Annotated in this window: 115 protein-coding genes and 2 pseudogenes; 37 read left to right on the top strand and 80 right to left on the bottom strand. The window is 64.9% G+C overall.

Translation table 11 applies throughout. The features are described from left to right. Positions 1-224, bottom strand: a 224-nt coding sequence (locus HYH08_RS30265; protein WP_220013477.1) for a hypothetical protein, incomplete at its 3' end; no start/stop codon positions are given. A gap of 114 nt (positions 225-338) precedes the next feature. On the opposite strand from HYH08_RS30265, the pseudogene HYH08_RS30260 reads away from it, so the two are divergent. Then, a pseudogene (locus HYH08_RS30260) lies at positions 339-1,477 on the top strand (MFS transporter). A gap of 6 nt (positions 1,478-1,483) precedes the next feature. On the opposite strand, the gene HYH08_RS30255 reads toward HYH08_RS30260, so the two are convergent. Then, entirely contained in the window at positions 1,484-2,473 is a 990-nt protein-coding gene (locus HYH08_RS30255) for a Bug family tripartite tricarboxylate transporter substrate binding protein (RefSeq protein ID WP_220013476.1), read from the bottom strand. Positions 2,474-2,769: 296 nt separating this feature from the next. Here HYH08_RS30255 and HYH08_RS30250 point away from each other — a divergent pair, with 296 nt between their 5' ends. Further along, on the top strand, positions 2,770-5,616 hold the full coding sequence (locus tag HYH08_RS30250; RefSeq protein WP_220013474.1) for an ATP-binding protein: 2,847 nt from the start codon (positions 2,770-2,772) through the stop codon (positions 5,614-5,616). Between the two features lie 110 nt (positions 5,617-5,726). Here HYH08_RS30250 and msrA read toward each other — a convergent pair whose 3' ends face one another. From msrA to HYH08_RS30220, 6 genes are all read right to left on the bottom strand, one after another. After that, positions 5,727-6,242 (bottom strand): peptide-methionine (S)-S-oxide reductase MsrA, encoded by a 516-nt coding sequence (gene msrA, locus HYH08_RS30245; protein WP_220013473.1) that lies wholly within the window; start codon positions 6,240-6,242, stop codon positions 5,727-5,729. A 135-nt stretch (positions 6,243-6,377) separates the two neighbouring features. Beyond that, entirely contained in the window at positions 6,378-6,800 is a 423-nt protein-coding gene (locus HYH08_RS30240; RefSeq protein WP_220013472.1) for an OsmC family protein, read from the bottom strand. Between the two features lie 109 nt (positions 6,801-6,909). Then, positions 6,910-7,758, bottom strand: coding sequence for an enoyl-CoA hydratase/isomerase family protein (locus HYH08_RS30235; RefSeq protein ID WP_220013471.1), 849 nt, complete (start codon positions 7,756-7,758; stop codon positions 6,910-6,912). Positions 7,759-7,824: 66 nt separating this feature from the next. Next, positions 7,825-9,138 (bottom strand): epoxide hydrolase family protein, encoded by a 1,314-nt coding sequence (locus HYH08_RS30230; RefSeq protein ID WP_220013470.1) that lies wholly within the window; start codon positions 9,136-9,138, stop codon positions 7,825-7,827. 249 nt (positions 9,139-9,387) lie between these two features. Next, positions 9,388-10,089, bottom strand: coding sequence for a VOC family protein (locus HYH08_RS30225; RefSeq protein ID WP_220013469.1), 702 nt, complete (start codon positions 10,087-10,089; stop codon positions 9,388-9,390). A gap of 31 nt (positions 10,090-10,120) precedes the next feature. Continuing rightward, positions 10,121-10,789, bottom strand: a complete 669-nt coding sequence (locus HYH08_RS30220) for a sensor histidine kinase (protein ID WP_220013468.1) — start codon at positions 10,787-10,789, stop codon at positions 10,121-10,123. 323 nt (positions 10,790-11,112) lie between these two features. Here HYH08_RS30220 and HYH08_RS30215 point away from each other — a divergent pair, with 323 nt between their 5' ends. The 4 genes from HYH08_RS30215 to HYH08_RS30200 all read left to right on the top strand — a co-directional run bounded on the left by HYH08_RS30215 (position 11,113) and on the right by HYH08_RS30200 (position 17,318). Continuing rightward, positions 11,113-13,971 (top strand): ATP-binding protein, encoded by a 2,859-nt coding sequence (locus tag HYH08_RS30215; RefSeq protein ID WP_220013467.1) that lies wholly within the window; start codon positions 11,113-11,115, stop codon positions 13,969-13,971. Between the two features lie 118 nt (positions 13,972-14,089). Then, a complete protein-coding gene (locus tag HYH08_RS30210; RefSeq protein ID WP_220013466.1) occupies positions 14,090-14,797 on the top strand; it encodes a hypothetical protein in 708 nt (235 codons plus the stop codon). Positions 14,798-15,039: 242 nt separating this feature from the next. Next, on the top strand, positions 15,040-16,023 hold the full coding sequence (locus HYH08_RS30205; RefSeq protein ID WP_220013465.1) for a helix-turn-helix domain-containing protein: 984 nt from the start codon (positions 15,040-15,042) through the stop codon (positions 16,021-16,023). Between the two features lie 272 nt (positions 16,024-16,295). Beyond that, positions 16,296-17,318 carry a hypothetical protein gene (locus HYH08_RS30200; protein ID WP_220013464.1) on the top strand — a complete coding sequence of 341 codons (1,023 nt, stop codon included), beginning with the start codon at positions 16,296-16,298 and terminating at the stop codon, positions 17,316-17,318. An 11-nt stretch (positions 17,319-17,329) separates the two neighbouring features. Here the strand turns inward: HYH08_RS30200 and HYH08_RS30195 are convergent, their stop codons facing one another. After that, positions 17,330-19,651: a molybdopterin guanine dinucleotide-containing S/N-oxide reductase gene (locus HYH08_RS30195; RefSeq protein ID WP_220013463.1), complete on the bottom strand. Its 2,322-nt coding sequence runs from the start codon at positions 19,649-19,651 to the stop codon at positions 17,330-17,332. A 290-nt stretch (positions 19,652-19,941) separates the two neighbouring features. Between HYH08_RS30195 and HYH08_RS30190 the strand changes: the two genes are divergently transcribed. Further along, positions 19,942-20,301 (top strand): RidA family protein, encoded by a 360-nt coding sequence (locus tag HYH08_RS30190; protein ID WP_220013462.1) that lies wholly within the window; start codon positions 19,942-19,944, stop codon positions 20,299-20,301. A 54-nt stretch (positions 20,302-20,355) separates the two neighbouring features. Here the strand turns inward: HYH08_RS30190 and HYH08_RS30185 are convergent, their stop codons facing one another. Then, a complete protein-coding gene (locus HYH08_RS30185; RefSeq protein ID WP_220013461.1) occupies positions 20,356-20,856 on the bottom strand; it encodes an Lrp/AsnC family transcriptional regulator in 501 nt (166 codons plus the stop codon). Positions 20,857-20,981: 125 nt separating this feature from the next. Between HYH08_RS30185 and HYH08_RS30180 the strand changes: the two genes are divergently transcribed. Genes HYH08_RS30180 through lpdA form a run of 5 tightly spaced genes read left to right on the top strand, consistent with a single transcriptional unit; the run spans position 20,982 to position 26,242 of the window. Continuing rightward, positions 20,982-21,302: a hypothetical protein gene (locus tag HYH08_RS30180; RefSeq protein ID WP_220013460.1), complete on the top strand. Its 321-nt coding sequence runs from the start codon at positions 20,982-20,984 to the stop codon at positions 21,300-21,302. Further along, positions 21,299-22,531: a 3-methyl-2-oxobutanoate dehydrogenase (2-methylpropanoyl-transferring) subunit alpha gene (locus HYH08_RS30175; protein WP_220013459.1), complete on the top strand. Its 1,233-nt coding sequence runs from the start codon at positions 21,299-21,301 to the stop codon at positions 22,529-22,531. Before HYH08_RS30180 ends, HYH08_RS30175 begins: the two co-directional genes overlap by 4 nt. Before the next feature lie 3 nt (positions 22,532-22,534). Further along, positions 22,535-23,551, top strand: coding sequence for an alpha-ketoacid dehydrogenase subunit beta (locus HYH08_RS30170; protein ID WP_220013458.1), 1,017 nt, complete (start codon positions 22,535-22,537; stop codon positions 23,549-23,551). Beyond that, positions 23,551-24,831: a dihydrolipoamide acetyltransferase family protein gene (locus HYH08_RS30165; protein ID WP_220013457.1), complete on the top strand. Its 1,281-nt coding sequence runs from the start codon at positions 23,551-23,553 to the stop codon at positions 24,829-24,831. Before HYH08_RS30170 ends, HYH08_RS30165 begins: the two co-directional genes overlap by 1 nt. Before the next feature lie 13 nt (positions 24,832-24,844). Further along, positions 24,845-26,242 carry a dihydrolipoyl dehydrogenase gene (gene lpdA, locus HYH08_RS30160; protein ID WP_220013456.1) on the top strand — a complete coding sequence of 466 codons (1,398 nt, stop codon included), beginning with the start codon at positions 24,845-24,847 and terminating at the stop codon, positions 26,240-26,242. A gap of 21 nt (positions 26,243-26,263) precedes the next feature. Here the strand turns inward: lpdA and HYH08_RS30155 are convergent, their stop codons facing one another. The 5 genes from HYH08_RS30155 to HYH08_RS30135 form a co-directional block, all read right to left on the bottom strand. Then, the gene (locus HYH08_RS30155; RefSeq protein WP_220013455.1) at positions 26,264-27,040 is read right to left on the bottom strand and encodes a LamB/YcsF family protein; all 777 of its coding nucleotides are present in this window, start codon (positions 27,038-27,040) and stop codon (positions 26,264-26,266) included. Between the two features lie 82 nt (positions 27,041-27,122). After that, a complete protein-coding gene (locus tag HYH08_RS30150; RefSeq protein WP_220013454.1) occupies positions 27,123-27,983 on the bottom strand; it encodes a carbohydrate ABC transporter permease in 861 nt (286 codons plus the stop codon). After that, a complete protein-coding gene (locus HYH08_RS30145; protein ID WP_220013453.1) occupies positions 27,980-28,867 on the bottom strand; it encodes a carbohydrate ABC transporter permease in 888 nt (295 codons plus the stop codon). The genes HYH08_RS30150 and HYH08_RS30145 overlap by 4 nt, the downstream gene beginning before the upstream one ends. Positions 28,868-28,931: 64 nt before the next feature. Then, entirely contained in the window at positions 28,932-30,275 is a 1,344-nt protein-coding gene (locus tag HYH08_RS30140; RefSeq protein ID WP_220013486.1) for an extracellular solute-binding protein, read from the bottom strand. A gap of 112 nt (positions 30,276-30,387) precedes the next feature. Further along, a complete protein-coding gene (locus HYH08_RS30135) occupies positions 30,388-31,425 on the bottom strand; it encodes a LacI family DNA-binding transcriptional regulator (RefSeq protein WP_220013452.1) in 1,038 nt (345 codons plus the stop codon). 161 nt (positions 31,426-31,586) lie between these two features. Between HYH08_RS30135 and HYH08_RS30130 the strand changes: the two genes are divergently transcribed. From HYH08_RS30130 to HYH08_RS30115, 4 genes are read left to right on the top strand one after another with little or no spacing between them, the layout of a single operon-like run. Next, on the top strand, positions 31,587-32,333 hold the full coding sequence (locus tag HYH08_RS30130; RefSeq protein WP_349631471.1) for a glucosamine-6-phosphate deaminase: 747 nt from the start codon (positions 31,587-31,589) through the stop codon (positions 32,331-32,333). Then, positions 32,330-33,472 carry an N-acetylglucosamine-6-phosphate deacetylase gene (locus HYH08_RS30125; protein ID WP_220013451.1) on the top strand — a complete coding sequence of 381 codons (1,143 nt, stop codon included), beginning with the start codon at positions 32,330-32,332 and terminating at the stop codon, positions 33,470-33,472. Before HYH08_RS30130 ends, HYH08_RS30125 begins: the two co-directional genes overlap by 4 nt. A 10-nt stretch (positions 33,473-33,482) precedes the next feature. Next, on the top strand, positions 33,483-34,529 hold the full coding sequence (locus HYH08_RS30120) for a Gfo/Idh/MocA family protein (protein ID WP_220013450.1): 1,047 nt from the start codon (positions 33,483-33,485) through the stop codon (positions 34,527-34,529). Continuing rightward, positions 34,519-35,541, top strand: a complete 1,023-nt coding sequence (locus tag HYH08_RS30115; protein WP_220013449.1) for a Gfo/Idh/MocA family protein — start codon at positions 34,519-34,521, stop codon at positions 35,539-35,541. Before HYH08_RS30120 ends, HYH08_RS30115 begins: the two co-directional genes overlap by 11 nt. A gap of 34 nt (positions 35,542-35,575) precedes the next feature. On the opposite strand, the gene HYH08_RS30110 is transcribed toward HYH08_RS30115, so the two are convergent. The 4 genes from HYH08_RS30110 to treZ form a co-directional block, all read right to left on the bottom strand. After that, a complete protein-coding gene (locus tag HYH08_RS30110) occupies positions 35,576-36,007 on the bottom strand; it encodes a RidA family protein (protein ID WP_220013448.1) in 432 nt (143 codons plus the stop codon). Positions 36,008-36,024: 17 nt separating this feature from the next. Further along, positions 36,025-37,203 carry an acyl-CoA dehydrogenase family protein gene (locus tag HYH08_RS30105; protein ID WP_220013447.1) on the bottom strand — a complete coding sequence of 393 codons (1,179 nt, stop codon included), beginning with the start codon at positions 37,201-37,203 and terminating at the stop codon, positions 36,025-36,027. Between the two features lie 16 nt (positions 37,204-37,219). Beyond that, on the bottom strand, positions 37,220-39,538 hold the full coding sequence (locus HYH08_RS30100; protein ID WP_220013446.1) for a bifunctional salicylyl-CoA 5-hydroxylase/oxidoreductase: 2,319 nt from the start codon (positions 39,536-39,538) through the stop codon (positions 37,220-37,222). 356 nt (positions 39,539-39,894) lie between these two features. Continuing rightward, the gene (treZ, locus tag HYH08_RS30095; protein ID WP_220013484.1) at positions 39,895-41,703 is read right to left on the bottom strand and encodes a malto-oligosyltrehalose trehalohydrolase; all 1,809 of its coding nucleotides are present in this window, start codon (positions 41,701-41,703) and stop codon (positions 39,895-39,897) included. A gap of 394 nt (positions 41,704-42,097) precedes the next feature. Between treZ and glgA the strand changes: the two genes are divergently transcribed. The 4 genes from glgA to glgX all read left to right on the top strand — a co-directional run bounded on the left by glgA (position 42,098) and on the right by glgX (position 47,276). Then, positions 42,098-43,507: a glycogen synthase GlgA gene (glgA, locus tag HYH08_RS30090; RefSeq protein ID WP_220013445.1), complete on the top strand. Its 1,410-nt coding sequence runs from the start codon at positions 42,098-42,100 to the stop codon at positions 43,505-43,507. Positions 43,508-43,528: 21 nt separating this feature from the next. Then, positions 43,529-44,665 carry a glycosyltransferase family 4 protein gene (locus tag HYH08_RS30085; RefSeq protein WP_220013444.1) on the top strand — a complete coding sequence of 379 codons (1,137 nt, stop codon included), beginning with the start codon at positions 43,529-43,531 and terminating at the stop codon, positions 44,663-44,665. A gap of 68 nt (positions 44,666-44,733) precedes the next feature. Further along, the gene (locus tag HYH08_RS30080; protein WP_220013483.1) at positions 44,734-45,015 is read left to right on the top strand and encodes a DUF3606 domain-containing protein; all 282 of its coding nucleotides are present in this window, start codon (positions 44,734-44,736) and stop codon (positions 45,013-45,015) included. Between the two features lie 23 nt (positions 45,016-45,038). After that, positions 45,039-47,276, top strand: coding sequence for a glycogen debranching protein GlgX (gene glgX, locus HYH08_RS30075; RefSeq protein WP_220013442.1), 2,238 nt, complete (start codon positions 45,039-45,041; stop codon positions 47,274-47,276). 128 nt (positions 47,277-47,404) lie between these two features. Here glgX and HYH08_RS30070 read toward each other — a convergent pair whose 3' ends face one another. From HYH08_RS30070 to HYH08_RS30020, 11 genes are all read right to left on the bottom strand, one after another. After that, a complete protein-coding gene (locus tag HYH08_RS30070) occupies positions 47,405-48,973 on the bottom strand; it encodes a GMC family oxidoreductase (protein WP_220013441.1) in 1,569 nt (522 codons plus the stop codon). A 40-nt stretch (positions 48,974-49,013) separates the two neighbouring features. After that, positions 49,014-50,138 (bottom strand): metallophosphoesterase, encoded by a 1,125-nt coding sequence (locus tag HYH08_RS30065; RefSeq protein WP_220013482.1) that lies wholly within the window; start codon positions 50,136-50,138, stop codon positions 49,014-49,016. A gap of 120 nt (positions 50,139-50,258) precedes the next feature. Further along, positions 50,259-51,035: an amino acid ABC transporter ATP-binding protein gene (locus tag HYH08_RS30060; RefSeq protein ID WP_283844182.1), complete on the bottom strand. Its 777-nt coding sequence runs from the start codon at positions 51,033-51,035 to the stop codon at positions 50,259-50,261. Beyond that, entirely contained in the window at positions 51,032-51,808 is a 777-nt protein-coding gene (locus HYH08_RS30055) for an SDR family NAD(P)-dependent oxidoreductase (RefSeq protein WP_220013440.1), read from the bottom strand. The genes HYH08_RS30060 and HYH08_RS30055 overlap by 4 nt, the downstream gene beginning before the upstream one ends. Next, positions 51,805-52,800, bottom strand: coding sequence for an NAD-dependent epimerase/dehydratase family protein (locus HYH08_RS30050; protein WP_220013439.1), 996 nt, complete (start codon positions 52,798-52,800; stop codon positions 51,805-51,807). Before HYH08_RS30050 ends, HYH08_RS30055 begins: the two co-directional genes overlap by 4 nt. A 3-nt stretch (positions 52,801-52,803) precedes the next feature. Beyond that, positions 52,804-53,475, bottom strand: coding sequence for an amino acid ABC transporter permease (locus HYH08_RS30045; RefSeq protein WP_220013438.1), 672 nt, complete (start codon positions 53,473-53,475; stop codon positions 52,804-52,806). Positions 53,476-53,482: 7 nt separating this feature from the next. Beyond that, positions 53,483-54,154, bottom strand: a complete 672-nt coding sequence (locus HYH08_RS30040) for an amino acid ABC transporter permease (RefSeq protein WP_220013437.1) — start codon at positions 54,152-54,154, stop codon at positions 53,483-53,485. 55 nt (positions 54,155-54,209) lie between these two features. Next, positions 54,210-55,076, bottom strand: a complete 867-nt coding sequence (locus HYH08_RS30035) for a substrate-binding periplasmic protein (protein ID WP_220013436.1) — start codon at positions 55,074-55,076, stop codon at positions 54,210-54,212. Between the two features lie 20 nt (positions 55,077-55,096). Continuing rightward, positions 55,097-56,014, bottom strand: coding sequence for an allantoinase PuuE (locus HYH08_RS30030; protein ID WP_220013435.1), 918 nt, complete (start codon positions 56,012-56,014; stop codon positions 55,097-55,099). 12 nt (positions 56,015-56,026) lie between these two features. Next, a complete protein-coding gene (locus HYH08_RS30025; protein ID WP_220013434.1) occupies positions 56,027-56,533 on the bottom strand; it encodes an ureidoglycolate lyase in 507 nt (168 codons plus the stop codon). Between the two features lie 208 nt (positions 56,534-56,741). Then, positions 56,742-57,470, bottom strand: a complete 729-nt coding sequence (locus HYH08_RS30020) for a GntR family transcriptional regulator (protein ID WP_220013433.1) — start codon at positions 57,468-57,470, stop codon at positions 56,742-56,744. Positions 57,471-57,758: 288 nt separating this feature from the next. Between HYH08_RS30020 and HYH08_RS30015 the strand changes: the two genes are divergently transcribed. Both HYH08_RS30015 and HYH08_RS30010 read left to right on the top strand, forming a co-directional pair. Beyond that, complete coding sequence (locus HYH08_RS30015) at positions 57,759-58,781, top strand: LacI family DNA-binding transcriptional regulator (protein ID WP_220013432.1); 1,023 nt, start codon at positions 57,759-57,761, stop codon at positions 58,779-58,781. Between the two features lie 123 nt (positions 58,782-58,904). Continuing rightward, positions 58,905-59,798 carry an NAD(P)-dependent oxidoreductase gene (locus tag HYH08_RS30010; protein WP_220013431.1) on the top strand — a complete coding sequence of 298 codons (894 nt, stop codon included), beginning with the start codon at positions 58,905-58,907 and terminating at the stop codon, positions 59,796-59,798. A gap of 39 nt (positions 59,799-59,837) precedes the next feature. On the opposite strand, the gene modD is transcribed toward HYH08_RS30010, so the two are convergent. Continuing rightward, complete coding sequence (modD, locus tag HYH08_RS30005; RefSeq protein WP_220013430.1) at positions 59,838-60,752, bottom strand: ModD protein; 915 nt, start codon at positions 60,750-60,752, stop codon at positions 59,838-59,840. 232 nt (positions 60,753-60,984) lie between these two features. Between modD and modA the strand changes: the two genes are divergently transcribed. The 4 genes and pseudogenes from modA to HYH08_RS29985 all read left to right on the top strand — a co-directional run bounded on the left by modA (position 60,985) and on the right by HYH08_RS29985 (position 63,793). Next, positions 60,985-61,737, top strand: a complete 753-nt coding sequence (modA, locus tag HYH08_RS30000) for a molybdate ABC transporter substrate-binding protein (protein ID WP_220013429.1) — start codon at positions 60,985-60,987, stop codon at positions 61,735-61,737. 5 nt (positions 61,738-61,742) lie between these two features. Next, positions 61,743-62,429, top strand: coding sequence for a molybdate ABC transporter permease subunit (gene modB, locus HYH08_RS29995; RefSeq protein WP_220013428.1), 687 nt, complete (start codon positions 61,743-61,745; stop codon positions 62,427-62,429). Further along, positions 62,426-63,124: pseudogene (gene modC / locus HYH08_RS29990) on the top strand (molybdenum ABC transporter ATP-binding protein); the annotation flags it as partial. The gene modB and the pseudogene modC, both read left to right, overlap by 4 nt. A gap of 51 nt (positions 63,125-63,175) precedes the next feature. Next, positions 63,176-63,793 (top strand): DUF2478 domain-containing protein, encoded by a 618-nt coding sequence (locus HYH08_RS29985; RefSeq protein ID WP_502789078.1) that lies wholly within the window; start codon positions 63,176-63,178, stop codon positions 63,791-63,793. Here the strand turns inward: HYH08_RS29985 and HYH08_RS29980 are convergent. From HYH08_RS29980 to nifH, 11 genes are all read right to left on the bottom strand, one after another. Beyond that, the gene (locus HYH08_RS29980) at positions 63,767-63,973 is read right to left on the bottom strand and encodes a TOBE domain-containing protein (protein ID WP_080136000.1); all 207 of its coding nucleotides are present in this window, start codon (positions 63,971-63,973) and stop codon (positions 63,767-63,769) included. The two genes, HYH08_RS29985 and HYH08_RS29980, sit on opposite strands and share 27 nt — an antisense overlap. A 3-nt stretch (positions 63,974-63,976) precedes the next feature. Continuing rightward, entirely contained in the window at positions 63,977-64,273 is a 297-nt protein-coding gene (locus tag HYH08_RS29975; protein WP_025037776.1) for a ferredoxin family protein, read from the bottom strand. 38 nt (positions 64,274-64,311) lie between these two features. Then, positions 64,312-65,619 carry an FAD-dependent oxidoreductase gene (locus tag HYH08_RS29970; protein WP_211405688.1) on the bottom strand — a complete coding sequence of 436 codons (1,308 nt, stop codon included), beginning with the start codon at positions 65,617-65,619 and terminating at the stop codon, positions 64,312-64,314. Between the two features lie 203 nt (positions 65,620-65,822). Then, positions 65,823-66,929 carry an electron transfer flavoprotein subunit alpha/FixB family protein gene (locus HYH08_RS29965; protein ID WP_220013427.1) on the bottom strand — a complete coding sequence of 369 codons (1,107 nt, stop codon included), beginning with the start codon at positions 66,927-66,929 and terminating at the stop codon, positions 65,823-65,825. A gap of 19 nt (positions 66,930-66,948) precedes the next feature. Then, the gene (locus HYH08_RS29960) at positions 66,949-67,791 is read right to left on the bottom strand and encodes an electron transfer flavoprotein subunit beta/FixA family protein (RefSeq protein ID WP_220013426.1); all 843 of its coding nucleotides are present in this window, start codon (positions 67,789-67,791) and stop codon (positions 66,949-66,951) included. A 193-nt stretch (positions 67,792-67,984) separates the two neighbouring features. After that, positions 67,985-68,314: a nitrogenase stabilizing/protective protein NifW gene (gene nifW / locus HYH08_RS29955; RefSeq protein WP_220013425.1), complete on the bottom strand. Its 330-nt coding sequence runs from the start codon at positions 68,312-68,314 to the stop codon at positions 67,985-67,987. After that, positions 68,307-69,098, bottom strand: coding sequence for a serine O-acetyltransferase (gene cysE, locus HYH08_RS29950; protein ID WP_220013424.1), 792 nt, complete (start codon positions 69,096-69,098; stop codon positions 68,307-68,309). Before cysE ends, nifW begins: the two co-directional genes overlap by 8 nt. 7 nt (positions 69,099-69,105) lie before the next feature. Next, positions 69,106-70,287: a homocitrate synthase gene (gene nifV / locus HYH08_RS29945; RefSeq protein ID WP_220013423.1), complete on the bottom strand. Its 1,182-nt coding sequence runs from the start codon at positions 70,285-70,287 to the stop codon at positions 69,106-69,108. Between the two features lie 144 nt (positions 70,288-70,431). Next, the gene (gene irr / locus HYH08_RS29940; protein WP_502789056.1) at positions 70,432-70,908 is read right to left on the bottom strand and encodes a Fur family transcriptional regulator Irr; all 477 of its coding nucleotides are present in this window, start codon (positions 70,906-70,908) and stop codon (positions 70,432-70,434) included. 7 nt (positions 70,909-70,915) lie between these two features. Then, positions 70,916-71,614 carry a nitrogen fixation protein NifQ gene (locus HYH08_RS29935; RefSeq protein WP_349631472.1) on the bottom strand — a complete coding sequence of 233 codons (699 nt, stop codon included), beginning with the start codon at positions 71,612-71,614 and terminating at the stop codon, positions 70,916-70,918. Positions 71,615-71,712: 98 nt separating this feature from the next. Then, positions 71,713-72,597, bottom strand: coding sequence for a nitrogenase iron protein (nifH, locus tag HYH08_RS29930; RefSeq protein WP_220013421.1), 885 nt, complete (start codon positions 72,595-72,597; stop codon positions 71,713-71,715). Between the two features lie 391 nt (positions 72,598-72,988). Here nifH and HYH08_RS29925 point away from each other — a divergent pair, with 391 nt between their 5' ends. Continuing rightward, on the top strand, positions 72,989-73,423 hold the full coding sequence (locus HYH08_RS29925; protein WP_220013420.1) for a response regulator: 435 nt from the start codon (positions 72,989-72,991) through the stop codon (positions 73,421-73,423). A gap of 10 nt (positions 73,424-73,433) precedes the next feature. Then, on the top strand, positions 73,434-73,844 hold the full coding sequence (locus HYH08_RS29920) for an ArsC/Spx/MgsR family protein (protein WP_220013419.1): 411 nt from the start codon (positions 73,434-73,436) through the stop codon (positions 73,842-73,844). 3 nt (positions 73,845-73,847) lie between these two features. Here the strand turns inward: HYH08_RS29920 and HYH08_RS29915 are convergent, their stop codons facing one another. From HYH08_RS29915 to HYH08_RS29905, 3 genes are read right to left on the bottom strand one after another with little or no spacing between them, the layout of a single operon-like run. After that, the gene (locus HYH08_RS29915) at positions 73,848-74,201 is read right to left on the bottom strand and encodes a (2Fe-2S) ferredoxin domain-containing protein (RefSeq protein ID WP_220013418.1); all 354 of its coding nucleotides are present in this window, start codon (positions 74,199-74,201) and stop codon (positions 73,848-73,850) included. Beyond that, the gene (gene grxD, locus HYH08_RS29910) at positions 74,198-74,533 is read right to left on the bottom strand and encodes a Grx4 family monothiol glutaredoxin (RefSeq protein ID WP_220013417.1); all 336 of its coding nucleotides are present in this window, start codon (positions 74,531-74,533) and stop codon (positions 74,198-74,200) included. The genes HYH08_RS29915 and grxD overlap by 4 nt, the downstream gene beginning before the upstream one ends. Positions 74,534-74,552: 19 nt before the next feature. Beyond that, positions 74,553-74,786: a BolA family protein gene (locus HYH08_RS29905; protein ID WP_220013416.1), complete on the bottom strand. Its 234-nt coding sequence runs from the start codon at positions 74,784-74,786 to the stop codon at positions 74,553-74,555. A 355-nt stretch (positions 74,787-75,141) separates the two neighbouring features. Here HYH08_RS29905 and HYH08_RS29900 point away from each other — a divergent pair, with 355 nt between their 5' ends. The 4 genes from HYH08_RS29900 to HYH08_RS29885 are packed head-to-tail and all read left to right on the top strand — an operon-like array spanning position 75,142 to position 77,020. After that, positions 75,142-75,621 carry a hypothetical protein gene (locus HYH08_RS29900; protein ID WP_220013415.1) on the top strand — a complete coding sequence of 160 codons (480 nt, stop codon included), beginning with the start codon at positions 75,142-75,144 and terminating at the stop codon, positions 75,619-75,621. A gap of 7 nt (positions 75,622-75,628) precedes the next feature. After that, positions 75,629-75,958 (top strand): iron-sulfur cluster assembly protein, encoded by a 330-nt coding sequence (locus HYH08_RS29895; RefSeq protein ID WP_220013414.1) that lies wholly within the window; start codon positions 75,629-75,631, stop codon positions 75,956-75,958. Between the two features lie 34 nt (positions 75,959-75,992). Then, the gene (locus tag HYH08_RS29890; RefSeq protein ID WP_220013413.1) at positions 75,993-76,760 is read left to right on the top strand and encodes a dienelactone hydrolase family protein; all 768 of its coding nucleotides are present in this window, start codon (positions 75,993-75,995) and stop codon (positions 76,758-76,760) included. Between the two features lie 14 nt (positions 76,761-76,774). Continuing rightward, positions 76,775-77,020 (top strand): hypothetical protein, encoded by a 246-nt coding sequence (locus HYH08_RS29885; RefSeq protein ID WP_220013412.1) that lies wholly within the window; start codon positions 76,775-76,777, stop codon positions 77,018-77,020. Between the two features lie 11 nt (positions 77,021-77,031). Here the strand turns inward: HYH08_RS29885 and HYH08_RS29880 are convergent, their stop codons facing one another. The 20 genes from HYH08_RS29880 to HYH08_RS29785 form a co-directional block, all read right to left on the bottom strand. After that, positions 77,032-77,460 (bottom strand): group II truncated hemoglobin, encoded by a 429-nt coding sequence (locus HYH08_RS29880; protein WP_220013411.1) that lies wholly within the window; start codon positions 77,458-77,460, stop codon positions 77,032-77,034. A 24-nt stretch (positions 77,461-77,484) separates the two neighbouring features. Further along, on the bottom strand, positions 77,485-77,652 hold the full coding sequence (locus tag HYH08_RS29875) for a hypothetical protein (RefSeq protein WP_220013410.1): 168 nt from the start codon (positions 77,650-77,652) through the stop codon (positions 77,485-77,487). A 13-nt stretch (positions 77,653-77,665) separates the two neighbouring features. Next, positions 77,666-78,115 carry a Rieske (2Fe-2S) protein gene (locus HYH08_RS29870; RefSeq protein ID WP_220013409.1) on the bottom strand — a complete coding sequence of 150 codons (450 nt, stop codon included), beginning with the start codon at positions 78,113-78,115 and terminating at the stop codon, positions 77,666-77,668. Between the two features lie 18 nt (positions 78,116-78,133). Next, the gene (locus HYH08_RS29865) at positions 78,134-78,358 is read right to left on the bottom strand and encodes a hypothetical protein (RefSeq protein ID WP_220013408.1); all 225 of its coding nucleotides are present in this window, start codon (positions 78,356-78,358) and stop codon (positions 78,134-78,136) included. Between the two features lie 17 nt (positions 78,359-78,375). Then, complete coding sequence (locus HYH08_RS29860; protein WP_220013407.1) at positions 78,376-78,684, bottom strand: 2Fe-2S iron-sulfur cluster-binding protein; 309 nt, start codon at positions 78,682-78,684, stop codon at positions 78,376-78,378. 36 nt (positions 78,685-78,720) lie between these two features. Further along, entirely contained in the window at positions 78,721-79,929 is a 1,209-nt protein-coding gene (locus HYH08_RS29855; RefSeq protein ID WP_220013406.1) for a DegT/DnrJ/EryC1/StrS family aminotransferase, read from the bottom strand. After that, positions 79,926-80,195 carry a DUF6129 family protein gene (locus tag HYH08_RS29850; RefSeq protein ID WP_220013405.1) on the bottom strand — a complete coding sequence of 90 codons (270 nt, stop codon included), beginning with the start codon at positions 80,193-80,195 and terminating at the stop codon, positions 79,926-79,928. Before HYH08_RS29850 ends, HYH08_RS29855 begins: the two co-directional genes overlap by 4 nt. A 10-nt stretch (positions 80,196-80,205) precedes the next feature. Continuing rightward, positions 80,206-80,565, bottom strand: a complete 360-nt coding sequence (locus tag HYH08_RS29845) for a DUF3024 domain-containing protein (RefSeq protein WP_220013404.1) — start codon at positions 80,563-80,565, stop codon at positions 80,206-80,208. Between the two features lie 10 nt (positions 80,566-80,575). Then, the gene (locus HYH08_RS29840; RefSeq protein WP_100181328.1) at positions 80,576-80,815 is read right to left on the bottom strand and encodes a nitrogen fixation protein NifZ; all 240 of its coding nucleotides are present in this window, start codon (positions 80,813-80,815) and stop codon (positions 80,576-80,578) included. Then, positions 80,815-81,132: a nitrogen fixation protein NifZ gene (locus HYH08_RS29835; protein ID WP_130364760.1), complete on the bottom strand. Its 318-nt coding sequence runs from the start codon at positions 81,130-81,132 to the stop codon at positions 80,815-80,817. The genes HYH08_RS29840 and HYH08_RS29835 overlap by 1 nt, the downstream gene beginning before the upstream one ends. After that, the gene (locus HYH08_RS29830) at positions 81,129-81,902 is read right to left on the bottom strand and encodes a 4Fe4S-binding leucine-rich repeat protein (RefSeq protein ID WP_220013403.1); all 774 of its coding nucleotides are present in this window, start codon (positions 81,900-81,902) and stop codon (positions 81,129-81,131) included. Before HYH08_RS29830 ends, HYH08_RS29835 begins: the two co-directional genes overlap by 4 nt. After that, a complete protein-coding gene (locus tag HYH08_RS29825; RefSeq protein WP_220013402.1) occupies positions 81,895-82,425 on the bottom strand; it encodes a hypothetical protein in 531 nt (176 codons plus the stop codon). The genes HYH08_RS29830 and HYH08_RS29825 overlap by 8 nt, the downstream gene beginning before the upstream one ends. 13 nt (positions 82,426-82,438) lie before the next feature. Beyond that, positions 82,439-82,747, bottom strand: coding sequence for a HesB/IscA family protein (locus HYH08_RS29820; protein ID WP_220013401.1), 309 nt, complete (start codon positions 82,745-82,747; stop codon positions 82,439-82,441). A gap of 10 nt (positions 82,748-82,757) precedes the next feature. After that, complete coding sequence (locus HYH08_RS29815; RefSeq protein WP_080136056.1) at positions 82,758-82,982, bottom strand: 4Fe-4S binding protein; 225 nt, start codon at positions 82,980-82,982, stop codon at positions 82,758-82,760. Positions 82,983-82,992: 10 nt separating this feature from the next. After that, positions 82,993-84,555, bottom strand: a complete 1,563-nt coding sequence (gene nifB, locus HYH08_RS29810; protein ID WP_220013400.1) for a nitrogenase cofactor biosynthesis protein NifB — start codon at positions 84,553-84,555, stop codon at positions 82,993-82,995. Positions 84,556-84,843: 288 nt separating this feature from the next. Next, a complete protein-coding gene (locus tag HYH08_RS29805) occupies positions 84,844-85,710 on the bottom strand; it encodes an SIR2 family NAD-dependent protein deacylase (RefSeq protein WP_220013399.1) in 867 nt (288 codons plus the stop codon). Further along, on the bottom strand, positions 85,710-85,931 hold the full coding sequence (gene nifT, locus HYH08_RS29800) for a putative nitrogen fixation protein NifT (RefSeq protein ID WP_100178678.1): 222 nt from the start codon (positions 85,929-85,931) through the stop codon (positions 85,710-85,712). Before nifT ends, HYH08_RS29805 begins: the two co-directional genes overlap by 1 nt. Then, positions 85,928-87,124 (bottom strand): cysteine desulfurase NifS, encoded by a 1,197-nt coding sequence (nifS, locus tag HYH08_RS29795; protein WP_220013398.1) that lies wholly within the window; start codon positions 87,122-87,124, stop codon positions 85,928-85,930. Before nifS ends, nifT begins: the two co-directional genes overlap by 4 nt. 29 nt (positions 87,125-87,153) lie before the next feature. Continuing rightward, a complete protein-coding gene (locus tag HYH08_RS29790) occupies positions 87,154-87,447 on the bottom strand; it encodes a NifU family protein (protein WP_220013397.1) in 294 nt (97 codons plus the stop codon). Positions 87,448-87,489: 42 nt separating this feature from the next. Further along, the gene (locus HYH08_RS29785) at positions 87,490-87,810 is read right to left on the bottom strand and encodes an iron-sulfur cluster assembly accessory protein (protein ID WP_080136068.1); all 321 of its coding nucleotides are present in this window, start codon (positions 87,808-87,810) and stop codon (positions 87,490-87,492) included. Between the two features lie 335 nt (positions 87,811-88,145). Here HYH08_RS29785 and HYH08_RS29780 point away from each other — a divergent pair, with 335 nt between their 5' ends. Beyond that, positions 88,146-88,736 (top strand): hypothetical protein, encoded by a 591-nt coding sequence (locus HYH08_RS29780; RefSeq protein ID WP_220013396.1) that lies wholly within the window; start codon positions 88,146-88,148, stop codon positions 88,734-88,736. Positions 88,737-88,746: 10 nt separating this feature from the next. Here HYH08_RS29780 and HYH08_RS29775 read toward each other — a convergent pair whose 3' ends face one another. Beyond that, complete coding sequence (locus tag HYH08_RS29775; protein ID WP_220013395.1) at positions 88,747-89,151, bottom strand: Rieske (2Fe-2S) protein; 405 nt, start codon at positions 89,149-89,151, stop codon at positions 88,747-88,749. 264 nt (positions 89,152-89,415) lie between these two features. On the opposite strand from HYH08_RS29775, the gene HYH08_RS29770 reads away from it, so the two are divergent. Together HYH08_RS29770 and HYH08_RS29765 are read left to right on the top strand one after the other, a co-directional pair. Beyond that, the gene (locus tag HYH08_RS29770; RefSeq protein ID WP_220013394.1) at positions 89,416-89,865 is read left to right on the top strand and encodes a hypothetical protein; all 450 of its coding nucleotides are present in this window, start codon (positions 89,416-89,418) and stop codon (positions 89,863-89,865) included. Further along, positions 89,865-90,179: a hypothetical protein gene (locus tag HYH08_RS29765; protein WP_228748160.1), complete on the top strand. Its 315-nt coding sequence runs from the start codon at positions 89,865-89,867 to the stop codon at positions 90,177-90,179. The genes HYH08_RS29770 and HYH08_RS29765 overlap by 1 nt, the downstream gene beginning before the upstream one ends. A 23-nt stretch (positions 90,180-90,202) precedes the next feature. On the opposite strand, the gene hspQ is transcribed toward HYH08_RS29765, so the two are convergent. The 9 genes from hspQ to nifD all read right to left on the bottom strand — a co-directional run bounded on the left by hspQ (position 90,203) and on the right by nifD (position 98,266). Beyond that, complete coding sequence (gene hspQ / locus HYH08_RS29760; RefSeq protein ID WP_220013392.1) at positions 90,203-90,520, bottom strand: heat shock protein HspQ; 318 nt, start codon at positions 90,518-90,520, stop codon at positions 90,203-90,205. 17 nt (positions 90,521-90,537) lie between these two features. Beyond that, on the bottom strand, positions 90,538-90,825 hold the full coding sequence (gene fdxB / locus HYH08_RS29755; protein WP_220013391.1) for a ferredoxin III, nif-specific: 288 nt from the start codon (positions 90,823-90,825) through the stop codon (positions 90,538-90,540). A gap of 14 nt (positions 90,826-90,839) precedes the next feature. Continuing rightward, positions 90,840-91,040: a CCE_0567 family metalloprotein gene (locus HYH08_RS29750; protein WP_220013390.1), complete on the bottom strand. Its 201-nt coding sequence runs from the start codon at positions 91,038-91,040 to the stop codon at positions 90,840-90,842. A 9-nt stretch (positions 91,041-91,049) separates the two neighbouring features. Further along, complete coding sequence (locus HYH08_RS29745) at positions 91,050-91,520, bottom strand: NifX-associated nitrogen fixation protein (protein WP_220013389.1); 471 nt, start codon at positions 91,518-91,520, stop codon at positions 91,050-91,052. An 11-nt stretch (positions 91,521-91,531) separates the two neighbouring features. Continuing rightward, entirely contained in the window at positions 91,532-91,927 is a 396-nt protein-coding gene (gene nifX / locus HYH08_RS29740; RefSeq protein WP_100178669.1) for a nitrogen fixation protein NifX, read from the bottom strand. Between the two features lie 22 nt (positions 91,928-91,949). Continuing rightward, complete coding sequence (gene nifN, locus HYH08_RS29735; RefSeq protein WP_220013388.1) at positions 91,950-93,332, bottom strand: nitrogenase iron-molybdenum cofactor biosynthesis protein NifN; 1,383 nt, start codon at positions 93,330-93,332, stop codon at positions 91,950-91,952. Positions 93,333-93,342: 10 nt separating this feature from the next. Continuing rightward, entirely contained in the window at positions 93,343-95,010 is a 1,668-nt protein-coding gene (gene nifE / locus HYH08_RS29730; protein WP_220013387.1) for a nitrogenase iron-molybdenum cofactor biosynthesis protein NifE, read from the bottom strand. 117 nt (positions 95,011-95,127) lie between these two features. Next, entirely contained in the window at positions 95,128-96,687 is a 1,560-nt protein-coding gene (gene nifK / locus HYH08_RS29725; protein ID WP_220013386.1) for a nitrogenase molybdenum-iron protein subunit beta, read from the bottom strand. A gap of 76 nt (positions 96,688-96,763) precedes the next feature. Further along, positions 96,764-98,266 (bottom strand): nitrogenase molybdenum-iron protein alpha chain, encoded by a 1,503-nt coding sequence (gene nifD, locus HYH08_RS29720; RefSeq protein WP_220013385.1) that lies wholly within the window; start codon positions 98,264-98,266, stop codon positions 96,764-96,766. A gap of 487 nt (positions 98,267-98,753) precedes the next feature. Between nifD and HYH08_RS29715 the strand changes: the two genes are divergently transcribed. Both HYH08_RS29715 and HYH08_RS29710 read left to right on the top strand, forming a co-directional pair. Continuing rightward, positions 98,754-99,146, top strand: a complete 393-nt coding sequence (locus HYH08_RS29715) for a response regulator (protein WP_220013384.1) — start codon at positions 98,754-98,756, stop codon at positions 99,144-99,146. 33 nt (positions 99,147-99,179) lie between these two features. Then, on the top strand, positions 99,180-99,623 hold the full coding sequence (locus HYH08_RS29710; RefSeq protein WP_220013383.1) for a SufE family protein: 444 nt from the start codon (positions 99,180-99,182) through the stop codon (positions 99,621-99,623). Positions 99,624-99,637: 14 nt separating this feature from the next. On the opposite strand, the gene HYH08_RS29705 is transcribed toward HYH08_RS29710, so the two are convergent. The 5 genes from HYH08_RS29705 to HYH08_RS29685 all read right to left on the bottom strand — a co-directional run. Further along, the gene (locus tag HYH08_RS29705) at positions 99,638-99,976 is read right to left on the bottom strand and encodes a nitrogen fixation protein NifZ (RefSeq protein ID WP_220013382.1); all 339 of its coding nucleotides are present in this window, start codon (positions 99,974-99,976) and stop codon (positions 99,638-99,640) included. Further along, complete coding sequence (locus HYH08_RS29700) at positions 99,973-101,214, bottom strand: cysteine desulfurase (RefSeq protein WP_220013381.1); 1,242 nt, start codon at positions 101,212-101,214, stop codon at positions 99,973-99,975. The genes HYH08_RS29705 and HYH08_RS29700 overlap by 4 nt, the downstream gene beginning before the upstream one ends. A 4-nt stretch (positions 101,215-101,218) precedes the next feature. Next, the gene (gene sufD, locus HYH08_RS29695) at positions 101,219-102,538 is read right to left on the bottom strand and encodes a Fe-S cluster assembly protein SufD (RefSeq protein ID WP_220013380.1); all 1,320 of its coding nucleotides are present in this window, start codon (positions 102,536-102,538) and stop codon (positions 101,219-101,221) included. Positions 102,539-102,542: 4 nt separating this feature from the next. Then, positions 102,543-103,301: a Fe-S cluster assembly ATPase SufC gene (gene sufC, locus HYH08_RS29690; RefSeq protein ID WP_220013478.1), complete on the bottom strand. Its 759-nt coding sequence runs from the start codon at positions 103,299-103,301 to the stop codon at positions 102,543-102,545. Between the two features lie 34 nt (positions 103,302-103,335). Beyond that, positions 103,336-103,868: SufD family Fe-S cluster assembly protein (locus HYH08_RS29685; RefSeq protein WP_220013379.1), on the bottom strand; the 533-nt coding region annotated here is incomplete at its 5' end.

Genomic DNA, 103,868 nt, shown 5'->3' with positions numbered 1-103,868 from the left:
GCCGGGATGGGCGATACATACGACAAATCCGAATTTCGGTAAAGCGGAATATTTCGCGCGAGTTGATTGACCCAGCGATTGGGTGTTTTGCCCCACAGGCAGCACACGATCTTGTAGCCCGGATAAAGCCACCGGGTCAGCGCGAAGCCCCGCGCTAGGACAGGCTTCACGTAATCCAGGAAGCTCGACACGCGATGGCGGGCCCGGATTGCACGTCGCTCCATCCGGACTACGCAACCGACCCGGCCTGCGACAAACCGGACGCCACCTTGACATAAAGACGCGACAATCCCGCGTCACTCAACTCTCCCCACCACTGTTTTCTCCCCGGAGTTCCCATGTCTTCTGCCGACCGGCCGGCGACGCGCCTTGCGACGCGGCTTGCCTTCCTCGTTGCGGGTTTCGGCATCGCGTGCTGGGCACCGCTGGTGCCGTTCGCGAAGACGCGCCTTGGCGTCGACGACGGCGTGCTGGGACTTCTGCTGCTCAGCCTCGGCATCGGCTCGGTCCTCGCGATGCTTCTGACCGGCATCCTGAGCGCACGCTACGGCAGCAAGCCGATCATCATTGCGGCGGGCTCGGCCTCACTCTGGTGCTGCCGCTGCTGACCATCGCCGGCTCGCCTGCGACATTGGCGCTGGCGCTGCTCGCATTCGGCGCCGCGCTCGGCTCTATCGACGTCGCCATGAACATTCACGCGGTCGAGGTCGAGCGTGCGGCGGCGCGTCCACTGATGTCCGGCTTCCACGCCCTGTTCAGCATCGGCGGCTTTGCCGGATCGGCCTTGATGACCGCGCTGCTCTCGCTGCAATTCGGCGCGCTCCCCTGCACACTGATCTGCTCCGTCCTGATGCTGATCGCGATGCTGGCCGCCTGGCCGCGCCTGCTTCGCGCCATGCCGGCTGCGGACGGGCCGCTGTTCGTGCTGCCGCACGGCTCGGTGCTGCTGCTGGCGCTGCTCGGCGCCATCACCTTCCTCGTCGAAGGCGCCATGCTCGACTGGGGTGCGCTGCTCGTGATCGGCGCGGGCCTCGTCTCCGAGACGCAGGGCGGGACCGGCTATATCGTGTTCTCGATCGCGATGACGATCGGGCGGCTGGGAGGCGATGCCGTCGTTGCGCGCATCGGCGATCGGATGACGCTGCTTTGGGGCAGCCTCATCGCCATCGCGGGGTTTGTCGTGCTGCTCACGGCGCCGGTAGCGGCGGCTGCGATCGGCGGCTTCCTGCTGATCGGCCTCGGCGCCTCGAACCTCGTGCCGGTGCTGTTCCGCCGGGCGGCGCGGCAGACCGTGATGCCGACGGGGCTCGCAGTCGCGGCCATCACGACCGCGGGCTATGCCGGCGTTCTCATCGGTCCCGCCGGTATCGGCTTCATCGCGCGTGTTGTCGGATTGCCGACGGCGTTCTGGCTGCTCGCCGCGCTGATGGGTCTCGTCACGCTGTCGGCGCGCATTGTCACCCGCAAGGACGCCTGAGCGATCTCACAGATTGCTCAGTCCGATCGACTTGATCACGGGCGCAAGGCTCGCCATCGTCGCATCGATGATGCGCTGGAATTTGTCGGGGCTCGAATCGCTGTCGGGCTCGATGCCCTGGGCACGGTAGTTCGCCTGCATCGCCGGGTCCGCCATGGCGAGGCGCGTTGCCTGCGCGATCCGGTCGATGATCGCATCGTCGGTCCGTTTCGGCGCGAAGATGCCGAACCAGCCTTCATAGCGCAGATCCGGCAGACCGGATTCGACCGCGGTCGGAATCTCCGGCGCGCCGCTCAGCCGCTTCTCGCTGGTGACCGCCAGCAGCCTGACCTTCCCGGCCTCGCCCAGTTGCTTCAGCTGGTCGGACATGACGCCGACGACGAGCGAAATCTGGCCGCCTGCGAGATCGTTGGTCGCCTGCGAAATGCCCCGATACGGCACATGAACCATGTCCAGCGCACCGGCCTGCAGCTTGAACGATTCGCCGACCAGATGATTTCCGGTCCCGATGCCGGGAGTCCCGTAGGACAGCTTTCCTGGATTGGCCTTTGCATAGGTGACGAGTTCGCGCAGGTCCCTGGCAGGCACCGACGGATGGACGGCAAAAACCAGCGCGGTGCTGATCAGGCGGTAGATGGCGCGGAAATCGCCGACGGAATAGCCGGGATTTTTCGAGGTCAGGGGAATGATGACCTGCGTCGAGCCATTGCCGAGCAGCAGCGAGTAGCCGTCGGGCTCCTCGCGCGCCACCGTGGCAGCTCCGATCGCACCACCCGCACCGCCGATATAGTCCACGAAAGTCGGCCCGAGCAGCGACGACATCTTGTCGACCCAGGGACGCCCGATCTGGTCGCCCGCGCCGCCGGCTCCGTAGGGCAGCACGAGACGAATGGGGCGGGACGGATAATCGGCGGCTTGCCCGCGGCAGGGAATGGCGGCCAGCGCCGCTGCGCCCGATAGCGCATGGACGAGCTGTCGCCGCGAGAAGGAAGGCATGTCTCAATTCCGGAAGCGGGTGTCACTGTCGATACGGGACCGGCTCCCGGCCCGTCCCATCGCAGCAATCCAGGGCCGCCGTCAATGCGACATCCGGGTAAGGAGCTGCCGTCATGGTCACAATCAGGCGAAGTAAGCCCTTAGCTTTAAATAACTTTTCAGGAGATCGCGCGACCCACGCCATCCACGCAGGACTGCCAGACCTGCCCACACCTTTCGGCCAGTTTACTGTACGGATCGTTCTGATAGACCAGAAATGAATACCTTTCAGACTCCCGTTGCGGGGGCCATGGCGCGTGCCAGATCGTAGCGAAGACTCGGCCATTTCCTTTGGGCCATTCCGACTGTTTCCGAAGTCGCGGCTCTTGGAAAAAGAGGGCTCGCCGCTTCACGTCGGTGGCCGTGCGCTCGATATTCTCATCTTCCTGGCCGAACGCCCCGGTGAAGTCGTCGACAAGCGGGAGCTGGTCAAGCGTATCTGGGCCGACGTCAATGTCGACGAGGGCAGCCTGCGCTTCCACGTTGCATCGCTGCGCAAGGTGCTCGGCGATACCGGCAAGTCCGCCCGTTACGTCGTCAACGTTCCCGGCCGCGGCTATTGCTTCGTGGCCTCGCTCGCCCAGGCCGCGCCGCCGGCGGCAGCGGCCGCGCCCCTCGCCGTCGACCCCGCGCCGCTTCGCTCCCTGCCGATCCAGCTTGCGAAGATGGTCGGACGCGAGGAGGTCATCGAGAAGATCGCGAACGGGTTGTCGCTCCATCGCTTCATGACCGTGGTCGGCCCGGGCGGCATCGGCAAGACCGCCGTCGCCGTCACCGTCGGGCACCGCCGCTCGGCGGATTTCGGCGGGCGCGTCTTCTTCGTCGATTTCGGTCCGCTCCGGGATGCCAGCCATATCGTCACCACCATTGCCTCCGCGCTCGGGCTGACCATCAGCGCGGAGGATCCGACGCCGGCGCTGCTGACGTTCCTGAAATCCGGTCCCGCCCTGGTGATCTTCGACAGCTGCGAGCATGTGCTGGATGCACTCGCCCCGCTCGTCGAGCGCATCGTTCGCGACGCGCCGCAGCTGCGCGTGCTCGCAACCAGCCGCGAATCGTTCCGCAGCGAAGGCGAACGCATCTTCCGGCTGTTTCCGCTGGATTGTCCGCCGGATCGCGAGGATCTGAGCGTCAACGAGGTCCTCGGCTACCCCGCGGCCCAGCTGTTCGTGGAGCGAATCGCACAAAGCTCCGGGCCATTCCAGCTCAGCGCGGAAGAGGCTCCGCTGGTCGCGAGCATCTGCCGGCGGCTCGACGGCATCGCGCTCGCGATCGAGCTCGCGGCGGGGCGCGTCAATGCCTATGGCATCGCGGGCACGGCCTCGCTGCTCGACAGCCGCTTCTCGCTGCAATGGCGCGGCCGGCGCACCGCCGTGCCGCGGCACCAGACGCTCGCCGCCGCGCTCGACTGGAGCTACGACCTGCTGCCTCCGGCCGAGAGTACCACCTTGCGGCGGTTGTCGGTCTTTGCCGGCCCGTTCGCGCCGGAGGCCGCCGCCACGGTTGCGGCTGGCGACGGTCTCAGCGCATCGGAGACGCTGGAGGCGATCGACAGCCTCGTCACCAAATCGCTGATCTCGCCGTCGGGCTCGCGGACGCTGCGCTACCGGCTGCTCGACACCACGCGCACCTATGCGCATGGCAAGCTCAACGAGCTCGGCGAGACCAGGAAGGTCGCGCGGCGCCATGCCGAGCATTTCCGCGATTTGTTCGCGCGTGCCGAGACCGACACGACGACACCGCAGCCGGAATGGCTGGGCATCTATGGCGCCGAGCTGGACAATGTGCGCACGGCGCTGAACTGGGCCTTCGGGCCCAACGGCGACACCGCGCTCGGGATCGAGCTGACGGCGGCCGCGGTGACGCTGTGGATCCGCCTGTCGCTGTTCGCCGAATGCCGCGAGCGCGTCAAAACGGCGCTTGCCGCGCTCGTCGATGGCGGCAATGACCGTATCCGCATGCAACTGCTGGCGGCGCTCGGCTGGTCGCTGATGTATGGCGAAGGCCGCGCGCGCGAGGCGCGCCCGATCCTCGAGGCAACCCTGGAGCTCGCCGACAGGCTCGACGACAAGGATTTCCGTCTGCGCGCGCTGTGGGGCCTGTCCATCGACCAGTTCAACAACGGGCAGTTCGGCAAGGCGCGCGAATTGGCCGATCGCTTTGCCAGCACCGCGGCGAACTCGCCCGACAGGACCGATGTCATGCTGGGCGACCGGCTGACGGCCGTGACGCTGCACTATCTCGGCGAGCAGAACGATGCGCGCGTCCGCATCGACCGCGTCAACGCATCGCTGCATCTGCTGGCGGAGAAGCCGAAGATCTTCCCGCTCGACCTCAGAATATCCACGCAATATTTCCGCGCCCGCATCCTGTGGCTGCAAGGCCTTGCCGACCAGGCCCGGGCGCTCGCGGCGAGAAACATCGAGGAAGGCCGCACCAACGACCACGCGTTGACCTTCTGCAGCGTGCTCGGGCAGGCCGCCTGCCCGATCGCATTCTGGGCCGGCGATTTCGACGCTGCCGAGCGCCACGGCACCGAGCTGCTCGAACACACCGAACGCCATGCGATCCGGCTGTGGGGCCTGTGGGCGCGCGCCTTCAACGCGGCGGTCGCAACCAGGCGCGGCGACGCGGCGACCGGCCTGCCGCTGCTGCGCGAAGAGCTCAATCGCGCCGGCGATGCGCGCTTCCTGCCGCGCTTCCTTCCCCTGCTCGGCGAACTCGCCGCGGGCTGTCTCGAGGCCGGCCAGATCGACCGCGGCCTCGACGTGATCGAGGACACCCTGACCCGCTGCAACGACCGGCAGGAGCTGTGGTACCTGCCGGAGCTGATCCGCATCAAGGGCGAGTTGATGCACAGGAGCGCTCGGAATTCAGAAGGCGCCGAAGCGCATTTCCGCGACGCCCTAGACATGGCCGCCGGGCAGGGAGCGCGCTTCTGGCGATTACGCTCCGCTATCAGCCTCGCACGCCTGATGATCCGGGCCGGCCAGACCGCCGGGGCTCTGGACGTTCTCGAGGACGTCACCGGCTCCTTCACCGAAGGCGCCGACATCGCCGACATGCGCTCCGCGCGCGAGCTGATCGCGCAATTGCGAGGCTGACGCGCCGATCCAAAGCGCGATGAGATTGGGATGAATCGTCATCGCGCTTTAGGTTATCGTTTGAGCATGATCTTTTCGGAAAACCGCTTCGCACTTTTCCGGATCATGCTTTAGCCTCCCACAGCCGCCGCACGCCGCGGCAGCTTCCAGTCGGGCCGGATGAAGTGGCAGGTGTAGCCGTCGGGATAACGTTCGAGATAATCCTGATGCTCCGGCTCTGCCTCCCAGAACTCGGCCGCTGGCGCGACCTCGGTCACCACCTTGCCGGGCCACAGGCCGGAGGCCTCGACGTCGGCGATGGTGTCTTCGGCGATCCGCTTCTGCTCGTCGCTGGTGTAGAAGATCGCCGAGCGATAGCTGGTGCCGATATCGTTGCCCTGACGATTGAGCGTGGTCGGGTCGTGGATCTGGAAGAAGAATTCCAGCATGGTCCGGAAGCTGGTCTTCGCCGGGTTGAAGATGATCTCGATGGCCTCGGCGTGGCCGTCGTGATTGCGATAGGTGGCGTTCTTGACGTGCCCGCCGGTGTAACCGACGCGGGTGGAGATCACGCCCGGCTGCCTGCGGATCAGATCCTGCATGCCCCAGAAACAGCCTCCGGCCAAAACTGCGCGCTCTGTCGTCATCTGTCCGCTCCCAATTGTCTGTCCGTCCTGCGTCTCATACAACATAAGCATTCGGCGGCTCCGCCGAAAGCCGGGTATGTCGCCTATGTCCACCCGGTTCCGAGAACCGGATGGACAATGATTGAACGCCAGCCCCTACCCCAGCTTGGCGTCGAGCGTGATCGCGGCGTTGAGCACTTTCGACACCGGGCAGTTCTTCTCGGCTTCGCCGGCGATCCTGGCAAAACCTGCGTCGTCGAGGTTCGGCACCTTGGCGCGCAGCGTGAGTGCCGACTTGCTGATCTTGAAACCCTTGCCTTCCGGCTCGAGCGTCACCGCGGCTTCGGTCGAAAGCTCGGTCGGCGTGAAGCCGGCCATCTGAAGACCGAAGGCGAGCGCCATCGTAAAGCAGCCGGCGTGGGCGGCCGCGATCAATTCCTCGGGATTGGTGCCCTTCTCGTTCTCGAAGCGGGTCTTGAACGAATAGGGCGTGTCGGCGAGCACGCCGGATTCGCTCGAGATATGCCCGGTGCCGTCGCGGCCGGTGCCCTTCCAGACTGCAGTTGCCTTGCGGATCATCGTGGTTCTCCTTGTTTGATTTCAGCACCGGCGCTCGGTACCGAAGGAAAGCGACATTGGCACGACCGCCTCTCGCCCGTCCAACCGGCCGAGCGCCGCAGCGGTTCCGTCAGCTGCCGATCTGCCCGACGTGGAAGCCCAGGCGATTCTCGACGTCGCCGGCGCGGTGGAAGCCGCGTGCCATCAGCGCCTTGATGCGGCTCTGGCTGGCAGGACGGCCGAGTGCGGCCAGGAACGCGTCCCATTCCGGCTTGATCTCGTCGTCCGGCGGCAAGCTCGCGACATCGACAAGACGCTTGGTCTCGGCAATCGCTTCCTTGTCGAATGAGGCGATGCGCATCGCGAGCGCCTCGACAAAACCGTCGAGCTCGGCATCCGGCAGCGACCGGTTGACATAGCCGTAGCGTTCGGCGAGATCGCCGTGGACGTCATCGGCGCCCAGCAGCACTTCGAGCGCGCGGCCGCGGCCCATCAGGCGCGGCAGCCGCGCCATCGGCCCGCCGCCGGGCACGAGGCCCGCGCCGACCTCCCATTGCGACAGGATCGCCTTCTCGCGGCTGGCAAAGCGCATGTCGCTGGCGAGCGCGAGCTCACTACCAACGCCGGTCGCGCGGCCGCGGATCGCCGCGATCGAGACAACGGGCGCGCGGCTGAGGCGCACCAGCATGTCGGGCAGCGCCTGGAGGCCGGTCGGCCCCGGCGGGATTTTCAGCGAGTCCTCGAGCGGCGCGAGGAAGTCGTAATGCGTGAGGAAGAAGCCTTCGACGGCGCTGTCGAACACGACCACCTTCACATCCCGATCGGACTCGATCTCGGTGACGATATCGCCCAGAAGCGGAAGGTGCTTTGGGCCGAAGATGTTGACGGGCGGCATGTCAAAGGTGACGCGCCAGTATGACGGCAGGCGGCGTTCCAGGCGAATGTCCTCGGTCGTGAAGATCTGTACGGGGCGGTTCATTGCCATCACTCCTCATATGGGTGTTTTGGGAAAGGGGGCGCAGTCCGACGCACGCCCCTGCTCGCGTCAGATCGACTGGCGCAGCGGGCGGAACGCGGTGCGCATTTCCGCCGTGAACAGCGCCGGCTGCTCCCAGGCGGCGAAGTGGCCGCCTCTGTCCAGGCGGTTGTAATGCATCAGCTTCGGATAGGCCTTCTCGGCCCAGCTGCGCGGCGCCGCATAGATCTCGTCGGGGAAGACGCTGACGGCGACCGGGATCTGGATGTGCTTCGGCTCGAAGAACACCAGCTTGTTCTCCCAGTAGAGCCGCGCCGACGACACCGCGGTGTTGGTGAGCCAATAGAGCGTGATGTTGTCGATCACGTCGTCGCGCGACAGGCCCTCGGTCTTGCCGTCGAACACGCGTGCAATCATCGCAGCGCTACGCGCATCGTGATCGAGCATCCAGGACGCCAGGCCCGCCGGCGAGTCGACGAGGCCATAAAGCGTCTGCGGCCGGTTCGACATCTCGATCGCATAGCCGAGGCCATGCTTGTAGAAATCGTCGAGCTGGTCGTAGGCGATGCGCTCCTCATGCGAGAGGTTTTCGGGACGCGTCCCGCCGGGCTGAAGCGCCCTGGCGATATCGTCGGGCACGGTCGCGGGCATGTTGGTGTGGATACCGAGCAATTCCGGCGGCGCGATCACGGCCATCTGCTCGGTGACCGCGTTGCCCCAATCGCCGCCCTGCGCGACGTAGCGGTTGTAGCCGAGCCGCTTCATCAGCACGATCCAGGCGCGCGCGATGCGCTGGGGATCCCAGCCCAGCGATGTCGGCTTGCCGGAGAAGCCGTGGCCGGGAAGCGAGGGAATCACGAGATCGAACGCATCGGCCGCCGTCGCGCCATGCGCGGTCGGATCGGTGAGCGGTCCGACGATCTTCATCTGCTCGATGATCGAGCCGGGCCAGCCATGCGTGATGATCATCGGCAGCGCGTTCTCATGGCGCGAGCGCACATGGATGAAGTGGATGTCGACGCCGTCGATCTCGGTGACGAATTGCGGAAGTGCGTTCAGCCGCGCTTCCATCTTGCGCCAGTCATAATCGTTCTGCCAGTAGCGCACGAGCTGCTGGATCGTCGTCAGCTGCACGCCCTGCGACTGGTCGACGACGATCTCGCGATCCGGCCAGCGCGTTGCCGCGAGGCGACGGCGCAAGTCGATGAGATCCTCGTCGGGCACGCTAACATGGAACGGGCGGATCGCCTCGCCCGCAGTCGCCTGCGCCGGATGCAGCGGCAACAGGCTCGATACGCCGGCGGCAACCGCGGTCATCGCAGCCTGGCCCAGCAATTGACGACGGTCAGGGTTGAGAATGTCGGTGCGGCTCTGCTTGGTCATGGTTGATCTCCCTTGCTTTTGGCCGGTGGTGTTCACCGGATTCATCATCGAGACGTCGCCTCGTCGTGCAAGGAGATTGGCGCAGGCGCTTCCGATTTGCTCGTTATGGCTTGTTAGGGCGCGTTAGTCGTTGCGAGTCTGCGTCGTCAAGGCGAGCGGGCGAGACGCGTTGTGACGACCCAACGCAAAACAAAACGGCGCGCGATGACCAGATCACCGCGCGCCGTGATTGCGGGACTGCCGCAAGCTTCAGCTCGGCAGCTTCTGCCCGGCCTGCTCGCGCACGATGTAGTCGGCATACCAGTCGGGCCAGTTATCGTCGTGACCGCCGATGCGCTTCTCGTGCTCGCCATGGGCTGCTGCCGCGCGGCGCAGGGCCGCGGCGAGATCCCCCGTCGAGGCGAAATTGGTGCCGTCGGACGCGATGCGGCCAGGCAATCGTGTGGTGACTTCCTGAAACAGCCAGCCATTGCCGTCGGGATCGCTGAACGAAGCGAATGAGCTGTAGCTGCCGTGCTTGGGATCGGCGCCGCTGACGCGAACGCTGCCGAACAGATATGGCTCGTCGGTCCCGGCGTGAACATCGCCGCCGCCGTGAAAGGGTTCACTGACCTCGATGCCACGCTCACGCAGGTCTTGTCGCGCGGCGTCCAGATCGGAGACGATCAGATAGAGTCCACGCACTGATCCTGGCGCAGCCGCCGTGACGTTCTTGCCGAAAATCACCGAGCAGGCCGAGCCCGGCGGCGTAAACTGGATCACGCGCCAGCCATCGCCGGATGCAAAGTCGGCATCCAGTCGCCAGCCGAGCCGCGCATAGAACGCCTTGGCGCGGTCGACATCGGACACCGGGATGACAATCACCTCGAGCTTCAGGTCGACGCGGCGCGATTTCGGAGGCTTGTTCAAGGAACTGGCCGCGGCGTCGCGGTCGATGTCGCGTGTGGCCATGTCGGGCTCCCGGGTTCGAGTTGAGAGGATGTCAGGCGGCGATCGGCATCACGATGGTGACCCGCGTGCCGCCCTGCCCCGCTTCGCCCTGCAGCCGCGCGTGGATGCTGCGCGCGAGGCCTTCGAGGATGCGGCTGCCGGTGCCCTGGAGGGGCGCGGTCGCGCCGATGCCGTTATCGGCCACCGTGCAGACCCAGGCGCCATCACGATTCGCGACGTCGATGCGGATCAGCGCGCCGCTCTTGTCTGGGAAGGCGTGCTTGGCCGCGTTGGTGACCAGCTCCGTCAGCATCAGCGCGAGCCGATGGCATTGCGACGCCGGCAGCGTGCCGCTTCCGATCGCGGCCTCGCAGCGGATTCCCGCCGGCTCCAGCACAGCCTCGGAGATTGCTGCGCATAGATTTTCGAAGAAGGTGTCGACAGAGACCAGCGACGGCTCGTCATTGTCAGACAGCAGCTGGTAGAGCCTGCCAAAGGCGACGATGCGCCGCTCGAACCGGTCCACTGCCAGCGACACGTCTCTCGTGCCCGTCCGTGTAAAATCGCGGCGAACTGACGCACCGAGCAGCGTCAGCGTGTTCTTCATACGATGGTGAGACTCCCGGAGCACGAGCTCCCAATCACGCGACTGATCATCAGGACTGACGACGAATGGAGATCGAACGGCGCCGCCGTTCGGCATGGAGCCGATACCGGACATGATAGCCTCCCCAGTGGGAACAGGACTTGATCTGAAGGCCATACTGGATGCGTCGCGGGCGTTTTGCTCGTTAGACGTTGCAAGATTCTGTTATGATCGGCGCTATCACAACAGGGCAGCACGGACTGTCGCAGCGAGCGTCATCTGCTGACGAATTGTTCTGGCCGCAACGTAAACCGCTCGCGTTTAAGCGAAATTTGCGACGACTACGCGCAACGCGTGCGATCCACGCGATTTCGCCACTTTCGGCCAGTTTACTGACCACCTCGTTCTGGTAGACCAAAGCGCAGACATTGCCCCCTTTCACTGGAATCATCGGGACCGTGCCGGAGACCAACGACCAGGATTCGGCGATCTCCTTCGGACCATTCCGGCTGTTTGCAAAGTCGCGGCTGCTGGAGAAGGACGGCGCGCCACTGCATCTCGGCGGCCGCGCGCTCGACATCCTGATTTGTCTCGCCGAACGCGCCGGCGAGGTTGTGGACAAGCGGGAGTTGATCAAGCGGGTCTGGTCCGACGTGACCGTCGATGAAGGCAGCCTGCGCTTCCACATCACGGCACTGCGCAAGGCCTTGAGCGACAAGGCTTTAGGCGATGCCGGCGAAAGCTCACGCTACGTCGTCAATGTCCCCGGGCGCGGCTATTGTTTCACGGCACCGCTGCTTCGCTCCCCGGCTTCGGAGAACCGGGCCAGCCTGCCTGTCGCTTCGCCCCACGCACTGCCCTCGCCGCTGGCGAGAATGATCGGACGGGACGACGCCGTCGAGAAGATTTGCGCCGAGCTCGCCCTGCATCGCTTCGTTACCATCGTCGGTCCCGGCGGGATCGGCAAAACCTCGGTCGCGCTCGCCGTCGCGCACCGCGAGGTCGATGCCTTCGGCGGCCAGGTCTGCTTCGTCGATTTCGGTGCGCTGACCGATGCCGGGCTGGTTCCCGGCACGATTGCGGCCGCGCTCGGCCTGACCATCAATTCCGACGACCCGATGCCGGTCCTGCTGACGTTCCTGCGCAGCCGGCGAACGCTGCTGGTGTTCGACAGCTGCGAGCACGTCCTCGACGAGCTCGCGCCGCTCGCCGAGCGCATCGTCCAAGAGGCAAGCGAGCTGCATATCCTCGCCACCAGCCGCGAATCCTTCCGCACCGACGGTGAGCGCGTCCACCGGCTGTTTCCGCTGGACTGCCCGCCGGAGCGCGACGGGCTCGGCATTGCCGACATCCTTGCCTATCCCGCAAGCCAGCTCTTCGTGGAACGCATTGCCGAAAGCCTGAGCGAGTTCGAGCTCAGCGACGAGGACGCGCCGCTCGTCGCCGAAATCTGCCGGCGGCTGGACGGCATCGCGCTGGCGATCGAGCTCGCGGCCGGACGCGTCAATGCCTATGGCATTGCCGGGACCGCCTCGCTGCTCGACAGCCGCTTCTCGCTGCTGTGGCGGGGGCGGCGCACCGCGATCCCGCGGCACCAGACCCTCGGTGCGGCGCTCGCCTGGAGCTACGATCTGCTGCCGGCCGCCGAAAGCGCGACGCTGCGCGGATTATCGGTGTTCGTCGGACCGTTCACCTTCGAAGCCGCGCTTGCCGTCGCGGCCTGCCAGGGCATCGGCGAGCCCGAGGCGGTCGAGGCGATCTCCAACCTGCTCTCCAAATCGCTGATCGCGACCTCGCCCGCGGAGCGGCGGCTGCGCTATCGCCTGCTCGACACCACCCGCGCCTTTGTCGGCGATAAGCTCGCCGAGCACGGCGAAGCGGCCCGGGTTTCGCGCGCGCACGCCGAATATTTTCGCGATTTCCTCCGCGACATCGCGCTCAAGTCGACGGGCATGCAGACGGCAGGCGGCTTTCTCCCCTATGCCGACCATTTGCCCAATGTCCGGGCCGCGCTGACCTGGAGCTTCTCGGCCGGCGGCGACCGGGCCATCGGCGTGGATCTGGCAGCGTCTGCCGCGCAGTTCTTCCTCGAGCTGACCTTGCTGACGGAGTGTTTTCGCTGGGCACAGCAGGCGCTGGCCGCATCCGCCGCGGGCAAGCTGGACAGCCGCCAGGAGATGACACTTCAAGCCGCGCTCGGCGTTTCCGTGATGTTCACGCAAGGCAATACTGAGGCGGTGCGGTCGGCGTTCACACGCAGTCTCCAGCTGGCGCAGGAGCTCGAGGATCTGCACTGGCAGCTGTGGCTGCTGCGCGGCCTGCACATCTATCTGACCAGGGTCGGCGATTTCCACGGTGCGCTCGGGACCGGTGCACAGGGCGAAACTGTCGCGCGAAAACTGAACGATCCGGCCGCCGCGCTGAACGTGGAATGGATGCTCGGCGTCGCGCATCATCTGATCGGCCATCAGGACGAGGCCGTGCAGCTCTGCGCCAGCGCGATGGTGCACAATCCCGGCTCGCAACGGCTGAACATCGGCCATCTCGGCTATGACGACCGCATCGTCGCGCTGGTGGCGCTGGCGCGCGGGCTCTGGCTCACCGGCCGGCCCGATCGCGCCGTCGAGGCGGCGAAATACACCGTGCGCGAGGCCGAGCTGCTCGAGCAGCCGCTCACGCTCGGCATCGCCCTGATCTGGACCATCTACGTCTTCCTCTGGGTCGGCGACTGGGCCAATGCCGAGGCCCTGATCGAGCGGCTGATTGATCATTCCGCACGGCACTTCCTCGGTCCCTATCACGCTGTCGGCATCGGCCAGAAAGGCAAGCTGCTGCTGAGCCGCGGCGACGTCGCCGGCGGCATCGAGCATCTGCGCCGCAGCCAGGCGACGCTGTACGCGACGCGGCACCGCATCATGACGACGGTGTTCGCCACCGCGCTCGCGGAGGGCCTCGCCGCCCAGAACCAGCCGGACGAGGCCTTGCAGACCATCAACGAGGCCATCGCGGAGATCCCCGATCACGGCGAATCCTTCGACATGCCGGAGATGCTTCGGGTCAAGGGAGACATCCTGGCCCGATCGGGCCATGCGGCGGAGGCCGAGCAGTGCCTGCGGACATCGCTCGACCTGGCGCGGCGGCAATGCGCGCTCGGCTGGGAGCTGCGCGGGGCGATCAGCCTCGGCCAGCTCTGGCGCCAGGCCGGAAAAGCAGGCGAAGCGCGTGACCTGCTCGCCCCGCTCATCGCGCGCTATCAGGAAGGCCTCCAGAGCCGCGATCTCGTCGCCGCAAGGGGGCTCCTGGCCGCGCTGAATTGAGAGTATCTTCAACGGGATACCGCCATTCCGAGCGCTCGCAACTCCTAACAACTTCTAACACGCCAAGCCGCATTCGCCCCGCCATGGTGTTGGCAATTCACGGCGGAAATGGCGGGACATGGCTCTTCTTGACGACGTAATCGATGCCAGCGGCGGTTTGGCCCGCTGGAACAGCTTGAACCGGTTCACGCTCCATCTGTCCGTCAGCGGAACGCTGTTCTCCAGCGCAGGGCATGCCCGCGAGTTCAAGGACGTGACTGCGGAGGGATCGACCCGCACGCAATCCATCCGCTTCACCGGCATCACCGGGGGAGAACATTCGGGCTGCTTTCAGCCGGACGCGATCACGATCGAAAGCCTTGATGGCGCGGTGCTACGGACCTGGCCCAATCCGAGCCTTGCGTTCCCGGACGCGAGCTCGCCCGCACTTGCCGACGAGCTGCATCTCGTCTTCTTCTGCGGCGTCGCGATCTGGAATTATCTGACGATCCCGTTTCTGCTGGCACATCCCGACGTCGTGGTGGAGGAGTTGGCCCCCTGGCATGAAGGCACCGAGACCTGGCGGCGGATGAGGGCGCAATTTCCGCCGCACCTGATCACGCTTGCGCCCGAGCAGACCTTCTATTTCGATGCGAACGCGCTGCAACGGCGCACCGATCACGATCTCTTCGGGATGAAGGTCACGCATCACTCCTGGGCTCATGACAGTTTCAGCGGCATCGTGGTGCCGACGCTGCGGCGTGTGCAGACGCTGCAACCTGACGGAAACGCGATTGCCAAGCCCGTGCTGATGGATGTGGAGATTTTCGACGCCGTGTTCGAATAGCGCGGCAGACGAGCGCCGACGTCACGACGCCTCTCGATCCCAGCGAGTTGTAAAATTTGGTAAAATGGAGTCGGCTGCGGCAGCCTGTCACACCACTCGCGCTCACACAACAACTAACAACTCCTAATCACCACTAACGAGCATCCTGGCGCGCACGCGCTTACTCTTCCAGCATACCGAACGCGGGACTTGTGCGTTCGCCGGCCGCGACAAGCGGTCCCTGGGACGAGAGAGGACGAACGATGTTCACCGACTTGCAACCGCACACCAGGATCGATTTTCAAGCCGCCCCGCGCAATTGTGAGGCATCGCAGGATACGCAGGCGATCGCGCGAGAAAGCAAATGGCGCCAGATCGACTGCAATGAGGAGACTGCGGGCGAGGCCATCGCGATCTCGCGATGGGACGATCCGCGCGACACCTCGTCGCACGAGGCGACGACGCCGGACGACCGTTATTTCGTCGGCATCGCGCTGAAGACGACGCGCGCGAAGCTGACCCGGGACCGCCAGATCGTTTTCGAAGGCACCATGCCGGCGGGGACGCTGTATGTCAGCGCACCGTCGAAGCCGCTCGCCGCGCAATTCCACGCGCCTTGCGCGTTCCTGCACTTCCACATCTCCACCGATCATTTTCCAGCGGAGTTGGCGATGACCGACGGATTGAACGACCTGGTGCTGCTGCGTGATCCGCTCGCGGCGCAGCTGGCCCGGGCACTGATCACGCGTGGCGATGCGCCAGACCACCGGTTCACGCACTGCATCGGGCAGACCCTCGCTGCGCATCTCACCCGGCTGGAGCCGCCGCGCGCCAAGGTAAATGCCCTGCCAAAATGGCGGCTGCGGCGTGTCGAGCAGCATATTGCCGATCATTTCGACCGGTGCCTGAGCCTGTCCGAGCTCGCGAATGTCGCAGGCCTCTCGCGCATGCACTTCGCCGCGCAGTTCCGCGCCGCGACCGGCTATCGCCCGCGCGAATATCTGCTCAATTACCGGATCGAGCACGCCAAGATGCTGCTCACGACGACCGGGCGTCCGCTGGCCGAGATCGCACTCGCCGTCGGATTCAGCACGCAGGCGCATTTCTCGACCGTGTTCAAGCGCATGAGCGGCCAATCGCCGGCACGCTGGCGCCTTGCCAGCAAGGGCGAGCATAATGACGTCGAAGCATTGCCGCGAAGCCGGCCCGCGGCTGGCAACGACTGGATCGCCAGCGCGGCCGCTTGAGTCTGTAACACCTTTGGCGCAAGTGCCCTGCCATCTGCGCCAGCTCGCGCCCTGCTCCTCCCGGGCCACGAGCCACTCGGGGCCGTCCCTGCACCCACACAGGACGGCCCCATTCTTTGCGACAAATGTGATCGGGCGTTTGGTCGGCACGACAATTGTAAATTGCCGCACCTCCATATAACAATCATATTGCCGGGCGTCGGCCTGACCGCACATTGGCGGATGAGATCAGGCGGCAGATCGATTCTTAAAAAAAGCGATTGGAGCCCGTCATGGCGACACACGATCATTTCTCCACCGGACTGTCCCTCTTCGAGATTCCACAATGGCTCGTCGAGCCGGCCGTGCGTTCGTGCCGGCTGTTCAACACCGCACTCGACTTCATATTCTACGACGTTCTAACCTTGCGCGCCGGATTGGCGGGGAAAGACGCGCAAATGGCGGCGCGGGATGAAAAGCTTCCATCCCGCATCGTCGACTTCGACGCGCTCAGCAATCCCGAGGGATCCATGCTCCTGATTGACGCGGCGACACCGCCTTACGTCCACGAATACAAGAGCGTCGAAGCCTTTCTCAACTCGCCCTACCAGGAAACGCGGGACGTCGACATCGTCACGATCACCGGCGTCGGCAGCTCGGCGCTGGGAAGCGCGGCGCTGGCCTGGGACGTTTCGGTCGCGCTCCGAAAGCCCGTGCTGGCGCTCGTTCCGGGTTACGGTGTTGCCGACGTGCTGCTCCAGTCGCTCGGCGGCTGGTTCGCGTTCGGCCTGCACGATTATCTCGGCAGCAAGTCGATGATCCAGAAGAGCCTCGCGGCAACTGTGCCGGAGGTCGCAAGCATCGGCCGCAAGCTCGCCGCATCGGCGCCCAGCGAGCCGACGCTGCGCGGAGCGCCGGTGTTCCGAACCGGGTCGGGCTCATCAGACGTGCTTCACGCGCTGCTGATGAACCGGAAACAGCCGTTCCGCATGCTGGTCGGGCACAGCAAGGGCGCGCTTCAGATCAGCAACGCGATCCGGTCGGTGCCGGCTGAACGGCTCGACGGAATCCGCGTGGTGACGCTGGGATGTCCGATCGGCGAGGACCTGCCGAACGTCGCCTATCACCAATATCTCGGCCTGTTCGACGCGCTCGGACAGCTCAATGCCTGGGGACACAAGGCCGAGCATTGGCCGCCGACCTGGCACAGCACCAATCCGGTGTTGCCGCCGGCAATGGCCGCCGGGAAGTTTGCATCGGAATCCGTCACCGGGTGCGCCAGGCCGGCGCCCCTGATGTCGTTGATGTCGAGCTGATCGGCCGTCGCCTACGCCGGATCGAACGCGCGGATCGGCGGCAGATTGCCGGTGAATTTTTCCACCTCGACCGTAGTCAGCTGCCCGGTGCAGCCCTGCGCAAAGGACGAAGTGCCGATGTCGCGGGTGAGCACGTTCGGATTGCCGTGGACGCAGAGCGGCGCCTCGTCCTCGGGGTCTGCGGGATCGTACCAGGCACCGGTCGGCAACTGCACGACGCCCGCCGCGATGCCGTCGGTGACGTGAACCGCGGCAAGGCAGGCGCCGCGCGCGTTGAACAGGCGGATGATGTCACCGTCCTTGATGCCGCGTGCGTCGGCGTCGACCGGGTTCATGCGCGCGACCTCGCGACCACGATGCTTTGCGCCCAGCGAATGGCCGCCGAAATCGAGCTGGCTGTGCAGGCGCGTCGCCGGCTGGTTGGCGACGAGGAAGCACGGCGCACCCGGCGTCGGCATGTCGGTCTTCTCCAGCCAGACCGGATGTCCCGGACAATCGGCATCGCCGTGCGCTGCGATCTTCTGCGAAAAGATCTCGATGCGCCCACTCGGCGTCGGCAGCGGATGCGCAACCGGATCCTTGCGAAAGCTGCGCAGCCGGCCGCCGTCGTCGGGCTGCTGCGGCACGACCAGGCTGCCGCGCCGCCAGAACTCGTCGAAGTGAGGGGCCTCGAGCCCGCGCGCTTCGAGCGAGGCACGCGTCGGCTCGTAGAGATGTTCGAGCCACTGCCGTGACGTGCGGCCCTCGGTGAATGGTTCGCGCGCGCCGAGACGCTCGGCGAGATCGGCGAAGATATCGTAATCGTCACGCGCAAGGCCGAACGGCTCGGCGATCCGGTGCATCGCGACCATCAGCGGATCGTTGCTGGAATAGCCGATGTCCTCGCGTTCCAGCGTCATCGTCGCGGGCAGCACGATGTCGGCGTGGCGCGCAGTGGCGGTCCAGCCGAGATCGTGCACGACGAAGGTGTCGACTTTCGCGAACGCCTTGCGCAGGCGGTTGATGTCCTGGTGATGATGGAAGGGATTGCCGCCGGCCCAATAGACGAGGCGGATGTCCGGATAGGTCCGCGTCTCGCCATTGTAGCGATAGGTGGTCCCGGGATTGAGCAGCATGTCGGCGATGCGCGCGACCGGGATGAAATCGCGTACGCCGTTGCGGCCCTGCCCCAACGTCGGCCCCGGCACGTCGTTGACGCGGCGGCCGTAATAGCCGATCGCCCCGAGCGAATAGCCGTAGCCGCCGCCGGGCAAGCCGATCTGGCCGAGGGCGGCCGCCAGCACCATGCCCATCCAGACCGGCTGCTCGCCATGCTCGGCGCGCTGGAGCGAATGCGAGACGGTGATCAGCGCCCGCCTTCCGGCCAGGCGACGCGCGAGCTTGCGGATGGTGTCCGCATCGACGCCCGAGATCGCGGCGGCCCATTCGGCGCTTTTCGCCTGCCCGTCGCTCTCGCCGGTGAGATAACGCAGGAAGACGGGCCAGCCTTCGGTGTAGCGATCGAGGAAAGCCTGATCGTGCAGATTCTCCGCGACCAGCGTGTGGACGATGCCGAGCATCAGCGCCGTGTCGGTGCTTGGCACGCACGTCATCCATTCCGCGCCGGCTTCGACCGGCAGGTCTTCACGTAGGGGGCTGATCAGGATGAACTCGCAGCCACGCTTGCGTGCAGCTTCCATGGCGCCGCGCTCGACGTGCTTGCTGATCGAGCCACCGGCCACCATGGAGTTCTTCAGCGCCATGCCGCCGAACGCCAGCACGATGTCGGTCTCGGTTGCGATCTGCTCCCAGGTGACGTTGCGCTTGGTGATCTCCTCATAGCCCGCCAGAATCTGCGGCAGCAGCACCGAGGATGCACCCGAGGAATAGGAATTCACCGAACGCACATAGCCGCCCAGCGCGATGTTGAGGAAGCGGTGCACCTGGCTCTGGGCGTGGTGGAAGCGGCCCGCGCTCGACCAGCCATAGGAGCCGCCGAACACCGCGCCGGGCCCGCGCGTTTCGCGAATGCGGCCGAGCTCGTCGCCGAGCAGATCGAGCGCCTTCTCCCAGCTGACCGAGACGAATTCGTCGCGGCCGCGGCGATCGTCCGGGCCGGGCCCGCGCTCGAGCCAGCCACGGCGGATCGCCGGCTGCGCGATGCGCGCCTGATGGCGCAGCGCGCCGGGGAAATTGTCGATGATGCCGTTCGGATCGGGATCGCCCGCATAGGCCCTGACCTCGAGTCCCGCTTTGCCTTGACGCGCGGAAAACACGCCCCAATGCGAGGTGTGCGGCTTGAAGCCGTCCGAGAGGTCGAGGCCCGGATCGGGAAAACCAATCGTATCGTCCATCATCTGATCCTTGTTCCGGGTCGGCCGGCCGCCCCCGAGTCAATTCGGGTGCCAGTATACCGATCCGCTACCTGATGTCGTCGGGATCAGGCCGGCGGAAATGCCGGGGCCTCGTGCAAGGACAGCTTGGCGGATGTTAGGGCGAGCGATCGGGGGAGATCCGCCAGGAAGTTTATTATTTTATTTCAATATCTTATATCACACCCCGGAATGGCGCGGTTCCTGTTTTGGCACGCCCATTGAAATGTGCGATATGCCGCCCATCCCCTCCAGCAATATCGGTTCTCATCATGATCAAGCGCGTCTTGCCCTACGAAGGTCTGCTCCACGAAGTGGTCGAGCATAACGGCGTGCTTTACATCGGCGGCATCGTTCCCGAGGACACCAGCCTCGATATGTCGGGTCAGGCCAACGACGTCCTCAAGCAATTGACCCAGTTGCTGAAGACGCTCGGATCCGATCTGTCCAACGTCTTGCAGGTGACCATCTTCATGACGGACCTCAAGGAGAAGGCAGCGTTCAATGCGGCCTGGAAAGCTCATTTTGCCGAAGCGCATCTGCCGGCGCGCGCCGCAGTCGGCGTCGCCGATCTCGGGCCCGGCGTGAAGCTCGAGATGACCGCCATCGCCGCGCGGCCGCAGCAGGCTTGACGCCGGACACGCGCCGCCGGACCTCCAGCGCTCGCTTCCACGCAACGAGAGAGCTTACGGCTGACCGGCCTTGGACGGATCGATCGAGATCTGGCGCTTCAGCGTGCGCAGGCCGAATGTCGTCCGCGACTGCCTGATGCCCGGGATCCGGTACAGCGCCTGCCGCAGGAAGCGCTCATAGTGGTCGGTGTCCCGCACCACCACCTTGATGAGATAATCGTAGTCGCCGGTCACGAGGTAAGCCTCCATCACCTCGGGAATGCGCGACAGCGCGGCGCCGAAACGATCGAGCACCTTGTCGTCGTGCTTGTCCAGCGTGATCTCGACGAAGGCGATGTTGTTGTAACCGAGATTGGCGTGGTTGAGCACCGCGACGTATTTCTCGATCGCGCCGTTTTCCTCCAGGCGCTTCACCCGGGTCCAGCACGGCGAGCTCGACAGCCCGACCTGCTCGGCCAGCGCACTCGTCGTCAGGCGACCGTCCTCGCAAAGCGCCGAGAGAATCCGGCGATCCAGCTGATCAAGCTCCCCGACGGAGCTGCGCTTGGAGGGCATCGGGTAATCCTTCTGTAATTCTTCCATTTGACGGGAAAATCTTCCGCTAATCCAGCCATGATGTCGGGATTTCGGGACATTTTCTTCGTCCGGAAGATTATCATTGTGTCGCGAGAGAACGTGACATGCAACTCCGACAGCGCCGGCGCGTCAGCGTCATCGCCACCACGCCCGACCCTTTTGACGGGATCGTCCGGCTCGTCCTCGACGCGGCACGTTTCGGCTTCGGTCTCGACCAGGTCGCGATGACAACGCACTCCGATGGGAACCGGACGATACGGATGGTGCTTGAAGTGATGCCGTCGGTCGATTGCGCAGACCTCACGGAACGGCTTTCACGCCATCCCGCGATCACCGACCTTCACGTCGTCGAGCTCGCCCGCGAGGATTCCAATCGGCCCGGCGTTGTCCCTCCAGGACCTCTAAAGGAGCGGATGCTTCCATGACCAGCCCGACACCCCTTCGCTTTCACGTTCCGGAGCCGGCAAGCCGGCCCGGGGGCAAGCCGGACTTCTCCGGCGTCTCGATTCCGAAGGCAGGCTCGGTGCGACGGCCGCCGGTCGATGTGGCGCCCGAAGAGATTCGTGATCTCGCCTACTCGATCATCCGCGTGCTCGATCACGAGGGACAGCCGATCGGGCCATGGGTGCCTGACCTTTCCAAGGACGAGCTGGTCGCCGGCCTCCGTCACATGATGACGCTGCGTACGTTCGACGCACGCATGCAGATGGCGCAGCGCCAGGGCAAGACCTCCTTCTACATGCAGCACACCGGCGAGGAAGCGGTGAGCTGCGCCTTCCGCATCGCGCTCGGCCCCGACGACATGAACTTCCCGACCTACCGCCAGGCCGGCCTTCTGATCGCGCACGATTATCCGCTGGTCGACATGATGTGCCAGATCTATTCCAATGCGAACGACCCGATGAAGGGACGCCAGCTTCCGGTGTTCTACTCGTCGCGCAAGCACGGCTTCTTCACGATATCAGGCAATCTCGCCACCCAGTTCGTCCAGGCCGTCGGCTGGGCGATGGCTTCCGCGATCAAGGGCGACAGCCGCATCGCCGCCGCCTGGATCGGCGACGGCTCGACCGCCGAGTCGGATTTCCACGCCGCGCTGGTGTTCGCCTCGACCTACAAGGCGCCCGTCGTCCTCAACGTCGTCAACAATCAATGGGCGATCTCGACCTTCCAGGGCATCGCGCGCGGCGGCTCCGGCACCTTCGCCGCGCGTGGGCTCGGCTTCGGCATTCCCGCGCTGAGAGTCGACGGCAACGACTATCTTGCCACCTATGCGGTGGCGAAATGGGCCATCGAGCGGGCGCGGCTCAACCTCGGGCCGACGCTGATCGAATACGTCACCTACCGCGCCGGCGCACATTCGACCTCGGATGATCCGTCCGCCTACCGTCCCAAGCACGAATCCGAGGAGTGGCCACTCGGCGATCCCGTGATCCGGCTCAAGCAGCATCTCATCGCAGCGGGCGCCTGGTCGGAAGAGCGCCACAAGCAGGCCGAGGCCGAGATTTTGGCCGAGATTATCGCCGCGCAGAAGGAGGCCGAGAGCTTTGGCACGCTGCACTCGGGCAGCAAGCCGTCGGCCCGCGACATCTTCGAGGACGTCTACGCCGAGCTCCCGCCGCATCTGCGGCGCCAGCGCCAGCAGATCGGAGTTTGAGCCGTGCCGCGCATGACGATGATCGAGGCGATCCGCTCGGCACTCGACGTGTCGATGCAACGCAATGACGACGTCGTGGTCTATGGCGAAGACGTCGGCTTCTTCGGCGGCGTGTTCCGCTGCACGCAGGGCCTACAGCAGAAATACGGAGTCTCGCGCTGCTTCGATGCGCCGATCAGCGAATGCGGCATCGTCGGCACCGCGATCGGCATGGCCGCCTATGGCCTGCGCCCCTGCGTCGAGCTGCAATTCGCCGACTACATGTATCCGGCCTATGACCAGATCGTCTCGGAAGCGGCGCGCCTGCGCTATCGCTCGGCCGGCGACTTCACCTGTCCGCTCGTCATCCGCATGCCCACCGGCGGCGGCATCTTCGGCGGGCAGACGCACAGCCAGAGCCCCGAGGCGCTGTTCACGCATGTCGCGGGGCTGAAGACCGTGGTGCCGTCCAATCCCCATGACGCGAAGGGCCTGCTGATCGCAGCGATCGAGGATCCGGACCCCGTCATCTTCCTGGAGCCGAAGCGGCTCTACAACGGCCCGTTCGACGGTCATCACGACCGCCCCGTCACCGCATGGGCCAAACATGAGCTCTCCGAAGTGCCGGAAGGCCACTACGCCACGCCGCTTGGCAAGGCGGTGACGCGGCGCACGGGCGAGTCCGTCACCGTGCTCGCCTATGGCACCATGGTTCACGTCGCCCTCGCCGCGGTCGAGGAGACCGGTGTCGACGCCGAGGTGATCGACCTGCGCACGCTGCTTCCGCTCGATCTCGAGACCATCGCCGCATCCGTCGCCAAGACCGGCCGCTGTATCGTGGTGCACGAGGCAACGCTGACCTCCGGCTTCGGTGCGGAGCTCACGGCACTGGTCCAGGAGCACTGCTTCTATCATCTCGAAGCGCCGGTGATGCGCGTCACGGGCTGGGACACGCCCTATCCGCATGCGCAGGAATGGGACTATTTCCCCGGCCCCGCGAGACTAGGACAAGCGCTGCGCAACATCATGGAGGCAGGCTGATGGGCGAGCGCAGCGTCAGGCTTCCTGATATCGGCGAAGGCATTGCCGAAGCCGAGCTGGTCGAATGGCACGTCAAGGTGGGCGATCTCGTTCGCGAGGACGATCTGCTCGCCACCGTTATGACCGACAAGGCCTCGGTCGAGATTCCCTCGCCGCTCGCGGGCGAGATCAGCTGGGTCGGCGCCCAGATCGGTGAAGCGGTCGCGATCGGCTCGACGCTCGTGAAGCTCAAGGTCGCCGGCGATGATGCCACGGAGCTCGAAGACGAGGCGCCAGCGAAGAACGTTGCGGCACCAACGGCTGCGACGAAGGCCGAAACTGCTGCGCCATCCGCTCCTGCGCGCGTCCGTCCCGTCACCAACGAGCCCCCGCGACCGGCGACCGCGCCTGAGGTCCGCCGCGCGCCAGGCGAGAAGCCGACGGCATCGCCCGCCATCCGCCTCAGGGCGCGGGAAGCCGGCATCGACCTGCGCCAGGTCCACGGCACCGGCCCCGCCGGCCGCATCACCCACGACGACATCGACGCCTTCCTGTCGCGCGGGCCGGTACCTCGCCATGGCCGCGGCATGAGCCCGAAGACGGCCGTCACCGACGTGAAGGTGGTGGGCCTGCGCCGCCGCATTGCCGAGAAGATGGCGCTGTCGAAATCTCGCATCCCGCACATCACCATCATCGAGGAGGTCAACGTCTCCCCGCTGGAAGAGCTGCGCGCGACGCTCAACAAGAAGCCGGTGCCGGAGCAACCGAAGCTGACGCTGCTGCCCTTCCTGATGCGCGCCATGGTCAAGGCGCTCACTGAGCAGCCCGCCCTGAACGCGCTCTATGACGACGAGGCCGGCATCGTCCATCAACATGCCGGCATCCATATCGGCATCGCGACCCAGACCCCGTCGGGCCTCGTCGTGCCGGTGGTGAAGCATGCGGAGGCGCGCGACCTCAGGGATTGCAGCCTCGAGCTGAACCGTCTCGCCCAGCGCGCCCGCGAGGGCACCGCGACGCGCGAGGAGCTGACCGGCTCCACCATCACCATCACCTCGCTCGGCGCCCTTGGTGGGCTCGCGACCACGCCTGTCATCAACCATCCCGAGGTCGCCATCGTCGGCGTCAACAAGATCGCGATACGTCCGCTCTGGGACGGCGCGCAGTTCGTGCCGTGCAAGGTGATGAACCTCTCCTCCAGCTTCGATCATCGCGTCATCGACGGATGGGACGCCGCCATCTTCGTGCAGCGGCTCAAGGAGCTGCTGGAGAACCCGGCGACGATCTTCGTCGATCCCTGAGGCGGAACAAGCCATGACCGAAATCACCTGTCAGCTCGTCGTCATCGGTGGCGGACCCGGCGGCTATGTCTGCGCGATCCGCGCCGGCCAGCTCGGCCTCGACACTGTCCTCGTCGAACGCGGCAAGCTCGGCGGAAGCTGCTTGAACGTCGGCTGCATTCCTTCCAAGGCGATGATCCACGTCGCCGAGGAATTCGAGAAGCTGACCGAGGCCGCGAACGGCAAGACGCCGTTCGGCCTGACGGCGGCGCAGCCCGCGCTGGACTTCAAGCAGGCGATCGCCTGGAAGGACGGCATCGTCCAGCGGCTGAACAACGGCGTCGCCGCACTGCTGCGCAAGGCTAAGGTCAAGATCGTCCAAGGTCATGCACGCTTTCAAGACGGGAAGACGATCGTCGTCGAGACCGAGACCGGTTCGAAGACGATCAAGGCGGAAACGGTGGTGATCGCGACCGGCTCCGCGCCGGTCGAGCTGCCGTCGCTGCCGTTCGGCGGCAGGGTCATCTCCTCGACCGGCGCGCTGTCGCTCTCGGAGGTGCCAAAGTCCCTCGTGGTCGTCGGTGGCGGCTATATCGGGCTCGAGCTCGGGACCGCATTCGCCAAGCTAGGAAGCAAGGTGTCGGTGGTCGAGGCGCAGGACAACACCCTGCCGCTCTACGATTCCGAGTTGACGGCGCAGATCGCAAGACGCCTCGCCGCGCTCGGTATTGAGGTGCTGACCGGCGCCAAGGCACTCGGCCCGACCGCACAGGGAGACGGATTGCGCGTCGAGGCGGCGGATGGTCAGGAGCGAAGTCTCGCAGCCGACAAGATTCTCGTCACGGTCGGGCGCGCGCCGGTCATGGCCAATTTGGGGCTGGAGCAGCTCGTGCTCGACATGGACGGCCGGTTCATTCGCATCGGCCAGCATTGCGAGACCTCGATGCGCGGCATCTATGCGATCGGCGATGTCACGGGCGAGCCGATGCTGGCCCACCGCGCCATGGCGCAGGGCGAGATGGTGGCGGAGATCGCCGCCGGCCTGCCTCGCGCCTGGGACAAGCGCTGCATCCCTGCGATCTGCTTCACCGATCCCGAGATCGTCTCGGCGGGTCTGTCACCGGATGAGGCGCGCGAGGCCGGCATCACGATCAAGGTCGGGCAGTTCCCCTTTGCAGCTAATGGCCGGGCGATGACGCGCCATGGCGAGGCCGGCTACGTGCGCATCGTCGCCAGGGCCGACAATCAGCAGGTGATCGGCATCCAGGCGGTCGGACAGGGCGTCTCGGAGCTGTCCGCCGCGTTCGGCCTCGCAATCGAGATGGGCGCGGTCCTGCAGGACATCGCCGGCACGATCCACGCGCATCCGACGCTCGGCGAGGCCATTCAGGAGGCCGCCTTCAAGGCGCTCGGCCACGCGATCCACGTCTAGCCTCATCCGGCCGGCAAGCGATCAGGCGCCGATGACCTTCGCCATCGGGGCCAGCGTTACGCCTGCCGCTGCAAGACGCGCCTTCAGGCGCTGCGCCATCGCGACCGCGCCCGGCGTGTCGCCGTGGACGCAGACGCTGTCGATGCGGGTCGGCAATTTCGTTCCCGACAGGCAGATGATGGCGCGGTCCTCGATCATACGAACGACCCGCTCGGACGCGACCTCGGCATCGTGAATGACGGACCCGGCGAGACGGCGCGACACCAGATTGCCATTGTCGGCATAGGCGCGATCGGCATAGATCTCGCGGACCAGCGGCAGGCCGAACTTCTCGCCGGCCCGCTCCGTCTCCTGGCCGGGCATCACCACGAAGATCAGATTGCGATCGATGGTGCGGATCGCGCGCGCCACGGCTTCGGCGAGATCGCGATCTTCCGCTGCGATGTTGCCGAGCGCGCCGTGGGTCTTGACGTGGCGGACGACGTGGCCGGCGTCGGAGGCCAGCGCCATCAGTGCGCCGATCTGATAAAGTACGATCTTCTCGATGTCGGCGGGCCGCTCGCCCTGAATCGGCCTGCGGCCAAAGCCCCAGAGATCGAGGAAGCCGGGATGCGCGCCGGCCTGCACGCCATTGGCCTTCGCCTCGGTCAAGGTGCGATGCATCACCAGCGGGTCGCCGGCATGAAAGCCGCAGGCGATGTTGGCCGAGGTGACGGTGCGCAGCATTTCGGAATCGTCACCGAGCGTGTAGACGCCAAAACCTTCGCCCATGTCGCAGTTCATATCGATCAGAGTCATCGTCGTCCTCGTTTGGCGTGCAGGTTCGATATACTCGTGATCGGCGATGTGTGTCCCAAAAAATTGGCCGTGCCGCGCGACATCACTCCTTCAGGCCGCTTGCGGCCACGCCGCGCACGAAATTCCGGCGCATCAGCGAGAAGAACAGCGCACTCGGGACCAGCGCCAGCGCGGCGGCCGCGCTGAGGCGGCCGATATCCACGGTGAAACCGGTCTGAAACAGCGCGAGCCCTACCTCGAGGGTGTAGGTCTCCTTGTTGGTCATGACGACGAGCGGCCACGCGAAGGCCGTCCACGCCTGAAAGAACGCCAGCACGGCGAGCGCGCCGAGCGGGCCACGCATCAGCGGCAGCACGATCCGCAGGAAGATCCAGGTTTCCCCCGCGCCATCCACCCGCGCCGCCTCCAGCAGTTCGTCGGGGATCGAGGTCATCACATATTGCCGCACCAGGAAGATGCCGAAGCTCATGATGAGATAGCCGATCAGCAGTCCGGGCCAGGTGTTGAGCAGTCCGGCCGCCTGGACGTTGAGGTAGAGCGGGATCATGTAGACTTCGAAGGGGACGACCGCCGTCGCGATGATGATGCCGAAGATGACGGGGATCCCCGGCAGGTCGAACTTGCCGAGCACATAACCGGCGATCGCCGATGTGGAGACGATGCTCGCGGTCGAGAGCGTCGCGAAGACCAGCGAATTGCCGATCCAGCGAAACAGCGGCGTTTCACCGAGCACGCTGACGATGTTCTCCAGCGTCGGCTGGTGCGGGATCACCGTCGGTGGCCAGGCCAGGAGCTCCGGCGGCGTCTTGAACGCGTTGCTGATCAGGAAGACCAGCGGCAAAAGCATCATCAGGCTGACGGCGCCAAGAACGATGTCGATGACGAGGCCGACGGCTCCGCTCTGGCCGACGACGGACGGATGCTCGCGTTCGTGCTCGCTCATGCGCGGCTCCGGTCACGGAACAGCCTGAACTGCGCGGCGGTCAGGATGAGGACGATGACGAGCAGCACGACGGCTTCGGCGGCGGCATAGCCCACCCGGTAATTGCGAAAGCTGTTTTCGAGCATGTCGAGGACGAGCACGCGGACGAGATGCCCCGGCGCGCCCTGAACGTCGGAGGCCAGCACGAAGGCCTGCGCATAGATGTTGTAGGACGAGATCAGCGTGATCACCGACACGTACAGCATGACGGGCTTGAGCAGCGGCACCGCGATGTAGCGGAAGGCCTGAATCGACGAGGCGCCATCGAGGCGCGCGGCCTCGTAGAGCGCCTCCGGAACGTTCTTCAGTCCGACCAGGAAGATCAGGACTGCATAGCCGATCGCCTGCCAGGAGCAGAGCACGATCAGGCAGATGAGCGATAGTACAGGATCGAACAGCCATGACTGGGCTGGAATTCCAACAAGGCCGATCAGGGCGTTGAGAGGTCCGAGCCTTGCGTCGAAAATCCATTTCCAGGCCATCGCCGCCGGCACCAGCGAGACGACGTGCGGCAGGAATACCGAGGCCTCATAGACGCCGCTGCGCCGCAGCCCCTGCCTTGTATTGATCAACGCGGCCAGTGCGAGCGCAACCGGAATGGTGATCGCCACGACGCTGAAGGCGATGATGGTGGTGTTGAAGATCGCTTCGAGAAACAGCGGGTCGCCTGCAAGCTCGACGAAGTTGGCGAAGCCGACGAACGGCTTGCGCCGCGAGATGATGTTCCACTGGAACAGGCTGAGCCGCAGCGTCTCGATGATCGGATAGACGCGGATGCAGCCGTAGAGGGCGAGGACCGGAAGCAGCGCCAGAACGGGAAACAGCCATTTCGGCGTGGTGCGCATCGATCCTCCGGCAAGCGCCGGTCTGCGGCCGGCGCCTGGATTGAGTGGGTCGCTGTCGGAAGCTCTAGGGTTTAGCCAGCAAATCTTCGCGCGCGAGGATCTTGTCGCTTTCCTCAGCCGCGGACTTCAGGAACGCATCGATCGCGGCGTCATTACCGGCCAGCGACTTGTCGGTGAAAGCCTTCTCCAGCCGCGCCGCAAGCCGGGTGAGGATTTCACTGGCCGGGCTGATCGCCGGGACCGTGAAGAAGACGTGGTCGGACGGCGTATTCACGAAGGCGCCGAGCTGCGGGATCTTCGTGAGCACGGCGGAGTAGTCCAGGCCCTTGCGATTGGGGACCCAGGCCGTGTTCTCGAGCAGCCAGAGCAGGTTTTCCGGCTCGTTGGCCTTCTGCACGAAATCCCAGGCGATCTGGCTCTTCGCGCCCTTGTTCGGGACATAGAGATCGACCGGGACCATCAGCGTGCCCTTGGGCAGAGGGGCCGTGGCGTATTTGAGATTGGGCGCCTTCTTGGCGACATCGCCAATCACCCAGGACTCGCGAATGAACATCGCGGTCTGGCCGAGCTCGAAGGCTTCCGCGTCCGCTTTCATCTCGGGCGTCACGGTCCGGTAGACCACGACATTGTCGAGATATTGCTTGAGCGCGGCGCGGCCGGCCGGGCTCGCATAGGCGGCGCGCCATTTTCCGCCCTTCTCCTCGAGCAGCGTCCCACCGTGATTGTAGAGGATGGTCCAATACTTCTCCGCGATGCCCGAGCCGCCACCGCTGAGACGCAGGCTCCACCCGCTCACCGTCGGGGTGCCGGAAGCGTCGCGTTGCGCGAGCTTCTGCGCATAGGCGGTGTAGTCGGCCATGGTCTTGGGCGGACCGTCGAGGCCGGCCTTGGCGAACATCTCGGTGTTGTAGAACAGCGCGCCCTGCCCCTGGAACAGCGGCACGCCGTAGATCTTGCCGTCGTACATCGCGGTTTTCACGCGCGTCATGTCGTAATTGGCCTTGACGAAATCGACGATCGACGCCGGCGGCTCCGGAATGAGGCCGGCCTCGAGATAGCGCGCCGCCTCGACCTCCATCTCGATGACGTCACCGGCCGCGCCCGACGGAAGCGACAGTGCAAGCCGCTTCTCGTGCTCGCGGAGCGCTATCGCCTCGACGCTGATTTCGAGATCCGGATATTTGCTCTTCAGCTGGTCGCCGACGCGCTTGTAGAACGGGGCGAGATCAGGCCACCCGCTCCAGATCGTGAGCTTCTCCGCGGATGCGGGCGAAGCGAACGCCGGCATTGCGACGGCCAGTACCAGCGACAATGCGGCCGACATCCACGACCGGCGATTCGAATGCGCCGGTCGATTGCGATCCCCGGACAGCGTGACGTCACCTAACCTGCCGACGGGTTTCACCATGAGGGTCATTCTCACATCCGGAATGGGACAAATCCTGCGGAAAAGCTCGCATGCAACCGGTTGCGTGTCAATTGCGATCCAGCGCCGCTTTCGCAGGCCATTGCTGAAATCGTCAGCGGCCTCGCCGCCTCGAAGGTGCCGGGCCGGTCGAGGCGCGAATGACGAGATGGGAATTCAGCTTGTGGCGGATCTCGCCCGACACGCCGCCATTCATCTGGCTGAGCAGCAGGCCGACCGCGACATCGCCGGCATCGGCGCAGCGCGCCGACACGGTGGTGAGCGGCGGATAGGTGGTCTCGCCGAGGACATCGTCGCAGCCGACGACGCTGAAGGATTTCGGCACCTCGACGTCGAGTGCAGCTAACCCCGCCATCAGCCCTTGAGCCACGAGGTCGTCGAACGCGATCGCGGCGGTGACGCCGCTCGCGACGATCTGGGTCGCCGCCAATCGGCCGGTGTCGTAGGACGGCGGACGGGCGGGAACGGCGATCACCTTGAGCCCGCGCTTCTCCGCCTCGCGCCGGACGGCATTACGCCGCTGCTGATTAGACCATGACGTCGTCGGGCCGCTGACATAGGCGATGTGCCGGTGGCCGAGCTCGGCAAGATGCGCGATCGCAGCCGCCACGCCCGGCGCCGTATCGATCAGCACCCGCGTAATGCCTTCGATATCGCGGTTGATGAGCACCAGCGGCCGGCGCGTCGCGTGGCGGCGGATATGCTCTTCGTCGAGCCGCGACGAAGCGAGGACGAGCCCCTCCACCTGGCCGATGAAACGGCCGACCAGCAACTCCTCGCGCGCGGGATCCTCATCCGAATTGCCGAGGAAGACGCACAGCCCGGCCTGGTCGGCGCGCAGCTGCGCGGCCCTGATCAGCGGCGGAAAGAACGGGTTGGCAACGTCAGAGACGATCAGTGCGACATTGCCATGGCGTCCGGTCGACAAGGCGCGCGCGACCTGGTTCGGCACGTAGCCGAGCTTGCCCGCGATCTCCTTGACGCGCCGGACGGTCGCCTCGGTCAGCATCTCCGGCCGTGAGAAGGCGCGCGATACGGTCGCGCGCGACACGCCGGAGGCCTTCGCCACCTGGCTGATCGTCGGCACGACCGACGGACGTTCCTTCCCGCCGCTGTCGGAATCGCGCTTCACCGCAGGCCACCTCCCTCTGCATCGCCCTCAACTACATGCCTTGGTCACGCGCGTGGTGCAAGCTTGACATGCAACCGGTTGCATACCATTCTCCGCGCCGGGGTGACGGCGGCCCGGCAAAATCACGGATCAGCATGACGGCTTCGGGAGCTCCTTCGATCGTGACATTCGAAACGCGGGATGCGATGGGCCGGGCCGCTGCCGCGGACGTCGCTGCCGCGCTGCGCGACCGCCTCGCGCGACAGGGCAACGTGCGGATGATCTTCGCGGCGGCACCGAGCCAGGCGGAGATGCTGGATGCCCTCGCCCGCGAGCGCGATATCGATTGGCGGCGCGTCACGGCCTTCCACATGGACGAATATCTCGGACTTGCCGCGGATGCGCCGCAACGCTTCGGCGCCTGGCTGACGCGTCACCTCTTCTCGCGCATCGCCTTCGGCGCCGTGCACATCATCGGACAGGAGCCGGATCCGGACCGGGAAACGGCGCGCTATGCCGCCCTTCTCAACGAGGCCCCGATCGACATCGTCTGCCTCGGCATCGGCGTCAACGGTCACCTCGCCTTCAATGATCCGCCGGTCGCCGACCTGCACGATCCGAAACCGGTCAAAATCGTCGAGCTCGACGCGGTCTGCCGGCAGCAGCAGGTCGACGACGGATGCTTCCCGAGCTTCAGTGACGTGCCGACGCACGCGATCACGCTGACGATTCCCCGGCTGCTGGACGCCGGCCAACTGTTCTGCGTCGTCCCCGGCGCATCCAAGCGCGCCGCGGTCGAGCAATCCCTGTACGGCCCGATCGGCACGGCCTGCCCGGCAAGTGCGCTCCGCACGCATCCGCGATGCGCGCTGTATCTCGACCGCGATTCCACCCCGCCGCAGCTCTCGCAAGCAACGGTGCGCGCATGACCGATCCGGCAACGCGCGTCTCGGGCCGAGACCCCGAGACCGGACAGAAGCGCACCATCGTCATTCAGGAGGGCCGGATCTCGGAGATCATTCCCGGCGGTGATGACGACGGGTTCTGGTTGACGCTCGGTCTGCTCGACCTGCAATTGAACGGCTTTGCCGGCCACGATCTCAATGCCCGTCCCGATCCCGGGACGGTCCGCGATCTCGCAACAGCCGTCCACACCAGCGGCGTGTCGCGGTTTGCGCCGACGCTGATCACGGCGTCGCGCGACTCGATGATCGCGGGCTTGCGCGCCATTGCGCAGGCGCGCGACAGCGATCCGCTTCTGAAACACGCGATGCCCTTCGTGCATGTCGAGGGACCGCATATCGCACCGGAGGACGGTCCGCGCGGCGCCCACCCCGCCGAGCATGTCAGGCCGCCTGATCTCGACGAGTTCGACGCGTGGCAGGCCGCGAGCGGAAATCTCATCGGCCTCGTGACATTGTCGCCGCATTGGCCGGAAACAACCGCCTATGTGCGCGGTCTTCGCGCGCGTGGCGTTCGAGTTGCGCTCGGCCATACCGGCGCAACGCCGGATCAGATCGCCGCAGCTGTCGCGGCCGGAGCAACGCTCTCGACCCATCTCGGCAACGGCATCGCGGCCACGCTGCCGCGGCATCCCAACCCGATCTGGTCGCAGCTGGCCGAGGACGCGCTGTGGGCGAGCTTCATCGCCGATGGTCATCACCTTCCCGCCGAGACCTTCAAGGCCATGCTGCGTGCAAAGGGGCTGGAGCGATCGATCCTGGTGTCCGACGCCGCCGCGCTCGCGGGATGCGCGCCTGGACTCTATGACGCCCCGATCGGCGGCAAGGTCGAGCTGAAGGCGAATGGACGGCTGGAGGTCGTCGGCACCTCCTTTCTGGCGGGTGCGGCCGTCAGCCTCGCGTTTGGGGTTGCGACCGCCAAGCGCATGGCCGGATTGAGCCTGGCAGAAGCGCTGAGGCTCGCAACAATCAATCCGCGTCTGCCGTTCAACCTACCCGCGCTGACAGTGGGAGCGCCGGCGGACCTGCTGCGCTTCCGTCTCGGCGAGGACGGGGCTCTCGTGCCCGAGACGATTTACGTCGCCGGCCGGCCCTTCAACCCCTGAGGAATGAGACATGAACCGGCTTCGCATCGGGTTGATCGGTCCAGGGGCGATCGGCGAGACGCATGCACGGGCGATCCGCGCACTCGACGAGACCGTCCTGTCCGCGATCGCCGGCGGCACGCCCGAGCAGATTGCAACGTGCCGAAACGGCGAAGATGTTCCGGCGTTCGCAACCCCCGAGGCGATGCTGGCAAATGCCGCGATCGACGCGGTCGTGGTCTGCACCCCGAGCGGGGCGCACCATGACGCCGCGCTTGCTGCGATCGAAGCCGGGCGGCACGTCCTGGTCGAGAAGCCGCTCTGCGTCGATCCGGCCGAGGCCGCATCGCTGGTCCGTGCTGCCGAGCGCTCGCAGCTGACATGTGGTGTGGTCTCGCAGCGGCGGCTCGAGCCGCAGCACCAAGCAATCAAGGCTCTGCTCGACGAAGGTCGTCTCGGACAGCCGCGCCTGATCGAGACGGCAATCCATTGGTACCGCTCCGAGGCCTATTACGCGGAAAAGCCATGGCGCAGCGCGACGGAGCATGGCGGCGGCTCGTTGTTCAATCAGGGCGTCCATAATCTCGACCTGATGCTCTGGCTGTTCGGAGCCGTGACGAGTGTGCAGGGCAAGACGGCGACGCTTGGTCACGCGCACGCCGTCGAGGACACGACGGCCGCGCTGCTGTCCTTCGCGTCCGGCACGCTCGGTGTGATCGTGACCAGCACGGCACTGCCGCCGGGACGGCCGGCCATGCTGCGGCTGTTCACGGATCGCGGCAGCTGCGAGCTCGCCAATGACAGCATCGTCCGCTGGGATTTTGCCGATGTCGCGGAGCCGCCGAGCGCGGCCGGTGTCGGAAGCGCCGCGAGCGATCCCAAAGCCATCGGGATCGACGGACATATCGCGCAATGGCGTGATTTCGTCGGTGCCATCAGGGAGCGACGGCCGCCGGCGAGCACGTTCAGGGATGGATTCGAAGCGGCGCGGCTGGTCGAGGCGATCTATCGCTCGGCCGGGGAAGGCAGAGCCATCAACCCCGGCGAGATCGCAGCGGAGGCCATTGATGCCGGCTAACTCCGGGATGCTCGAGATCGCCATCGTCGGCGCGGCCCACCCGCATGTCGAATATGTGCTGTCGGAGATCGCGAACCGCACCGACGTCAGGGTCGTCGCCGTCGCCGACCATGACGCGGCACGGCGCGCCGAGCTCGAACGACGCACCAACGCGCCCGGCTATGCCGATCTGGATGCGCTTCTGGACACGCATCCCATTCGCGCCGCGGCGATCTTCACCGAGTTTGGCTTTCGCACCCCGCTCGTCGCCAAACTCCTGCACCGCGGCATCTTCGCGATCGTCGACAAGCCGATGGCCGTGACCATGGATCAGCTCGCCCTCATCGAGGAAACGCTCGCGGGGCGCGATCTGCTGACGCTCCTGCTGGAGAAGCGTTTTTATCCCGTGACGCTCGCGCTCCGCGCGATCATCGACAGCGGCGAGCTTGGAGAGATCGTCTCGATCGCCGCAACCGGGCCGCACAAGCTCATCCCGAGCCGTCGCCCGGCGTGGATGTTCGAGCCGCAGACCTATGGCGGCATCCTCGCCGACCTCACGGTCCACGACATCGATCTGGCGCTCTGGCTGACGGGCCACGGCAGCGGCACGGTCAGCGGCTGGGTCTCGCCGACGCCGGCTGCCGGCACGACGAATTTTCCTGCGCTCGGCCGTGCCATCCTCGCCTGCGACGGCGGTCCGCAATTTTCGATCGAGGTCGACTGGATCCAGCCCGAAGCATCGCCACGGCATGGCGACTATGCCATGCGGATCTCCGGGACGAAGGGACGCGCCGACGTTCTCTTCGCGGAAAACCGCCTGCTGGTCGAAACCGCAACGAAGCCCCGGCGCGAAATCGACCTGCCCGCGGGCGCCTCGCCCGCCGGCTTCGCCTTCGATCATCTCGTCCGTGGCGAGCCCCTGCAAATTCCGACGGCGGACGCCCTGCGCGCTACGCGCATCGCGATCCTTGCGCAGGAGAGCGCGGCAAACGGCGGGCAGCCCCTGCGATGGGCCGAACCGCCTCGACGCTAGGAAGTGAAGGTTGCGAGGCTGGCGCCATCCGCGCTCAACGCGGAACGACGGCGGTCGCTTCGATCTCGACCCGGGCCGCCGGCTCGACCAGACGCACGATTTGAACCAGCGCCATGCTGGGATAGTGAACGCCGACGACGTCGCGATAGGCCTTGCCGAGCGCCTTCAGATTGGAGACGTATTCGTCCATGTCGACGACATACCAGGTCAGGCGCACCAGATGTTCGGGCCGAGCACCACCCTCCGCCAGGATCGCCACGATGTTCTCGAGCGCCTGCCGAACCTGCGCGACGAAGCCGTCGGCGAACTGGCCGGCAACATCCCAGCCGACGACACCGCCCGTCACGACGAGGCGTCCTTCGGCCATCATGCCGTTGGCATATCCCTTCGGCTGCGGCCAGCCGCTGGGTTGAAGCACCTGCGGACCACCGGTCGCGGCGGCTTCCGGCTTTCTCAAGATGGTCATGCCGAATTCAATCCCTCTCAGCGCGGCTTCAACAGCTCACGTGCAACGATCAGCTTCTGGACCTCGGTCGCGCCCTCGTAGATGCGGAGCGCGCGGATCTCGCGGTAGAGGCTTTCGACGATCTCGCCCTTGCGCACCCCGCGGCCACCGAACATCTGCACGGCGCGGTCGATGACGCGCTGTGCGGTCTCGGTCGCGGTCAGCTTCGCCATCGCGGCCTCGCGCGTGGTCGGCAGCTTCTGGACATCCCGCCGCCAGGCCGCGCGGTAGGTCAGGAGTGCGGCGGCATCGGTCTCGGTTGCCATGTCGCCGAGCGCGGCCTGGGTCAATTGCAGATCGCCCAGGGTCGCTCCGAACATGTGCCGGCTCTTCGCATGCCACAACGCCTCGTCGAGCGCGCGGCGCGCAAAGCCGAGGGCGGCCGCGGCAACCGACGCACGAAAGATGTCCAGCGTCTGCATCGCGAGCTTGAAGCCGCCGCCGGGTGCGCCGAGGCGGCGGCTCGCCGGAATCCAGCAGCCCGTGAAGCGCAGCGTCGCCAGCGGATGCGGAGCGACGACATCGATACGCTCGGCAATGCCGAAGCCGGGATCCTCGGGAAAGACGACGAAGGCCGAGATGCCGCGTGCGCCCGGCGCCTCGCCGGTCCGCGCGAACAGCGTGTAGACGTCGGCAATGCCGCCATTCGAGATCCAGGTCTTCTCGCCGTCGATGACGTAACCGTCGCCATCGGCGCGCGCCGTGCAGGACATCGCCGCGACGTCCGATCCCGCTTCCTTCTCGGATAGCGCGAAGGCCGAAAGCCATTCGCCGGAGCGAACCTTCGGCAGGACCGCCTTGCGCAGCTCTGCGGAGCCGCCGAGCGCGATCGCGCCGGAGCCGAGCCCCTGCATGGCGAAGGCGAAATCGGCGAGGCCGTCGGCATACGCCAACGACTCCCGCGAGAGGCAGATCGAGCGGGAATCGATCGTCGTCGCATCGCCGTCGGGCGCGGCGACTGCGCAATCGAGTATCCTCGCCTCGCCCATCGCGCGCACCAGCTTGCGGCAGGCGCGGTCGACATCGTTGTGGTCGATCTCGTCGAGCACACCCGACTGCACGAAGCGGTCGAGCTTGTCGCCGATCGCCTGATGACGCGGCTCGAAGAACGGCCAGTCGAGCCATTCGCGCCGGATGACCTTCGCCACGGAGCTCATCTGATCCTTCCTCCGCTCACTGCGCGCCCGCGGCCGCGGCACGCGCCAGGTTAGCTTCGTATTGTCCCTTGGCGGATGCATATTGCTTCGGCCAGCTGATCGCGGTGATGCCGATGCGGGCGGCCTCGTGCAGCGTCCAGGCGGGATCGGCAAGATGCGGCCGCGCGATGGCGCAGAGATCGGCGCGGCCGGCAGCTAAGATCGAGTTGGCGTGATCGGCCTCGGAGATCGCACCGACCGCGATGGTCTCGATCCCGACCTCGTTGCGGATGCGATCGGCGAACGGCGTCTGGAACAGCCGGCCATAGATCGGCCGCTCCTCCTTCCAGACTTGTCCCGACGAGCAATCGATCACGTCGGCGCCGGCCTGCTTGAACATGGCGGCGAAGATCGCGGCGTCAGCCGGCGTGTTGCCGCCCTCGGTCCAGTCGTGACACGACAGGCGCACCGACATCGGCCGATCGGACGGCCACGCTGCGCGCACGGCCCTGAACACCTCGAGTGGATAACGTGCGCGGTTCTCGTGGCTGCCGCCATATTCGTCATCCCGCCGGTTGGTCAGCGGTGACAGGAAGCTCGACAGCAGATAGCCGTGGGCGCAATGCAGCTCAAGCCATTCGACGCCCGCTGCGGCCGCGCGGCGCGTTGCGGCGACGAAATCGTCGCGCACGCGGTCCATGTCGCCGCGGTCCATCGCCCGCGGCACCTGGCTGTGGGGCAGATAGGGCAATGCCGAGGCCGAGATCAGCGGCCAGTTGCCGGTCTCGAGCGGCTGATCGATGCCTTCCCATGCCAGCCGGGTCGATCCCTTCCGTCCGGCATGGCCGAGCTGGATGCCGACCTTGGCGTGGCCGAGGCTGTGGATCAACTCGACCAGCCGCCGCCACTGCGCCGCCTGCTCGTCGTTCCAAAGGCCGAGACAGCCCGGCGTGATCCGCGCGTCCGGCGAGACGCAGGTCATCTCGGCGAAGATCAGCGCGGCGCCGCCCATGGCGCGCGCGCCGAGATGGGCAATGTGGAAGTCGTCGATCAGCCCGTCCTTCGCCGAATACATCGCCATCGGCGAGACCATGATGCGGTTCGCCAGCGACAGGCCGCGCACGCGGTGCGGCGTCAGCATCGGCGGCGGCACGCGCTCGCCGTCCTTCACGGCAATCCCGGAACGCGCGGCAAACCAGCGCTCAAAGCCCTCCAGCCAGGCGCGATCGCGCAGGCGGAGGTTTTCGTGGCTGATGCGCTGCGAGCGCGTCAGCATCGAATAGAAGAATTGCGGCGGCTCCAGCGTGTCGGCATAGCGGTGACCGACCACCTCGAACCATTCCATGGCATTACGCGCGGCGTTCTGGATGCGCGCGACGTCGACGCGGCGTACTTCCTCGTACGCTTCCAGCACCGTCCCGATGTTGTCGCCGCCGTGACCGTGGCGGTCGAACTGGTTGGCGAGCTCGATGGCATCGTCGAGCGCGAGCTTGGTGCCCGAGCCGATCGCGAAATGCGCGGTGTGCGCGGCATCCCCCATCAGCACGACATGGGACCTGCCGTTGAACACGCTCCATTTGCCGCAGATCAGCCGGCTGAAATTCAGCCAGGCCGAGCCGCGCAGATGGCGCGCATTGGTCAATAGCTTCGCGCCGTCGAGCGTGCCGGCAAAGATCTTCTCGCAGAACGCGATCGACCCCTGCTGGTCGAGCTCGCCGAGGCCGTGGGCATTGTAAGCCTCTTCCGTGGTCTCGACGATGAAGGTCGAGGTCTCCGCATCGAACTTGTAGATATGAGCCTGGAACCAGCCATGTTCGGTCTTCTGGAAGTCGAACGTGAAGGCGTCGAACGCCTTCTTGGTGCCGAGCCAGATGTAGCGGTTGGGGCGGATCACCATGTCGGGCTGGAACTGCTCGGCATAGCGGGCGCGGATCCTGGAATTGACGCCGTCGCAGGCAACGATCAGGTCGGCGTCGGGAAATTCGAGATCGGATTCGACGTCGCGCTCGAACACGAGCTCGACCCCAAGTGCCTCGCAGCGCCGTTGCAGGATGTTGAGCAGATGCTTGCGGCCGATGCCGATGAAGCCGTGCCCGGTCGTGCGCTGGCGCGTGCCCTTGAAGACGAGCTCGATATCGTCCCAGTGATTGAAGGCATCCTCGATCTCGGCCGCACTTTCGGGATCGGCGATGCGCATCGCCTGCATCATCGCGTCCGAGAACACGACGCCCCAGCCGAACGTATCGTAGGGCTTGTTGCGCTCGACGACGGTGATGCTGTGCTCCGGGTGACGGCGCTTCATCAGCAGGCCCAGATAAAGACCGGCCGGACCGCCGCCGATACAGACTATCCGCATGATCCCTCGCTTTCGCGCGCCGCGCCTTTTGCCGAGCTGCAATCACAAGAAAGGAATGCCAGCCGTCGAATTATTTTAAGTATAAAATATTTCGACGATGCGCGAATTGTCAAGACGCCAAGGCGGGCATTGCTGACCTGCGTGGGTCTGCGGCTCCCAAAACCCGCCGCAGCTTCTGGCCCGACTGACAAAATTCGAAAACAACCCCATGCACAGTAGCCGGCGCCAGCAATATCAATGACCTGGCGGCTCGGCCTGAAGAATTTCCGATTTTACGAATTTTCGCTTGACCCGTCGGGCAAAACAGTGGCATGATGCCAACATCGCCAGAAGCAGGCGCGGACCGATCCGCAATATCAGGCTGAACCAAGCTGCACGATAATGTCGCCCGGCAGGAGCGACTGCGTGTCACCCGGGCCTCCGCGCCACAGGCATCCGCCCGCCGTCAAGTCCGGCATAGGCAGCCGCCGCTCGCTAAAGTTGGCGGCGATCTGCAGGGTGTCGCCTTGCGCGGTTCGCCAGCGCACGTCCACGCCGCCCGCACCAGCATCGTCGCCGATGAGTGTACGCTGCGCCGAAACAAACCCGCGTTTGATCAGCGGCACGATCTTATCACGCCGGATCGTCAGCAATTGCTTGGTCAGGGCTCGGAACCTGGCGCTGGTGGGAGACAGGTCGATGCTGCTCCAGTCGAGCTTTGAGGCCTGAAAGGTGCTCTCGTCGCACGGGTCCGGAATCCGAGCCCGCATCTCCGGGGTCGAAAAGGACTTGAAGTGCGAAAACTCCTTGCGACGCCCTTCGCGCGTCAACTCGGCAGCTTCGCCCGCCCAGTCGGCAAAGAACAGGAAAGGTGTTTCGGCGGCCGCCTCCTCCCCCATGAACAGCATCGGTATGTGCGGATTGAGCAAGACGAGCGCCATGGCCTGCCCGAGCTCTTCGGGGCCGACCAATCTCGACAGTCGCTCTCCCAAAGCGCGGTTTCCGATCTGATCGTGGTTCTGCGCGAAGAAGATCGTGGCTTCCGGCGGAAGGTGAGCGCTGGGTTCGCCGCGCGGTGCATCGTGCAGTGGAAAGACTTCACCCTGGTAGGCAAAGCCCTCCGCGAGGGATCGCGCGAGGTGCTCGAGCGGCTTGTCGGCAAAGGCGCGATAATAGCCTTCGTCCTCCCCGGTCAGCAGGACGTGCAGCGCATTGTGGAAATCGTCGCCCCATTGTGCGTCGTAGTATCTGGCCTCGCCTGCTTGACGGTCGAGCAGATGCGCCTGATTGGCCTCGTTTTCCAGCATCAGGTGCACGCGCCGGCCCGGTAGCTGATGGCGCACGGTCTCGGCAAGTTCGACCAGGAAGTGCCGATCGGAATCGTCCTTGAGAGCGTGGACCGCGTCGAACCGAAGCCCGTCGAAACCATAGTCGCGCAGCCACATCAGCGCGTTCTCGATCAGGAACTCGCGCACGAACGCGCCGTCCGGTCCCTCGAGGTTCACAGCCGGACCCCAACCCGTCGTATGGCGGGCCGTGAAGAAGTTCTCGGCGTAGCTGTGCAGATAGTTCAGTTGCGGCCCGAAGTGGTTATAGACCACATCCAGATAGACCATGATGTCGAGGGCATGAGCTGCCCGCAACAGGCGCTTGAGATCCTGTGGCCTGCCATAGCGCGCATTGGGCGCATTCAGCAGCACACCGTCATAGCCCCAATTGTGCCGGCCGGGGACATCGTTGAGCGGCATCAGCTCGATGGCGGTGATGCCGAGATCGCGCAGATAGGGCAGCCGCTTCTCGACGCCGGCGTAGGTCCCCTCCGCGCTGAAGGTCCCGACGTGAATCTCGTAAATGACGGCTTCGGCCCAGGGACGACCCGAATAGAGGATGGAATCCCGCAACACGGCGGTATCCACGACCTCGCTCGGCGCGCCGACATCATCGGGCTGAAAGAACGAGGCCGGGTCGGGGACGACCAGGTCGCTGTTGATCCGGAACTGATAGCGCGTGCCGACATGCGCCGTCGGGCTGAGAAGCTGATGCCAGCCCTCGGCATCGCGCGGCATCTTTTGCGGCGGCCGACCGGCCTCCAGCAACTCGACCGAATGGGCAGACGGCGCCCAGAGGCTGAAGATGACCCCATGATCGAGGATCTGAGGGCCGTGGCGCCGGGCCTGTCCAGCCATTCCCATCGTTTGATTCAAACCCAGTCCGCCTTTCGCGCTCGCATCTTCCGGAGTGGACATGCTTGAGCCGATCGCGTTGGGCCCGACGGCGGTAACGTTCGCTTAAGCATGCTCGGGGACGAGAAGCACGCTTCAGAGCAATCGTTCCTCGCAAGTCATCCGGACTGCCGAGCGGCATCCCGCGTCGGATCGCGCAGGACGCGGCGCGCCGCAGGAGTCAGGTCACGTGTGTACACTTTTGCACCGACCTTAAAAAAAGCACAGTTGCTAGCGGCCTTTAGGAACCTTTGTTGCGCCGCAGAATTTCAAGGATAGCGCTTCGCTGAGGAAGCGCCCTTGGAATTCAAAGATGGTTGGCAAAGACCACTGTTGTGCCGGTCGGTGGGCCTAGCGAATGCGTATCCTGTTCGCCACGCCCGAAGTCGCAGACTTCGTTCAAGTTGGCGGTCTCGCCGCCGTCTCCGCGGCTCTGCCGCGCGCCTTACGCGATTTTGCTGACGTACGCGTCATCATCCCTGGCTATCCTTCTGTCCTGCGTGGCCTGCACGATCGCAGAACCGTGGGGCGATGCCCGTCGTTCGCCGCTCTGCCGGCGTTCGAGGTCGATCTCGGGCACACCGCGGATGGCCTGGCATATTACGTGGTCCGCTGCCCGGAGCTGTACGAGCGGGACGGCACGCCGTATGCCGACGGCCGTGGGGCCGACTGGGGCGACAACAATGTGCGGTTCGCTGCCTTTTCCTACGCTGCCGCGCAGCTTGCGAGGGGCTTGGTCGACACGGAATGGGCCGCTGACCTCGTCCACGCCAACGATTGGCAATGCGCGCTGATCCCCGGTTATCTGGAATGGCACTATGCGCACATTCCAACGGTCTTCACGATCCATAATCTGGCCTATCAGGGCGTGTTCGACCGCAGCTCGCTGGCACCGCTCGGGATTCCCGAGGCCAGTTTCAACATCGACGGCGTCGAATTCTACAACCAGCTTTCCTTCATCAAGTCCGGTCTCGTCTATGCCTCGCACCTGACGACGGTCAGCCAGACTTATGCAAAGGAGATCACCACCGCCGAGTTCGGCTGCGGCCTCGAAGGATTGCTGCGGCAGCGCGCCGACCGCAACCAGCTGTCCGGCATTCTCAACGGGATCGACGAGAGCTGGGATCCGCGAACGTGCTCCTCGCTGCTCCAGCCGTTCGGGGCCGGGGACTGGGCGGAGCGCTCCCTGAACGCCGACGACGTCAGGGACCAGTTCGGCCTGGCGGTGTCCCGAGGTCCCCTGTTCGCGCTCGTCGCGCGCCTCGTTCACCAGAAGGGCGTCGACCTCGTGATCGAGAGCGTGCAGACGATCGTCGATGCCGGCGGCCAGATCGTCGTCACCGGCAAGGGCGAGCCCCAGTTCGAGCAGGCCCTGCTCCAGGCGCAGGCTCGCGCGCCGCGATCGATTGCCGTGAAGATCGGCTTCGATGACGCGGAAGCCCGGAAGATCTTCGCCGGCAGCGACTTCACACTGATGCCGTCGCGCTTCGAGCCCTGCGGGCTCAGCCAGATGTACGCCCAGCGCTTCGGCTCCCTGCCAATCGGCCATCGCACCGGCGGTCTTGCCGAGACCATCCTCGACGGGGAGACCGGCTTCCTGTTCGACCGCGCCTCGGCACCCGGCTTCCTCGGAAGCCTGTGCCGCGCCTTCTCGACCTTCGGCATGAAGGATCGGCTCGATCACATGCGCAGGGCTGCCATGGCGCAGGCCTTCAGCTGGAGCCAGTCCGCCAGATCCTACGCCGAGCTCTACAAAGCATCGATCTAGACAGGGCAATTGGGGGCACACATGAAAATCGCGCAGATCGCTCCGCTGGCCGAGAGCTGCCCGCCGCGGCTGTACGGCGGAACCGAGCGGATCGTGTCCTACCTGACCGAAGAGCTGGTGCGGCAGGGGCATGACGTCACGCTGTTCGCGAGCGGCGATTCGATCACGTCCGCCGAACTGGTGCCGTGCTCGAAAATGGCACTGCGCCTCGATCCCTCGGTCAAGGACATGACGCCGCATCACATCATGATGCTGGACAAGGTGGCCAAGCGCGCCGGCGAGTTCGACGTGCTTCATTTTCACATCGACCATCTGCACTACCCCCTGATGCGTCCCTATGCCGACCGCATCCTCACCACCTTGCACGGCCGGCTCGACCTGCCCGACCTCGTGCCGTTCTACTCCGCCTTCCCCGAGCCTCCGCTGGTCTCGATCTCGGACGCGCAACGCCGGCCGATGCCACCGGTCAACTGGCTCGGCACGGTGCTTCACGGCCTGCCCGAGAACGTGCTCCCCTATCGGGACTCGCCGTCTGGCGACTATTTCGCGTTCCTCGGACGCATCTCGCCGGAGAAGGGGCCGGACAAGGCCATCGAGATCGCGGCAAGAACCGGCGTACCCCTGAAAATGGCGGCCAAGATCGACGCCGCCGATCAGCGCTACTGGGACCAGGTCATCGCGCCAATGGTGGCGGCCCATCCAAACGTCGAGTTTATCGGCGAGATCAACGAATTCCAGAAGGCCGACTTCCTCGGAAACGCCCGCGCGCTGCTGTTCCCGATCTGCTGGCCGGAGCCATTCGGTCTCGTCATGATCGAGGCGATGGCCTGCGGCACGCCGGTCATCGCCCTCGCCCACGGCTCGGTGCCGGAAGTGATCGATCACGGCGTCAGCGGCTTCGTCGTGAATACCCTTGACGAGGCGGTCGCGGCGGCGAACGCGGCCGGCACGCTGGACCGGCGGGCGATCCGCAGGCAGTTCGAGCAGCGCTTCACGGCCGAACGCATGGTGAGGGATTATGTCGCCGCCTATCGCCGGCTGCCGGCGCTGCGTCAGACACCGGCCATCGAAGTCCGCGCACTGCCGGAGGCGGAGGGCGCGATCAGGATGCCGCTACCTCCCGCCGCCGTGGAGCTCGGCGTCGCGGCCGCAGTCTGACGACTTCTTCCCCGCGCGGGAACGGAAGCATCGAGCAACAGTTACGATTCCACACAGGAGTCGCCATGATGCGCCGCTCGATACCCAAGCCGATCCGCAACAAGCTCGACCTCACCGACCGCGTTCAGATGCGCCTCGTCAGGAAACGTCTCGGCCTTTCCGATGCCGAACTGACCGCGATCGTCGGACGGATCGGCAACTCGCTCGCCGCCATCAGCAAGGAAGCCGCCCTGCAGCGCGCCAACGCGCTGCCGAGGCCGGCCGACGTGCCTCCTGCCGCCGTGATCGCTTCGACCGCGGCCGGCGAGCAGGCGTCGGGCGAGATCGCCGCAACCGCACCGGCATCCTGAACCGACTTTCATTGGGGGCAGATATGGACCAGAAGACACAAACCGACGACGCCCTGACGCGGGCGGCGTCGAGCCTGCGCCGTTCGCGCATCACCGAGGGGCGGCCCTTTCCGCTTGGCGCCACCTGGGATGGATTCGGCGTTAACTTCGCGCTGTTCTCAGCGCATGCCACGAAGGTCGAGCTGTGCCTGTTCGACGACGACGGCGAAACCGAGCTCGAGCGGATCGAGCTTCCCGAATATACCGACGAAGTCTGGCACGGCTATCTGCCCTCGGCGCGCCCCGGCACCGTCTACGGCTATCGCGTCCACGGCCCTTACGAGCCCGATGCCGGGCACCGCTTCAATCCGAACAAGCTCGTGCTCGACCCCTATGCGAAGCAGCTGGTCGGGCAATTGCGCTGGGGACCGGAGCTGTTCGGTTACCAGCTCGACCACGCCGACAAGGATCTCTCCTTTGACGAGCGCGACAGCGCACCGCTGATGCAGAAGTGCAGGGTCATCGACCCCGCCTTCACCTGGGGAGCTGCCCGCAAGCCCGAAGTGCCGTGGGAGCGGACGATCGTCTACGAGATGCACGTCAAAGGCTTCACCCAGTTGCATCCGCTGGTGCCGGAGGCAGACCGCGGCACGTTCTCGGGGCTCGCGCACGCCGACATCCCCGCCTATCTGCGCTCGCTGGGAATAACGAGTGCGGAGCTGCTGCCGATCCATGCCTTCGTCGATGACAGCTATCTGGTCGAGAAAGGCCTGCGCAATTACTGGGGCTACAACTCCATCGGCTTCTTCGCCCCCGAGCCGCGCTACCTGAAGACGCCATCCGCGAACGAATTCAAGACCATGGTCAACCAGTTCCACGCCCACGGCATCGAGGTCATTCTGGACGTCGTCTACAATCACACCGCGGAAGGCAACGAGCTCGGTCCGACCCTGTCGTTCAAGGGCATCGACAACGCCAGTTATTACCGGCTGATGCCGGACCAGACGCGCTATTACATCAACGACACCGGCACCGGCAACACGGTGAACCTCTCGCATCCGCGCGTGCTGCAGCTGGTCGCCGATTCATTGCGTTACTGGGCGACCGAGATGCGCGTCGACGGCTTCCGCTTCGACCTCGCCACCATCCTGGCACGCGAGCCCTACGGCTTCGACGAAGGCGGCGGCTTCCTCGATGCCTGCCGGCAGGATCCCGTGCTGTCCAGCGTCAAGCTGATCGCCGAGCCCTGGGACATCGGACCCGGCGGCTACCAGGTCGGCCAGTTTCCCCCGGGCTGGGCCGAGTGGAACGACAAGTTCAGGGACACCGTGCGCGCATTCTGGAAGGGCGATCCGGGTACGCTGGCCGACCTTGCCAAACGCGTCTCCGGATCGGGGGATCTCTTCAACAAGCGTGGTCGCAGGCCGTGGGCGAGCGTCAACTTCGTGACCGCCCATGACGGCTTCAATCTCAATGATCTCGTCTCGTACAACGACAAGCACAACGAGGCGAACGGCGAGAACAATCGCGACGGCCACAGCAACAACCATTCGTGGAATTGCGGCGCCGAGGGGCCGACGGATGATCCCGAGATCATATCGCTGCGGGAGCGCCAGAAGCGCAATCTGCTCGCCACCACGCTGCTGTCCCACGGCACACCGATGCTGCTCGCCGGCGACGAGTTCGGCCACAGCCAGAACGGCAACAACAATGCCTACGCGCAGGACAACGAGACCACATGGCTCAACTGGATGGGCATCTCCGCGAGCGGCCGCAATCTGCGTGAATTCACGCGCAAGCTGATCGCCACGCGCAAGGCCTTCCCGATCCTGTACCGCAGCCGCTTTCTGGTCGGCTCCCACAACGAAGAGCTCGATGTCAAGGACGTGACGTGGCTGTCGCCGTCGGGGGAGGAAATGACGACAGAACAGTGGCAGGACGGCAATGCCAAATGCTTTGGCATGCTGCTCGACGGACGGGCCCAGGAGACCGGAATCAAGCGCCGGGGTTCGGATGCCACACTGCTCCTCGTCTACAACGCGCACCATGACGTCGTGAATTTCGTCTTGCCTGACGTCACGGACGGACGAAGCTGGCTGGGGCTGATCGACACCCATCAGCCGAATGCACCGACGGCAGAATTCGCGCTGGGGCACGCTTACGCGGTGACCGGCCGATCCCTCCTGGTTTTTGCCCTCGCCAACGACAGCACCGCGACCGGTCGACTGCGACAGGGGCTAGGGGCGCTGCTGGATGTCGCCGACACGCCATTGTCGAGCTAGCGCTTGCGCTGCATGTGTTCGACGCGGCGGGACGGCAGGCGATCAGTCGACGACCGCGAGGATGTTCTTGCAGCGGAAGTCAGGAGAGCCTGCGCGAGCGGTGAGCTTTCGGATCGAGCCGATCGCTTTCATCCCGCGCCCTTCAGCCGGTCCGCCATGCGCTCCGCGATCGCCACCGTGGTCAGATGGGTGTTGGCGCGCGGCACCTCCGGCATGATCGAGGCATCGATCACGCGCAATCCCGTGCATCCGATCACCCGGCATTCGGGGTCGACGACCGAGCGCGCATCGTCAGGCGCGCCCATGCGACAGGTGCCGCTCGCATGCTGCGCGTCGCTGCACTCGGCAAACAACCAGTCATCCAGCTCGGCGTCGCTGAGCTGTTCGTCCATCGAGCGTCCGCTGGCCCCGTAGTCGACGCGGTGAGCGATATCGGTGACCGCGGGCTGCAGGCAGATATCGCGCAGCCGCCGGACGCCGTCGCGCATGCGCAGGAGATCGCTCGGGTCGGACAGCATGCGCTCCTCGACTTCGGGATCGACCTCGGGGTCGGTCGAGACGATGCGGACGTGGCCCTGGCTGAAAGCCTGGTAGACGGACACGGCGATGCGTCCCAGCGCGACTTCCACCATCGATCGCTGAGATCGGGCGAGATTGCCGGCGATCATGATCATGTCGTTGTCGCCGGCGCCTGCGAGGCCGGACGAATACCGCAGGCAGCAATTGGTGTGGCGGTGCATCAGCGTGCTGACCTGGCTGCCCTCGCGCAAATGCAGCAGCGCGTTGACGATCGGATGGTCCAGCAAATTCTCACCCGCCGGCAGGTCCGCGCGAACGGGGATGCCGAGCTTCTCCAGCAGGGCGGCAGGCCCGATGCCGGAGCGTTGCAGGATGGCCGGCGAATGGATGGCGCCGGCGCAGAGGATCACCTCGCGCGTCGCGCGGGGCGTGACGACTTGGCCGTTCACGCGGACCCGGACGCCGCTGGCGTGCAGCCGGTTGCCTTCGAAAGTGATGGTATCGACTAGGGCATGACCGACGATGTCGAGGTTGGCCCGGCCGCGCGCCGGCTCCAGATAGCCGTCATTGGTCGAGATGCGCAAACCCGCCACGCTGTTGATCGCATAGGGCGAGACGCCGGTGCCGGTGGGCGCGTTGTGGTCCTCACACCAATCATAGCCGAGACCGAGCGCCGAGGCGCGCAGCGCGCGGTCGACATTGCCCCAATCGGGGATCGGCGCGCGATACACCGGGATCGGGCCGCGATCGCCGTGATAGGCGGCGGCGGGGAAATTCTTGTCGGCCTCGAGCTTGCAGAAATAGGGCAGCAGCTCGTCCCACGACCACCCCGTGCAGCCCGCGGCCGCCCAGCGATTGATGTCGTCGGGCACGGCGCGGATCGCGATCTGGCCATTGATCGTCGAGCTGCCGCCCATGGCGCGGCCACGCCAGAGCAGCAGCGGCTGCTGCCGCTCGGTGCGGCGCGCGAGCAGCTTCGGCCAGCGGAAGTCGTCGTCACCGATGGCGCGCATCGGGTTCGGAATGCGGATGTGTTCCGGCGTGGTCGCGGTGCGCAGATCCTGCCCGGCCTCGAGCAGCAGCACGCGATGCGCCGGATCTTCGCTCAGGCGCGCGGCCAGCGTCGCGCCGGCGGAGCCTCCGCCGATGATGATCGTGTCGTATTCCTGTTCAATCACGTCCGGTCACTTTCGTAGCTCTCTTGGAAGCGCGATAAGGTCAACTGGCCTCCGCCTGACGCAGTGTGATCCGCGTCAATTCGGACGGACGCCCCAGCCGCAGCGCGAATCCCGGCCATAGCGCAGTGCCGTTATTCACGTAGAGTGTCATCCCGCCGACGTCGTACCGGCCGGAGACGTAGCCTGCGTTCGCGGGTGCCGCCAGCCGGTCTACACCTACGATCAATCCGCCGTGCGTATGTCCCGATAGTTGCAGGGCGACGCCGAGTTTGGCGGCATGCCGCGCATCGCTCGGCTGGTGGTCGAGCAGGATGACCGGGGCGCCTTTGGGTGCGGCATCAAGGACCGCGGGAAGGTCGCGGACCTGATGTCCCCGATGGCGCCCGGCCCGGTCGGTGATGCCCGCGATGACCAGCTTGCCGCCATTGCGGTCGAGAACAACATGCCTGTTTTCGAGCGAGAGCAGGCCCAGCGCGGCGAAGTGGGCCATCCAGCCGTCATAGCCGAAGATGTATTCGTGATTGCCGGAGATCACGTAGACGCCGTCGGTCGCCTTCAAATCCCGCAACGGCTCGATGTCGGCGCGGCGCGCGTCGAGCGTGCCGTCGATCAGATCGCCCGTGATCGCGATCAGGTCAACGCCGAGCTTGTTCGATCGCGCGACGACGGTGCGTGCCCAGGACGCGGGAAACAACCGGCTGATGTGAAGATCGGTCAATTGCAGAATGGCGTAACCGTCGAATTGCGGCGGCAGTCCGTGTATGCCGATTTCGACGTCTTTCAGCGGCGGAATCCGCATGGCCTGCTGGACGCCGATGGCGGCCAAGACTGCGGCCAGCGCAGCCAGTGCGTAACGCACTTCATCGGGCGCGCTCACGATGCCACCCTTGAAGGGGATGGCCAGCAAGAGCCCCGCGTCGAGCGCCAGCAGGAGCAGCGCCAGGAGGACGATCGCGCCGAACGCCCAGTTGAAAAGGGCGACCACCGGACGCGGAAATTCGGGAGAAAACAACGAGCCCGACGAGAGCTTGCTCCACCGATGAAACTGCAACGCGACCAGTACGAGCACAGCCGCTGCGATCTTGACCCAGAGCGGCAAATCAATCGGCCACAGGAAGCGGGTCAGGATCAGCAGATAGATCAGGCCGAATATGAGTTGGGGAATCGGTTCTCTCCGCTGGCAGACCGGTTCCGCCTTCTTACACAAAACCCGGGACGATCTCGACTCGCATGGCGTCGGAGGCGGCATGCGCCCGATGCGGCCCAGGGCCTCCTTCGAAGCGCGCTAATGCATGATCTGTTTCAGGAATGCGCGGGTGCGGTCGTGCCTGGGATTCGAGAAGAACTCGTGAGGAAGACCCTCCTCGATAATGACGCCGGCATCCATGAAAACCACCCGGTCGGCGACGGTGCGGGCAAATCCCATTTCGTGCGTCACACACACCATGGTCATGCCTTCGCGCGCGAGCGAGACCATCACGTCCAGGACCTCCTGAACCATCTCGGGATCGAGCGCGGATGTCGGCTCGTCGAACAGCATGATCTTCGGCTTCATGCAGAGTGCCCGCGCGATGGCGACGCGCTGCTGCTGTCCACCCGACAGCTGGCTCGGATATTTGTCGGCCTGCTCGGCGATGCGCACGCGCGCCAAAAGCTCACGTGCCGTCGCCTCGGCTTCGGGCTTGGGGACCTTGCGGATCTTGACCGGCGCGATCATCAGGTTCTGGAGCACGGTCAGGTGCGGGAACAGGTTGAACTGCTGGAACACCATCCCGACGTCGCGGCGTACCATGTCGACGTTTCTGGTGGTGCGGTCGAGCTCCACCCCGTTGACGATGATCTTTCCCTCCCGATGGTCCTCCAGCCGGTTGATGCAGCGGATCATGGTCGACTTGCCCGAGCCCGAAGGCCCACACACGACCACGCGCTCGCCCCGCGCCACGCGAAAGTCGATTCCCTTCAGCACCCGGGTCGCGCCGTACCATTTGCTGACGCCTTGCAGGTCGATCACCGGCGCTGCGGTCGCGGGGTCCTGGATCATCGATGTCTCCGGGATTGTCATGCGGCCATCCAGCCGCCGTCGACGAGAATGTTCTCGCCGGTGATGAAGGTGGCATCGTCGGACGCCAGAAACAGCGCCGCATTGGCCACATCCTCGGGCACGCCCAGTCGTGGCATCGGCGTACGGCTGCGGGAGTAATCCATCCAGCGCGGCTCGGCGGCCCGACCCGGCTTGCCGGTCACGATCTTGCCGGGCGCCACGGCATTGCAGACGATATGATCCCTGGCATAGTCCGCCGCGATCTGCCGGGTGATGTAGACAACGCCCGCCTTCGAGGTGCCGTAGGCGATGTCCTCCGGACAGGCGATCATACCGTGCTGGGATGAGATGTTGACGATGCGACCCCGAACGCCGTCGCGAGCCTCCTGCCCCAGCATCACCGCAACCGCCGCCTTGCTCATCAGGAAGACACCGGTGAGGTTCACCGCAAACGCCCGGTTCCATTCCGCAAGACTGGTCTCGAGCAATGGCTTGCCGATGCCGATGGCGGCGTTGTTGACGAGACCATCGAGCCGGCCGAACCTTTCCACGGCCAGCGCAATGGCTTGGCCCGCATCGGCCTCGGATGAGACGTCGGTGCGGATGAATTCCGCCTCGTACCCGTCCGCCCGCAGCCGCTCGATGGTCGGCACACCACCCTCGCGAACCTCGGTGGTGATGTCGGCGAGCACCAGACGCGCACCTTCGGCCGCGAAGCGGCATGCGATGGCGCGTCCGATCCCGGACGAGGCACCCGTGATCACGATCGACTTGCCCTGCAACCGCCCCGTCATGACACGCCTCCCGATGCCGGGCAATCGATCTTCGCCCAGGCCAAATAATCCGCGGCAGCGACGCTCACCGGGTAGGCCGGATCGAATCCGGTATCGCGCACCAGACGCGCGATGCTCAGTGGCGCGCGATCGGCCGGCAGATTGTAGACGATGCTGGGTGCCTCACCCGGCTCGGCGCAACGCCAGCGAAAATCCGGATACCGGCTCGCCAGCGTGCGGCACCAGTCCGGCAGGTCGGACAGCGTGCCGCCGCCGACATGGTAGATCGCATGATCAAGCGCTGCCGCCATAGCGACCGCTTCTATCCCGGCGGCCGCGTCGCGCGAATAGATCCAGTCGGCGCGCATGGGGCGCGGCAGGATCGCCTCCTTGCCGTTCTGCAGTGCTTGCAGGACCTGATGGTGCGGGCTGAGTGCATCGCGCACGGAAGTCGGCAGCTCCCAGCGTCCATAGACCGGGCCGAGCCGGACGATCCGCGCATCGCAATTGTGAAGATGCGCAATCCTCAACGCCGCCTGCTCCGCCGCAAGCTTGCTGATGCCATAGAGCGCCGCAGGCGCCGGATGGCTGGTGCCTTCCTCGAAAAAACCCGACGGCGCCGGTGGGGAGAAGCCGTACACAGCAACCGAGCTCACCACGACGATGCGCCGGATGCCGCCACGCGCGACGGCGCGCTCCATCAGGTTGACGGTGCCGCCGATATTGACATCGATGATCCCGCGCGCATCGCTGCGTTCACGCTGTTCGTTCGGCGTCACTGCCGCCGCGTGAACCACGAGCTCGATCGGCATGGTCGCAAGCGCCGCATCGATATCGGAGCCGCGCCTGACGTCGCCGATCATGCAGCGGGCACCGGTGAGCTCAGGCCGCGCCATGACGTCCGCCGGCGGTGCAGCGAGATCAAACAGCAGCACCGGCCGGCCCGCGGCCAGAAAATGCTCGGCCAGCGCAAGCCCGATGAACCCGGCACCGCCCGTGATCAGGATGGCCATGCCCTACCTTGCCGCCAGAGCCTGCCGTTCCAGGCGCGCCACCCAACGCGCGATGGGATACAGCAACACGAAGAAGATCACCGCGGCCGCCATCAGCGGCGTCGGGTTGTAGGTCTGCTCCTGGGCGACGCGCGCCGAACGCAGCAGTTCCGGCAGCGCCACGAGTGCACCGATCGACGTAGACTTGATCAGCTCCAGCGAATTGCTCGCCAGCGGCGCCAGCACGTTGCGGACCGCCTGCGGCAGCACGATGTAGACCACCAGGTGCAGCGGCTTGAAACCGAGGGCGCCCGCCGCCTCGTACTGGCCGCGCGGCACCGATTCGATGCCGGCACGAAAGATCTCGCCATAGTACCCGGAATTGTTCAGCACGAGCGCGAGCACGGCCGCGGCAAATCCCCCCAGCGTCAGGCCCAGAAAGGGCAGGCCGTAGAACACCAGGATCAGCAGCACCACCACCGGAAACGCGCGAAAGAGATCGATGTAGACGAGAAGCGCGATATTCAGCCAGCGATGGTGAAAGCTGTAGACCACGGCGATCGCAAGCCCGAGCAGCAGGCCGAGCGGCAGTGTCACCACAGCCAGCATCAAAGTGTAGAGCAGCCCCTGCAGCAGCAGCGGATACACCCGCATCAGGGCGTCCATATCCGCGAAATTGTCCAGCAGCGCCTGCATGGTGCCCTCATCGTCCCCGTGCGGAGCGCCGCTCGATCCAGCGGCTCGCGACCACGAGCGGCAGGAAGAACATCACGTAGAAAGCCGCCGCGAGCGTCAGCGGCGAAGGATTGGCGACGATCGCGGTCACGCTCTGGGCCTGGCCCAGCGTCTCCGGCAGCGACACCGCGGTGCCGAGCGCGGTGCCCTTGCTGATCGAGATCGCCCGGTTGGTCAGCAGCGGGACCGACAGCCGGACCGCCTGCGGCAAGATGATCTGCAAGAGCGTGCGCACCGGACCGAAGCCCAGCGCGCCGGCCGCATCCCACTGCCCGCGCGGCACCGCCATGATGGCGGACCAGAAGATTTCGCTACTGAACGCCGAGAGCACCATGGCGAGCGACAGCACCGTGGTCACGAACGGCGACAGCGTGAGGCCGACATAGGGCAGGCCGAAATAGATGAACACGATGATGACGAGCTGCGGCAGCGTCCGCAGCAGGTCCACGTAAACGACGATCAGCGCGTTCAGGAGCCGCAAATTGGCGCAGCGCAGCAGGGCCAGCAGCAACCCGGTCGCAACGCCAAACACGATGATCAGCAGCGCCACCGCGACTGTGACGTGGAAGCCCGCCAGCACCTGCGGGAGTGCCTGCGCGATGACTTTGGGGTTGAAATAATATTCGAGAATGCGGTCCATCGGCTGCCATCACGCGGTGGCCGGACCGCCATGCGGTCCGGCTGTCATGTCGGCCTTATGTCTTGCAGGCCGGAACGTGGGCGGTGGGCTCGAATCCCTTGAAGCCGGGAGGGCCATAGCCGAAAAACACTGTCTCGATCGCCGAGCCTGCATCGGGTGTCGCGCCGTACCACTTCTCGTGCAGCTTGCGCAGCCGTCCGTCGAGCTTCATGCATTCGATGACGTTCTCGACCTTGTTGCGGTACTCGGCGTCTTCCAGACGAAACGCATATGCAAAGTTGCGGCCGCTGAAATCCTTGTAGCCGACCTTGATCGCCTTGTTCTGGCTGGCGGCGTAGACGGTGGTCGGGATTTCGTTCAGCGCCGAGAAGGCGCGCCGCGTCAGAACGGCCTGCACGCTGTCCGGAAACGTGTCGTAGCGCTGCACCTCGAACCCGTATTTCTCGGCATTCGCGGTTGCCCAGGTGTCGGAGATGGTGCCCCTGTTCACCGCGACGCTCTTGCCCTTGAGATCCTCAAAGCCCTTCATCTCGTCGGCGGCGCGAACGAGAAAGCCGTTTCCGGTCGTGAACAGCGGCTCGGTATAGAGCATCCGCTCGGAGCGCTCGGCCGTCAGGTTCAGCGGATTGACCAGGAACTCGACCCGCTTGGCGAACAAAGCCGCAAACAGCCCGGAGAAATTGATATCCACGATCTCGACCTTCGGCCGGCCGAGCTCCTTGCCGATTTCGTTGATCAGATCGGCGCCAAAGCCCTCGGGTCCGCCGGTGCCCCGCACCATCCAGGGCGCGACGCCGAAGTCGGACGCGACCACCAGCGGCTTGTCGGAAGGATGATCCGCCTCCTGGGCACTCGCCCGGATTGCAACCTGCGCCCCCGCGAGGACCAGTGCGATTGCAACAAGCTTTGATCGGAGCGTCATTGGTCTCGTCCTTCCATGGGTCACGACTGTCCAGTTTGTGCGGGATGGGTGGCGATCCAGTGCCGGGCAATGTCCGCGCGCCGGCAGACCCACACCGCATCGCGGGTGGCGACATGATCGAGAAAACGCGCAAGGCCCGCGGCCCGGCCTGGATGGCCGGCGATCCTTGTGTGCAGGCCGACCGACATCATCTTCGGCGCGGTCGCGCCCTCCGCATGGAGCATGTCGAAGGAGTCTTTGAGATAGGCGAAGAAATCGTCCGCGGTCGCCATCGCGCCTCGCATGAACTTGGCGTCGTTGTTGACGAGGCCATAGGGCACGACCAGATGCGGCTTGCCCGAGACGGTCGTCCAATATGGCAACTCGTCATTATAGGCGTCGGAATCGTAGAGGAAGCCGCCCTCCTCGACGACGAGCCGGCGGGTGTTCACGCCGGCGCCATATCGGCAATACCATCCGAGCGGCCGCTCGCCGATCGTCCGCGTCAGGCTTGCCACGGTCTTGCGGATGCGCTCGCGCTCCTCATCCTCGCCGAGATGCTGATGCCGCTCCCAGCGCCAGCCATGCGCGCATACGTCGTATCCGAGCTCGCGGATGGCTGCGGTCGCCTCCGGATTGCGCTCCAGCGCAAGCGCACATCCCATCACCGTCGCCGTCATACTCCGCTCGGCCAGCAGCCGGACCAGCCGCCAGAAGCCGACCCGGCTGCCATATTCGAACATCGACTCCGCCGCGAGGTCCCGCCCCTCGAAGCCGCCGCCACCCTCGGTCAGCGCCGTCTCGGTGAAACCGTCGCCATCGGCCCACGAGGCCTCGGAGCCCTCTTCATAGTTAATGCAGATGTTCAGCGCGATCCGCGCACCATCAGGCCATTTCGGATCCGGAGGATTGCGTCCATAGCCGACGAAATCGCGGTCATGAGAACTCTGCACGGTCATGACGGTCGCCCCTCAGAATGTCGATGCCGGCATCACGATCGTCACTTCGGCATCGAGATCGACAAAGACGTCGTCATCCTGCCGACCCGTCACGCCCATCGCCACCGCGAATTCCATGGGCGCGTCGAGCACCGTCATCGGATGATGCCAGACATTGCGCGCATAGGTGACGATGTGTTCGGGACCGGCGACAAATCCTCTCAGCGTCGTCAGGTCGGGCTCGCCGCCGGCATGCGTGCCACAGACCAGCGCAAGGTAGCGCGCCGAGCCGAGCGGGACAAATGTCTGAGCCGAATACGGATGCCGCTCCAGCTTGGTCGCCCGCAGCGGCAGGCGCCCGAGCGCGGCCGCGCCGCTGATCCAGAACGAGAACGATCGCGCTTCGTCGGCATGGTCCAGCATCGTCGGCAGGTAGCGCCGCCGCTCCCCGGTCGGCCGCGACGCCACGTCGCCGAAAGGGGCAAACGCGGCCGCGGACAACGGCTCGACCGAAATCGTATAGGAAGGCGAGCCCATCATCGAAAATCAAGATCCCCGGCAAGGACACACATCAGGCGATCGGCTTCTGTGTTATTCCAGTGGTATACCATTGGAGCCCGGACGATCTGCCGTGTCAAGCGCAGCCACCGCGACCCATGAATACATGCGCGGCGAAAGCCGGCAAAAATTTGAGCAGATTGCTCCGTCGCTGTGCGGTCGCCCGTGAATTCCGTTGCCGCAGCGGCGATCAGCCGTGGCTATCCGGCAGGAAGATACCGAAGGTTTCCAGCATACCCTGGCGGACGTTGGTGAGATGCTGAATCATGGCATGGCGCGCCACCGCCGCGTCGCGCTTGATGATGGCATCGACGATGGCGAGATGCTCGCGACAGGCCGGCAAGAGTCGCTCGGGACGTCGCTCCACGTTGCACATCCTGATCTTGCGGCGGGTCTCGCCGATCAGCACGGCCAGGGACCGATTGCCGCAATGGCCGGCGATCTGATCGTGGATTTCGTCATCCAGCGTCCAATGCCTGGCCTTGGTGATCTCGGCGGTCGCGAGGATCTTCTCCAAATTGGCCTTGATCGGCTGCAGGACATCCAGGCCGATGCGGGTCGCCGCGAGCGCGGCGGCTTCGCTCTCGAGAATCAGGCGCAAATGGATCAGCTCGAGCAGCTCGGCGATTCCGATGTTGCGCACGATGACCGAGCCGTTGGAAAGCTGCTCCAGCCTGCCCTCACCGAGCAGGCGGCTGATGCCCGCACGCAGGGGCGTCCGTGACACCTTGAGCCGCAGCGCCAGGCGACGCTCCTCGATCACCTCGCCCGGCGCGAGTTGCCGCTGCTCGATCAGGTCGAGAAGCCTACGATAGGTCGCCTCGGTGACACTGCCCTCGGAACGGGAACGTGCCGGCGCGGCGGTCTTGCGCGCAGAAGCCGGGGCAGAGAGTCGCTTGCGCGCAGTCGGCCTGGTCACATTCGATCCTCGCAGCATCGCCAATCGCAGATTGATAGTCGTGCCGGTTCGGCTTGTCGAGATGTGTATCCGTGCGGGATACCAACGGGATTGTCCGCCTACAGCTCATTTGGATCGCTGCTCCGCAGTGCTGCCGCAAGACTGGCTCGGAACATGCGACGGCGCCCAAATACCAAATGGAATTAGCCAATCACCGCCTTCAATGAACCGTTTCCACAAACCGCATTCCATGTTAGTGGGCGCTACAGCACGACCGGCGCACACGAGACTGCCAGAGGAATCCAGCCGATGGGAAAGGCAACGAAACGCACCGTCACCATTCGCGACGTCGCAGCCGCGGCCGACGTCGCCGTCGGAACGGTTTCCCGAGTCTTGAACGATCATCACTCGGTGACCAAGCAAATCCGCGAACGCGTCCAGAAAACGATTCTCACACTGGGCTATCAGCGGAACGCCATCGCGCAGAGCATGCGTAGCGCACGAACCAAAATGGTTGCCTGTGCCATACGCGACTTCGACATTCCTGCGTTCGCCAGCTATGTGAAGGCGGCGGAAGCCACCTTCCGGAGCGCCGGCTACACCTTCATTCTTGCGAGCACCGCGAACGCCAAGGACGTCGAGCTCTCCCTGCTTCAGACATTCAGTCAACGCCGCGTCGACGGCGTGATGATGACGATGAGCGACGAGACCGACCCCGATCTCGTCAATGCAATCTCCCACGCGGCCATGCCGATTGTGCTGATCGATCGCGAACTCGTCCAATCCGTGGATAGCGTTTCGGCAGATCACCGGGCCGGCGCGCGTCAAGCCACCGAGTATCTGCTGTCGCTTGGCCATCGCCGCATTGCGCTTCTGGTCGGCGATCCCAAGGCCTATCCTTCCCGCAGCCGCATCGATGGCTATACGGAAGCTCATCGTTGTCTAGGGATCTCGGTCGATCCGCACCTCATTCGCGATCGCCTGCTCTCGAACGAAGCGACGTTTCGCGAAACCGCCGCCCTGCTGGGCCGCAGTGAACGACCGACGGCCATCTATGCCGCGGGTGTCGACATGCTGTCCGGACCCTTGCGCGCCGTGCGCACGGCGGGCCTCGTGGTAGGACAGGACATCTCCATTATCAGCGGAAACGATTCCGATCTTGCCGAGCTCAACACGCCGCCGATCACCGCATTGCGCTGGGACCGCTCGGAAATGGGCCGCCACGCCGCCGAAATGCTGCTCGACAGGATCGACCACGGAAGGCAGTCGCCGCCCCGCCGTATCCGGCTTCCCGTGTCCCTGGTCGTGCGCGGCTCCTGCAGGCCGCTTTGAGTCTGGAGCCCGAACTGCGGCTGCAGGATCGAGATCGGCTGATTTTGATGAAACGGTTCATTGACACGCGCCGGCCGGGCTGCAAAGATCTCTCATGTTCAGAGTTCCCTGTGGAGCAAGCGGATGCCGCATCCCAGCATCGGTTTTGTTGGTTTTGGAGAAGCCGCGCAGTGCTTTGCCTCGCACCTGACAGCGCAGGGCGTGGGACCGGTCATGGCCTATTGCCAGGGTAAGGTGAATCGACCGCCCTATTCCGAGGCGTTCGTCGCCCAGGCCACCCGATGCGGCGTGACCTTGGTCGACACAATCGAGAGCCTCTCCGACATGGACGTCATCTTCTCCGCCGTGGTCGTCGCCGTCGCCGGGACGACAGGGGAAGCGATCGCGAATATCATCAGACCTGGTGCGCTGGTCGTCGACATCAATGCTTCGACGCCCACCACCAAGAAGCGCGTGGCAGAAGCCGTCGAAGCGCGCGGCGGCCTGTTCGCCGACGCCAATCTGATGGGCGCAGTCAGTCTCTATAAGGCAGCCGTCCCGCTCTACACCTCGGGCAGCGGTGCCGCGCAGTTCGCCGTCACATTTGCGCCGCTCGGCTTCACAATCGACGTCGCAGGCCCGGACGCGGGCACGGCGGCCGCGGTCAAGATGCTGCGCAGCGTCGTGACCAAAGGAATCGAGGCGCTGGTGGTGGAGGCGCTGACCGCGGCTTCATTGGCGGGCGTCCGGCAGGAAGCTCTGCGCGGCATCTGTGACACGATGGATGCAACAACGTTCAGCAAGTTCGTGGACATGTGCATCCGCACGGATGTCCTGCACGCCGAACGCCGGGCCGTCGAGATGGAAGGCGCGCGCGAGGGCCTGCAGGAACTCGGCCTGGCGCCCGTCATGACTGAAGCGATCGTAAAGCGGCTTCACCTATCGTCGGATTCGGCACTGCGGAGCAACTTCGCTGCGCGCCAGAGCTACAGTGCCGACGATGTCCTCGACGCATACCGTGAGAAGATAGCGTTATAGCTCTGGCCAGCGTGACGCTCGCCGGCGCGACGAGCACATTCATCTTAGCGGCGATCCCAGCCCAGAGCCGTTGACGCTGGACGCCTCGCGTCTGCTTTCATCGGCGGCCGCAATCCGCACCTGCACATCCCTAGGCTTTGCCAGATAGGGGGACGACGTGACTAGGACATCGACTCCGGTCGCGGCATAGGCCGCGGCATTTGCTGCATTGACGCCCCCTGCGGCCGCAATGATCGGACGGGCTCGCGTATAGGCCACGGATGCCATGCGCTTGACCAATGCGGCGGCATCGGCCGGTGAGAATTTCTCGGCCTGAATCACGTCGAAGCCGGCCACCGCCGCGGCGAGCGCGGCGTCGGCGGTCTTCACCTCGATCACGAGCTTCTTTTCCGGCGCCCCCCGGCGCAATCGCTCGACCACCTGAAACAGCGGCAGCTCCCCGAGAAAGGCGCGGTGCTCGGGAAATACCAGCACCGTCTCCGAGAGGCCGAGCCGGTGCATCACCGCGCCGCCCGCCTTCACGGCTGCCACTGCAAAGCGCTTGGTCCCGGGCACGTTCTTGCGCGTGCAGGCCACCGGGATCTGCGGTGCGACCGCTCTCGCCGCTTCGACGATGGCGCGGGTCTCGCTGGCAACGCCGGACCAGATCTCGATCAGGGTCTGCGCCACTTTCCAGCTGCGCAACAGCGCGGCGGCCGGACCGCGCGCTTGAAGGATTGGCGTGCCCTCTTGAAGCGATGCGCCCGAAGCGGCAAAGAGCTCCACCTCGCATCCGGCAAGCGCGATGAGCGCCGCGGCATCCTCGGCGAGCGCCAGCACCATCGGTGAGCGCGCCGCAAACTGCATGACGCCGATGGCCGCACCGATTCCGAGCGCATCCGTCGTGAGGTCGCCGTAAGGCACGTCGTCCTCGAGCAGGCGCTCGAGCTCCGCGCGGGATGCCACCGTTGCCATGTCGTGTTCCTTCGTCGATGTCGGCTTGCCGACGCGCGGTGTCGGAAACCGGACAAGGGCGATCGGTCCTGCCGCCGCAAGACCGGGAAATCACCCGATTTGACGTCATTCCTGCAAGGCGCACACCAGACTGCGCCTTCGCATCCGGCACGCCGATTGCTGAGACGATTGCGGCCGGCGCCTCGCAGCAATCGGGCTGCCTGGACCCAATTGCCGGCCGCTGGAGTTCGTCATGAAACTGCTTCGCCCGATCGCGGTCATCGCGAGCCTGCTGCTCGGATGCGCACCAACGCAGGCCGCACAGACCAATGTTGCCGTGGCCGCCAACTTCACCGATGCCGCCAAGGAGATCGCCGTCCTCTTCAAGCAGAAGACGGGACACGAGGCGGTGCTGAGCTTCGGGGCGAGCGGGCAGTTCTACACCCAGATCACACAGGGCGCGCCGTTCCAGGTCTTCCTGTCCGCCGACGATTCACGGCCGAAGAAACTCGTCGAGGACGGCCTCGCGGTCGCCGACAGCCGGTTCACCTATGCGATCGGCAAGCTCGTGCTCTGGAGCAAGTCGCCCGGAATCGTGACGGGCGAGAAGACGTTGAAGGCCGCGTCCTTCGCAAAACTCTCGATCTGCAACCCGGCTGCGGCGCCTTACGGCCTCGCTGCAATCGAAACGTTGAAGTCGCTGAAGCTCTACGATGCGCTGAAGCCGAAGCTCGTGGAAGGCGCAACCATCACCCAGGCCTATCAGTTCGTCGAGACCGGGAACGCCGAGGTCGGCTTCGTCGCGCTGTCGCAGCTGACCGGCAGCGAGGCCGGATCGCGCTGGGTCGTGCCGCAGGCGCTCTATAATCCGATCCGCCAGGACGCGGTGCTGCTGAAGAACGGCGCCGGCAACGAGGCCGCCGGCGCGTTCATCGGCTTCCTCAGAGGGCCCGAGGCGCGCGCCATCATCGAGAAATACGGCTACGTGCTGGACGGGCAGAGCTGACGCGCATGGAGATCTGGTCGGAGGAGATCCGCCAATCGCTCCTGCTGACGATCGAGCTCGCCGCGATCTCGACCGCGATCCTGCTGGTGCTGGCGACGCCGCTCGCCTGGTGGCTGGCGCACGCCAAGGGGTGGTGGACCGAGATCATCGCGAGCGTGATCGCTCTGCCGCTGGTGCTGCCGCCGACCGTGCTCGGCTTCTATCTCCTGATCCTGCTCGGCCCGGACGGACCGGGCGGATGGATTGCGCGCGCGTGGGGCGGGCGCACGCTCGCCTTCACCTTCGAAGGCCTGATCATCGGCTCGGTGGTGTATTCGATGCCCTTCGTGGTGCAGCCGATCCGCAACGCCTTCACTGCCGTGGGCGAGCGGCCGCTCGAGGTTGCCGCCACCTTGCGCGCCTCGCCCTTGCGCACGTTCTGGACCGTTGCGGTGCCGCTGGCACGGCCCGGCTTTCTGACCGGGGCGGTGCTCGGCTTCGCGCACACCGTCGGCGAGTTCGGCCTCGTGCTGATGATTGGGGGCAACATTCCCGGCCGCACAAAAGTGCTCTCGGTTGCGCTCTTCGACTATGTCGAGACCTCGCGCTGGCGCGAGGCGAGCCTGCTCGCGGGCCTCATGGTGCTCTTCGCCTTCGCGGTGATCCTGACCATGACACTGGTCGACAAGCGTGCTGCGAGGGCTGCGACATGAGAATGGCCGAACCCGGCCGGATCAACGCGGCCTTTCGCGGCAGACTCGGCAATTTCGTGCTCGATGCCGAGCTCAGCCTGCCCGCCACCGGCGTCACCGCGGTCTTCGGCCCGTCGGGCTGCGGCAAGACCAGTGTGGCGCGCTGCATCGCCGGCCTGCAGCGCATGAACGACGGCTTTTGCGCGGTGGATGGTGACATCTGGCAGGACCGGCATTCGTTCCGGCCCGTGCACCGCCGACCGATCGGCTACGTGTTCCAGGAAGCCAGCCTGTTTCCGCATCTTTCGGTGCGTCGAAATCTGCTGTACGGCGCGCCAAAGATCGCAAGCGCGCAGATCGTATTCGACGAGGTCGTGGAACTGCTCGGCCTTGCCGCACTGCTCGACCGCTCGCCCTACCGCCTCTCCGGCGGCGAGCGGCAGCGCGTCGCGATCGGCCGCGCGCTGCTGTCGCAGCCAAAGCTCCTGCTGATGGACGAGCCGCTGGCCGCGCTCGATCGCACCACGAGGAACGAGATCCTGCCGTTCCTCGAGCGTGTGCACGAACGGCTATTGCTGCCGGTACTCTACATCAGCCATGACATGAGCGAGATCGAGCGTTTTGCCGATCATCTGGTGCTGATGGAGCATGGCCGCGTCGTTGGCCCCGGCCCGCTGCATACCCTCCATCCGATACCGCTGGCCGGGAGCCGCGATCGGCATGGAGATTGCTCGCCCCGACGGAAGGGCGTAGGAAACCGGACGAGGATGACTTCCATGCCGATCGACTTCCACGACATCGACCCAAACCGCGTCGCCGCGATCCTTTACCGCCCGCAGGACGACGTCGATACCTTGCTCGCCGACTTCGCCGAGGCGATGGTCCGATCGGGCGAGCGGATCGGCGGAGTGGTCCAGCGCAACATCAAGGACGGCGCCGGCTGTCAGATCGGCATGCAGGCGATCGACCTGATGACCGGCCGCGAGATTTCGATCTGCCAGCCGCTCGGCTCAGGCGCAATGGCCTGCAAGCTCGATGCCGCGGGGCTGGCCGAGGCGGCAGTTGCGGTTACGCGGGCGATCGCGGCGGATGTCGATCTCGTCGTGATCAACAAATTCTCCAAGCAGGAGGCCGCCGGCGAAGGCCTGCGTGACGAGCTGGCCGACGCCATCGCCGCCGGCATCCCCGTGCTGACGGCGGTGCCGGAAAAATGCCTGGACGCCTGGAACGATTTTACCGGCGGGATCGGCACCAGCCTGCTCTGCGAACGCGGAGCGATCGAGGGCTGGTGGCAGGACCTGTCATCGCGCACCAAGCGGGCCCGCGCGGCGCGCCTGTCCGCCGATGCGCCCACGGCGCTACTTGCCGATCATCACGTCGGATGACTTGATCACGGCCGAGACGGCGTCGCCCACTTTCAGAGCGAGATCGTCTACGGCCTCATTGGTGATCGCGGAGAACACGACGAGGCCGGGCGCGAGCTCGATCTTCACATGGGCCGTCGTGGTCCCCTTGGTGACGGCGACGATCCGTCCCGGGAGAATGTTGCGGGCACTGAGCTTCATGGATCAACCGAACTTGAACAGCACGCCGTAACCACCGCGCGGGTAGCTCCATTCGATGTCGCCGCTCCCCTCGCAGATCACGCGGCAGGTGCCGCATTCGATGCAGCCGTCGACCGTGATCTCGACCTGGCCCTTGTCGTTGAGCTCATAGCAGCGCGCCGGGCAGGCCTTCAGCATGCTGAGGAGTTCCGGCGACGGCGTGGTGTGAGGCCGCACCTTGATGTGGGCCCGCCCGGCATCGACGAGATATCGGTTGTAGAACAGCTTGTCCTCGACACGTACGGATGGCTCGATCGACATGATTTGGGTCTCCATCGCTGGTGTTGCGTTTCCTTGTGTCACCGCCAGGCGCGTGCGAGGCGGAAAGCGTCGCCGAACAGCCCGCTCCAGGAGCGCGCCTTGATGAACGATTTGAACGTCGTCTTTTCCTTCTCGACCTTCGGCGTACCGTCGACCCGCAGGAAATTCTGCATCGCCTTCGAGACGAGCTCCGGATAGGTCAGGAAGAAGTTCTGCGACTGGGTGTGCATCAGCGCAGGCATGTCCTTGTACTTCTTCAGGTCCTTGATGACGAAGGACTGGTCCAGCATCGTCTTGTAGAGCGACAGGTTCTCCGCCGTCATCGGATCCTTGCGCGACTTGACCTGGAAGATCGCCTCCGCCGCGATCCGGCCCGACGTCATCGCCAGATTCGAGCCCTCGCGATGGATGGCGTTATTGAGTTGGGCGGCGTCGCCGACCACGACCCACCCCTCGCCATAGAGCTGCGGGATAGCCTTGAAGCCGCCCTCGGGGATGAGATGCGCGGCATATTCCTTCACCTCGGAGCCCTCGATCAGCGGGGCGACGGAGGGATGCCGCTTGAAGCGATCGAGCAGGCCATACGGCGTCTCGCCGGTGCGCTGGAAGTCCGCGACGAGGCAGCCGATGCCGAGCGAGATGCACTCCTTGTTGGCGTAGATGAAACCCATGCCGGTCATGCCGCGGGAGATGGTGCCGGCGGCCTCGATCACCATGCCTTCGTCGCCTTTGAGATTGAAGCGGGCTTCGATGGTTTCGCGCGGCAGGAAATGCATCTCCTTCACGGCGAGCGCCACCTTGTCCGGCGTCGGTCGCTTGCGCAGGCCAGCCCGCGTGCCGAGCAGGCCGTTGACGCCTTCCGCCAGCACGACGACGTCGGCATGGATCTCGCCGTCGGCGCGGTCGGTGCGTACCCCGATCACCTTGCCATAGGCATCCTGCGCGAGCTCGGTCACCGTCGTCTCGCACAGCACGGTGGCGCCGGCCTCGCGGACCTTCTGCGAGAACCATTTGTCGAATTGCGCACGGATGATGGTGTAGCGGTTCGGCTTCTCCTCGTTGAAGTCGTCGGAACGGTAGTGCAGGCCGGTGTGCGAGCGGTCGTCCATCATCCAGAAGCGCTGCTCGACCAGGTGCCGCTCCAGCGGCGCGTCCTCGCGGAAATCCGGGATCAGCTTCTCCAGCATGTCGGCATAGAGGATCGCGCCCTGCACGTTCTTCGAGCCGGAATACTCGCCGCGCTCGAGCTGGAGCACCTTCAGGCCGCGCTGGGCCAGCGTGAGTGCCGCCGCGTTGCCGGCCATGCCGGCGCCGACGACGATGGCATCGAATTTCTCCTCGATCATGGCGTACTCCTCTCAAGGGCTCCCGTTGCAACAGCGGGCGAGGTCCACCTCTCCCCTCCGGGGAGAGGTCGGCGCGAAGCGCCGGGTGAGGGCTCCAAGTCCCTCGATGGAGCGCAACCCCTCACCCGGATCGCTAGGCGATCCGACCTCTCCCTTCGGGAGAGGTGAACGGCGGACACGGATCGCACCAGGCTCGACATGCGCTAGCTCGCGATCCGGTCGCGGGAATGCGGTGATAGCCGGGCGCGGAACGCCGCGGTCAGGGCCGGAAGCAACCGGATCGCGTCGGCGACGATGCCCATATGGGCGAAGTCGAAGATCGGCGCGTTCCTGTCGGTGTTGATGGCGACGATCAGGTCGGCGCCTTCGACCCCGACGCGATGCTGGATCGCGCCGGAGATGCCGGCGGCGATGTAGAGCTTCGGCCGGATGGTCTTGCCGGTCTGGCCGATCTGCCGGTCGGAGGTGACCCAGCCCTTCTGCACCAATGGCCGCGAGCAGCCATATTCGGCTCCCAGAACGGTCGCGAGCTGTCGCACCAGCTGGAAGTTCTCCGGCGATCCGAGCCCGAGCCCACCGGCGACGACGACGTCGGCATAGGCCAGGTTGGATTTTTGGGAATCGCGGTCGGGCAGGAACGACAGGACTTTCGTGACGATGTCGTCTTCGAAAAGGCCGAGCGGATGGCTGACGATGCGTCCGACCGGACGCACGACGCGCTCCGGCATCGGCATCACGCGCGGGCGCACCGTGGCCATCTGCGGCCGATAGTTCAGCGTATAGATCGTGCAGAGCAGCGAGCCACCAAAGGTCGGGCGCGTCGCCGCGAGCGAGCCGTCGGCATCGACGTCGAGTTCGGTGCAGTCGGCGGTCAGACCGGTGAGCAAGGTCGTCGCCACCGAGCCCGCGAGGTCGCGGCCGAGCGTCGTCGCCCCGAGCAGCAGGATCTCAGGCTTGTAGGTGTTGACGACGTCGGTCAGCGCCTTGGTGTAGGACTCGTTACGGTAGTCGGTGAGCAGATCGTCGGCGACCATGTAGACGAGATCGGCACCGTAGCAGAACGACTCCGCGGCGGCGCTCTGCGTCGCCTCGCCCTCGGGGCCGATCACGACTGCGGCGAGATCGACCTTGAGCTTGTCGGCAAGCTTGCGGCCGGCGCCCATCAGCTCCCAGGAGACCGGATGGACCTGGCCGCGCTCCTGCTCGATGAAGACCCAGACATGCTTGTAGGCCTTGAAATGTTCGGGCAGCTCCTTCTTGGTCGCGGCGCGGCCGGAAGCGGGAGCTGCGGTTTTCGGTGCGGTGCCCATGATACTTGCTCCCATCGTCTCAATAGCCGCGCGCCAGCGTCGCGAGCTCGGTTTCGAGCCCCGGCTGGCGCTTGAAGATGGCGTCGATCAACGCCTCCGCCGGCTGCTCGCCGGCCTCGATCAGCACAGCCTTCTCGCTGCGTGCGGCCGGCGCGAACACCCGCTTGACGATGGTGGGCGAGCCGCGCAGGCCGCATTTCGAGATGTCCTCGACACCGGCATCCTGCGCGCTCCACTTGACGATCGGTGCACGTGCGGCGCGCAACGCGTCGGCCATGGCGCCGCGGCGGATCTGGTTGGTCGCCTCCAGCATGGTGACGAGGCACGGCAGCCGGGTCCGCAGGATCTGGACGCCACCCTCGGATCGCCGCTCGGCGTCGATGGTACGCGCCTGCAGGTCCAGCGCGCTGATTTTCGCAACATAAGTGAGCTGCAGCAGGCCGAGCCGCTTGGCGATGCCGGGGCCGACCTGCGCGGTGTCGCCGTCGATGGTCTGCTTTCCCGTGAAGACGAGATCGGGCGCGCCGAACTCGATGGAGATTTTTCGGATCGCGGTGGCCAGCGCGTAGGTGGTGGCGAGCGTATCGGCGCCGGCAAAGAAGCGGTCGGTCAGAAGCACGGCACGGTCGGCGCCGAAGGTCAGCGCCTTGCGAAGACTGTCCTCGGCCGAGGGCGGTCCCATGGTCAGCACGGTGACCTCGCCCCCAAACTGATCGCGCAGCTCGAGCGCTGCTTCTAGCGCGAACAGGTCGTAGGGATTGATGATGGTCGGCACGCCCTGACGCATGATGGTGTTGGTCACGGGATGCACGCGAATCTGCGCGGAGTCGGGGACCTGCTTGATGCAGACGACGATGTGCATATGCTTCTCCAGGACTCGCCTTCAGACTTGGTTCACAGGACAAACAGCAAGTGTCGTACCAACTGCGGGAGAGATCAAAATCGGACGTCGATACAGAGACTTACAGAAGCAACGGTATCGCTTGCATCCGCTTCAGACGGTGGAGCCGACAACGCTGCCGCGACACACGTCGCAAATGCGACAGAGCACGGCTTCACTTCAACGTGCCGATCTGCACCAATGTCGGCGTCTGTTTCGTTTGCGGCGCGACGGCGTCCTTCAGGACCTTGAAGACGCGCTGATCGATCGGCGAGGACGCGACGAAGTCCGCATAGGCCCGCTCCAGAACGGTCTTGCACCGTTCCGCCACGGTCTCGTCCGTCGCACCGGCAAAGTCCTCTGCGGCAAGATATTGCCCCATGCGCCGCAGGATGTGCAGCCGCGCCACGTTGACGATCCCCGGATCGTAATCGACGCCAAGCAGCGTGAAGAACTCTTCGGCCGCCGAGGTCTTGTTGAGTTGCGCGAGGATTCCATTAGCCATTGTCGGTCTCCATCAGACTCTGCGGCGCCATGCCGGACGTGCTCTGTGTCGCGGGCACGCCGGTGTCCCGGACGCGCCTCTGCATGTGGGTCAGCCGCGCCTCCAGGAACTCGACGCGGTCGAGCAGCACGGCGATGGCATCGCCGACCGGATCTGGCATCAGGTGATGGTCGAGATCGATATGGCCGACGACGCGGCGATGGCCGAGCTGCGGGCGCACGACCCGCGCGGGAATTCCGACCACGGTGACATCGGGCGGCGTGCTGTCGATCACCACCGAATTGGCACCGACGCGCGAGCCGGCGCCGACCGTGATCGGGCCAAGGATCTTGGCCCCCGCCCCCACCACGACGCGGTCTTCCAGCGTCGGATGGCGCTTGCCCGGAAACCAGGAGGTGCCGCCGAGCGTGACGCCGTGATAGAGCGTGACGTCGTCGCCGATCTCTGCGGTCTCGCCGATGACGACGCAGGCGCCGTGATCGATGAAGAAACGCCGGCCGATGCGCGCACCGGGATGGATGTCGACATTGCTGGCGAAGCGACCGAACCAGGACAGCAGCCGCGCGGGAAAGCGCCAGCCGCCCGTCCACAGCCGATTGGCGATGCGATACCAGATCACGGCATGAATGCCGGGATAGGTGAGGAGCGTCTCGAGCTGACCACGTGCGGCGGGATCGCGCTGACGTACACAGCCCACGTCCTCACGGATCAGCCTGAGCAAAGACGGCTTGACCGGCCCGGGCGGGGACGGTTCAGCGAGTGGAATATCGACGACACAGCCCATGGTACCCTCACGCGCAGTCGAGAAGCGAGCGCTCGCGCACCTCGCGCCAGATCGCCGTCACCGTCTCCCGGCCGACGGCGCCCTTGTGCTCGACGGCATGCTGGCGGACACGGGCGAGGACGGACTTCGCCTCATCCGCACTCACGGACAGCTGAAGTTCGGCAAGCAGCGCGGTGATCGCGGCAAGCCCCGAATGCTTACCGATGACGATCCGGTTGGAGCGGCCGAGCAGCCGGGGATCCAGCGCCTGGTAGGTACGCTGATCCTTCAACAGGCCGTCGACATGGATGCCCGACTCGTGGGTGAAGACATGCTCGCCGACGATCGCCTTGTTGAGCGGAATGGCGCGCGCCGCCGCGGTCGCGACGACGGACGCCACCTTCTCCAGCTCGGACAGCACCACGCCGGTATCGCAGCCATAGAGCTGCTTGAGCGCGACCGCGACCTCCTCCAGCGGGGCATTGCCCGCCCGCTCGCCGAGACCGATCATGGTGACGGAGGCATGCGTCGCACCGGCCTTGATCGCGGCCAGCGTGTTGGCGGTCGCAAGCCCCAGATCGTCATGACCGTGAAATTCGAGCTCGAGATCGGTGGTGGCGCGAAGCGAAGCGATCAGCGCGAAGGAGGCGTCCGGATCGAGCACACTCAGGGTATCGGCAATGCGGAACCGGCGTGCGCCCGCCGCCTTTGCGGTTGCGATCAGCTCGACCAGGAAGTCGACGTCGGCGCGCGAGGAGTCCTCGCCGCCGACCGCGACGTCGAGCCCCCTGTCACGGGCATAGCCGACCACCCGTCTCACCTGCTCCAGCGCCGCCGGCCGGCCACCGCCGAGCTTGGCGGCGATCTGCACGTCGGAGGCGGGGATCGACACGTTCACCATGGAGACGCCGGCCGAGATGGCGGCATCGACGTCCGACGACCGCATCCGGCACCAGCCGATCGCCGTCACCGGCAGACCGGCCTCGACGATGGCGCGGATCGCGCTCACCTCGTCGTGGCCCATGGCGGGCGTGCCGGCTTCGATCTCGGTGACGCCGGCGGAGGCCAGTGCACGCGCAATCGAGACTTTTTCCGCAGTGGTAAAGGCGACACCGGGCGCCTGCTCGCCGTCACGCAACGTGGTGTCGTTGAGCACGATGGGTCGGGGTCGACCACCATCCAGCCGCTTCGTCGGGTCGGAAAACACCATCCGCGCACTCCCATCATTCATTCCGATCAGGAGTTCAGCAACCCTCGTGCCATCGTCAGATGGACCGCCAAGCAATTGAAATTCATCGAATTATCGGCCGCGCTCGCTTTGTCGCAAATGCGACAGCGTCTGACAGGCGACGTGTCAGGTGTCGGCAGATTTGCGGCGGATATGGATGACGATGTCGAGCCGCGAGATCTCATGGCCCGGCAAGGGCTCGGGCATCTGCTCGAGGAGAAGCGTTTCGGGGACGTCGATCAGCGTGTCCTCGCCGTGAAGATAGAAATGCGGATGCACCGTCGTGTTGGTGTCGAAGAACGACCGCGAGCCATCCGGCCCGATCCGCCGCAGCAACCCGGCCTGGGTGAACTGGTTCAGCGTGTTGTAGACGGTCGCCAGCGAGAGCTGGATGTTGGCCTCGACCGACTCGGCAAAGAGCATCTCCGCGGTGACGTGACGGTGCCCCTGGCTAAACAGCAATTCCGCCAACAGCACACGCTGGCGCGTCGGCCGCAGGCCGGCCTCGCGCAACCGCCGGAACGCGGAACATTCGCCGCTGCGTTGCGCAGACGGCTCCATGTCCAATCCATCGACGAAGGATATTTCCGGATACGCGTCCATGATCACCTCACGCCGACCGGGCGGCGTCGACATGATCGCCGCTACCGCGCAAAAATTCCCGCCGGCGCTCGGCCATCCGGCTCTCGCCGTTCTCCTCGCCGAAGCAGAGGTCGAAATCATTGCATTGCGTGCAGACCGGCGTCGTGCACATCACGAAACCGTCGTCCTCGCAGAGCATGCGATAGAAGAAGCGCTTCCAGCGCATATTCCTGGTGTTGCGGGTCGCCAGCGGCGCAAAATGGCGCAGCAGCAGGCGTGACAATTCAGGCCGCTCGCGCAATCCGAGATCTTCCCAGAGGTGGTTCGGCTCCATCGCGCGCCGCGCCACCATGGCCGCAAGCCAGCGGCCGACATCGCCTTCGGTCGAGCGCTGCGCGAGCAGGAGATCGCGCACCATGATCGTCTCATCGTCGGTCTCGGAGGTCGATTCTGGTATCCACGTGAAGGCACGGACCATGGCCGAGGGGAAACAGCCGATGAGCAGGTCGTTGAGCTCCTGCGCGGAAAGGCCGGCGCGCTCGGCGATCGAGCCACCATCCATCACGGCTGCGGCCAGGATCGAGGCCAGCACGTGGCGGTCGAAATCATCGTCGGCGCTGATATCAGCTTCCGCCGGAGCGCAGCCCGTCAGCAGGCGGTAAAACTCTATTCCGGCATGCGGCTTGCCGGCTTCCGACGCTGCTGTCGGATACGCCGTCGCTTCGATGAGACTTGCTCGCGCCGCAATCACGGACCGCTCCGCCGGTTATGCCGCAGGGTCGTCGAAAGATGCCGGCCCCCGACGCAAGGGGGCCGGCAGGATGGTCAGGCCGTTGCGAGCTCGGCCGCGGTCTTGCCGATCTGGCTTTCGTCCACAGCCTTCATGATGCCGTGCTCCATCAGCATGTCCTCGAGCTCGTCCATGCTGATCGGGGTCGGGATGATGCCCTTGCCGGCGTTGTTGTGGATCCTGGTCGCGAGGTTGCGATAGTGATCCGCCTGCTTGGAATCAGGCGCATATTCCAGCACCGTCATGCGGCGCAGCTCGGCGTGCTGCACGATGTTGTCGCGCGGCACGAAGTAGATCAGCTGGGTGCCGAGCTTCTTGGCCAGCGCTTCCGCCAGTTCCAGCTCCTTGTCGGTCTGGCGCTCGTTGCAGACCAGGCCGCCGAGGCGGACGCCGCCGGAATTGGCGTATTTCAGAATGCCCTTGGAGATGTTGTTGGCGGCATACATCGCCATCATCTCGCCGGACATCACGATGTAGATTTCCTGCGCCTTGTTCTCGCGGATCGGCATTGCGAAGCCGCCGCAGACGACGTCGCCGAGCACGTCATAGGACACGTAGTCGATGTCCTCATAGGCGCCGTTCTCTTCCAGGAAGTTGATCGAGGTGATGACGCCACGGCCGGCGCAGCCGACGCCCGGCTCCGGACCACCGGACTCGACGCAGCGGATGTTCTGGTAGCCGACCTTCATGACGTCCTCGATCTCGAGGTCCTCGACGCTGCCGGCGTTGGCCGCCAGACTCAAAATGGTATCCTGCGCCTTGGCGTGCAGGATCAGGCGGGTCGAGTCCGCCTTGGGGTCGCAGCCGACGATCAGGATCTTGTGACCCATCTCGGCAAGCGCCGCGAGCGTGTTCTGCGACGTCGTCGATTTGCCGATACCACCCTTGCCGTAAAACGCGATTTGTCTCAGTGAAGACATGTTGCTCTCCATCAACCGATTGCCAATGACTCCGCGCTGCTCGCGCGAGATTGCTTCTCTCTCAGAAGCGTGGGCCCGCGGGGTTCGGGAAGGAGAACATCGCTCGCCAGCGGCGTCGGCGTGTTCTCAGCCCTCACTCGTTGTTGCCCCATCCAAATAGCAACTGGCGTGCCATTCGCTGCGCGCGCTCTAAGGCGCTGAATGCGCTTGCGAAATATTTCGATGCAAAGCGCCGACAGAAGCTGTGTCGAACCTTACAGAGGTACGGCCTCTGTCAGAAACCGGACAAGGATCGCAGCGCCAGCGGTGCAAATGCACCACAACCGCGGCTGCGCGGACACGGAACGGAAATTGCTAACTCTCCTCGTGAGGAAATTGAGGAGAACGACAGATGCAGATCGGTGTCGAGACAGCCAAGGCCGTCGACCAGCGACGCGTGTTCGTGGTCGACGAGGACGAGATCACCCGCGCAGCGCTCCAGTTCATGCTGCATGACGAGATCGAGACCCACGAGCTTGCCACGCCGGAAGAGGCCTATGCCAAGGGCGTGGACTGGCTGAAGCCGGATGTGGTGCTGCTCGGCGTCTCTTTCCTGAAGACGCGCGGCCCCGCCCTGGTCGGCGAACTCGGCACAAGATTTCCGGGCGTCCGCATTCTCATTGTCACCGACAAGTCCGACGAGACCACGGCGGTCGAAGCCATGAAGGCAGGTGCCCACGGCGCGGTGGTGAAGCCGCTGACGCTGGAAGGCGTCCGCAAGAAGGTCGACACGATCCTCGGCCGCGGCGGCGCCGCGCCGCTGGTCCAGCTCAGCATGATGAAATAGGAGCGCGGGCGTGGCTACTGTGCTGTTCTACCAGAAGCCCGGTTGCGGAACCAACGCCCGGCAGATCCGCGCGTTGGAAGCCGCTGGGCATCAGGTGATCGCAAAGAGCCTCCTGACAGAGGCATGGAGCGCTCAGGCGCTGCGTGCCTTCTTCGGCGAGACGCCGGTCGCCTCCTGGTTCAACCCGGCGGCGCCGCGAATCAAATCCGGCGAGGTGAAGCCGGCAGAGATCGACGCGGCGGGCGCGATCAGCCTGATGCTGGACGATCCCCTGCTGATCCGGCGTCCGCTGATCGAAGCCAATGGCGCAAGATGCGCCGGCTTCGACCGCGAGCCGGTTCCGTCACTGCTTGGCGGCGAGCGAAGCGACCTGCAGGGCTGCACGCGGCCGGAGGCGGCGCCGCGTTGCGCGGAGCCGTGAGGCTCAGCTCCGCGCGAGCACCATGACCAGGCGATCGACGCGGCGGCCCTGTTTCAGGTGCTCTTCGACGATCTCGTCGATGTCATCCGGCGTGGTCGGCCGGTACCAGACACCATCGGGATAGACGACCATCAACGGACCCGCTCCGCAGAAACCGAGACAGCCGGATGCGGTAAAACCGATATCGGTGAGACCTTTCGCCTCGATCGCCTTGCCGAGCCGCTCCCAAAGCGGCCCGCCGCCCGACGCACCGCAGCTTCCCCGCGGATGACCCGGCGGGCGCTGGGTGTGGCAGGCGAAGACGTGGTGGCGGTAGAGCTGCGGAAGCTCGAACTCCTCGGTCATTCCGTCGCTCATGACGCCGCCACCGCAACGCCCTTGTCGTTCAGAACCGCGGCAAGCTCACCCAGCTTGAACATCTCGCGCACGATGTCGCAGCCGCCGAGAAACTCGCCCTTGACGTAGAGCTGGGGGATGGTCGGCCAGCTCGAGAACGCCTTGATGCCCTCGCGAATATCGGGGTCTGCGAGCACGTTGACGCCGGTGAAGGGCACGCCGAGGCCGTTCAGAATCTGCACGACGGTGCCGGAGAAGCCGCATTGCGGCGCGGCCGGGACACCCTTCATGAACAGCACGACATCGCTGCCCGCAATGATGTCCTTGATACGTTGTTCGGTCGGTTCGCTCATGCTTCTATCCTTTCCATATTCATGTCGGCACCGCCGTTTCGAGCGCGAGCGCGTGCAACGCCTCGCCCATTCGCCCCTTTAGTGCGGCATAGACCATCTGGTGCTGCTGGATCCGGCTCTTGCCGGCAAAGGCCTGTGAAACAACGCGCGCGCCGTAGTGATCGCCATCACCGGCGAGATCGGTCACGATCACATGGGCATCCGGAAACGCCTCTCTGATCAATTGCTCGATGTCCGGTCCCGCCATCGCCATGTCGCACACTCCTGCTCTACGCCAGCTCCATGCAAGCGCCAAACCAGTTTCGGAACCCGTGCTTTCAGAGGGACTTGCGGACCTCGCACCGGCGTCGTGTCCGACTTCCGACAACACCGCTGGCATGCGTGTCGATGACGTGACGAACGCGGGCCGGCTTGCTGCGGACATGGCAGCGACGCCTCGCGGCGCCGGGAATTGACGCGCTTTCGCGGCGTTTCCCGTCCGGCCCGGCTTTTGCTTCGTGAGCACAGCAACCGTATTCCGATACGCTGGAAGAGGAACCCGAATTGTCTCACACCGACTTAAGCCGATTGGGCGATGGACCCCGAATCCCGACGATGGCGAGCGGCTCATGACAACCGTCCTTGTCGATTCCGACGGCATCAATTTCGGTGAGCTCGCGCCCGAAATCGACTCGCTGCTGCAGCAGGGCGTGGTCAGCTATCGACGCGACCCGCTCGAGGCCGATCGCATCTTCCGCCAGGCCCTGGACGCGGCGCCGACGGAGCTCGCAGTCTATTTCTGTCTTTACAAGACCCACACCTATCGCGGTCGCCTCGACGAAGCCCAGAGCATCGCCGAGCGCGGCTTGCGCGAGGCCGCGCATCAGGCCGGCTGGAGCCCTGATTGGCGACGCTGGCAGCCGCAGGCCGAACTGCCCGATGGCGCCGGCCGCTTCGCGCTCTACACGCTGAAAGCGCTCGCCTTCATCCACCTGCGCAAGGACGAACAGAAACAGGCCCACGAACTGCTCGCGGCGCTGCGGCGGCTCGACCCCACGGGCGCGGTCGGCTGGCCGGTCGTCGCGGCGCTCGCCGAGGGGCTGCAGTGAGGGAGCGATGACGATCACCGAGCTTGCCGACAACGAGACGCTGATCGCCGGCATCATCGCCGCGCTGCGCACCGTTCACGATCCCGAAATTCCCGTGAACATCTACGACCTCGGCCTGATCTACCGGATCGAACCGAAGGATGGCGGCCTGGTCGAGATCGACATGACGCTGACCGCGCCAGGCTGTCCGGTCGCCGGCGAGATGCTGTCCTGGGTGGAGAAAGCGGTCATCGAGGTCGGCGGAGTCGAAAAGGTCGCGGTGCGGCTGGTGTTCGATCCGCCCTGGGACTCATCGCGGATGACCGACGACGTCAAGCTCGAGCTCGGCCTGCTCTAGAACAACCAGATGCAAACGCAGAGGAGAGGATGCAATGATCGAACTGACCGCCAGCGACGGAACGAGTTTCACCGCATATCGAGCCGAGCCGGCGGACACGCCCAAGGGAGCCGTGGTGGTCCTTCAGGACGTCTTCGGCGTCACACCCGAGATCCGCAAGGTCGCGGACGCCTTCGCGGCGAAGGGCTATGTCGCGATCGCGCCATCCCTGTTCGATCGGGTGAAGCCGGGCGTCAGTCTCGGTCACGATGAGGGCGGCAGGGCCGAAGGCGCGGCCATCAGCGCCCAGATCGGCAACGAGCAGGCGATCTCCGACATCCAGGCGACCGTGAACGCGGTGAAGGACGCCGGCAAGGTCGCAGTCGTCGGCTATTGCTGGGGCGGCGATCTCGCCTACACCGCAGCCAACAAGGTCAACGGTATCGCCTGCGTGATCGGCTATGACGGGGCCGAGACCGTCACCGACTATCGCGAGAAGCGCAAGGTGCCGACGCTCCTGCATTTCGGCGAGAGTGACCCGGAACTGCCGCTGGAGGCCATCACGCAATTCCGCGCCTGGCGCCCCGACGTCAGCGCCTTCACCTATCCGGAAGCCGCCCAGGGTTTTGGCTGCAACGAGCGCGGCAACTATCGCGAGGATGCGGCGGCGACGGCTCTGGAACGGACCCTGTTCTGGATCTCGCAATATGTCGAAGGACAGCAACCGATCCTGCTGAAGAACGCCGGCGCCTATGCCCAGGCGAAGACCGAGAAGAAGAAAAAGAAGAAGGCCGACGACGATCTCGGACCACCGATGGATTAAGCGAGGCTCGCGAAATGCTGCCGACAACCATCCTCATCGACGACGCGCCGCGCTGCGTCGTGCGGCCGACCGACACCAAGGATCTCAATCGCTTCATCCGCAACGGCAAAGGATTCTTGCTGGCCGAGAGACCCGAGGGCAAGATCACACACCGGGCGGCGACCGAAACCGAGATGGGCAAGTGGCAGAGCGGCCTCGCCCTGCACAAGGCGTGGGGCGGCGCCGAGGAAGAGTTTTTTGGACTGCCGCTGTCCGATTGACGCTGTGCCTTTCAAGCGTGGCCGCCGCGCGCATCGTGCGGATTTCCCGCCTGGTTGCGCATCCAGTCGGCGAGCTTGGTCAGCGCGGCATCAAGCTCCCCACGCGCCGCTTCATCGGCAACCGTTTCCGTCAGCGCACCGCGCATGCAAAGCAGCCAGGCATCACGCTCGGCGCTCCCGATTGGAAAGCCGATGTGACGCTGGCGCAGCCGCGGATGGCCCTTCTCCGGCGAATAGAGTTTTGGCCCGCCGGTCCATTCGGTGAGATAGCGCTTCAAAACCTGCTTGGTCGATGTGAGGTCGCCCGGATGCATGGAACGAATGCCGGCGGCTTCGGGGAACTCATCCATGCGGCGGTAAAAGCTCTCCACCAGACGGTCAATGACGACCGGCCCGCCGATCCGCTCGTACATTGAAACCGTGACCACCGTGTCGCTCATGCCGATGCCTTCTGCTGTGCGCGTCTATTCGTCCATGCTCGGTGACAGGATAACCTCCGCCGGTGCACCAGGGCCTTGATCGGCGACAAATTCCAGGGCGGACACGCGCGAAAGCCCGCCGCCGCTGTCAAGCAGCACCACGGCGTCTTCCGGAAGCCCCTTCAATCGATCGATCAGCTGAGCGACGGTCACGACCAGCTCTCCACTAGTCTGGGTGAATCATGATTTCCATGGTCTCGTCATGATCGTCGAAGGCGCTGAACGGCCGGTCGTCCTCAACCAGCCGCTCGCCGCACAGGCAGACCTCCCCGTCGACCACCGCCAACGCAATGGGCTGGAGGCTCTTGCCGTTACAGGGGCCGTCGATGCAGAGTCCGCTGTCGATCTCGAACATGGCTCCGTGACGGCCGCATTTCAGGAACCCACGATCCTGCGTGAAGAAGTCGCCGCTGCCGATATTGAGCCAGACCCCGTCATGCGGGCAGGCATTGACGTAACCGATATAGGCGTTGTCGTGGGTCCGGATCACGACGATCGGGAACGGCCGGCTCTCGCCGGACGCATCGAATCGCGACAGGCTGAACGCCCTCGCGCCGCCGCGTTCGATCTCGTCACTCGCGCAGATGACGAAGACGTCGATTTCTTCCGGACCCATGGGCACTCCTCCTGCGGGTCAAGCCGCCGCTGGCGTGGCCGCCTGCTTCAGCGCGGTCAGCTCGTCGCGGGTCAGCCGGAACACCCCCCGCCCGCCGGCGAGCGTCTGGTAGACGTCGCCGGCCTTGTCACTGAGAAAGTTGAACCAGGCTTGCGGCGTCAGCCCCTCGGGCCGCTCGCTGATCTCGACCACGGTGCCATTCGGCGCAAAGCGCGCGTGAAGAATGACGTTCTGCGTGTCCATCGTTTCCACTCCTGCGCTCACAGACCGGACGAAAAGCCCAGCAGCTCGATCTTGACGTCCTCCGTGCCCAGCACGGTCGCCTGGCAGGCAAGCCGCGACTTCGAGCCGACACCGACGATCGAATCGAGCTTCTCGTTCTCAAGCTTTGCAATCTTCGACAGGCCTTTGCGCCCCTCCTGCACGAAGATATGGCAGGAACCGCATTTGGCCTGGCCTTCGCACTTGTGAAGGATTGCGATGCCCGCGCCGAGCAACGCGGCGAGCAGTGTCGTGCCCTCCGTAACTTCGATGGTTTTGCCTTCAGGCATGACGGTCAGTGTGCTCATGATTGTCGTCCTCTTCGCTTGGTGATGGGGCTCTCTTCAATAGATCGCCGCGCCTGCGCCCACATTGATCGAAGCGTCCTTCATGGTCTCGACGATGAATTCGATCTGGCTGTCCGTGAGGTGGGTATGAAACGGCAGCGCGATGGCGCGGTCGGCGATCTTCTCGGTCACCAGGAGATCGCCGCGGCGGTATCCGAGATCGAAATAGTGCCGCTGCAAGTGCAGCGGCTGGCTGTAAGCCGCGGCCTCGACCTGCTCGACGCGAAGATCCTCGGCGATGGCGTCGCGGCTTGAGCGGGTGAAGCGCGTGCCGAGATGCACGAGATAGAGAAACCAGTTCACTTCGGTCACGTCGGGACCGACATAGGGCGGCTTGATGCCCTCGAACGACTGCACATGCGTCGCATAGAGCTGCTCGACCAGCCGGCGGCGCTCGATGATCTCGTCGATGCGCTTCAGCTGAGCCAGCCCGAGCGCAGCCGCGAGATCGCTGATGCCGGCCTGATAAGCAGCCGCAGAGCTCACCACGACGGAAGAGCGCTCGCTCAGCCGGTGCGAGCGGTGGCGGCGCAGTGCCACCGCAAGGTCGATATCGTCGGTGACGACCATGCCGCCCTCGCCGCAAGTCAGCAGCGAAGGCTGAGCGAAATCGAACACCGCGACGTCGCCGAAACTGCCGACCAGCCTCTCCTTGTAGCGCGAACCGATCGCTTCGGTGGAATCCTCCAGAAGCACGAGATCGTGCCGGCTCGCGATGTCGCGGAGCTCCGACCAGGGCGCCGGGTGGCCGTTGGTATTGGCTGCGAGAATAGCCCGCGTCCTTGGCGTGATGCGCTCCTCGACCTTCGCCGGCGCCACGTTGCCGGACCAATAATCGATATCGGCAAACACCGGCCGTGCGCCGGCAAGGCTGATCGCATGCGCAGTTTCCCGGAACGAATAGGACGACGCGATGACTTCGTCGCCTGCGCCGAAGCCGTAGGCTTTCAGGGCGAGCATGAGGCCGATGGTGCCGCTTGGGACCGCTATCGCATACGCGCGGCCGACATAGGCGGCGAACGCGGCCTCGAACTCTTCCGCAAGCGGACCGTTCGAGATCCGCGGCGAGCGCAGCACGGCATCGATCGCGCCGATCTCTGCCAGAGTGACGTCGGGGTCGGAGAGTGGAATGTAATCGTGGCCGGCCTCGACCGCGAGTTCGTCGATCTCCGCAACGTCATCATAGGCGAGAGCGGGCTCGGTCATGACTTGACCGCCCGCTTTGCCAGTACGATGCCGGTCGCGCGTGCCGGATCGTCGGTGATCTGCGCGCAGTGATCGGCGCTGTCGAGCAGATGCAGGTCGAACAGCCCAAAGCTGCGGAACGGCGCCTCCGTCACGTCGGAGGCATCGCAGCGGATCCAGGCGAGGTGCGGAAACCGTTGACGAAGGGTCGAGAAGACCTGTGGCGCCGCATCCGGTGCGGCGAGCGCCTGCTCGATCTCGGTCAGTTCGTGCGCTGCCAAAGCCATCCCGCTCCCCCTATTGCCAGAACACGCGTTCGGGATCGACGTTCAGCACATCGGTCACCGAGGTGAGCCGCTGGTGTGTCGAGTGCAGCATCCAGATGCCCCGTTCGTGATCTTTGCGGAGCAGATGCCAGGTTGCGCTCGCGCAATCATAGTGCAGCAGCGCGATTTCGATCACGCCGCCCTCGGCGTCGATGTTCCGTGAGCAGCACGGGCTCTGGATCAAATAGCCGCCGGCGACACAAGCGACGTTCGGCGAGACATAGCGATAACGCTGCCGCGACTTCAACGCGCGTTCGATTCGCCTGCAATCGAGCTCGTTCGGATGTGCCGGCACACCAGCATCGGCTCGTCTGAGGACCGCGGCATTCATCGTGGCATCCCTACAGCGGACTGATTTCTTCTTCGAGGCAGCCGACCACCAGCCGCTCGCCGAACTCGACGAGATAGATCGGCAGATTGGCGTCCGTATGCCGGCCGACCTGCACGATCTCCCCGGTGTGGCCGACCCCGACGAGCAGACCTTCGGCCGGCGCATCCGGAAACGAGCCGTCATTGTGCAGGTCCACCGCCGCCTTCACGCGCTGGCCCCATTGGTACTTCGGCAATTTGGGTTCGATCATCATGATGCAGCCTCCGGCAGCGGAATGTCCTCCACCGCATCACGCGGAGTGACGGGGTCGAGCTCCTTGCGCTTCATCCCGACGCGGTTGCCGCTTTCGAGGAATTCGACGCCATAGATGTAGAATTGCTGAAGGAAGGTGCCGATCGAGACCACGTAGCCGATCTCGCCCTTCTTGGCGAGAATGTCACCGATCTCCTTGCCGGCATAGGTGCCGTCGTTGCGGATGGTGCGCTTGGCCCGCACCTTCTCGCCGAAGCTGAAGAACGGCGCGGCCGTCAGCTCGACGACGTCGCTGTCACGGACGATGTTGCTCATAGCGACGCTCCCGTTTCTCGTTCCAGCCGCACGGCCACCCGCGACCGCGCGACCTCGCGCACCAGGCCGTCCTGGTCTTCGACCAGCCCCATGAGTTCGCCGGCAGCCGCGCGGCTTGCAACCTCGTAGCGGATGCGCCAGTCCGGATCGCGACGCATCAGCGCCAGAAGCTGCGGCGACAGGCGCTGCGCGACCTCAAGCCGCACGGCCGCGTCCCGGTCGTTGATCATGCCGAGCAGCCATTCGTCGGGAACGCGCCGGGCCACGACGCGGCGCACTTCCGCCTCCTCGTCATTGATCATCCGGCCGAGCAGCAGCGGCGCCAGTCTGCGCGCGACGACGAGGCGGACGTAATAGTCCTCGTCGGACGCCATCGGCAGCAGCTCGTCGCCGTCGATCAGGGTGGCAACCCGCATCCTGACCTCGCGATGCGGATCCCCGCGCAGTTGCAGCGCATAGCGCCTCGGCAGGCGGCGAACGGCGTTCCAGCGCACGGTCTCGTCGGCATCGCCGAGCAGCGGCGGCAGCAGGAACACGTTGGCAAATTTTGCGGCGATCGCGCGTACCTCGAAATGCGGATGGCCGAGATAGCCGTCGGCGAGGCCGGGATTCCAGTTGAAGAAGCGGTCGATGCGGCGTGCATAGCGATCGTTGACGCAGGCACGCCTGATCTGGCAGCCGCCGGCGCCGTTGAGCGCCAGGTGAGCACATCCGGCGCAATCGACCTCTTGCCCCTGCCAGTCGAGGGCTTCGTCGATGTCGTCAGTCATCGTCCTGCCCCATGCGCTCGAGCACACCCAGCAACACCTTGGCGCCGATCTTGTCGGTAGGATCGAGCTCCAGCAGCTTCTCAACCGCCAGACGCCCCTCTTCGGTCTCGCCGAGGCGCATCTGCAAATAAGCGTAGCCCTTCAACGAAAACAGGAAGAAACGCGGAAGGATGTTCTCGTAGCGGCCGAACTCGGCATCGCTTGCCCGGACACGGCGCCAATCGGTCGAGAAATTGTTCTCCTCCGCCGCTTTGAGCAGACAGCGACGGGCGACATCGAGCGCCTCGGCGAGGCGCCCCTTGTAGAAATAGAAGCGATAGAGGCCGATCAGCACGGCAGCATGGCCGGGCGCGAGAGACTCGGCCTCGCGCAGGTGACGTTCCGCGATGTCGTCCAGGTGATAGGAGAGCCCCGCCTCCCACAGATGATGTTCTGCTTCAGTCGGCAGCCCGCGTCCGAGCAAGGCGCTGGTGACCAGCGCCTCGTTGATCTCGACCTGCGGGCTGACGAACGTGTCGGGCATGATTGTCGCCTGTTCAGTGATGTCCGCAGGAGACCTGCTTCGGATCGTGGAACACGAGCCCGGTCTGGGTCGGCGTATCCGCGAAATCGATGGTCACGCCGTCAAGCAGCAGCCGGCTTTCGGCCGGCAGGAACAGCTTGACGCCGTCGCGCTCGACCACGGCATCGCCGGCCCGGGGCTCGGCGAGCACGTGGATGTCGGCGGCAAGGCCGGAGCAGCCGCCCGGACTGACCGCGAGGCGGAAGCCGCTGCCCGCGCCCCCGTCGACCCGGAGCATCATGCGCATGAATTTCTGCGCCGCCGGTGTGATCGTGAAGTTCATCCCATCCCCCTCAAGCAGGCGCCTGGTAGCGCGGCAGTGACGTATCGATGACGCAGGTATTGTCGACCGGGCACACCGCCACGCATTGCGGCTCATCGAAATGGCCGATGCATTCGGTGCACTTCTTCGGGTCGATCACGAAGGTCCCGCCCTTCTCGCGGATGGCGACGTTCGGGCATTCCGGCTCGCAGGCCGAACAGCTCGTGCACTGCGAGGCAATGATCTTGAACGGCATCGGTCCCTCCTCAAGCCGCCGAAATCAGCGCGCCCTGGCGGATGGCGGCATCGCCGCGCTCCACGTGCTCGATCTCGCCGCTGTTGACCTTGTCGAGATAGGCCTTGAACCAGGCGATCGCCGACTTCTCGATGAACTCGTGGGCATATTGATCGACCGGCTCGATGCCGGCCTTGATCAAATCGCCCTTCGGGCAGCCGCCGATCTTGGCCACGAACACCGCGTGGCAGTCATTGATGGCGCGGATGATGGTCTCGAGGCTGTCCTCCTCGCCATAGCCGCCCTGGCAGTAGAGATCGACGCGGCGATGGCCGACGAATTTCGCGCCCGCCGTCGAGAGTTCATAGACCTGGAACTCCTTGGCATGCCCGAAATGCTCGTTTATCAGGCCTGAGCCCTTGGTCGCGACCGCGGCCAAGACCTTGATGTCGCTGGAACGGCCTGCGAGCTCGGCCAGTTCTTCCTGCTTGGCGGCGACCTTGGCGACGCGTTCCTCCTCGACCTTTTCCTGATACGCCTTGCGGGTCTCGGCGTCGTATTTGACCTCCATAGCCATGATCTTCTCGGTGGTGAACTCGGCGCTGCGATCCTCGCCGAGCAGGCCGACCGCATCGGCGCGACACTGGCGGCAATGCCGCATCATGTTCATCTCGCCTTCGCAGGAATCCTGCAACGCCTTCAGCTCCTGCGCGCTCGGGCCGCGCTGTCCGTTCAGGCCGAACACGGTGCCGTGCTCGGGCGCCGAGATCAGCGGCATGATGTTGTGCAGGAAGGCGCCGCGCGACTTCACGGCCCGGTTGACCTCGACCAGGTGCTGGTCGTTGATGCCAGGGATCATCACCGAGTTGACCTTGCAGAGGATGCCTCGCTCGGTGAGCATCTCCAGGCCCTGCAGCTGCCGATCGGTGAGGATCTTGGCGGCCTCGTAGCCCGTGTAACGCTTGTGCTTGTAGAAGATCCAGGGGTAGATCTTCGCGCCAATCTCGGGATCGACCATGTTGATGGTGATGGTGACGTGGTCGACATTGTACTTGGCGATGGTGTCGACATGATCGGGTAGCATGAGGCCGTTGGTCGACAGGCACAGCTTGATGTCGGGTGCGGTATTGTAGATCAGCTCGAACGTCTTGAAGGTCTTTTCCGGGTTGGCAAGGGGATCGCCGGGGCCGGCGATGCCGAGCACGGTCATCTGCGGAATGGTGGAGGCGACGGCCAACACCTTCTTGGCGGCCTGCTCAGGCGTCAGCTTCTCGCTGACCACACCGGGGCGCGATTCATTGGCGCAATCGTATTTGCGATTGCAGTAGTTGCACTGGATGTTGCAGGCCGGCGCGACCGCCACATGCATGCGCGCGTAGTGATGATGCGCCTCTTCGCTGTAGCAGGGGTGGTTCTTCACCTTCTCCCAGATCTCGGTCGGCAGATCGCCCTGCCCCGCCTGCGACCCGCAGCTTGCCTTGCCGCTGCCGCCGGTGGTGCCGCAGCCCTTGTGCTCGGCGATGGCCTGCATGATCTCGCCGACTTCCGCAACGTGACCGTTGCTGCTGGCGTCGTGTTGCGCTGAAACGTCCATGTGCTCAGTTCTCCTTGCAGGCCGAACAGATTTGCGGGGCTCTGATTTCGAGAAGCGTCCTAAGAGTCGTTCTAGAAAGGTATTAGCAACCCGCATGCCACCGCCGCGCCTGCGACTTTCTTCGCTTGCATCAAGGAGTTAGCGCGCTCATGACGGAATGTCGGGTTGTCAACGCGTGTTGGAAAGGTGACAGACGCGACATCGTCGACGAGATGCATCGATGCGCGCGGGATCTTCGCGCGAAGACAGCCCGCGCGAAGATCGTCAGATCGGAAACTCGATGGAGGATCAGCCCGCCAGTACGATCTCGACCGCGCGTGCAAGCGGGATTGCAAGCGGAGTCAGGCCCTGGCTCACCAGGAAGCGCAGCTCGTTCTTCGACAGCGTGTCGGGCTCGACAACGGCATAGTGGGTGTCGGTCGAACGCTTCGAGACCTGTCGTGCGTAGGTGCGCAGGAGCTGGTCGTTGAAGCGGCAGCCGAGGAACAGAAAGCTGCGGCCGGTGCGTCGCGCCTTGACCTCGTCCGGGATCGGCGTCTGGATGTCGATTTCGGTCAGCACTTCGACATAGTCGGCGTCCGAAATCAGGAAGTTCTTGGCCGGCGCCACGCTGCCGTGAGGCTTGTAAAGGATCGTGGTCCAGGTGCCGGCCTTGGCGCGGTCGACCTCCTGGCCGTCGGCATCATAGAAGCGGTACCAGCGGTCCTCGCCGATGCCGGCGCGGGTGATGCCCTGGATTTCGCCCCAGTCCCCGCGCCCGGCGAGCGCGCTGCGCATCGCACCGTCGTACCAGCTGTCGACGATCAGCGGCAGCGGCATGGTGGCAAGATGGCGATGCAGCGCGGTCGGTGCCACCGGACTGGCAAACGCATCCGCCATCAATGCTGTCACGGTGGCGCGGTGCCTGGTGCTCTCGATGTGCTGCGCGGAGGCCCAGGCATTGCCGCGGGCGCGGCGTGGCAATGCGACCTTGGTACCGAAGAAAGCCGCCAGCGCCTCCGGGTTCATCGGCACGGCAGGTGCCGCGAGCTCGACGACGCCCGGTCCGAGATAGGGAATGACGTCGCCGCCGCGCAGCCGCGCGACAACGCCGCGAAGGATGGCTTCGGCATCTGCTGGGTTGGCAAAATCGATCTGCGGAACCGGCGCGTTCATCACTCGTCTCCCTCGCCACCGCGCTTCTTGGCGTTAATAGTGATCGGCAGGTTGGTATCGGCGGCCATCTGCGGCAAGTCGAGCACCCAGCCATTGGCGATCTTGATCCAGCCGCCCCACAGCGTCTCATGCTCGGATTCGACGATCGGCTCCTCGAGATCCTTCTTCGGAACGTAGATCGACAGGCCGGTCTCCGGCGAACGGCGAATCATGACTTTCATGAGCTGAGCTCCTCGGTCAGAGAGGTGTCGCTCGCGCGCTCTTGCCACGAAGGAGACAATGCTCTCAGTTTCGATAGGATGTCCGGCAGCACGTGCAGGACGCGGCCGATTTCGTCCGCCGTGGTTTCGCGGGACAGCGAAAAGCGGATCGCGCCGCGCAGCGCCTGTGGCGGCACGTGCATCGCACGCAGCACGTGCGACGGCTCCATCGACCCCGATGCGCAGGCCGATCCCAGCGAGGCTGCAATGCCGGCGCGGTTCAGATGGTGGATGATCGCCTCGCCCTCGACGTACTCGAAGGCGATGTTCGACGTATTCGGCAGCCGGTTCTTGACATCGCCCAGCACCATGCAGTGGCCGAGCCGCAATATCCCCTGCTCCAGCCGGTCGCGCAGCGCGGCGATCCCGGTCCGCTCCTGCTCGAGTTGGCCGGCGGCGAGTTCGGCCGCCTTGCCGAGACCGACGATGCCCGGAACGTTTTCGGTGCCGGCGCGGCGGCGGCGTTCCTGCGGCCCCCCCAGGATCAGCGGCTTGAACTTCGTGCCCTTGCGCAGGTAGAGCGCGCCGATCCCCTTGGGACCATGCAGCTTGTGGCCGGAGAGCGAGAGCATGTCGATCTCGGTGGCGCTCAGATTGATCGGAATCCGTCCGGCCGCCTGCACCGCATCGGTGTGAAACAGCGCGCCGGCCGAACGGGCCATCTTGGCCAGGAACTCGACCGGGAAGATCGTGCCGGTCTCGTTGTTGGCCCACATCACGGAGGCGATCGCGGTGCGCGGACCGAGCGCGCGCCTGTAGGCCTCGATGTCGAGCCGGCCGCGCCTGTCCACCGGGATGAGGTGGCTCCTGATGCCGCGGCGGGCGAGATCCTCGGCCAGCGACAGCACCGCGGGATGCTCCACCGCGGAGATGACGATCTCGTCGCGCCCCTCCTGCACGGCAAGCGCCGACAGGATCGCGGCGTTGTCGGATTCGGTCCCGCCCGAGGTGAAGACGATCTCGTGATCGAACGCTGCGCCGATCAGGCTCTGGACGCTGCGCCGCGCTTCCCTTACCGCCTGGGCGACATCGCTACCGAAGGCGTGCGCCGAGGACGCGTTCCCGAACTGCTCGGAGAAGAACGGCAGCATCGCCGCGACGACGGAAGGGTCCGTGCGGGTCGTCGCGTTGTTGTCGAGGTAGATCGGCCGCACGGAATCCCTCTCTCGGTGTCGAGGCCTGCTCAGTGACGAGGCTTGGCCGCTCCGGCGACGGGAATTAGGCGGACGAACTCGCCGAGCCGTTCGACCAAGCGGGCCTGAATGCCCTCCAGTGTCGCGCTGGCGAGCTTGCAGAACACGCAGGCCCCGGTGAGCCTGACCATGATCTTGTTGCCATCGATCTCAAGCAGCTCGCAATCACCACCGTCGCGCTTGAGATTGGGCCTGACCTCGTCGAGCACGGCACGAATGATGCGCTCGCGATCGCCGGGTTCGGCGGCCGGCGCCTGCTTGAGATGTTCGGATTCGACGAGCATTTCAAATATCTCTTTCTTGCGGATTGGATCGAAGTGGACGGCTCAGCTGAACGACTTGCCGCAGGAGCAGCTCGATTTCGCGTTGGGATTGTCGAAGGTGAAGCCGGACCCCTCCAGCGCAACGACGAAGTCGATCGTGGTGCCGTTGAGATGCTCGTGGCTCGCATTGTCGACGAACACCTTCACGCCGCCGCGCTCGATCACGGTGTCGTCGGGCTTGGCCTCTTCGGCGAGACCCATCATGTATTTGAAGCCGGCGCAGCCGCCGGTTTCGACCATGATGCGCAAGCCGCTCGCCGGCTGTGCCGCGGAGGAGATCGCAGTCTTCACCGCATTCACCGCGCTGTCCGTCAGGTTGATCATCGCTCGCCCTCTCTGTCTGGGTCTGTTGCAATGAGGGATCGCAAGTCCCGTGCCAGAGCGCATATGTCTGAAACCACTGCATTTTCCTCAAGCGCGCACCTGTTGTCTTTGCGACGCTTGTCGGGTTTGCGACATGCGGGCATGGCGACGCCGGGACGAGCGGAACGGCAACGCCATACCGGGCGATCCGCCGCAGCTTCACAAAGCGGCGCAGATTCCGACTGCATTCAAACTTTCGGCGCATGCGCACGCGGCCGGCAAACTCCTTGCATAAGGGCCACCGAAACCTTCGCGTCGGCCGACAGCCGCGCAGCCAACAAGACCAGGAGAGATCCATGACGTCGATCGACAACACCGCCCTTGGCCGCCTGGACAAGGAGGGCCGGCTGCTGAATGCGGTGCTGAAGGGCGATACCACCAAGCCGGGGCGCTTCGGCTTTCGCGGTGACATCGCGCTGAAGTTCCAGACCCAGGTCGCGGACGAGAAGCGTCCGCCGGACTACTCGATCGAGCAGGTGCTGACCGTGGCGCAGGAGGGCGAACCGACCATTCCAGTACTCGCCGGTTATCTGCATTCCTTCGCCTACCTCGCCGACGTCGCCAAGGTGCTGGACGGCGCGCTCAGCCCCAAGGGCAGCTATTTCATGTTCTGCAACAACATCGACTTCCTGGCGAAATACCGCACCAAGATCGGCGACATCGAGTTCCGGGTGCTGCCCTGCGATGAATCGACGGTGTGGAAGGAGATGATGGACCTTGCCGGCGTCGACAAGAACGACATCAAGAAGCTCGATACCGCGGGCAAGCTCGACTATCTGCTCGATGCCGCCAAGGATCTCGACGGCTCCTATACCGAGATCTCTTTTGAGGACGGCGTCAAGAAGATGGAGCCGGTGAAGAACCGCAACGAGAACCGCCCGGTCTGACGCATTCGCCTCAAGCTTCCTCCTCGCAGGCCGTCTCGTCGTCCTCGACGAGCGTCACGCCGGTGACGCAGATATCGCCGTCGAGCACGGCGAGCGCGATCGGCGTGAGGCTCTCGCCCTTGCACGGTCCGTCCACGCAATGGCCGCTACCGAGCTCGAAGGTCGCGCCGTGCTTGCCGCAGAGCAGCCGAGTGCCATTCCCGTCGAGAAACTGGTTGCGCTCCCAGTCCAGGTTTACGCCATTGTGCGGGCATCGATTGAGATAACCGAACACCTGCTTGCCCCAGCGTACGATCACGATCGGCCAGGGCCGCGGCGCCCCGTCCTCGCCGACGATCATGAGATGAAAGCCGATCGCCCGCTGGCTCGGAATGTCGTTGAAGGCGCAGATCGCATAGGCGGTATTCTGATCCATGGCTGTCCTCGTTCGCGGTCGGACCGTTCGAAAGCTCTGCAAGAATCGCGCTAGGATGGAGGACGTGGCATGTCCGTTTCGTTTGGTATGGAATCCGACACGGGCGTTCCCGTTGTCACAACAGCCCGACCCGGCCGGGCCTGCCGGCGCAAAATGCGCGCCGATTCACGCGGATTCGGCGAAGCCGTAGCCGGGCGGACGCACGCGCAAGGTGGCATGGAAATTGATGTTGTTAAGCCAGGCCCGTTTGGCATGGAGAATGACATGAACGTCGCGTCCGAATTTTCCACCAGCTCGGAAGACGAGATCAAGGCACTGCTTGATGGCGGCACGCTGACCGTCTATTCGGTCGCGCGCCCGATCACCGCCGATCGCCCGGTCGATCGCAGCGGTGTGCTGGCGGTGTTCAAGTTTGCGAGCCCGGCTTTCGGCGGCGATGCAGCCGGCGCGATCTTCGCAGCTAATCCGGTGCCGGCAAGCAGTGTCGGCACACCCGGTTTTGCCCGCGCCTGCAAGGCCGACGGCACCGTGGTGGCGGACTTTTCCGCAGGACCCGGCCCGCGCGAGATCAAGTTCGCCGAAGTTTCCTGCTCGCAAGGCGCCCCGGTGAAGATCACTGCGTTCAAGTTCATCGCCGAAGGCGGCTGGCCGGAGCGGCCCGACTATTACGATGCCCATCCCCGCCCTGGCTTTGCCATGCCGATGGTGCCGTGATGGCGATCCTGGTCAAGACCACGCAGGACGGCCGCAAGCTCGAGGTCGTCGGACTTGCGATCACGTTGGGCGGCAAGCTCGAAGCGAACGAGCTGATCGAGGTGAAAGATCACCCCTATCGCCGCGCGATCCGCGCCGCCGCACCGGAGGCGACGCACATGGCCGGCCGCGTACCCTTGACGCGCGAGGAAGCCGAGATCGTCCTCGACGCGTTCAAGCAGGCAGAAGCCGACATGCTCGCCAATCCGATTGCCATCCACGAACGTTTCCGCATCGCCGCGATGATGAAGGCGCGTGAGCAGGGGATCGAGTAACGGCCCGCACCGCTCGCACCACGTCAGTTCATCAGTTGTCTGCGCCGGCGATAGCCACCCGCCTCGCGCACATCGAACAGCGCCCAGATCCCGGGATGACTGATCGGCTCGCCGGAATCGTCGGGTTCGAGGTCATTCTCGGCAATGCAGGCCACATAGGGAATTTCGTCGTCTTCGGCGAACAGCCGATAGACCAGCCTCGGTGCCATTCCGTCGGGCACCGGTTCACCATCAGTGCCGGCGAATGACGTATCGACGTCGAAGATGACGCCGCGCATCTCATAGAGCCGGTGACGGATCACCTGGCCGATATTGTACCTGGCGAACCGGGTCTTGCTCATCGCTGGTCCCGCACGCCTCAGCCGGCCGCGGGAGCGTGGGTCTGGCAGTTGGTCGGACAGACCCGCGCGCAGGCGCCACAGCCGATACAGGCGCCATCGTCGTTCATCACCATGACCTTCTTCTCGACCTCGTCATCGTCGTCATCGAGATCGATCATCTCACCGTCCTCGTTGATGCCCTTGAGCGTCATGACCTCGCGGCCGCAGACCTTGTAGCAGCGGCCGCAGCCGATGCACTTCTGGGCATCGATCGACACCAGATAGTCCGGCTTCCAGTCGCGGCCGTCGCGGGTTGCGTAGGACATGGTCGAAGATCCGGTTAAGCCTTTTCCAGCGTCTTGAGATCCGCGCGCTTGCGCTCGAGCTCGGCGAAGGCATCGTGGGCCTTCTGGGCCACGCTCAGGATCGAGGTCCAGTTGATCGGAAGCTCCTCGGAGAGATCGTGGAGGTCCATCTTGGCCTGCGTAGCCTTGGCCGACAGCTTCTTGATCTCGGCCTTCAGGGTTTCAAGGTCGCTCATGCTCAAACCTCAATAGTTCGCCACATCTGGAAATTTGCGGATCATCTCGACCCCGCTTGCGACATATTTGTCGCCTTCGGCCGCGAGCTTACCGAGATTGTCGAAGCCGAACCGGTGCACGTCGCGGAGCTGCTTGTTGACGACGATCAGCCGCCCGCCGATCAGGACCATGCGGCCAAAGCCTTCATGGTGCATCTTCAGCATGGGCGAGATCATCACGCCGGTCGCCTTCTCGATCGAGAGCGCGACCGCGTTGAAGAACAGCTCCATCCGCCAGATCGTATCCGGATCGGGATCGCCGACGATCGGCAGGGCGCGGCGCTTCTCCTTGTCCAGGATGTAGGGCTCGAGCAGATCGAGATCCTTCTTGCCCTCCCATGCGCCATGGGTGTCCTGGGCCCGCCAGATCTTGAAGAGCTCCTTGACGAACGGCGCCTCGGCCGCGGTATCGGATTGAACGAGTTCAGCCGCATCTGACATAAGCGTTTCCTTCAGTCTTCGAAATCAAAGCTGCGTTCCTGGCCCTTGGCCAGCACCTTGCGCAGCCACGGCGGCGGCGAGCCCTTCAGCACGTCCTCGAGCTTGACGCAGAGGTCGTCGATCGCCTCGGGCTGCGCCACCTTCATCGGATGGATGTTGTTGGCGACGACCCGTGCGGCGCCCGAGCCGCCGATCGCCGCGACGTAGAGGATCGTGCAGTCCTTGATCGCCTCGATCTTCGGCGCCAGCTTGTCCTCGTTGCCGTCCTCCTTGAGGTCGCCGTCGAACTGGATGGCCTCGACAAAGCGATGGCCGTCTGGATTGACGTCGTAGATGGCGATGTTCTTGGCCCAGCCGAAATGCGCATCGACGCGCTTCAGGTCCTGGGTGGCAAAGGCGACTTTCATCGGTCTGGTCCCTCTTCTTGCGTCAGTGCAGTTGTGGCGGGACGACCTGAAGGCCGCCGTCCGTGGTCCGCCAGGTGTCGGGCGTCGGCTGGTGGTTGGCCTCGCGGTCGGCGACGACGAGGTTGGCGAGATCGAACACCAGGTCGCGCGTGCCGCGATAGCCGACCGACAGCTGGTGCCCGGCACCGAGCCGGTCGAACATCGGGAAGCCCGCGCGATAGAACGGGATCTTCAGGCGCGAGGCCGCCTGGCGGCCGTGCGAGTGCGTGATGAGGAGATCGCAATCGCGAGCCTTGGCGAGCTCCTCGAGGTCTTCGAGGTCGCCGATCAGAACCTCCTGCGTCTTGACGCGCTCGAGCACGGGCGAGGCCGTCGTGGTCACGGCGACCGCCACCTCGGCGCCCATCTCGTGCAACATGCTGGAGAGATCGAACAGCAGGTCCGGCTCGGCGCCGATCGCAAGCTTGCGGCCGCCGATGTGGAAATGCGTGTCCAGCATCGCATCCGCCAACTGGCCGCGCTGGCGGCGGTACTTCGCCGGCACCGGCCGGCCGCTGATCTCGCTCAGGAAGGCGATGAATTCGTCGTTGGGGATCAGGCCGCAGAGCCGCTCGAAGAGGCGGAACGGCACACCGGTCTTCTGCTCCATGGCCTCCGCCGCGGGCCTCATCTGCGCGCCGATCGCGATGGTCCATCCCGCCTGCCCCATGGTCGCGATCTCGTCGACCCCGATGCCGCCGATCGTGGTCGGGGTGAATTCGTCCGGGATATGGCCATCGAGCGAGCCGGCGAGATCCGGTAGGAAGGACGGCTTGAGGCCGAAATCCTCGAGGATCGTGCGCAGCTCGTCGAGATCGCCGGGCGTGAGATGGCAGCCCGGCAGCACGTTGACGCGCGCTCGATCGCGCGCGGCTCCCGCCTCGATGGGATCGACCAGGACCTCCACCATGCGCGCGACGGTCTTCTCCCAGCCGTCCTGGAAGGCGTCCTTGAAGTCGGGCGTCGACACGTAGACCAGCGGAAACTTTTCGAGCTGCGGATGCTTCTGCCGGATCAGGCGGATGAAGCCCTCGACGTCGTCGCCCTTGGTCTCGGTGACGCCGGTCGAGTTGATGCCGATGATCTCGGGCTTGGTGCGATTGTAGATGTTGAGGATCGCCTGCTCGACATTCTCGTAACCGCCGAGCACGGTCGCGACCTCGCTCATCGCGGTGGTCTGCATCGGCACGGCTTCCTTGAAATGCCGCACGAACAGCGTCAGGCCGAACGAGGTGCAGCCCTGCGAGCCGTGCAGCAGCGGCATCGCGCCGCGCAGGCCCATGAAGGCGAACGAGCCGCCGATCGGCTGGCTCATCTTGAGCGGATTGACCGAGCAGGCCTTTTTGGACGTGGTGACGATCGCCATCGGCTGCGCCCTACTCCGCCGCCTGAAGCACGGGGGCCGGCTGGGCGGCGAGGATGTCCTCGATCCGCCCCTTGCAGGCCCCGCAGCCGCCCGAGGCGTTGGTATGGTCCTTTACCCCGTCGACGGTGGAAAGGCCGTGGGCGGCGATCGCATCCTCGATGCTGCCTAGGTCGACGGTCTTGCAGAAGCAGATCTTCTTGGCCCGCCGCGCGGCTTCGGCGAGAGCCGGATCGGCGGCAATCTCGGCGGCCTGCGCATCCATCTGCGCCATCGCCTTCGTCTGCCAGTTGACCCCGGCATCGTCCCATGGCGCCGGACGGCGGAGGTGCGCCCACATCGGATTGTAGAGCGCCTTCTCGATCTCCTCCATCAGCTTGACCATGCCGATGTAGCCCATATAACCGTGGCAGCGCTCCTGGTTGATGTCGAGCCACGGCATCGCCGCCTTCAGCGCGACGAACTGCGACTTGCCTCCTGAGAGCATGATGTCGGCCCGCGCGTCCTTCAGCATCTTGTACATTTCGCGCGGCGTCATGTCCTCGATCATGTGGGCGTCCTGGCCCATCAGCTCCTTGATGCGCTCCTTGTCTTCCTTGGTGGACTTCTTCACGGAGGTGCCGACGATCTCGAGGCCTGCCTCCTGGAGCGCGGCGACCACGGACCAGGACTTCACGCCGCCGGTGATCAGCAGCACCTTCTTGTCCTTGAAGCGCGGCTTGAAGCGCTCGATCGCGGCCCAGGCTTTGGCCTCCTCCCGCGCAATGACCGCCTCGGTGCGGTCCATCAACTCGGCCGGCGCGCCGCGCTCGATCAGAAGCCGCGCGATCTCACGCAAGGAATCGCTGGAGTCCTGGATGCCGTAGAACGAACCCTCGAAGTACGGGATGCCGTAGCGCTCCTCCATCTTGCGGGCGACGTTGATCATCGCCTTGGAGCACACCATCATCGCCGCCTTGGCGCGGTGCGAATAGGCGAGCTCCCGATATTTGCCGTCGCCGGAAATGCAGGAAAGGATACGGATGCCGAGCTCGTCGAGCAACGGCTTGATCTGCCAGAACTCTCCGGAGAGGTTGTACTCACCGATGATGTTGATGTCGTAGGGCGTGGTGTAGTCCGGCTCCTCGGTTCCGATCACGTGCTCGAGCAGCGCCTCGCCGGCGAGCTTGTTGCCGAGGTTCTTCGGGCCGACGAAGCCCGGCGAATTGACGGGAATGACCGGCTTTCCGAACTTGGTCGCCGCCGCCTTGCAGACGGCGTTGATGTCGTCACCGATCATGGCGGGCACGCAGGTCTGGTAGACGAAGATCGCCGGCGGATCGTACTTCTCGATGACCTCTTTGATTGCCTTGTAGAGCCGCTTCTCGCCCCCGAACACGATGTCGGTCTCGTTCATATCGGTGGTGAAGCTGCGGCGCCAGAGATCGGAGCCTGACGAGGCGCTGCCGCGGTTGTCCCAGGAGTTGCCCTCGCAGGCAATCGGGCCATGGACGAGATGCGCGACATCGGTGAAGGGCTGCAGCGCGATCTTGGCCCCGTCGAAGGCGCAGCCGCCGGCGGCCCCGCCCGGCTGGAGCTGCTTGGTGCAGCCCTTCTTGCGTTCGGCCTCCGTCTTGTTGGCGTTCTTGCCGCAACCGGGCTCGTTGAACACGTCCTGGATGGTGGCCGACAGCGAGCTCATTCGTCTCTCCCGTTCTTGGACCCGCTGCGCGAGCGCTTCTGCCCCGCAGTCTCGATCGCTCTGGCTAGACTTGTCATCTGCCGCCGCCATTCGGGCGGCGGCAGATTTTTCGCGACGTCAGCGGATGATGTCGAAGCTGTAATCGGTCTTGGCCGGCACGTTGGTGTTCTTGTCGATCTCGTCGAAGATCTTGTCGAGAATCTTCACCAGCACGTTCATACCGCCCTGATAGCCCCACACCGGATAGCGATGGTGGTGATGGCGATCGAACACCGGGAAGCCGATACGGATCAGCGGCGTGCCGGTGTCGCGCTCCAGGTACTTGCCGTAGGTATTGCCGATCAGGAAATCGACCGGCTCAGTGAACAGCAGCGAGCGCATGTGCCAGAGATCCTTGCCGGGATAGGCGTGGCAGTTCTTGCCGAACGGGGAGCTGGCGAACAGCGCCTCCATCTTCTCCGCCCAGGCCTTGCTGCCGTTGGTGGAGAGCACGTGGGTCGGCTCGGCGCCAAGCTCGAGCAGGAAGGACGCCAGCCCGTAGCAGAGGTCGGGATCGCCGTAGATCGCGAACTTCTTGCCGTGGATATGCGCGCTGGAGTCGGCCATGGCATCGACGAGACGGCCGCGCTCCTGCTCCAGCGCCTTCGCGATCGGCTTGCCGCTGATGCGCGACAGCGTCATCAGGAAGTCGTCGGTAGCGCTGACGCCGACCGGGTGATTGAAAGCTGCGACCTCGTGGCCGTGGTTTTCGATGAACGGTAGCGTCTTCTCGGTGCAGTATTGCTGCATGGAGATGGTCGCCTTGGCGTGGATCGCGTTCGCGGCGTCCTCAAGCGTGGTGCCGCCGTCATACATGCGGAACTCGCCGTCGGTCGGGGTATCGAACACGTCGCTGTTGTCGGCGAGGATCGTGTATTCGATGCCCATCAGCTCGAAGATGCGCTTGATCTCGCGGATGTTACCGACGGTATAGCCGTCGAAGCCGCCGATGAAGTTGATCTTGCCGTTCTCCTTGCGCTCGAGCTTGGGCGCGGTGCCGGCCTTGCCGTCCCAGAAGTGCTCCAGGATGCCCTTGAGCGCGTTATCGTAGCCGGTTACGTGGCTGCCGACGAAGGCCGGCGTATGTGCGAAGGGAACGTCGTACTCCGCCGGAACCGATCCCTTCTCCTTCGCGGTCTTGATGAAGGCGTTGAGGTCGTCGCCGATCACTTCCGCCATGCAGGTGGTCGAGACGGCGATCATCTTCGGCTTGTACATGTTGTAGGTGTTGGCGAGACCGTCGATCATGTTGTTCAGGCCGCCGAACACCGCCGCATCCTCCGTCATCGAGGATGAGACGCAGGAGCTCGGCTCCTTGAAGTGGCGCGACAGATGGCTGCGGTAATAGGCGACGCAGCCCTGCGAGCCATGCACGAAGGGCAGCGTGCCTTCGAACCCGACGGCGACGAACACGGCACCCAGCGGCTGGCAGGCCTTGGCAGGATTGACGGTCAACGCCTCGCGGGCAAAGTTCTTTTCGCGATATTCGGGCGTCTTGGCCCATTCGCGGATCCGCTCGACTTCCGCGGGATCATGCGGATTTTCGAACAGCGTCTTCTTGTTGGCCAGCATCTGCTGGTATTCCGGACCTCGGAACAGCTCGAAGTGATCGAGCACGTGTTCGGCATTCTGTGTCATCGTGGCACCTTGGTTGGATGTCGTGTTCGATCGCCTGCCCCGGCTCCCCCTGAACGGGAGGAGCCGGGCCTTGCTGTTATTCCGCCGCCATCAGGCTCGGCCGCGGGGCATCCTTCCAGGGTGCCTTGGTCTTCTTCCAGATCGGGGAGTTGATCGCCATGTCCATGTCGCGGGCGAAGATCGCGAAGCCGTCGTAACCGTGATAGGGACCGGAATAGTCCCAGGAGTGCATCTGACGGAACGGCACGCCCATCTTCTGGAAGACGTACTTTTCCTTGATGCCGGAGCCGACGAGATCCGGCTGGATCTTCTCGACGAAACGCTCGAACTCGTAGCCGGTGACGTCGTCATAGATCAGCGTACCGTCCTTGACGTAGTGCTGGGCGGTCCGCTGGTAGTCGTCGTTGTGACCGAATTCGTAGCCCGTGCCCACAACCTCCATGCCGAGGTCCTCGTAGGCTCCGATGACGTGGCGGGGACGCAGGCCGCCGACGAACAGGATCACGGTCTTGCCTTCGAGGCGCGGACGATACTTCGCAATCACCGCATCCATCAGCGGCTGATATTTTGCGATGACGCGCTCGGCGCCCTCCTTGATCTTGTCGTCGAAGAAGCTGGCGATCTTGCGCAGCGATTCCGCGATCTTGGAGGGACCGAAGAAGTTATATTCGCACCAGGGAATACCGAACTTCTCTTCCATGTGGCGGGAGATGTAGTTCATCGAGCGGTAGCAGTGCAGCACGTTGAGCTTCGCCTTGGGTGTCGCTTCCAGCTCGGCGAGGCTACCGTCGCCCGACCACTGCGCGATCACGCGCAGGCCCATCTCCTCGAGCAGGATGCGCGAGGACCAGGCGTCGCCGCCGATGTTGTAGTCACCGATGATCGCGACGTCGTAGGGCGTGGACTCGAACGCCGGCTTGGCCTCCGGGTTGACCTTGTCGAAGATCCAGTCGCGCACCGCGTCGTTGGCGATGTGGTGGCCGAGCGACTGCGAGACGCCGCGGAAACCTTCACATCGCACCGGCACGATGGTCTTGCCGTCGTATTCCTTGGACTTCACCTTCGACACCGCCTCGATGTCGTCGCCGATCAGGCCGATCGGGCATTCCGACTGGATGGTGATGCCATGGTTGAGCGGGAACAGCTCCTGGATCTCGTCGATGATCTTGGCGAGCTTCTTGTCGCCGCCGAACACGATGTCCTTCTCCTGGAAATCGGAGGTGAACTGCATCGTCACGAACGTATCGATGCCGGTCGTGCCGATGTAGTAGTTGCGTCGCGCGGCCCAGGAATACTGGCCGCAGCCGACCGGGCCGTGGCTGATGTGGATCATGTCCTTGATCGGGCCCCACACCACGCCCTTGGAGCCGGCATAGGCGCAGCCGCGAATGGTCATCACGCCGGGGATGGATTTCAGGTTCGACTTGACGCCGCAATCGGACTTGCCGGCCTCGTGAACATTGAGGTGCTTGGCGCGACGCTTTGCGGTCTTCTCCGGATAGACCTTCAAGACTTCGTCGATCAGTTGCTTGTTGCGGGCCTTGATCTCCGCGACGCTCTGGGTGGTTGCTAGGCTCATACGAATATCCTTCGGTTATCCCTGTGCGAGGGGTCGGACGCCTCCTCCGAAGCGCCTGATAGACGATCGACAGGCCTCACAACGCGACCTGTCCCGGTTCAGTCACTCTGCTCTCCTTCGGCCGATTGCCCTCAACCGGCGCGCCACTCTCGCGATCTCTTTGCGCGAGGTCGCCTTGCAGAAAGACTTTTGCAACGAGTGTGCCAGCGCCCGCCGGCTGCGAAAAATGAAGCGATTGGAGAGAGATAGCGCCGCGCCGCAGCTTTGTTGCAAACCCGACATCGCATCATGCCGACATGTGCGTGCACGGACCGCTGTTCGAAACAAAACAATGTGCGCGCCGCCAAAGAGCCCCGAACATGCACTTTCCTGCACGACAGCACCGGTCCACGCCGCGGTACGGAGCTTGCTTGACGCCTCTCATCAACCCATCGAGGCGCTCATGCAGTTCGAAACGAGATTTCGGCCAACCGGCGAGCCCGCGACGGTGTTCGTGATCGAGCGCGAACAGGTCGTGCGATCCGCGCTCCACTATATCCTGCGTGAGCGCCACCGGACCCGCGCCTTCGCATCCCTCGACGAGGTCTCGGCCAACGCTCCGGAAACGCCCGATGTCGTGTTGCTGGGTATGTCAGTTCTGCAGGACAGGAACGACCTGCTCCCGGCATCGCTGGCCGGGCAATTCGGCAATGCCGCGATCCTGCTCGTTGCCGGCAGCAATTCGGATCAGCTTGGGCAGCAGTGTCTCGAACACGGTGCCAGCGGAATTGTTCGCAAGCCGATCTCGTTCGACACCGTCTGTGAAGCGGTCGAGCGGGCGCTGGGAGCGCCGATCTCTCGCGACGCCTCGTCCCGCCTGGTCCACGCAGCCTCCGACTGAGGGCTGCTCTGCCATCGACCCTGGAGATATTTCATGACCGGATCCCAGCAAACGCCGATCGACGACATCATCGAGAACTTCGCCCTGCTCGATGAGTGGGATGATCGCTACCGCTACGTGATCGAGCTCGGTCGCAAGCTCGCGCCATTCCCCGAAACGCAGCGCACCGACGCCAATAAGGTGCAGGGCTGCGTCAGCCAGGTCTGGCTGGCGACCACCATCGAGCACCGGGACGGCCGGCCGTTCCTCAGCTTTGCCGGCGACAGCGATGCTCACATCGTCCGCGGCCTGGTTGCCATCCTGATTGCGCTTCTGTCGGGGCGCTCCGCAGCAGAGATCGCCGGCGAAAATCCCCTCGCACTGTTCGAGCGCCTCGGGCTCGGCGAGCATCTGACACCGCAACGCTCGAACGGCTTCCGGTCAATGGTGTCGCGGATGCGGGCAGACGCGACCGCGGTGCTGGCGGAAGCCGTGTGATATCCGGCGAGGCGTCAGGCCGCGTCGAACGCGGTCCCCATTCGCGCCATTTCGTGGTCTCGCATGATGACGAAGACCGACCGCGCCACGAACTCGACCGTGTAATAGATCTCGCCGAGGAAGCGCCAGCTCTCGCGGACGACACCGGTATCGCCGGGATGCACCAGCGGCTCGCCGATGTCCTTGTGCGGATACATGCCGTCGTTCCTGATCACGGCCGCGGCGCGGACCGGCTCGCCGGGCGAGAACTCGCCGGTGAACCGTCTTTCCATGTCCCGCACCGCCCGGCGTCTATGGGCATCGCAGACGATACGGGCCACGGGCCGTCGTTTGGCGGCGATCTGGTCGCTCATGAGAACATCTCCTGGGCCTTGACCAAGGCTTCGGCCAGAGCGTCGACCTCTTCCATGGTGTTGTAGAGCGCAAAGGAGGCGCGGCAGGTCGCGGGCACGCCGAAGCGGTCGAGCAGCGGCATCGCACAATGGGTCCCTGCCCGCACCGCAACGCCGGAGCGGTCGATGACGGTCGCAAAGTCGTGAGCGTGGGCGTTCTTCATCTCGAACGACACGACCGGTCCTTTGCCAGCGGCCGTCCCGATGATCCGCAGCGAATTGATCCCACGCAGCCGCTCCTGGGCATAGGCGAGCAGGCTGTCTTCGTGCTTGCGGATCCGCTCCTTCCCGATCGATTCCAAATAGTCTATCGCAGCGCCGAGGCCGATCGCCTGCACGATCGACGGCGTACCGGCTTCAAAGCGGTGCGGTGGCTCACCATAGGTGACGGTATCGCAGGAGACCTCGCGGATCATCTCTCCGCCACCGTTGAAGGGCGGCATGGCCGCCAAATGCTCGTATTTGGCATAGAGCGCACCGATGCCCGTCGGCCCATACAGCTTGTGCCCGGTGATGACGTAGAAGTCGCAATCGATATCCCGAACGTCGACATCCATGTGAACCGCCGCCTGCGAGCCGTCGACCAGGACGGGAATCCCGCGCGCATGCGCCAGGCGCACGATCTCCTTGACCGGGACGACGCTGCCCAGCACGTTCGACATCTGGGTGATCGCGACAAGCTTGGTCCGCGCGTTCAGCAGCTTCTCGAACTCCTCGATCAGGAAATTGCCGTCGTCGTCGACCGGCGCCCACCGGATGACCGCGCCCTGTCGTTCCCGCAGAAAATGCCATGGCACGATGTTGGCGTGGTGCTCCATGATCGAAAGCACGATCTCGTCCCCCTCGCCGAGGCGCTCGCGGCCGAACGTCTGGGCCACGAGATTGATCGCCTCCGTGGCACCGCGGGTGAACACGATCTCCTCGCGCCGCCCCGCGTTGAGGAACTTCGCGACCTTGTCGCGCGCCCCCTCATAGGCCTCGGTGGCGGCATTTGCGAGGTAATGAAGGCCGCGATGAACGTTGGCATATTCGCTGGTATAGGCCTGCGTCAGCCGGTCGAGTACCACCCGCGGCTTCTGGGCCGAGGCCGCATTGTCCAGATAGACCAGCGGCTTGCCGTGCACCTGCATCGACAGGATCGGGAAATCCTGACGAACGCGGGTGACGTCATAGCTTCCATTGCTCACCGCCGGATGCATGACCTTATTCCCGTCCCTCGAGCCAATCGTGCATCGTCCGCGACAACGCATCGCGCAGATCCTCGCGCGCGACGGCGTCGATCACCTCGCCGACGAAGGCCTGGATCAGCAGCGCTTCGGCTTCCTTCTCCGGTATGCCGCGGGCCATCAGGTAGAACTTCAGCTGATCGTCCAGCGCGCCCGTCGTAGTGCCGTGCCCGCACTGCACGTCATCTGCGAAGATCTCGAGCTCCGGCTTGCAGTTGGCGACGGCCTCGTCGGACAGGAGCAGCGCCCGCGCCATCATCCTGGCATCGGTCTGCTGTGCGCCGGGCTGCACCGTGATCCTGCCCTGGAACACCGCACGTGCCTCATCGTCGACCACCGCCTTGAACACCTCGCGGCTCTGCGAGCCTGCGGCGGCATGATCGACGGTGAGCGTGGTGTCAGCGTGCTGGCGGCCGGCCAGAAGGCTCGCTTGGTGCACACTGACGATAGTCCCCTCGCCGGCTAACCTGAGGAAGAGCTGGTTGCGCACCACGGCGCCGCCTGTCGTGAACCCGAATTCACGGTAGTTCGCGCCCGCGCCAATCGACGCCTCCAGCGTCGCGAGATGTAGCGCAGCCGCCCCCTCGCTCGTGATCTTGATGTGATCCAGGTTGGCCTTGTCGCCGATGTCCATCTGCATGGCCGTATTGACCTGGTAGTCGGACTGAGCCGGGCCTTCATGCGTCTCGACCAGGGTCAGCGAGGCACGATGACAGAGCTCCAGCCGCGATCGCGTAAACATCGCCGCCGGCGCGGCGCCCGTGGTCACAAAGACGAGATGGATCGGCCGCTCAACGACGACATTGGCGGCGACGGTGATCACGACGCCGTCGCAGGCGAACGCGGTATTGAGCGCCGCAACCGGATCGGTCCCGGCCACCTCCAGCGGCAGGACCATTTCGTCTGCCTCCAGCGCCCCAACCGTCGCCCGAATGCGGACGCCGGCTTCGAGGCCGGCGAGGTCAGACAGTTCGGGAATGAACGCGCCATCGACGATCAGCAGCCGCCGGACGCCGAGACCGGCGAAGACGGCCCCGGCCTCGCGCGCGGCGGGATTGGCAATCGCTTCGGGCCGAGGCGCCAGCGGCTTGGCATCGCGCACCAGGCGCCGCAGATCGGTATACTTCCACGCCTCGACGCGGGAATGGGGCAGCCCCTGGGCCGCAAAGCGATCGAATGCATCAGACCGGATCGCCTCGGTGCTGCTGCCGCCGGGCAAGTCCTTGCGCGCGGCCGCGAACAGATCGGTGAGGCCGATTTCGGCGGCAGTCTTCACGGGACGGATCTCGGCATTCATGGGATCACGCCGCTTCGCTCTGGTACTGCGCGTAGCCCGTCGCCTCCAGCTCGAGCGCGAGCTCCTTGCCGCCGGTCTTGACGATGCGTCCGGCCGAGAGCACGTGCACGACATCGGGTACGATGTAGTCGAGCAGTCTCTGGTAGTGGGTGATCACGATCATGCCGCGGTCGTTGGCGCGCAGGCGATTGACGCCGTCGGCGACGATGCGTAGCGCATCGATGTCCAGGCCCGAATCGGTCTCGTCCAGCACGCACAGCTTCGGTTCCAGCAGCGCCATCTGAAGCGTCTCGTTGCGCTTCTTCTCGCCGCCGGAGAAGCCGACATTGAGCGGCCGCTTCAGCATCTCCGGGTCGATGCTGAGCTGCTTGGCAAGCTCACGCACCCGCTTCAGCACGTCGGGCGAAGACAGCTCCTCCTCGCCGCGCTTCTTGCGCTGGGCGTTGAGCGCGGTTCTCAGAAACGTCAGTGTCGCGACGCCGGGAATCTCGAGCGGGTATTGAAAGGCGAGGAACAGCCCTTTGGCGGCCCGTTCATCGGGGTCCATCGCAAGCAGGTCCTCGCCGTTGAAGAACACCTCGCCGCCGGTGATCTCGTAACCCGGCTTGCCCGAGAGCACATAAGACAGCGTCGACTTGCCGGCGCCGTTCGGGCCCATGATGGCGTGGATCTCGCCCTTATTCACGGTGAGGTCGAGCCCGTTCAGGATCTGGCGGCCGTCGATTTCGGCCTTGAGCCCACGAATCTCCAGGAGCACCGTCATCATACTTCTCCTTGCCTGTTGGGTTCGAAGATGATCATCCGACGCTTCCTTCAAGCGAGATCGAGATCAGCTTCTGCGCTTCCACCGCGAATTCCATCGGCAGTTGCTGCAGCACGTCCTTGACGAAGCCGTTGACGACGAGGCCGACCGCCTCCTCCTGCGAAAGGCCGCGCTGGATACAGTAGAACAGCACATCCTCGGAGATTTTCGACGTCGTCGCTTCGTGCTCGAACGTCGCCGAGGAGTTCTTGGCCTCGATATACGGCACGGTGTGCGCGCCGCATTTGTCGCCGATCAGCAGCGAGTCGCAGGCGGTGAAGTTGCGCGCGCCGGTCGCCTTGCGATGCGCGGTGACGAGACCGCGATAGGTGTTCTGCGACTTGCCGGCGGCGATGCCCTTGGAGATGATGCGGCTCGACGTGTTCTTGCCGAGATGGATCATCTTGGTGCCCGAATCGACCTGCTGGAAGCCATTCGAGATCGCGATCGAATAGAACTCGCCGCTGGAGTTATCGCCGCGGAGAATGCAGCTCGGATATTTCCAGGTGATCGCAGATCCCGTCTCGA

The sequence above is a fragment of the Bradyrhizobium sp. BR 10289 genome, assembly GCF_019455385.1.
Taxonomy (GTDB): Bacteria; Pseudomonadota; Alphaproteobacteria; order Rhizobiales; family Xanthobacteraceae; genus Bradyrhizobium.
Note: the sequence above shows the minus strand (reverse complement) of the source record. Positions and strands in the feature narration are given on the sequence as shown.

Coding starts and splice junctions, on each gene's coding strand:
- msrA (WP_220013473.1), bottom strand. CDS start 6,242: ATGACGACAGAGCGCGCAGTTTTGGCCGGAGGCTGTTTCTGGGGCATG.
- HYH08_RS29885 (WP_220013412.1), top strand. CDS start 76,775: ATGCTGCCGACAACCATCCTCATCGACGACGCGCCGCGCTGCGTCGTG.
- nifK (WP_220013386.1), bottom strand. CDS start 96,687: ATGACACAGAATGCCGAACACGTGCTCGATCACTTCGAGCTGTTCCGA.
- HYH08_RS29750 (WP_220013390.1), bottom strand. CDS start 91,040: ATGAGCGACCTTGAAACCCTGAAGGCCGAGATCAAGAAGCTGTCGGCC.
- HYH08_RS30185 (WP_220013461.1), bottom strand. CDS start 20,856: ATGCCCTCCAAGCGCAGCTCCGTCGGGGAGCTTGATCAGCTGGATCGC.
- HYH08_RS30190 (WP_220013462.1), top strand. CDS start 19,942: ATGATCAAGCGCGTCTTGCCCTACGAAGGTCTGCTCCACGAAGTGGTC.
- HYH08_RS30105 (WP_220013447.1), bottom strand. CDS start 37,203: ATGAGCTCCGTGGCGAAGGTCATCCGGCGCGAATGGCTCGACTGGCCG.
- modA (WP_220013429.1), top strand. CDS start 60,985: ATGAAACTGCTTCGCCCGATCGCGGTCATCGCGAGCCTGCTGCTCGGA.
- HYH08_RS29745 (WP_220013389.1), bottom strand. CDS start 91,520: ATGTCAGATGCGGCTGAACTCGTTCAATCCGATACCGCGGCCGAGGCG.
- nifT (WP_100178678.1), bottom strand. CDS start 85,931: ATGAAAGTCATGATTCGCCGTTCGCCGGAGACCGGCCTGTCGATCTAC.
- HYH08_RS29985 (WP_502789078.1), top strand. CDS start 63,176: ATGACTTCCATGCCGATCGACTTCCACGACATCGACCCAAACCGCGTC.
- cysE (WP_220013424.1), bottom strand. CDS start 69,098: ATGGGCTGTGTCGTCGATATTCCACTCGCTGAACCGTCCCCGCCCGGG.
- HYH08_RS30100 (WP_220013446.1), bottom strand. CDS start 39,538: ATGCGGATAGTCTGTATCGGCGGCGGTCCGGCCGGTCTTTATCTGGGC.
- HYH08_RS30140 (WP_220013486.1), bottom strand. CDS start 30,275: ATGGTGAAACCCGTCGGCAGGTTAGGTGACGTCACGCTGTCCGGGGAT.
- HYH08_RS29970 (WP_211405688.1), bottom strand. CDS start 65,619: ATGATCGAGGAGAAATTCGATGCCATCGTCGTCGGCGCCGGCATGGCC.
- nifB (WP_220013400.1), bottom strand. CDS start 84,555: ATGGACGTTTCAGCGCAACACGACGCCAGCAGCAACGGTCACGTTGCG.
- HYH08_RS30195 (WP_220013463.1), bottom strand. CDS start 19,651: ATGGACGATACGATTGGTTTTCCCGATCCGGGCCTCGACCTCTCGGAC.
- lpdA (WP_220013456.1), top strand. CDS start 24,845: ATGACCGAAATCACCTGTCAGCTCGTCGTCATCGGTGGCGGACCCGGC.
- HYH08_RS29805 (WP_220013399.1), bottom strand. CDS start 85,710: ATGAACGCGCCGGTTCCGCAGATCGATTTTGCCAACCCAGCAGATGCC.
- modB (WP_220013428.1), top strand. CDS start 61,743: ATGGAGATCTGGTCGGAGGAGATCCGCCAATCGCTCCTGCTGACGATC.
- HYH08_RS30015 (WP_220013432.1), top strand. CDS start 57,759: ATGGGAAAGGCAACGAAACGCACCGTCACCATTCGCGACGTCGCAGCC.
- modD (WP_220013430.1), bottom strand. CDS start 60,752: ATGGCAACGGTGGCATCCCGCGCGGAGCTCGAGCGCCTGCTCGAGGAC.
- HYH08_RS29790 (WP_220013397.1), bottom strand. CDS start 87,447: ATGCTCGTCGAATCCGAACATCTCAAGCAGGCGCCGGCCGCCGAACCC.
- HYH08_RS30230 (WP_220013470.1), bottom strand. CDS start 9,138: ATGACCAAGCAGAGCCGCACCGACATTCTCAACCCTGACCGTCGTCAA.
- sufC (WP_220013478.1), bottom strand. CDS start 103,301: ATGACGGTGCTCCTGGAGATTCGTGGGCTCAAGGCCGAAATCGACGGC.
- HYH08_RS29815 (WP_080136056.1), bottom strand. CDS start 82,982: ATGCCGTTCAAGATCATTGCCTCGCAGTGCACGAGCTGTTCGGCCTGC.
- HYH08_RS29900 (WP_220013415.1), top strand. CDS start 75,142: ATGACAACCGTCCTTGTCGATTCCGACGGCATCAATTTCGGTGAGCTC.
- HYH08_RS29820 (WP_220013401.1), bottom strand. CDS start 82,747: ATGAACTTCACGATCACACCGGCGGCGCAGAAATTCATGCGCATGATG.
- HYH08_RS30180 (WP_220013460.1), top strand. CDS start 20,982: ATGCAACTCCGACAGCGCCGGCGCGTCAGCGTCATCGCCACCACGCCC.
- HYH08_RS29780 (WP_220013396.1), top strand. CDS start 88,146: ATGACGTCGATCGACAACACCGCCCTTGGCCGCCTGGACAAGGAGGGC.
- nifH (WP_220013421.1), bottom strand. CDS start 72,597: ATGTCTTCACTGAGACAAATCGCGTTTTACGGCAAGGGTGGTATCGGC.
- fdxB (WP_220013391.1), bottom strand. CDS start 90,825: ATGTCCTACGCAACCCGCGACGGCCGCGACTGGAAGCCGGACTATCTG.
- HYH08_RS30235 (WP_220013471.1), bottom strand. CDS start 7,758: ATGAACCGCCCCGTACAGATCTTCACGACCGAGGACATTCGCCTGGAA.
- HYH08_RS29770 (WP_220013394.1), top strand. CDS start 89,416: ATGAACGTCGCGTCCGAATTTTCCACCAGCTCGGAAGACGAGATCAAG.
- HYH08_RS29895 (WP_220013414.1), top strand. CDS start 75,629: ATGACGATCACCGAGCTTGCCGACAACGAGACGCTGATCGCCGGCATC.
- HYH08_RS29975 (WP_025037776.1), bottom strand. CDS start 64,273: ATGTCGATCGAGCCATCCGTACGTGTCGAGGACAAGCTGTTCTACAAC.
- HYH08_RS29905 (WP_220013416.1), bottom strand. CDS start 74,786: ATGGCGATGGCGGGACCGGACATCGAGCAATTGATCAGAGAGGCGTTT.
- HYH08_RS29855 (WP_220013406.1), bottom strand. CDS start 79,929: ATGACCGAGCCCGCTCTCGCCTATGATGACGTTGCGGAGATCGACGAA.
- HYH08_RS29915 (WP_220013418.1), bottom strand. CDS start 74,201: ATGAGCGACGGAATGACCGAGGAGTTCGAGCTTCCGCAGCTCTACCGC.
- nifN (WP_220013388.1), bottom strand. CDS start 93,332: ATGGCGATCGTCACCACGTCCAAAAAGGCCTGCTCGGTCAATCCGCTC.
- HYH08_RS29860 (WP_220013407.1), bottom strand. CDS start 78,684: ATGAGCACACTGACCGTCATGCCTGAAGGCAAAACCATCGAAGTTACG.
- HYH08_RS29835 (WP_130364760.1), bottom strand. CDS start 81,132: ATGAGCAACATCGTCCGTGACAGCGACGTCGTCGAGCTGACGGCCGCG.
- HYH08_RS29840 (WP_100181328.1), bottom strand. CDS start 80,815: ATGATCGAACCCAAATTGCCGAAGTACCAATGGGGCCAGCGCGTGAAG.
- HYH08_RS30155 (WP_220013455.1), bottom strand. CDS start 27,040: ATGACTCTGATCGATATGAACTGCGACATGGGCGAAGGTTTTGGCGTC.
- nifD (WP_220013385.1), bottom strand. CDS start 98,266: ATGAGCCTAGCAACCACCCAGAGCGTCGCGGAGATCAAGGCCCGCAAC.
- HYH08_RS29845 (WP_220013404.1), bottom strand. CDS start 80,565: ATGAATGCCGCGGTCCTCAGACGAGCCGATGCTGGTGTGCCGGCACAT.
- HYH08_RS30085 (WP_220013444.1), top strand. CDS start 43,529: ATGAAAATCGCGCAGATCGCTCCGCTGGCCGAGAGCTGCCCGCCGCGG.
- HYH08_RS30220 (WP_220013468.1), bottom strand. CDS start 10,789: ATGTCCGGTATCGGCTCCATGCCGAACGGCGGCGCCGTTCGATCTCCA.
- nifE (WP_220013387.1), bottom strand. CDS start 95,010: ATGAGCTCGCTGTCGGCCACCATCCAGGACGTGTTCAACGAGCCCGGT.
- HYH08_RS29705 (WP_220013382.1), bottom strand. CDS start 99,976: ATGAGCGACCAGATCGCCGCCAAACGACGGCCCGTGGCCCGTATCGTC.
- HYH08_RS30035 (WP_220013436.1), bottom strand. CDS start 55,076: ATGACGCTCCGATCAAAGCTTGTTGCAATCGCACTGGTCCTCGCGGGG.
- HYH08_RS30175 (WP_220013459.1), top strand. CDS start 21,299: ATGACCAGCCCGACACCCCTTCGCTTTCACGTTCCGGAGCCGGCAAGC.
- HYH08_RS30120 (WP_220013450.1), top strand. CDS start 33,483: ATGAACCGGCTTCGCATCGGGTTGATCGGTCCAGGGGCGATCGGCGAG.
- glgX (WP_220013442.1), top strand. CDS start 45,039: ATGGACCAGAAGACACAAACCGACGACGCCCTGACGCGGGCGGCGTCG.
- HYH08_RS30030 (WP_220013435.1), bottom strand. CDS start 56,014: ATGACCGTGCAGAGTTCTCATGACCGCGATTTCGTCGGCTATGGACGC.
- HYH08_RS30240 (WP_220013472.1), bottom strand. CDS start 6,800: ATGATCCGCAAGGCAACTGCAGTCTGGAAGGGCACCGGCCGCGACGGC.
- HYH08_RS30150 (WP_220013454.1), bottom strand. CDS start 27,983: ATGAGCGAGCACGAACGCGAGCATCCGTCCGTCGTCGGCCAGAGCGGA.
- HYH08_RS29825 (WP_220013402.1), bottom strand. CDS start 82,425: ATGCCCGACACGTTCGTCAGCCCGCAGGTCGAGATCAACGAGGCGCTG.
- HYH08_RS29775 (WP_220013395.1), bottom strand. CDS start 89,151: ATGGATCAGAATACCGCCTATGCGATCTGCGCCTTCAACGACATTCCG.
- HYH08_RS29870 (WP_220013409.1), bottom strand. CDS start 78,115: ATGGGTCCGGAAGAAATCGACGTCTTCGTCATCTGCGCGAGTGACGAG.
- hspQ (WP_220013392.1), bottom strand. CDS start 90,520: ATGAGCAAGACCCGGTTCGCCAGGTACAATATCGGCCAGGTGATCCGT.
- treZ (WP_220013484.1), bottom strand. CDS start 41,703: ATGGCTGGACAGGCCCGGCGCCACGGCCCTCAGATCCTCGATCATGGG.
- HYH08_RS30010 (WP_220013431.1), top strand. CDS start 58,905: ATGCCGCATCCCAGCATCGGTTTTGTTGGTTTTGGAGAAGCCGCGCAG.
- HYH08_RS29925 (WP_220013420.1), top strand. CDS start 72,989: ATGCAGATCGGTGTCGAGACAGCCAAGGCCGTCGACCAGCGACGCGTG.
- nifW (WP_220013425.1), bottom strand. CDS start 68,314: ATGGCTAATGGAATCCTCGCGCAACTCAACAAGACCTCGGCGGCCGAA.
- HYH08_RS29965 (WP_220013427.1), bottom strand. CDS start 66,929: ATGGGCACCGCACCGAAAACCGCAGCTCCCGCTTCCGGCCGCGCCGCG.
- HYH08_RS29865 (WP_220013408.1), bottom strand. CDS start 78,358: ATGGACACGCAGAACGTCATTCTTCACGCGCGCTTTGCGCCGAATGGC.
- HYH08_RS29980 (WP_080136000.1), bottom strand. CDS start 63,973: ATGAAGCTCAGTGCCCGCAACATTCTCCCGGGACGGATCGTCGCCGTC.
- nifX (WP_100178669.1), bottom strand. CDS start 91,927: ATGAAAGTCGCCTTTGCCACCCAGGACCTGAAGCGCGTCGATGCGCAT.
- HYH08_RS29785 (WP_080136068.1), bottom strand. CDS start 87,810: ATGATCAACCTGACGGACAGCGCGGTGAATGCGGTGAAGACTGCGATC.
- HYH08_RS30060 (WP_283844182.1), bottom strand. CDS start 51,035: ATGACAATCCCGGAGACATCGATGATCCAGGACCCCGCGACCGCAGCG.
- HYH08_RS29880 (WP_220013411.1), bottom strand. CDS start 77,460: ATGAGCGACACGGTGGTCACGGTTTCAATGTACGAGCGGATCGGCGGG.
- HYH08_RS30050 (WP_220013439.1), bottom strand. CDS start 52,800: ATGGCCATCCTGATCACGGGCGGTGCCGGGTTCATCGGGCTTGCGCTG.
- HYH08_RS30145 (WP_220013453.1), bottom strand. CDS start 28,867: ATGCGCACCACGCCGAAATGGCTGTTTCCCGTTCTGGCGCTGCTTCCG.
- HYH08_RS29890 (WP_220013413.1), top strand. CDS start 75,993: ATGATCGAACTGACCGCCAGCGACGGAACGAGTTTCACCGCATATCGA.
- irr (WP_502789056.1), bottom strand. CDS start 70,908: ATGGACGCGTATCCGGAAATATCCTTCGTCGATGGATTGGACATGGAG.
- HYH08_RS30040 (WP_220013437.1), bottom strand. CDS start 54,154: ATGGACCGCATTCTCGAATATTATTTCAACCCCAAAGTCATCGCGCAG.
- HYH08_RS29765 (WP_228748160.1), top strand. CDS start 89,865: ATGGCGATCCTGGTCAAGACCACGCAGGACGGCCGCAAGCTCGAGGTC.
- sufD (WP_220013380.1), bottom strand. CDS start 102,538: ATGAATGCCGAGATCCGTCCCGTGAAGACTGCCGCCGAAATCGGCCTC.
- HYH08_RS29710 (WP_220013383.1), top strand. CDS start 99,180: ATGACCGGATCCCAGCAAACGCCGATCGACGACATCATCGAGAACTTC.
- HYH08_RS30210 (WP_220013466.1), top strand. CDS start 14,090: ATGGCTCTTCTTGACGACGTAATCGATGCCAGCGGCGGTTTGGCCCGC.
- HYH08_RS29850 (WP_220013405.1), bottom strand. CDS start 80,195: ATGGCTTTGGCAGCGCACGAACTGACCGAGATCGAGCAGGCGCTCGCC.
- HYH08_RS29960 (WP_220013426.1), bottom strand. CDS start 67,791: ATGCACATCGTCGTCTGCATCAAGCAGGTCCCCGACTCCGCGCAGATT.
- HYH08_RS30165 (WP_220013457.1), top strand. CDS start 23,551: ATGGGCGAGCGCAGCGTCAGGCTTCCTGATATCGGCGAAGGCATTGCC.
- HYH08_RS29830 (WP_220013403.1), bottom strand. CDS start 81,902: ATGACTGACGACATCGACGAAGCCCTCGACTGGCAGGGGCAAGAGGTC.
- HYH08_RS30200 (WP_220013464.1), top strand. CDS start 16,296: ATGGCGACACACGATCATTTCTCCACCGGACTGTCCCTCTTCGAGATT.
- glgA (WP_220013445.1), top strand. CDS start 42,098: ATGCGTATCCTGTTCGCCACGCCCGAAGTCGCAGACTTCGTTCAAGTT.
- nifV (WP_220013423.1), bottom strand. CDS start 70,287: ATGGTGTTTTCCGACCCGACGAAGCGGCTGGATGGTGGTCGACCCCGA.
- HYH08_RS30055 (WP_220013440.1), bottom strand. CDS start 51,808: ATGACGGGGCGGTTGCAGGGCAAGTCGATCGTGATCACGGGTGCCTCG.
- grxD (WP_220013417.1), bottom strand. CDS start 74,533: ATGAGCGAACCGACCGAACAACGTATCAAGGACATCATTGCGGGCAGC.
- HYH08_RS30110 (WP_220013448.1), bottom strand. CDS start 36,007: ATGACCATCTTGAGAAAGCCGGAAGCCGCCGCGACCGGTGGTCCGCAG.
- HYH08_RS30115 (WP_220013449.1), top strand. CDS start 34,519: ATGCCGGCTAACTCCGGGATGCTCGAGATCGCCATCGTCGGCGCGGCC.
- HYH08_RS30125 (WP_220013451.1), top strand. CDS start 32,330: ATGACCGATCCGGCAACGCGCGTCTCGGGCCGAGACCCCGAGACCGGA.
- HYH08_RS30225 (WP_220013469.1), bottom strand. CDS start 10,089: ATGGCCACACGCGACATCGACCGCGACGCCGCGGCCAGTTCCTTGAAC.
- HYH08_RS30080 (WP_220013483.1), top strand. CDS start 44,734: ATGCGCCGCTCGATACCCAAGCCGATCCGCAACAAGCTCGACCTCACC.
- HYH08_RS30255 (WP_220013476.1), bottom strand. CDS start 2,473: ATGCCTTCCTTCTCGCGGCGACAGCTCGTCCATGCGCTATCGGGCGCA.
- HYH08_RS30025 (WP_220013434.1), bottom strand. CDS start 56,533: ATGATGGGCTCGCCTTCCTATACGATTTCGGTCGAGCCGTTGTCCGCG.
- HYH08_RS30045 (WP_220013438.1), bottom strand. CDS start 53,475: ATGCAGGCGCTGCTGGACAATTTCGCGGATATGGACGCCCTGATGCGG.
- HYH08_RS30205 (WP_220013465.1), top strand. CDS start 15,040: ATGTTCACCGACTTGCAACCGCACACCAGGATCGATTTTCAAGCCGCC.
- HYH08_RS29700 (WP_220013381.1), bottom strand. CDS start 101,214: ATGCATCCGGCGGTGAGCAATGGAAGCTATGACGTCACCCGCGTTCGT.